Origin of the sequence: Acinetobacter sp. ANC 5414 (assembly GCF_013004295.1) — a bacterium.
In the GTDB taxonomy this organism is placed as follows: domain Bacteria; phylum Pseudomonadota; class Gammaproteobacteria; order Pseudomonadales; family Moraxellaceae; genus Acinetobacter.
This window is the reverse complement of sequence record NZ_JABERM010000010.1, coordinates 173015-288357: the sequence shown is the minus strand read 5'-3', so window position 1 is coordinate 288357 and position 115343 is coordinate 173015. Positions and strand designations below refer to the sequence as shown.

109 protein-coding genes and 3 pseudogenes (2 of these 112 running past the window's edge) are annotated in these 115343 nt (G+C 41.4%); 38 read left to right on the top strand and 74 right to left on the bottom strand.

The annotated features are described in order from the left end of the window. From panC to mazG, 6 genes are all read right to left on the bottom strand, one after another. Window positions 1-626, bottom strand: the 5' portion of a protein-coding gene (gene panC, locus HLH18_RS07135; RefSeq protein ID WP_171546284.1) for a pantoate--beta-alanine ligase. It extends 220 nt beyond the left edge of the window; the window shows 626 of its 846 coding nt (coding positions 1-626); the start codon lies at window positions 624-626; the stop codon falls past the left edge of the window. 2 nt (window positions 627-628) lie between these two features. Then, window positions 629-1438, bottom strand: coding sequence for a 3-methyl-2-oxobutanoate hydroxymethyltransferase (panB, locus tag HLH18_RS07130; protein WP_171546283.1), 810 nt, complete (start codon window positions 1436-1438; stop codon window positions 629-631). A 39-nt stretch (window positions 1439-1477) separates the two neighbouring features. Then, window positions 1478-1966 carry a 2-amino-4-hydroxy-6-hydroxymethyldihydropteridine diphosphokinase gene (folK, locus tag HLH18_RS07125; protein ID WP_171546282.1) on the bottom strand — a complete coding sequence of 163 codons (489 nt, stop codon included), beginning with the start codon at window positions 1964-1966 and terminating at the stop codon, window positions 1478-1480. Beyond that, window positions 1963-3414 carry a polynucleotide adenylyltransferase PcnB gene (pcnB, locus tag HLH18_RS07120; RefSeq protein ID WP_214647289.1) on the bottom strand — a complete coding sequence of 484 codons (1452 nt, stop codon included), beginning with the start codon at window positions 3412-3414 and terminating at the stop codon, window positions 1963-1965. The genes folK and pcnB overlap by 4 nt, the downstream gene beginning before the upstream one ends. Window positions 3415-3550: 136 nt before the next feature. Continuing rightward, a complete protein-coding gene (locus tag HLH18_RS07115; protein WP_250852385.1) occupies window positions 3551-3907 on the bottom strand; it encodes a ComEA family DNA-binding protein in 357 nt (118 codons plus the stop codon). A 61-nt stretch (window positions 3908-3968) separates the two neighbouring features. Next, entirely contained in the window at window positions 3969-4730 is a 762-nt protein-coding gene (mazG, locus tag HLH18_RS07110) for a nucleoside triphosphate pyrophosphohydrolase (RefSeq protein WP_171546280.1), read from the bottom strand. A 120-nt stretch (window positions 4731-4850) separates the two neighbouring features. Between mazG and HLH18_RS07105 the strand changes: the two are divergent. Beyond that, window positions 4851-5442 (top strand): annotated as a pseudogene (locus HLH18_RS07105) (SDR family NAD(P)-dependent oxidoreductase). A gap of 79 nt (window positions 5443-5521) precedes the next feature. Here the strand turns inward: HLH18_RS07105 and HLH18_RS07100 are convergent. From HLH18_RS07100 to HLH18_RS06995, 22 genes and pseudogenes are all read right to left on the bottom strand, one after another. Beyond that, window positions 5522-6169 (bottom strand): 4'-phosphopantetheinyl transferase family protein, encoded by a 648-nt coding sequence (locus HLH18_RS07100; RefSeq protein ID WP_171546279.1) that lies wholly within the window; start codon window positions 6167-6169, stop codon window positions 5522-5524. Window positions 6170-6260: 91 nt separating this feature from the next. Beyond that, on the bottom strand, window positions 6261-7670 hold the full coding sequence (gene der, locus HLH18_RS07095) for a ribosome biogenesis GTPase Der (protein WP_131287431.1): 1410 nt from the start codon (window positions 7668-7670) through the stop codon (window positions 6261-6263). A 3-nt stretch (window positions 7671-7673) separates the two neighbouring features. Continuing rightward, on the bottom strand, window positions 7674-8822 hold the full coding sequence (gene bamB, locus HLH18_RS07090) for an outer membrane protein assembly factor BamB (RefSeq protein ID WP_171546348.1): 1149 nt from the start codon (window positions 8820-8822) through the stop codon (window positions 7674-7676). Further along, window positions 8822-9523: a YfgM family protein gene (locus HLH18_RS07085; RefSeq protein ID WP_131287433.1), complete on the bottom strand. Its 702-nt coding sequence runs from the start codon at window positions 9521-9523 to the stop codon at window positions 8822-8824. Before HLH18_RS07085 ends, bamB begins: the two co-directional genes overlap by 1 nt. A 30-nt stretch (window positions 9524-9553) precedes the next feature. Beyond that, window positions 9554-10849: a histidine--tRNA ligase gene (gene hisS, locus HLH18_RS07080; protein ID WP_171546278.1), complete on the bottom strand. Its 1296-nt coding sequence runs from the start codon at window positions 10847-10849 to the stop codon at window positions 9554-9556. Then, window positions 10846-11961, bottom strand: coding sequence for a flavodoxin-dependent (E)-4-hydroxy-3-methylbut-2-enyl-diphosphate synthase (ispG, locus tag HLH18_RS07075; RefSeq protein ID WP_131287438.1), 1116 nt, complete (start codon window positions 11959-11961; stop codon window positions 10846-10848). Before ispG ends, hisS begins: the two co-directional genes overlap by 4 nt. Before the next feature lie 24 nt (window positions 11962-11985). Beyond that, on the bottom strand, window positions 11986-12774 hold the full coding sequence (locus tag HLH18_RS07070; RefSeq protein WP_131287440.1) for a helix-turn-helix domain-containing protein: 789 nt from the start codon (window positions 12772-12774) through the stop codon (window positions 11986-11988). Then, window positions 12765-13571, bottom strand: a complete 807-nt coding sequence (gene pilW / locus HLH18_RS07065) for a type IV pilus biogenesis/stability protein PilW (protein WP_502699784.1) — start codon at window positions 13569-13571, stop codon at window positions 12765-12767. The genes HLH18_RS07070 and pilW overlap by 10 nt, the downstream gene beginning before the upstream one ends. Before the next feature lie 16 nt (window positions 13572-13587). Then, window positions 13588-14823: a dual-specificity RNA methyltransferase RlmN gene (gene rlmN, locus HLH18_RS07060; RefSeq protein ID WP_131287442.1), complete on the bottom strand. Its 1236-nt coding sequence runs from the start codon at window positions 14821-14823 to the stop codon at window positions 13588-13590. A gap of 123 nt (window positions 14824-14946) precedes the next feature. Further along, window positions 14947-15378 carry a nucleoside-diphosphate kinase gene (ndk, locus tag HLH18_RS07055; RefSeq protein ID WP_067722016.1) on the bottom strand — a complete coding sequence of 144 codons (432 nt, stop codon included), beginning with the start codon at window positions 15376-15378 and terminating at the stop codon, window positions 14947-14949. Between the two features lie 109 nt (window positions 15379-15487). Then, window positions 15488-15688, bottom strand: coding sequence for a Fe-S cluster assembly protein IscX (gene iscX / locus HLH18_RS07050; protein ID WP_086192927.1), 201 nt, complete (start codon window positions 15686-15688; stop codon window positions 15488-15490). Window positions 15689-15774: 86 nt separating this feature from the next. Further along, window positions 15775-16326, bottom strand: coding sequence for a phosphatase PAP2 family protein (locus HLH18_RS07045; protein WP_131287446.1), 552 nt, complete (start codon window positions 16324-16326; stop codon window positions 15775-15777). Window positions 16327-16357: 31 nt separating this feature from the next. Then, on the bottom strand, window positions 16358-17641 hold the full coding sequence (locus HLH18_RS07040) for a glycosyltransferase family 4 protein (RefSeq protein ID WP_171546277.1): 1284 nt from the start codon (window positions 17639-17641) through the stop codon (window positions 16358-16360). A 212-nt stretch (window positions 17642-17853) separates the two neighbouring features. Further along, complete coding sequence (locus tag HLH18_RS07035) at window positions 17854-18264, bottom strand: hypothetical protein (protein ID WP_171546276.1); 411 nt, start codon at window positions 18262-18264, stop codon at window positions 17854-17856. 14 nt (window positions 18265-18278) lie between these two features. Further along, window positions 18279-20585 carry a fimbria/pilus outer membrane usher protein gene (locus HLH18_RS07030; RefSeq protein ID WP_171546275.1) on the bottom strand — a complete coding sequence of 769 codons (2307 nt, stop codon included), beginning with the start codon at window positions 20583-20585 and terminating at the stop codon, window positions 18279-18281. A gap of 3 nt (window positions 20586-20588) precedes the next feature. Next, entirely contained in the window at window positions 20589-21305 is a 717-nt protein-coding gene (locus tag HLH18_RS07025) for a fimbrial biogenesis chaperone (RefSeq protein WP_171546274.1), read from the bottom strand. Window positions 21306-21400: 95 nt separating this feature from the next. Then, window positions 21401-21919, bottom strand: a complete 519-nt coding sequence (locus HLH18_RS07020; protein ID WP_171546273.1) for a hypothetical protein — start codon at window positions 21917-21919, stop codon at window positions 21401-21403. 876 nt (window positions 21920-22795) lie between these two features. After that, window positions 22796-23522 (bottom strand): annotated as a pseudogene (locus tag HLH18_RS07015) (IS5 family transposase). Window positions 23523-23814: 292 nt separating this feature from the next. Continuing rightward, complete coding sequence (locus tag HLH18_RS07010) at window positions 23815-24630, bottom strand: XAC2610-related protein (protein ID WP_171546272.1); 816 nt, start codon at window positions 24628-24630, stop codon at window positions 23815-23817. Between the two features lie 258 nt (window positions 24631-24888). Next, window positions 24889-25905 carry a ketol-acid reductoisomerase gene (gene ilvC, locus HLH18_RS07005; RefSeq protein WP_086173953.1) on the bottom strand — a complete coding sequence of 339 codons (1017 nt, stop codon included), beginning with the start codon at window positions 25903-25905 and terminating at the stop codon, window positions 24889-24891. Between the two features lie 120 nt (window positions 25906-26025). Further along, window positions 26026-26517, bottom strand: a complete 492-nt coding sequence (ilvN, locus tag HLH18_RS07000; RefSeq protein ID WP_131287452.1) for an acetolactate synthase small subunit — start codon at window positions 26515-26517, stop codon at window positions 26026-26028. Further along, complete coding sequence (locus tag HLH18_RS06995; RefSeq protein WP_171528184.1) at window positions 26514-28241, bottom strand: acetolactate synthase 3 large subunit; 1728 nt, start codon at window positions 28239-28241, stop codon at window positions 26514-26516. The genes ilvN and HLH18_RS06995 overlap by 4 nt, the downstream gene beginning before the upstream one ends. A 795-nt stretch (window positions 28242-29036) precedes the next feature. Between HLH18_RS06995 and HLH18_RS06990 the strand changes: the two genes are divergently transcribed. The 4 genes from HLH18_RS06990 to holA all read left to right on the top strand — a co-directional run bounded on the left by HLH18_RS06990 (window position 29037) and on the right by holA (window position 33928). After that, complete coding sequence (locus HLH18_RS06990; protein WP_171546271.1) at window positions 29037-29390, top strand: DUF4124 domain-containing protein; 354 nt, start codon at window positions 29037-29039, stop codon at window positions 29388-29390. Window positions 29391-29541: 151 nt separating this feature from the next. Then, window positions 29542-32166, top strand: a complete 2625-nt coding sequence (gene leuS, locus HLH18_RS06985; protein ID WP_171546270.1) for a leucine--tRNA ligase — start codon at window positions 29542-29544, stop codon at window positions 32164-32166. Between the two features lie 210 nt (window positions 32167-32376). Continuing rightward, on the top strand, window positions 32377-32913 hold the full coding sequence (locus HLH18_RS06980; RefSeq protein WP_171546269.1) for an LPS-assembly lipoprotein LptE: 537 nt from the start codon (window positions 32377-32379) through the stop codon (window positions 32911-32913). Between the two features lie 16 nt (window positions 32914-32929). Beyond that, window positions 32930-33928 (top strand): DNA polymerase III subunit delta, encoded by a 999-nt coding sequence (gene holA / locus HLH18_RS06975; RefSeq protein ID WP_171546268.1) that lies wholly within the window; start codon window positions 32930-32932, stop codon window positions 33926-33928. Here holA and HLH18_RS06970 read toward each other — a convergent pair. Further along, entirely contained in the window at window positions 33925-34374 is a 450-nt protein-coding gene (locus tag HLH18_RS06970; protein ID WP_131287464.1) for a bacteriohemerythrin, read from the bottom strand. The two genes, holA and HLH18_RS06970, sit on opposite strands and share 4 nt — an antisense overlap. A gap of 579 nt (window positions 34375-34953) precedes the next feature. Between HLH18_RS06970 and HLH18_RS06965 the strand changes: the two genes are divergently transcribed. The 3 genes from HLH18_RS06965 to HLH18_RS06955 are packed head-to-tail and all read left to right on the top strand — an operon-like array spanning window position 34954 to window position 39697. Continuing rightward, window positions 34954-36297, top strand: coding sequence for a MacA family efflux pump subunit (locus HLH18_RS06965; protein ID WP_171546267.1), 1344 nt, complete (start codon window positions 34954-34956; stop codon window positions 36295-36297). Window positions 36298-36299: 2 nt separating this feature from the next. Continuing rightward, window positions 36300-38282 (top strand): MacB family efflux pump subunit, encoded by a 1983-nt coding sequence (locus tag HLH18_RS06960; protein ID WP_171546347.1) that lies wholly within the window; start codon window positions 36300-36302, stop codon window positions 38280-38282. 11 nt (window positions 38283-38293) lie between these two features. Then, window positions 38294-39697 carry an efflux transporter outer membrane subunit gene (locus HLH18_RS06955; RefSeq protein WP_171546266.1) on the top strand — a complete coding sequence of 468 codons (1404 nt, stop codon included), beginning with the start codon at window positions 38294-38296 and terminating at the stop codon, window positions 39695-39697. A gap of 60 nt (window positions 39698-39757) precedes the next feature. Here HLH18_RS06955 and HLH18_RS06950 read toward each other — a convergent pair whose 3' ends face one another. Then, the gene (locus HLH18_RS06950) at window positions 39758-40279 is read right to left on the bottom strand and encodes a CHAP domain-containing protein (RefSeq protein ID WP_171546265.1); all 522 of its coding nucleotides are present in this window, start codon (window positions 40277-40279) and stop codon (window positions 39758-39760) included. A 637-nt stretch (window positions 40280-40916) separates the two neighbouring features. On the opposite strand from HLH18_RS06950, the gene thyA reads away from it, so the two are divergent. The 5 genes from thyA to msrA all read left to right on the top strand — a co-directional run bounded on the left by thyA (window position 40917) and on the right by msrA (window position 44651). After that, a complete protein-coding gene (thyA, locus tag HLH18_RS06945) occupies window positions 40917-41759 on the top strand; it encodes a thymidylate synthase (protein WP_171546264.1) in 843 nt (280 codons plus the stop codon). A 79-nt stretch (window positions 41760-41838) separates the two neighbouring features. Then, complete coding sequence (locus tag HLH18_RS06940) at window positions 41839-42351, top strand: dihydrofolate reductase (RefSeq protein ID WP_171546263.1); 513 nt, start codon at window positions 41839-41841, stop codon at window positions 42349-42351. Between the two features lie 28 nt (window positions 42352-42379). Next, window positions 42380-43441, top strand: coding sequence for an Lnb N-terminal periplasmic domain-containing protein (locus tag HLH18_RS06935; protein WP_171546262.1), 1062 nt, complete (start codon window positions 42380-42382; stop codon window positions 43439-43441). A 103-nt stretch (window positions 43442-43544) separates the two neighbouring features. Beyond that, a complete protein-coding gene (locus tag HLH18_RS06930) occupies window positions 43545-44006 on the top strand; it encodes an META domain-containing protein (RefSeq protein ID WP_131287478.1) in 462 nt (153 codons plus the stop codon). A 120-nt stretch (window positions 44007-44126) separates the two neighbouring features. Next, complete coding sequence (gene msrA / locus HLH18_RS06925; RefSeq protein WP_171546261.1) at window positions 44127-44651, top strand: peptide-methionine (S)-S-oxide reductase MsrA; 525 nt, start codon at window positions 44127-44129, stop codon at window positions 44649-44651. Window positions 44652-44719: 68 nt separating this feature from the next. On the opposite strand, the gene HLH18_RS06920 is transcribed toward msrA, so the two are convergent. The 5 genes from HLH18_RS06920 to HLH18_RS06900 form a co-directional block, all read right to left on the bottom strand. After that, window positions 44720-45124 (bottom strand): ExbD/TolR family protein, encoded by a 405-nt coding sequence (locus HLH18_RS06920; RefSeq protein ID WP_171546260.1) that lies wholly within the window; start codon window positions 45122-45124, stop codon window positions 44720-44722. Next, entirely contained in the window at window positions 45124-45744 is a 621-nt protein-coding gene (locus HLH18_RS06915; protein ID WP_171546259.1) for a MotA/TolQ/ExbB proton channel family protein, read from the bottom strand. The genes HLH18_RS06920 and HLH18_RS06915 overlap by 1 nt, the downstream gene beginning before the upstream one ends. Before the next feature lie 20 nt (window positions 45745-45764). After that, on the bottom strand, window positions 45765-46559 hold the full coding sequence (locus HLH18_RS06910) for a TonB family protein (protein WP_171546258.1): 795 nt from the start codon (window positions 46557-46559) through the stop codon (window positions 45765-45767). A 213-nt stretch (window positions 46560-46772) separates the two neighbouring features. Further along, window positions 46773-47639 (bottom strand): formyltetrahydrofolate deformylase, encoded by an 867-nt coding sequence (gene purU / locus HLH18_RS06905; protein WP_131287488.1) that lies wholly within the window; start codon window positions 47637-47639, stop codon window positions 46773-46775. Between the two features lie 78 nt (window positions 47640-47717). Further along, a complete protein-coding gene (locus HLH18_RS06900) occupies window positions 47718-48419 on the bottom strand; it encodes a TetR/AcrR family transcriptional regulator (protein WP_171546257.1) in 702 nt (233 codons plus the stop codon). 115 nt (window positions 48420-48534) lie between these two features. On the opposite strand from HLH18_RS06900, the gene HLH18_RS06895 reads away from it, so the two are divergent. The 4 genes from HLH18_RS06895 to HLH18_RS06880 all read left to right on the top strand — a co-directional run bounded on the left by HLH18_RS06895 (window position 48535) and on the right by HLH18_RS06880 (window position 52408). Then, window positions 48535-49983: a coniferyl aldehyde dehydrogenase gene (locus tag HLH18_RS06895; RefSeq protein ID WP_171546256.1), complete on the top strand. Its 1449-nt coding sequence runs from the start codon at window positions 48535-48537 to the stop codon at window positions 49981-49983. 162 nt (window positions 49984-50145) lie between these two features. Next, complete coding sequence (gene rpmB, locus HLH18_RS06890; RefSeq protein ID WP_010325866.1) at window positions 50146-50382, top strand: 50S ribosomal protein L28; 237 nt, start codon at window positions 50146-50148, stop codon at window positions 50380-50382. A gap of 12 nt (window positions 50383-50394) precedes the next feature. Further along, window positions 50395-50550, top strand: coding sequence for a 50S ribosomal protein L33 (gene rpmG, locus HLH18_RS06885; protein ID WP_001205031.1), 156 nt, complete (start codon window positions 50395-50397; stop codon window positions 50548-50550). A gap of 139 nt (window positions 50551-50689) precedes the next feature. Then, on the top strand, window positions 50690-52408 hold the full coding sequence (locus HLH18_RS06880; protein ID WP_171546255.1) for a cation:proton antiporter: 1719 nt from the start codon (window positions 50690-50692) through the stop codon (window positions 52406-52408). 52 nt (window positions 52409-52460) lie between these two features. Here HLH18_RS06880 and HLH18_RS06875 read toward each other — a convergent pair whose 3' ends face one another. The 11 genes from HLH18_RS06875 to HLH18_RS06825 form a co-directional block, all read right to left on the bottom strand. Then, complete coding sequence (locus HLH18_RS06875; RefSeq protein ID WP_067722074.1) at window positions 52461-52739, bottom strand: hypothetical protein; 279 nt, start codon at window positions 52737-52739, stop codon at window positions 52461-52463. A gap of 102 nt (window positions 52740-52841) precedes the next feature. Continuing rightward, window positions 52842-53345, bottom strand: a complete 504-nt coding sequence (locus tag HLH18_RS06870; protein ID WP_171546254.1) for a DUF6586 family protein — start codon at window positions 53343-53345, stop codon at window positions 52842-52844. Window positions 53346-53604: 259 nt separating this feature from the next. After that, a complete protein-coding gene (locus HLH18_RS06865) occupies window positions 53605-53877 on the bottom strand; it encodes an RNA recognition motif domain-containing protein (protein ID WP_131287500.1) in 273 nt (90 codons plus the stop codon). 97 nt (window positions 53878-53974) lie between these two features. Continuing rightward, window positions 53975-55966: an ATP-dependent helicase gene (locus HLH18_RS06860; RefSeq protein ID WP_171546253.1), complete on the bottom strand. Its 1992-nt coding sequence runs from the start codon at window positions 55964-55966 to the stop codon at window positions 53975-53977. Between the two features lie 261 nt (window positions 55967-56227). Beyond that, entirely contained in the window at window positions 56228-57364 is a 1137-nt protein-coding gene (locus HLH18_RS06855) for a glycerate kinase family protein (protein ID WP_171546252.1), read from the bottom strand. A gap of 78 nt (window positions 57365-57442) precedes the next feature. Next, window positions 57443-58015: an HdeD family acid-resistance protein gene (locus tag HLH18_RS06850; protein ID WP_171546251.1), complete on the bottom strand. Its 573-nt coding sequence runs from the start codon at window positions 58013-58015 to the stop codon at window positions 57443-57445. A 134-nt stretch (window positions 58016-58149) separates the two neighbouring features. Beyond that, a complete protein-coding gene (locus tag HLH18_RS06845; protein WP_171546250.1) occupies window positions 58150-58908 on the bottom strand; it encodes a hypothetical protein in 759 nt (252 codons plus the stop codon). Window positions 58909-59245: 337 nt separating this feature from the next. Continuing rightward, window positions 59246-61885, bottom strand: coding sequence for a type I DNA topoisomerase (topA, locus tag HLH18_RS06840; RefSeq protein WP_171546249.1), 2640 nt, complete (start codon window positions 61883-61885; stop codon window positions 59246-59248). A gap of 35 nt (window positions 61886-61920) precedes the next feature. Further along, entirely contained in the window at window positions 61921-62370 is a 450-nt protein-coding gene (locus HLH18_RS06835; RefSeq protein ID WP_171546248.1) for an ammonium transporter, read from the bottom strand. 71 nt (window positions 62371-62441) lie between these two features. Beyond that, window positions 62442-63434 (bottom strand): hypothetical protein, encoded by a 993-nt coding sequence (locus HLH18_RS06830; RefSeq protein WP_171546346.1) that lies wholly within the window; start codon window positions 63432-63434, stop codon window positions 62442-62444. Window positions 63435-63532: 98 nt separating this feature from the next. Beyond that, on the bottom strand, window positions 63533-63778 hold the full coding sequence (locus HLH18_RS06825; protein WP_067722094.1) for a SlyX family protein: 246 nt from the start codon (window positions 63776-63778) through the stop codon (window positions 63533-63535). 33 nt (window positions 63779-63811) lie between these two features. Here HLH18_RS06825 and HLH18_RS06820 point away from each other — a divergent pair, with 33 nt between their 5' ends. The 3 genes from HLH18_RS06820 (at window position 63812) to HLH18_RS06810 (ending at window position 67892) form a co-directional block, all read left to right on the top strand. Next, complete coding sequence (locus tag HLH18_RS06820) at window positions 63812-65707, top strand: ATP-binding cassette domain-containing protein (protein WP_171546247.1); 1896 nt, start codon at window positions 63812-63814, stop codon at window positions 65705-65707. Between the two features lie 106 nt (window positions 65708-65813). Further along, complete coding sequence (lpxL, locus tag HLH18_RS06815) at window positions 65814-66749, top strand: LpxL/LpxP family Kdo(2)-lipid IV(A) lauroyl/palmitoleoyl acyltransferase (RefSeq protein WP_171546246.1); 936 nt, start codon at window positions 65814-65816, stop codon at window positions 66747-66749. Between the two features lie 36 nt (window positions 66750-66785). Then, window positions 66786-67892, top strand: a complete 1107-nt coding sequence (locus HLH18_RS06810) for a glycosyltransferase family 4 protein (protein ID WP_171546245.1) — start codon at window positions 66786-66788, stop codon at window positions 67890-67892. A gap of 494 nt (window positions 67893-68386) precedes the next feature. On the opposite strand, the gene HLH18_RS06805 is transcribed toward HLH18_RS06810, so the two are convergent. Continuing rightward, complete coding sequence (locus tag HLH18_RS06805; protein ID WP_171546244.1) at window positions 68387-69514, bottom strand: endonuclease/exonuclease/phosphatase family protein; 1128 nt, start codon at window positions 69512-69514, stop codon at window positions 68387-68389. A 187-nt stretch (window positions 69515-69701) separates the two neighbouring features. On the opposite strand from HLH18_RS06805, the gene asd reads away from it, so the two are divergent. From asd to truA, 5 genes are all read left to right on the top strand, one after another. Beyond that, window positions 69702-70820, top strand: a complete 1119-nt coding sequence (gene asd, locus HLH18_RS06800) for an aspartate-semialdehyde dehydrogenase (protein WP_131287529.1) — start codon at window positions 69702-69704, stop codon at window positions 70818-70820. Between the two features lie 143 nt (window positions 70821-70963). Then, complete coding sequence (locus HLH18_RS06795) at window positions 70964-72421, top strand: FimV/HubP-related protein (protein WP_171546243.1); 1458 nt, start codon at window positions 70964-70966, stop codon at window positions 72419-72421. Between the two features lie 69 nt (window positions 72422-72490). Further along, complete coding sequence (gene fimV / locus HLH18_RS06790) at window positions 72491-73819, top strand: T4P machinery localization factor FimV (RefSeq protein WP_171546242.1); 1329 nt, start codon at window positions 72491-72493, stop codon at window positions 73817-73819. 48 nt (window positions 73820-73867) lie between these two features. Then, complete coding sequence (locus HLH18_RS06785) at window positions 73868-74836, top strand: asparaginase (protein ID WP_171546241.1); 969 nt, start codon at window positions 73868-73870, stop codon at window positions 74834-74836. A gap of 12 nt (window positions 74837-74848) precedes the next feature. Further along, window positions 74849-75646: a tRNA pseudouridine(38-40) synthase TruA gene (truA, locus tag HLH18_RS06780; RefSeq protein WP_171546240.1), complete on the top strand. Its 798-nt coding sequence runs from the start codon at window positions 74849-74851 to the stop codon at window positions 75644-75646. Between the two features lie 115 nt (window positions 75647-75761). On the opposite strand, the gene HLH18_RS06775 is transcribed toward truA, so the two are convergent. Further along, complete coding sequence (locus tag HLH18_RS06775) at window positions 75762-76772, bottom strand: AraC family transcriptional regulator (RefSeq protein WP_067722114.1); 1011 nt, start codon at window positions 76770-76772, stop codon at window positions 75762-75764. Window positions 76773-77003: 231 nt separating this feature from the next. Between HLH18_RS06775 and infA the strand changes: the two genes are divergently transcribed. Both infA and HLH18_RS06765 read left to right on the top strand, forming a co-directional pair. After that, a complete protein-coding gene (infA, locus tag HLH18_RS06770) occupies window positions 77004-77225 on the top strand; it encodes a translation initiation factor IF-1 (protein ID WP_001284370.1) in 222 nt (73 codons plus the stop codon). Window positions 77226-77363: 138 nt separating this feature from the next. Further along, window positions 77364-77765 carry a hypothetical protein gene (locus HLH18_RS06765; RefSeq protein WP_171546239.1) on the top strand — a complete coding sequence of 134 codons (402 nt, stop codon included), beginning with the start codon at window positions 77364-77366 and terminating at the stop codon, window positions 77763-77765. 62 nt (window positions 77766-77827) lie between these two features. Here the strand turns inward: HLH18_RS06765 and leuB are convergent, their stop codons facing one another. The 5 genes from leuB to HLH18_RS06740 form a co-directional block, all read right to left on the bottom strand. Next, window positions 77828-78907, bottom strand: a complete 1080-nt coding sequence (gene leuB / locus HLH18_RS06760) for a 3-isopropylmalate dehydrogenase (RefSeq protein ID WP_131287551.1) — start codon at window positions 78905-78907, stop codon at window positions 77828-77830. Between the two features lie 25 nt (window positions 78908-78932). Continuing rightward, window positions 78933-79475, bottom strand: coding sequence for a hypothetical protein (locus tag HLH18_RS06755; protein WP_214647298.1), 543 nt, complete (start codon window positions 79473-79475; stop codon window positions 78933-78935). Window positions 79476-79619: 144 nt separating this feature from the next. Further along, window positions 79620-80270, bottom strand: coding sequence for a 3-isopropylmalate dehydratase small subunit (leuD, locus tag HLH18_RS06750; protein ID WP_171529578.1), 651 nt, complete (start codon window positions 80268-80270; stop codon window positions 79620-79622). A gap of 21 nt (window positions 80271-80291) precedes the next feature. Continuing rightward, window positions 80292-81725 (bottom strand): 3-isopropylmalate dehydratase large subunit, encoded by a 1434-nt coding sequence (gene leuC / locus HLH18_RS06745; protein WP_214647287.1) that lies wholly within the window; start codon window positions 81723-81725, stop codon window positions 80292-80294. Window positions 81726-82057: 332 nt separating this feature from the next. Then, window positions 82058-82249, bottom strand: coding sequence for a hypothetical protein (locus tag HLH18_RS06740; RefSeq protein ID WP_171546237.1), 192 nt, complete (start codon window positions 82247-82249; stop codon window positions 82058-82060). Window positions 82250-82425: 176 nt separating this feature from the next. Here HLH18_RS06740 and HLH18_RS06735 point away from each other — a divergent pair, with 176 nt between their 5' ends. The 3 genes and pseudogenes from HLH18_RS06735 (at window position 82426) to ovoA (ending at window position 86069) form a co-directional block, all read left to right on the top strand. Continuing rightward, window positions 82426-82668, top strand: coding sequence for a DUF2061 domain-containing protein (locus HLH18_RS06735; protein ID WP_171546236.1), 243 nt, complete (start codon window positions 82426-82428; stop codon window positions 82666-82668). Between the two features lie 196 nt (window positions 82669-82864). Continuing rightward, window positions 82865-83737, top strand: coding sequence for a LysR family transcriptional regulator (locus HLH18_RS06730; RefSeq protein WP_171546235.1), 873 nt, complete (start codon window positions 82865-82867; stop codon window positions 83735-83737). Window positions 83738-83883: 146 nt separating this feature from the next. Next, a pseudogene (gene ovoA / locus HLH18_RS06725) lies at window positions 83884-86069 on the top strand (5-histidylcysteine sulfoxide synthase). Between the two features lie 52 nt (window positions 86070-86121). Here ovoA and HLH18_RS06720 read toward each other — a convergent pair. Together HLH18_RS06720 and HLH18_RS06715 are read right to left on the bottom strand one after the other, a co-directional pair. Beyond that, the gene (locus tag HLH18_RS06720) at window positions 86122-86367 is read right to left on the bottom strand and encodes a DUF2789 domain-containing protein (RefSeq protein ID WP_171546234.1); all 246 of its coding nucleotides are present in this window, start codon (window positions 86365-86367) and stop codon (window positions 86122-86124) included. A gap of 275 nt (window positions 86368-86642) precedes the next feature. Beyond that, complete coding sequence (locus HLH18_RS06715) at window positions 86643-87293, bottom strand: HAD family hydrolase (RefSeq protein WP_171546233.1); 651 nt, start codon at window positions 87291-87293, stop codon at window positions 86643-86645. A 182-nt stretch (window positions 87294-87475) separates the two neighbouring features. Between HLH18_RS06715 and HLH18_RS06710 the strand changes: the two genes are divergently transcribed. Together HLH18_RS06710 and ptsP are read left to right on the top strand one after the other, a co-directional pair. Continuing rightward, window positions 87476-87952, top strand: a complete 477-nt coding sequence (locus HLH18_RS06710) for an RNA pyrophosphohydrolase (protein WP_131287578.1) — start codon at window positions 87476-87478, stop codon at window positions 87950-87952. Window positions 87953-88040: 88 nt separating this feature from the next. Continuing rightward, window positions 88041-90338, top strand: coding sequence for a phosphoenolpyruvate--protein phosphotransferase (gene ptsP / locus HLH18_RS06705; protein WP_171546232.1), 2298 nt, complete (start codon window positions 88041-88043; stop codon window positions 90336-90338). Window positions 90339-90342: 4 nt separating this feature from the next. Here the strand turns inward: ptsP and HLH18_RS06700 are convergent, their stop codons facing one another. Together HLH18_RS06700 and HLH18_RS06695 are read right to left on the bottom strand one after the other, a co-directional pair. After that, entirely contained in the window at window positions 90343-90534 is a 192-nt protein-coding gene (locus HLH18_RS06700; protein WP_171546231.1) for a DUF7230 family protein, read from the bottom strand. A gap of 194 nt (window positions 90535-90728) precedes the next feature. Then, window positions 90729-92396 carry an acyl-CoA dehydrogenase family protein gene (locus HLH18_RS06695; RefSeq protein WP_171529576.1) on the bottom strand — a complete coding sequence of 556 codons (1668 nt, stop codon included), beginning with the start codon at window positions 92394-92396 and terminating at the stop codon, window positions 90729-90731. A 94-nt stretch (window positions 92397-92490) separates the two neighbouring features. Between HLH18_RS06695 and HLH18_RS06690 the strand changes: the two genes are divergently transcribed. Next, on the top strand, window positions 92491-93126 hold the full coding sequence (locus HLH18_RS06690) for a TetR/AcrR family transcriptional regulator (RefSeq protein ID WP_171529575.1): 636 nt from the start codon (window positions 92491-92493) through the stop codon (window positions 93124-93126). A 168-nt stretch (window positions 93127-93294) separates the two neighbouring features. Here HLH18_RS06690 and HLH18_RS06685 read toward each other — a convergent pair whose 3' ends face one another. Beyond that, complete coding sequence (locus HLH18_RS06685; protein ID WP_171546230.1) at window positions 93295-93669, bottom strand: hypothetical protein; 375 nt, start codon at window positions 93667-93669, stop codon at window positions 93295-93297. Window positions 93670-93926: 257 nt separating this feature from the next. Beyond that, complete coding sequence (gene katG, locus HLH18_RS06680; protein ID WP_171528373.1) at window positions 93927-96119, bottom strand: catalase/peroxidase HPI; 2193 nt, start codon at window positions 96117-96119, stop codon at window positions 93927-93929. Between the two features lie 387 nt (window positions 96120-96506). Between katG and HLH18_RS06675 the strand changes: the two genes are divergently transcribed. Next, window positions 96507-96950 carry a thiol-disulfide oxidoreductase DCC family protein gene (locus HLH18_RS06675; protein WP_171528374.1) on the top strand — a complete coding sequence of 148 codons (444 nt, stop codon included), beginning with the start codon at window positions 96507-96509 and terminating at the stop codon, window positions 96948-96950. Then, on the top strand, window positions 96940-97341 hold the full coding sequence (locus tag HLH18_RS06670; protein WP_171546229.1) for a DoxX-like family protein: 402 nt from the start codon (window positions 96940-96942) through the stop codon (window positions 97339-97341). Before HLH18_RS06675 ends, HLH18_RS06670 begins: the two co-directional genes overlap by 11 nt. 5 nt (window positions 97342-97346) lie before the next feature. Here the strand turns inward: HLH18_RS06670 and HLH18_RS06665 are convergent, their stop codons facing one another. The 9 genes from HLH18_RS06665 to hcaE all read right to left on the bottom strand — a co-directional run bounded on the left by HLH18_RS06665 (window position 97347) and on the right by hcaE (window position 106071). Continuing rightward, the gene (locus HLH18_RS06665) at window positions 97347-98405 is read right to left on the bottom strand and encodes an MBL fold metallo-hydrolase (RefSeq protein ID WP_171528375.1); all 1059 of its coding nucleotides are present in this window, start codon (window positions 98403-98405) and stop codon (window positions 97347-97349) included. A gap of 76 nt (window positions 98406-98481) precedes the next feature. Beyond that, window positions 98482-99420, bottom strand: a complete 939-nt coding sequence (locus tag HLH18_RS06660) for a cation diffusion facilitator family transporter (RefSeq protein ID WP_171528376.1) — start codon at window positions 99418-99420, stop codon at window positions 98482-98484. A 271-nt stretch (window positions 99421-99691) separates the two neighbouring features. Beyond that, window positions 99692-100597 (bottom strand): DMT family transporter, encoded by a 906-nt coding sequence (locus tag HLH18_RS06655; RefSeq protein ID WP_171528377.1) that lies wholly within the window; start codon window positions 100595-100597, stop codon window positions 99692-99694. A 169-nt stretch (window positions 100598-100766) separates the two neighbouring features. After that, a complete protein-coding gene (hcaD, locus tag HLH18_RS06650; protein ID WP_171528378.1) occupies window positions 100767-101993 on the bottom strand; it encodes a 3-phenylpropionate/cinnamic acid dioxygenase ferredoxin--NAD(+) reductase subunit in 1227 nt (408 codons plus the stop codon). Between the two features lie 5 nt (window positions 101994-101998). After that, the gene (locus HLH18_RS06645; protein ID WP_171528379.1) at window positions 101999-102964 is read right to left on the bottom strand and encodes a 3-carboxyethylcatechol 2,3-dioxygenase; all 966 of its coding nucleotides are present in this window, start codon (window positions 102962-102964) and stop codon (window positions 101999-102001) included. A gap of 80 nt (window positions 102965-103044) precedes the next feature. Next, entirely contained in the window at window positions 103045-103860 is an 816-nt protein-coding gene (hcaB, locus tag HLH18_RS06640) for a 3-phenylpropionate-dihydrodiol/cinnamic acid-dihydrodiol dehydrogenase (protein WP_131287640.1), read from the bottom strand. A 2-nt stretch (window positions 103861-103862) separates the two neighbouring features. Then, window positions 103863-104189, bottom strand: a complete 327-nt coding sequence (hcaC, locus tag HLH18_RS06635; RefSeq protein ID WP_067722172.1) for a 3-phenylpropionate/cinnamic acid dioxygenase ferredoxin subunit — start codon at window positions 104187-104189, stop codon at window positions 103863-103865. Next, window positions 104189-104707, bottom strand: coding sequence for a 3-phenylpropionate/cinnamic acid dioxygenase subunit beta (gene hcaF, locus HLH18_RS06630; protein WP_067722174.1), 519 nt, complete (start codon window positions 104705-104707; stop codon window positions 104189-104191). Before hcaF ends, hcaC begins: the two co-directional genes overlap by 1 nt. Continuing rightward, window positions 104704-106071, bottom strand: coding sequence for a 3-phenylpropionate/cinnamic acid dioxygenase subunit alpha (gene hcaE, locus HLH18_RS06625; RefSeq protein WP_131287647.1), 1368 nt, complete (start codon window positions 106069-106071; stop codon window positions 104704-104706). The genes hcaF and hcaE overlap by 4 nt, the downstream gene beginning before the upstream one ends. A gap of 281 nt (window positions 106072-106352) precedes the next feature. Between hcaE and hcaR the strand changes: the two genes are divergently transcribed. Further along, entirely contained in the window at window positions 106353-107252 is a 900-nt protein-coding gene (hcaR, locus tag HLH18_RS06620) for a DNA-binding transcriptional regulator HcaR (protein WP_131287650.1), read from the top strand. A 288-nt stretch (window positions 107253-107540) separates the two neighbouring features. Then, a complete protein-coding gene (locus tag HLH18_RS06615; protein WP_171528380.1) occupies window positions 107541-108218 on the top strand; it encodes a DUF1345 domain-containing protein in 678 nt (225 codons plus the stop codon). Between the two features lie 75 nt (window positions 108219-108293). Here HLH18_RS06615 and HLH18_RS06610 read toward each other — a convergent pair whose 3' ends face one another. The 5 genes from HLH18_RS06610 to mhpD all read right to left on the bottom strand — a co-directional run bounded on the left by HLH18_RS06610 (window position 108294) and on the right by mhpD (window position 113904). Further along, window positions 108294-109151 carry an alpha/beta fold hydrolase gene (locus HLH18_RS06610; RefSeq protein ID WP_171528381.1) on the bottom strand — a complete coding sequence of 286 codons (858 nt, stop codon included), beginning with the start codon at window positions 109149-109151 and terminating at the stop codon, window positions 108294-108296. A gap of 290 nt (window positions 109152-109441) precedes the next feature. Then, the gene (locus HLH18_RS06605; protein WP_171528382.1) at window positions 109442-110710 is read right to left on the bottom strand and encodes an OprD family outer membrane porin; all 1269 of its coding nucleotides are present in this window, start codon (window positions 110708-110710) and stop codon (window positions 109442-109444) included. A gap of 426 nt (window positions 110711-111136) precedes the next feature. Further along, window positions 111137-112156, bottom strand: coding sequence for a 4-hydroxy-2-oxovalerate aldolase (gene dmpG, locus HLH18_RS06600; RefSeq protein WP_171528383.1), 1020 nt, complete (start codon window positions 112154-112156; stop codon window positions 111137-111139). Between the two features lie 10 nt (window positions 112157-112166). Beyond that, complete coding sequence (locus HLH18_RS06595; protein ID WP_171528384.1) at window positions 112167-113081, bottom strand: acetaldehyde dehydrogenase (acetylating); 915 nt, start codon at window positions 113079-113081, stop codon at window positions 112167-112169. 25 nt (window positions 113082-113106) lie between these two features. Then, window positions 113107-113904: a 2-keto-4-pentenoate hydratase gene (gene mhpD, locus HLH18_RS06590; protein ID WP_171546228.1), complete on the bottom strand. Its 798-nt coding sequence runs from the start codon at window positions 113902-113904 to the stop codon at window positions 113107-113109. A gap of 439 nt (window positions 113905-114343) precedes the next feature. On the opposite strand from mhpD, the gene HLH18_RS06585 reads away from it, so the two are divergent. Further along, window positions 114344-114739: a hypothetical protein gene (locus HLH18_RS06585; protein ID WP_171528386.1), complete on the top strand. Its 396-nt coding sequence runs from the start codon at window positions 114344-114346 to the stop codon at window positions 114737-114739. A 69-nt stretch (window positions 114740-114808) separates the two neighbouring features. Here HLH18_RS06585 and HLH18_RS06580 read toward each other — a convergent pair whose 3' ends face one another. Continuing rightward, on the bottom strand, window positions 114809-115343 hold the 3' portion of the coding sequence (locus HLH18_RS06580; protein ID WP_171528387.1) for an HAD-IA family hydrolase. Its footprint extends 134 nt past the window's final position; the window shows 535 of its 669 coding nt (coding positions 135-669); the start codon falls outside the window, past its right edge; it ends in the stop codon at window positions 114809-114811.

Sequence of the window (115343 nt, the reverse complement as noted above, 5' to 3'; positions counted from 1 at the left end):
GCTTTTAAACTTTGGTAAATTGTCGGGGCAATCTGACGATGTTGTTCACTTAAATAACCATTACGCGAGCTTAAAGCCAAACCATCTTCTGCACGGGTGATCGGCACACCAATCACTTCCAATGGAATATTCAAATCACGTACAAACTGACGAATCACCGCCAGTTGCTGATAATCTTTTTGTCCAAAGAATGCAAAATTCGGCTGCACCATATTAAACAGTTTAGTCACAACCACAGCCACGCCATCGAAATGACCTGGACGCTGTAAACCACATAAATCGTTAGTAATTTCAGACACGGTGATATTGGTTAAACGTGGTTTATTGCCATACATTTGCTCAACACTTGGTGCAAACACAATGTCACAGCCCACATCTGCCAACAAATGGCTATCCTGTTCTAAAGTACGCGGATAGTTTTCAAAATCTTCATTTGGACCAAACTGAATTGGATTGACAAAAATACTGACCACCACGACATCACATATCTTGCGTGCTTCACGCACCAGGTTTAAATGACCTTCGTGCAAATTTCCCATGGTCGGGACAAAACCAATAATTTTTCGTGCCGCTCGAGCTGGGCTAAGTGAAGCGGTTAATCCTTGAATGGTGGTTTCAGTTTTCATGTTTACAGCTCGACTTGAAAAGTTTGTTCTTTAGCAGGGAAAGAACCATCCTGTACTGCAGCATGGTAAGCTTTAAAAGCATCCAGAATTGCAGTTTCCCCTGCCTGTTCTTTCATAAAGTTACGTACAAATTTAGCCACGCGACCAAAGGTCAAGCCCAGCATATCTTGAACGACTAGCACCTGACCGTCGGTATCTGCACCTGCACCAATACCAATCACTGGAATATGCGGGAACAATTCACTAATTTCTTTACCCAATTGTGCAGGTACACATTCTAATAATAATAATGCAGCACCCGCTTCTACCACGGCTTTACAATCTGCAATCAGTTGATCCGCTGCTTCACGGGTACGTGCCTGTAATTTATATCCGCCAAAGACATGAACAGATTGAGGCGTTAAACCCAAGTGTACACAGACTGGAATGCCATTACGTGTCAAAACAGTGACAGTTTCACTTAACCAGGCCCCACCTTCCATTTTGACCATTTGCGCGCCAGCTTGCATGACGGTTTTTGAGCTTATCAATGCGTCATTTAAAGTGGCATAACTCATAAATGGCAAATCAGTCATAATGAAGGCATGTTGATTCCCACGGCGTACCGCAGCAGTATGGTAAGCCATATCTTCCACAGTCACGGGCAGGGTTGAATCACGACCCTGGATCGACATCCCTAAAGAATCACCAATTAAAATGCTGTCGACTTCTGCAATTTCCATTGCCTTTGCCATACTGGCATCGTAACAGGTCAGACAAGAAAATTTGCGTCCATCAGTTTTAAATTTTCTTAAGTCACTGAGACTAATCATCAAGATATTCCTCTAACACATGCTTTCCACATGTCTAAATTAAATATTTGACCAAGATTCATCATCCAGAACAGTCAGGGTTGGATGTTGAACCACGGGTAAATCTTTTAATCGTTGTGCTTTAATTTGTATATTTGCATCTAAATCTAACAAGGGGATGACCACAAAATCACGTTCGAACAGTCCCACATGTGGAACGGTTAAACGCTCATTTTGAATGTGCTCTTGGCCATAGACCAATAAATCTAAATCTAAAGTACGCTCGCCCCATCGACGTAAACGCACCCGACCTGATTCTTGTTCAAAACGTTGTAACGCATCCAATAAAAGCAAAGGAGCTAAATCAGTTTCTAGCTGTACCACCGCATTTAAATAATTCGGTTGGTCTTGAGGTCCCATAGGGGGACTTTGATATAACTTGGATGTTTTCACGGTTCCAAGCGTTGCCAGCTTTTGCACAGCTTCAAGCAAAATCTGGCGTGAATCACCCAAGTTACTACCTAAGCCAATATAGGTGACTGTGCTCATTGTGTCGGTCCAAAAACAACTTGGCTTAAATCACGTTTTACACGTTTACGTTTTAGAATTGGATGGTCATATGCAATCTCTGAACCACCTGCAGAAACGGTTTGAACAGGTCGGTCAGATCGGGTTCTGCTCTTGCGTTCACGACGGCGTGGTTCAGGCTCATTTACCAAAGGCTCAATTTCTACAGAAACTGATTTAGGTTCAATCACATCTTCTGTTGCAGCTTTACGACGACTTTTTGCACGCTGGCGATTATATTGACTAATGGCACGTTCTTTTTCATCCGTACTCATCAACTGATATGAATCCCACCACATGCCCATACCTTGGGTGGTATTGTCGCCTGACTTCTCACGAAGCAACAGGAAATCGAAGCCGGCACGGAAACGTGCATGGGTCGATAACGCTTGTATTTGCTGTGGTTTTGGATTGAGCAAACGGGTTTGCATTTCCCAAACTTCACGAATAAAGGTTTCTGCAAAACGTGGAATGATGGTACGGGTGGCCTGACGCTTTAATACATCCAAGCCCGCTTGTGCACGTGCTTCTGCAGCAACAACACCTTTACCGAGATAAAATTCACAACGTTCTAAAAAGGGTTTCCACAGCAACACGGCATAGAAAAATGCAGGATTAATGGTTTTACCGATTTGAATACGTTGATCGGTATTGATGGCTGCGCGTTCGATAAAGGTTGAAATATCTGGACGGATATCCGCAAACAGCTGACGCCAGATATCAAAATCAATCAGCATCGGCAGCACGCGATTCAAATGCCCCATGGTGAACAATTTCTGCGATTCGTCATATAAACGATGCGGAGAAATATCACGCAGTAACTGGGTCATTTCAGGGGTGAAAATCTCTAAAATTTCAGGCGCAATACTGAAATTTAATTTTGCCGCGAAACGCAAAGTACGCAGCATACGCACTGGATCTTCTTCAAAACGTAAAGTCGGGTCGCCCAATAAGCGTAAAGTTTTATTTTCTATATCATCAACTGCATTACAGAAATCGAGCACGATCCCTTTACGCGGTTGGTAATACATCGCATTAATGGAAAAATCACGGCGGGCAAAATCTTGCTCAATCGTGCCCCAATTATTGTCACGTAAAATCATGCCTGAAGCAGAAGTCACTGCTTTTTTAGGCGGTGCACGAAATGTCGCAACTTCGATCAGCTCTCGGCCTGAATAGACATGAGCAAGCTCAAAACGTCGTCCAATAATACGACAACGCCGTCCGAAAACTTCTTTCACTTGCGCCGGTGTGGCATCGGTGACTGCATCAAAATCTTTAGGATTAAGACCCAACATTAAGTCACGGACACCACCACCGACGATATAAGCTTCAAAGCCTGCCTTATTTAAGGCATCGATAACATCTAATATGGAAGAAGGTAATTGAGCGGTTGATAAACCACATTTTGACGCGCGCAAAGTTTGCAAAAGACGCTGTCTCCTACGTCTGAACGTAAAATATCTAAGATGACGCTAATCATATATCTAACACAATCAAAGGGCAATTTGATTATCTCAATGCTAAATATATTGTTTGGCCCTTCTTGACGGCTTGAGCTATGAATTACAGGCTTAATCGATCTTTATTCTTGGCAAATAAAGCCGGTCCAATCCCCTTGACCTGCTGTAATTCTTCAATGTTTTTAAATTTTCCATTTTTTTGACGATAGGCAATGATCGCTTCTGCTTTTTTTAAACCTATCCCAGACAGCTCTTGTAACTGTTCCAGATTGGCTTGGTTCAAACTTATTTTAGCCCCAGTGGATGCCTGTAAAGCAGGTTTGGCCAAATAGTAATTTTTTGGCGGAGATACATGCGGTATTTTTAAACGTGCATCTTGGGCTTCCTGTTCAGCCTTCCATTTTAAATAGTGTTGGTCGAACTGTTGAGCATAACCCGTCGTTCCGCCCAACACCGACATCAATACACCCATATAAAAAATGGCATTCAGCATCTGTATTATTTTTTTCATTATCGGCCTTTTATTTTAATTGTTGTTTTGCCTGCTCCCAGAGTCGATCCATTTCTTCTAAAGACAGAGTCTCAATTTTTTTATGTTGTTGCTGAGCGTGATCTTCAATGAAAGCAAAACGAGTTCTAAATTTATGAATAGTGCTTAAAAGCGCCATTTCACTGGAAAGTCCCAGTTTACGTCCAACATTGATGAGTGAAAACAAACAATCACCAAATTCATCGAATATTTCGTCGGATTTTTGATTATGCATGGCCTGTTGCAGCTCTTGTAATTCTTCATTCAGCTTGCCATAAGCACCTGCCACATCAGGGAAATCAAAGCCAATTTGTGCAGCATTTTTTTGAATTTCATGCGCTTGTTGCATTGCAGGTCCATGTTTGACCTCATCTAAACGGGATTGGGCTTTGCCTTTTTTTTCTTGTTGTTTAATTTGTTTCCAAAGCACAGCAACATCATCTGAACTGAGCTGTGAAAATTGCTCTGCCTGAAATACATGTGGATGACGACGAATTAACTTTTCAGTAATCGCATTCACGACATCATTAAAATCAAAAGCCCCGACTTCACTATACATTTGCGACTGAAAAACTACTTGCAGAAGTAAATCACCGAGTTCATCCCGTATCTCGTTTGTATTTCCCTCCCTAACCGCCGCTTCCACCTCATACGCTTCTTCAATGGCATATTTAGTCAGGCTTTGCGGAGTTTGCTGCTGATCCCATGGACATTTTTCACGTAACTCCCGCATCACTGCCAACAATTTATCCATGTTTTCATCACTCCAATCATTTCCAATTAACAACGGTTTTCACTATCAAGGTTGGTTATGCTCAAACAAAATGAGTTAAAAAATTAAGGGCACAAAAACAAAATGGATAGGGAGAAACCTATGCACAGTATCTTTATTAGTGGTGCAGCACAAGGCCTTGGTGCTGCAACGGCAAGGCTCTTTTATCAACACGGCTATAAAGTCGGCATCTATGATATCAATGAGGTTAAAGCCCGAAAACTTGCCCAGCAATTAGGATCACAAGCTAAAGCAGGTTTACTCGATGTTGCTGATTATAGCCAATGGTAACAAGCTTTGAGTGAGTTTCAGGCGTGGGCAGGTGAAATGAATGTGTTGATTAACAATGCTGGCATTCTCTATTCAGGGGCTTTTGAACAGACCGATATTGCAGCGCATCACCGAACCGTCGATATTAATGTCAAAGGTGTTTTAAATGGCTGCCATGCCCTTATTTGTTCAAACCGCAATGGTCAAAGATATGAATGCGGGCAGCATCCAAAATATGGGCGTGCACTTAACCGCAGATGATGTCGCACGGGCAATCTATGCACGTGTGCAAACGAAAGACTCCCTATTCACCAAAATCCATCAAGCGGTAGGGCTTAAAACCAAAGTACTGATGATGCTTTCTAAGCTCAGCCCGCAGTTTATTAACCGGATGAGCAATATATTTTGGGCGAAAAGAAAATGAAAGAAATCAAAATAAAAAGAACCTGATTAACAGGCTCTTTAAAAAACTCAATGATTCATAAAGTTATTTAAAAAACTTTTTAAGATGGAAAAAATATTTTAATTTCTGGAAAAGTAAAACTTTTACAGGATGCCTCTGAACGCCATGCCACCGTTAACATGATATGACCTAAATTGAAATTTTGATAAGCAAATGTTCCAATTAAAGGATGAGTGCATAATCCTCCATCATAAACAGGATGCACCTGAGTCTCTAGCTCATTTAAATTTAGATGTATACCCAAGCCAGATGCTTTCAATACTGCTTCTTTAGTCGTCCAGACTTTAAACCAATAATCACGATCGTGTTCCAGTTCCTTCCAGTGTTGCAATTCATTGGGGTGAAAAGCATGCGCTGCCAAAGCTTCAAATCGTACCTTTCGATCTAAATCTTCAATATCCACACCTAAATCCTGCATATTGCTACTGGTTGCTAAAGCATAATTTTTTTGACTATGACTATGATTAAAATAAAATTTAGGAGATTTAACTAAATACGGTTTGCCATGTTGAGTGGTAGAAAAATCTTCTTGCTGAATTGTGGTCTCTAATTGTTGGGAGAGCAATTGATTTCGATAATGATAAATTGCCTGTTTTTGCTGCTGAATTTTAGTCTTGCGATCCAATTCTTTAGATAGAGGGACAATACGCTCAATTGTATCGACATCTACTCGTATCAATCTGGTCACGTGTACATCCTTATCCCAAAAATATAATGACATCTTAAATGAAAAAAGCCCAAAGTAAACTTCAGGCTTTTTATCATCAATACATCATTGATTAACGCTTAAATTTCTTTTCAGCCTTTTTAAATTTCTGTACATAACGACGTTTACGTGCAGCCACGCGTTCGTCCATTTGCGACTTACGCCCTTCAAACGGATTTTCAGACGTTTTAAAGTCAATGCGAACCGGTGTACCTTCAAGTTTATAGACACGACGGAATACATTTTCTAAATAACGACGATAATCCGCAGGGGTTTTATCAACCTTATTACCATGCACAATAATCGTTGGTGGATTTTGACCACCCATGTGGGCATAACGCATTTTAATACGTTTACCGTTAATCATTGGCGGTTGATGTGCTTCAGTTGCATCATTCAAAATTTGGGTTAATTTCGCTGGCGAAACTTTCAAATGTGAAGAATCAAATGCACGATGGATTGAAGGATACATTTCCCCCACACCGGTACCATGAAGTGCTGAAATTAAGTGTACTTTCGCCCATGGAATAAAATCAAAACGACGTTCAACATCAAGCTTACATTGCTTGCGGTCGTACTCCGTCATGTTATCCCATTTGTTGATTGCAATCACCATTGCTCGACCGGCTTCTAAAGCATAGCCAATCAAATGTAGATCTTGCTCAACCACACCTTCACGTGCATCCAATACCACAATTACAACATGAGCATCTTTAATGGCTTGCAAAGTTTTCACGATTGAGAATTTCTCAACCATTTCATCTACCTTGCCTTTACGACGTACACCTGCAGTATCAATCAGCGTGTATTTCTGCTCATTCCGTTCATACGGAATATAAATAGAATCACGCGTGGTACCTGGCATGTCATAAACCACAACACGCTCTTCGCCCAGTAAACGGTTGACCAAGGTCGATTTACCGACGTTTGGACGTCCAATCACGGCTAAGCGTAAACCGGTGTTCTGGTCATGCAACTCAGGATCTTCATCCTCAGGAACATCTGCAAGCACATCTTCCAGCATTTGAGCAACACCACGACCGTGGCTTGCTGCAACATGTAATGGTTCGCCAAAGCCGAGTTGATAAAACTCAACCACCGCAGCTTCTGCATGTACACCATCAACTTTGTTTGCAACCAAGTAAACTTTCTTCCCTAGGGTACGAAGTTCTCGTGCAATTTGTTCATCTGACGCTAGTAATCCCGCACGCGCATCAACAACAAAAACAATAATATCGGCTTCATTGATGGCTGTTTTTGATTGCTCAGCCATATATGAATCAATACCTGCTTCACTTTCACCGATACCGCCTGTATCAACTACAATGAAGGATTTATTTTGGAATACTGCATCGCCATATTTGCGGTCACGAGTAAGACCAGCAAAGTCAGCAACGAGTGCATCACGACTCTTGGTAATCTGGTTAAATAACGTTGATTTACCGACGTTCGGACGTCCAATTAGCGCAATTACGGGTTTCATAAATTAACGGTTCTGCCAAACGCTTAACGCGCCCTTTCTGGTGGAGACATATAGTTGTCCATCAATTTCGCGTAGTGAACGTACTTCACCACTTGTTTTTGATCGACCAATGAGTTGCCCAGAAGTTGGATCGATTAAGTGTAATACACCATCTAAATCACCAACCACAAGGTCTTGTCCGAGAACAACAGGATTACTGAGCTGACGATTGAGCAAACTATCGTTTTGCCATAATTGCTCACCTGTTGTTAGTGCATAAGCAGTGATTTTGCCATCTGCTTGTGCAACAAAAACGGTATTATTCATTACTTCTGGACGTTGAATACTGCTTGCATCTTCACTCCACACCACTTGTTGTGAAGCTAAATCTGTAACAGTGACTTGTCCTTGGAAACTGGTTGTTACAAGAAACTGACCTGCAACAACTGGATCGCCATCAATATCATTGAGGCGTTGAATATCTGAACGGCCTTCGCTTACTGCAACACGGCGCTGCATACGCGGTACACCACTGAGTATATCAAGGGCATAAACATAAGCATTTGATGAAGCAATCAATACCGTACGCGGGTCAAGTGCGACCGGAGATGCCATCCCACGTAAGCTAAATTGTACATTAGGAAGGTTATATGTCCAAACTTGCTGACCGGTGGCAAGATCATGTGCATAAACAGTACCGTCATTGCTGACAGTAATCACACGACCGGATTGAATCAGTGAAGTCGATAAAATGGCGCCTGCCAATTGTGCAGTCCACTTTTGCTCACCTGTTGCTTGATCTAAAGCGAACAATTGACCTTTCTTATTACCAACAACAACAGTGCCTTCACCTGCTTCTACACCAGAGCTTAAGCCCTGCTTAGACACCTTTTTTTCCCAGATACGCTGCTTACCTTGATAAGCCGCGACTTCACCTTTTGGATCTAAGGCAAAGATTACACCGTTATCCACATCTAAACGCAGACGTAATGGATCCGCTTTCGATGTTGATGAAACACTTTGAGAAAATACCGGAACAAGACTTTTGCCTTGAGCCAATTTAGGTAATGGATTCGGCTTAACCTCTTCCACTTTAATTTTATTGGTTGAACAGCCAACAAGTGCGAATGTTAAAATTGTCAGCGCAAACGGTATTTTGTATTTTCTATCCATCATGACTCATCCACTTGTGTTTCTAAAATTGGTCGTTCTACATCAGGATCATCAACTAAAACGCCGACACTTTCGAGTTTAATTTGTAAAATTTGACGTTCCTGCTGACGTTCAACCAGTGCATCCCATGCACTCTTGTACGATTTTTTAGCATTTTCTATATCATTTTTAGCAACATACACATCACCCAGCGCTTCATCAGCGGTCGCTTTAAAAGCGGGATCTGTCACTGCAGACAATGTCTTTAATGCATCATCATATTTCTTTTGCGCAAGCTGAGCATAAGCCAAGCGGAGTTTAACCAACTGAATCAAGCCTGCATCATCCAGCTTAGAATTTTCAACTTTTTTTAATGCTTTTTCTGCATGCGCATAATCTGCTTTGTCATAAGCCAATTTAGCCATAAGCAATTGCGTTTGAATGGCTTGTGCAGAATCTGGGGCTTCTTTGACAATTTTGTCCGCAGTTGCAGATAAGGCATTAAATGCATTGGCATTGCCTTGCGCATTTTTAGCCTCATCCATCAACTGTTGAACCTTGGCTGTTTCCATTTGAGATTCAGCCAGGTTTTTCTTCTGCCAATATTCCCATCCGAAAAAGGCAATCAACGCGATTAAAATCCCACTAATCATGGCAGAGCCATATTTCTTAGTGAAAGATTTCAAGCTATCAAGTTGTTCTTCATCACTCAATGCGTTCATGTGATTACCCTTTCCTTATGTTTTTTAAGCTTATTTTGAAGAAAATTTTTCAATGAAGAATGATACAATATTCGCCACAGCAACATCAGTTTGCTCGGCGGTCGCCAATTCTTTCACAGCTACTTGTTGTGCTTCCCACTCACGTTCACCTGCAATCACGGCAAAAATAGCGCCTGATTGATCGGCTTTTTTCATCTGAGATTTCATCGAACCTTGTGAACCAACTTTCAGGCGAATATTGCTATTTGCTGCTTCAAGCTGGTTACGAATTTGTTCTGCAAGTACCAAGGCTTTACCTTGCGATGCAGGATCCGACAACAAGAATACTTCACAATCACGTACAGGTGTATTGTCTTCAACTTGTTCAAGTAGAAGCAGCAAACGTTCCATACCCATAGCAAAACCAACAGCAGGTACAGATTGATCAGCCTTACCTTTCAATTGACCTACAAGACCATCATAACGACCACCGGCACATACGGTTCCTTGTGAACCCAAATGTGTAGTTGTCCATTCAAAAACGGTTTTGTTGTAGTAATCTAGACCACGAACCAATTTTTGGTTAATCACAAATTCCACACCTGCATCAGTTAAATACTGCTGCAATTGTGCAAAATGATTCATGCTATCCTCACCCATGAAGTCATGCAGTTTCGGTGCATTTTCAAGGATTTTTTGCGTACGTGCATCTTTAGAATCGAGGATACGCAGCGGATTGGTGATTAGACGACGTTGTGAATCTTCGTCTAAATCACCTTTATGCGATTCTAAAAACTCAACTAACGCTGCACGGTATGCCGCACGTTCGTCTGATTCACCTAAAGTGTTCAATTCTAAACGGACTTTATCCGCCACACCCATGCGTTTCCACAAACGTGCAGTCATCAAAATCAATTCTGCTTCCATATCCGGTGTAGCAACACCAAATGTTTCCACACCAAATTGATGGAACTGACGGTAACGCCCTTTTTGTGGTTTTTCATAACGGAACATGGGTCCGACATACCACACACGAGGAGTCGCACCGCGAAGCAAGTTATGCTCAAGCATGGCACGTACACAGCCTGCAGTCCCTTCAGGACGCAAAGTCAAAGACTCAGGTGGATTACCCTTGTCCAAGAACGTGTACATTTCTTTTTCAACAATATCCGTAGCATCACCAATTGAACGTTTGAACAGATTGGTCTGTTCAACAATCGGCAAACGGATTTGCTGGTAACCATAAGCATCCATTAACGATGCTAAATGTTGCTCAAGACGTCTCCACGCAGCAGTTTGCGTTGGAAGAATGTCATTAAAACCTTTGATTGCGACAATTGAACTCATGATGAACTACGAATAATCTCTTTAGATTTAGCTTTTTCAAGCTCTAGAACACGTTGACGAACCATAGTTTCGATTTCATCAACCAATTGATTGGTATCGATTAAATGGCTTTTCTCACCATTACGATACACCAGTGAACGCGGACTTGCACCAACCACGCCAATATCGGCTTCTTTGGCTTCGCCCGGACCATTCACTTTACACCCAATCACGGATACATCCATGGGGGTACGAATATCTTCCAAACGCTCTTCCAGTGATTGCATCACTTTAATCACGTTAAATTCTTGACGCGAACAGCTTGGGCAGGCAATAAAGTTAATTCCGTTAGAACGAAGCCCCAATGATTTTAAGATATCAAAACCAATTTTCACTTCTTCTTCAGGCTCTGCTGCCAAGGAAATACGCATGGTATCGCCAATGCCTTCCATCAACAAACCACCGAGGGCAATTGCTGACTTCACAGAACCGGTACGGTAGATCCCAGCTTCAGTTACACCCAAATGCAGTGGATTATCAATTTGCGCTGACAGTAAACGGTAGGCATCCATGGTTAGAAACACATTTGATGCTTTCACCGAAATTTTAAATTCCTGGAAATCCAGACGGTCTAAAATATCGATATGACGCATCGCAGATTCAAGTAACGCTTGACCTGTCGGCTCGCCATATTTTTTCTGAATGTCTTTTTCCAGTGAACCGGCATTCACGCCAATACGCATTGAAATATCGTGGTGACGTGCCGCAGCAACCACTTCACGAATTTTCGCTTCAGAACCAATATTGCCTGGGTTAATACGCAAGCAATCTGCACCGGCATCAGCAACAGCTAAAGCAATCTTATAGTCGAAATGAATATCGGCGACTAAAGGCACATTCACCTGTTTACGGATTTCACCAAATGCCGCTGCTGCTTCCATCGAAGGTACAGAAACACGCATGATGTCCGCACCGACATCGACACAACGTTGAATTTGTGCAACGGTTGCAGCCACATCACAGGTTTCGGTATTGGTCATACTTTGGATACTAATAGGTGCATCACCACCTACATAGACTGAACCAACACGAATTTTACGAGTGGGACGGCGCTTAATCGGATTTTCAATCATTAATATCGCTCTTCTCTTTACCCATTAACGTGACAAACGAAAGTCTGCTTTGCCATCCACTGTATAAGGTGACAACGCAATATTTTCATTATTTAAAGTTAATGTGACAGCTGATGCATCATCAAGGCGAATTTGGAATGGAGTTTCACCATTTAATTTCACTGTTGATGCTTGACGACCTGTTACCAGAACTTTACCGGTTGAATCTACAATATGAACAGAAGTTGGGCGGCTAAACTCAAGCTCCAACTGATCACCCGATACAGCTGTTGAATGATCTAGATTCAACACTTCTACATCGGATTCTGCAGGTGCAATTTCTTGGTTATCATCTTTATTTGACGACAAATTTTGTATAGCCATCACAGCAGCAACTACAGCAACCAATACCACTAAAGCAATGACGATACGTTTTAACCACTTCTTATTGCGATCACGATTTGAACCTGGGAGTTTGCCCATAATTTTAATCGGTGAATTGTTTAAGGCATGATTTGGCAATAACCCTGTATCATTTTGATAGATCTCATCAAAACGCTGGATGATCGCTGTTGCATCGACTTTTAAATATTTCGCATAAATACGATAGTAACCTTTAATAAAGGTCGCTTCCGGCAAAGCTTTATAATCATCTTGCTCTAAAGCTGTCAAAGTTTTCACTTGCATGTTCAAATCTTTGGCAGCGTCATTTAATTCACGCTTTTGTGCAATTCGAATTTGACGTAAGTACTCACCTGGACGCTGAACATTTCCTAATGCATTGGGTGCTACGCTTGAACCATTTGATTGCTGTGAATTAGGATTTACTTCCATACGGCCTCAGTACTGTACTGTAATTGCAGATAACGTTGGTATTCCGGACTCTCTGGAAAGAGTGCACGTAATTGATTGACAAGTACCTGCATTCCCATTGTGTCACTATTTGCCCGTGCATTTCGGATACCAATCCAGAGCGCACGCGCACCTTGATTCTTTTGACCAACACCACGCACAAACTGTTCATACAACTGTGTCGCAGCAGTGGTCTGCTGTTTCAAATAAAAAATTTCGGACAACTCTAACATTGAAATGTAGGAGTCACGATTTACTTGCAGGGCCTGTTTGAATGATTTTTCAGCATTCGCCATATCACCTAGTTTTAAATAAATTCGCCCTACATTTTCCAATGCCTTGTAGCGCTGATCATAACCCAATGTTGTTCCCGCTACATTGAGTTGCTCAATCGCGTCATTATAACGCTCAATTTGATACAAATAAGTACCGTAGTTGTTACGCGCTTGTGCATTTTTCGAATCAGCAGAAATGGCACGCTTAAAATATGCTTCTGCCTTATCCATACTGACTTTACTGCCTTCTTGTTGCAGTAAAATCCCCATCATCATATTCGCAGCGGAATCTCGAGGATTCATTTCAAGCGCTTGGTCTAAAGTACGCTTTGCAGAATCCAGATCGCCCGATTTGATATATTCTGCAGCCAATTGAGTGCGAACTTTAACTGCTTTTTCTGGATCTTTCTTCACCATTGTTGTCGATGTCTGACAAGCAGTGATAAAAATAGCAGACATACAAATCATTGTAATAAAAGCTAATTTATATGCGGGCTTTCTCAATTGACGTCCCCTTTTATTATCCTTGAGAGCGCATAATCTCATTACTTTGCGCAATTTTCTTTTTCCACTGTTCCGCACGACGGGTACGGTCAGCCACTTGACCCACTAACTGTCCGCACGCAGCATCAATATCATCACCACGTGTCTGACGAATCGTACACACAAAACCTGCATCAGACAAAGTTTTTTGGAAAGAAATAATGCGGTTACGGCTTGAACGACCGTATGGTGCATGCGGGAATGGATTAAATGGAATTAAATTAATTTTACTTGGTAAATTTTTTAACAACTTAATCATTTGTTGTGCATGTTCAGGATGATCATTCACCCCATCCAGCATCACATATTCAATGGTCACATGTTTACGTGAACTTTCGTTACCATCTTTGGCAATATAACGCTGACATGCAGCAATGAGCTGCTCTAACGGATATTTTTTATTAATTGGAACCAATTCATTACGCAGTTCATCATTTGGCGCATGTAAAGAAATGGCAAGCGCCACATCAATATCTTTGACCATTTGGTCGATTTTCGGCACCACACCAGACGTCGATAAAGTCACACGACGTTTTGACATGCCATAGGCAAAGTCATCTAACATCACACGCATCGAGTTCAACACGGCATCGTAGTTGAGTAATGGCTCGCCCATACCCATCATCACCACGTTGGTCACTGAACGTTCGCGCTCAAGCACCGGCACATCTTCCATATAGGAATAGTTCGCCATCCACAGCTGACCGATAATTTCCGCCTGAGTCAAATCACGCTGGAAACCCTGTTTACCGGTTGAGCAGAATGAACAGTCCAGTGCACAGCCCACTTGTGAAGAAATACACAAGGTACGGCGCAAACCGCTACGATGTTCTGCCGGAATCAGCACAGTTTCGACGAGAGAACCTTCACCATCGCCAACACGGAATACCCATTTACGGGTACCGTCTTTAGAATAGTTTTTATGCACCACTTCGGGCGCTTTAATTTCACAAATACGTTCCAATTTTTCACGCAGTTTGCCTGAAATATTGGTCATTTCAGCAAAATCAGTTACGAAGAACTGGTGAATCCATTTCATAACCTGCCCGGCACGAAACTTCTTCTCACCCATATCCTCAAAGAATTTTTCCAGTTGCGGACGTGACATGCCGAGTAGGTTCACTTTTTCCACAGCATTTTGCTGTGTCGGAGCGGATGGAGATGGTTGCTGGTCAGCAGAAATTGCTGATGTAGCGACGACTTCAGTACTCATGTGTAATTACCTAAACCATGTCTAAAGATGAAAGGAGAAGCTCAATAATCGAGCAAAGTATTATTCAGAGAATAAAAAAACCAGATAAGTATAATAACACTTATCTGGTTTGAATACTTCGAATTAACGAGTACGTGGGCAGATCTCAGTTTGAGCGAAGAAGTAGTTAACTTCACGATCAGCAGATGCAACTGAGTCAGAACCGTGAGCAGCATTTTCGTCGATGCTTACAGCGAAATCTGCACGGATAGTACCAGGAGCAGCTTCTTTAGGGTTAGTTGCGCCTAAGATATCACGGTGAGCAAGAACAGCGTTTTCACCTTCAAGAACAGATACTACAACAGGACCAGAAGTCATGAACGCAACAAGGTCACCGAAGAAACCACGTTCTTTATGCTCAGCATAAAAGCCTTCAGCTTCAGCTTGAGTCAAATGTTTCATTTTAGTTGCAACGATTTTAAGACCAGCTTTCTCAAAACGAGCAAAGATGTCACCGATGTTGTTTTTAGCAACTGCATCTGGTTTAACGATAGATAAAGTACGTTCGATAGCCATGATTGGCTCCTTATGTCAATTTGACGAGAAAATTTTGCCGCATTATACCGAGATAATCAGCAAGTATCAGCTTTTGATATGTAAAAAGTTGCTTTTTTCGATTTACTGATTAACGAACTTCATCAATCCAGGCCATTTGAATCCCTTCCAGCAAACCTTCAGTCGATTTTTCCGGGTCATCCTTGAAGTCTGGCAATGCGCAAACCCATGCATGTAGGTCTGTAAAGCGAATCCATTGCGGATCGACATCGGGATGTGCTTCAGAAAGTTCAATCGCAAGATCAATAGTGTCAGTCCAACGTAAACCCATGGTTATTCCTAAGCGCTAAATGAATGCCCTACTTTAACAAATTACTAAAATCGAGAGCTAGTTTTTCGATTTTTAAAAAGACATTTTTATAACACGATATTTAAAAATGGCGCGGTAAAAATAATTCCTGTTGCGACCAACACACCAATCAACGCCCCCACAATCACATCACTCGGATAATGCAGTCCTAAAACCATACGGGATATGGCAACCAAAAGCGTAAAAGGCAACATCAAAACAAGTAACATCGGCTGAATATAGCCCATCACTGTGCTCGCCATGACGGCATGCAAGGTATGTCCAGACGGAAAGCTAAAGTGATCTAGCGGTTGCTCTCGCAATAGAATCACTTGATGCACTTGATAAGGTCGAGGACGTGTAGTTTTTTGTTTCAAGATTTTATAAATTGCAGAACCTATAGACCCACTAATCAAGATATATAGCAACTGCTCGATATAAAACTTATCTTCCAATACCCAAAGACTGGCTAACATGAGGCACCAAAACAAACCATTGCCGAGACGACTAATGATCTTAAAAAAATGGGCTACCGTATGTGAATGTGAAAAATGATTCAGATACATACATCCTTTTAAATCGAGATCTAGCATCGTTATTATTGCTTTTTTTAATTTCATGATGATTCTCCTTTAAGCATCTGCTTAAAATTCAGGATGTCATTTGCATCTCTCTGGCAACTCCATATAGTGCCTGTTCAAACTGTCGCACAGGATTTTGCCATCCTACATCCTGTACTGCTTCACGGGCTTTTATCCCCATGTATTTCAAGTGATGATTATTCGGTAACTGATAAATTAACTGAATCAGTTTATCCATCTGACCTAAAGGACTTAACCACCCTGTTTCATTATTTTTCACATGTAAATGTGCACTAGCATAATCATAAGCAATCACGGGCAAACCACTTGCCATGGCCTCAAGCACCACATTTCCAAAGGTTTCAACTTGACTGGCAAATACAAAAACATTGGCACTTGCATAAGCTTGAGCTAATTTCAAACCGGTTAAATTTCCCGTAAAAATAACATCATGACCTTGGCATAACATTTCCAAACGAGTCCGATCTGGTCCATCACCGACAATGACGAGTTTTACATCATGCTGAGTCATTCGCCTCATAGCGATATAGGCATTCACCACGACATCTATTTCCTTCTCGGGAGATAGTCGTCCTACATACAACATCACCCTGGTTTCTGAAGTAGCTTTCCAGTGTTGACGTAAAGCCTCCGAACTATGTTCTGGAGAAAAACATGCAAGATCTACACCACGTCCAACAATAGCCAACGGGCAACGAACACCAAACTGTCTTAAAATATATTCTGTATCTTTACTTGGAATACAGGTCAGTTGTGTATTGTTATGAAACCAACGTAAATAGTGCTGGATGGGCTTAACTAAAAAAGCCAAATCAAAAAAGCGACTAAACTCTTGAAAAGGCGAATGAAAACCACTTGAAACCGGAATTCCTTTGCTTTTTGCAGCCTGCAAAACACTCAAACCTAAGGGTCCTTCGGTAACAATATGTACAACGTCCGGTACAAATCTATCCAGTGCTTGTGATACTTTTAAAAATTGTGGCCAACCAAATTGAAGGCTTGGGTATTTAGGAATAGATTGTGCTTTGACCAGACACTCTTTACTGGGGATAAAGTCGTGACAGCTCTCCTGTTGCTCTGGTCGAATCAGTAAAATTTTATGACCTTGTTTTTGCAAACCTTTACAGAGTTGTAGTAAAGATAGTGCCACCCCATTAATTTCTGGAGGCCAAGTTTCAGTAACGATGGCTATTTTTAGGCGTGGACGAACCAAGTCTTTTAAAACCTGGATATCATCACACGCCATATTTTGCTTTCTTTGTTTAAAATAAAATTGAAAACTTTCTGGAAAATCTTGTTGTTTTAGCAGACTGGTCGCATACAAATTTGCCATACAACACCTATGTTGTTATTTTAGACTTAGCTTAGATGTTGTTTCTTTCAGTTTGATGATAATTAGATGTAGATTTATTGAAATAAAGACGAGTACAAAATTCAATATAGAAATAAATCTATCCGTAAAATTTCATTCATTTTAAAACTACTTTCTTTTTATTATATATTTAATAAATAATAAGGAAGATATTTAAGTAACATGTAAGATACTTAAAACAATAAGTTTACATACAGCTCATCAGTATAATTACCAGAAGGTATAGCTAGACCAGGCTGTTCATCTAACTGAACTGCTACTACATATTTTTGTCCATTTTTTGCTGGTTTTGCTGATAAAGGGGTATTCCAGAGATTACCTTGAGCCCCTATAATGCTCATCCGAGTTCTTAATCGATGTGCTCCATTAGTCACATAACTTAAACCGTGTTTATCTTGCAAGTTCCGACTACTGAACTGAATTACATAGCCACGATCGCAGCGAACATTAAAACTTGTTGCTGTTTGACTTTTATAGCTAGCGAGCATTTGCATATATGATTCACTCACTGATGCAATAGAACATGCATGTGAAATGGGAATTAAAAAACTACTACATGTAAACATTAACAAGAATTTTTTCATTTTATTCACCCAAATTATTGGCAAATCAAATCCATGTGACGTATTGCCACATAGCTCCCTGATTTATTGTTTGGTACATTAAGTACACTCTTGCAAGTTTCCCCTCCTTTGGTTTTCAGTGAAATGTTGTATTGAGCTGATTTCAACCCATATAAATAAACTTTACCCTCAGCATCTACCGGGAAAAACTCTTCTGAATTTGAATTCAAATAGACTTCACTAGCTTGGGCAAAGGTTTGATGATTTGGTTTAAGTAAACGTAGAACAATGACACCGGTTCGTTCTACAGGAAAATCCACCTTATAACCACGCTGATTCATTCCAATCACTTTTTGATTGGAATAACTTATTGTGTCATTAATATCTAATTGGTCTTGGTTAAAGGAAAGATCGTAATTAACATACGGTACAATATCATGAACAAATATATAGCCTTTTTTATTGGTTTTCCCAATAGGTGTTAAAGTACGATACACATCTACATCCGCGATATCACCTACGTTAACTAAAGCGAAAGCATTATCTACATATTTAGTCAGCCCAACTTTATGGTCTAACCAAACCAATGCACCTTGATAATTCGCTTGAGTGAAACGAAAATCTTCACCTTCATCATGAGTGATATATAAATTACCTACTGGCATTTTTAAGGCAGTATAGCCATTAAAGCCTACACCCCCATTTTGCTGATGTGTTGCACCCACCGTATAATCTAAGCCGTTTTGACTGAGCGAACTTTTCGAATAACGCAATTGAGTTTGTTCATCAAAAGTATGTGTTAAATAAGTATTTCTTTGTGAATCAAAATTATAACTTAACGTCACATATGCCCCATTATTATCCTCATCTTTCAAATCTTTATAATAGGAGAATGACATTGATGCTTGACGACCGAGCATTCGAGAGAACCCTACCGTTACTAGTTGAGTATCGGGAAAATTCAATTGTGAGTTTGGATAATAGCGGCGCTCTAAATAATTAATATTTAAATTATTAATCAATGGAACATGGAATATACTGGCATAAGCGAGATTATCGTATTCTACAGATTGTATATCATTACTATATCCTAAACTACGATATTCAGGGTTATAGTATTTACTGCTCACACCGAGAGCAAGCCGATCCCCATTTCGACTTAATGAAGCCCCTAACATATGACCTTCACCCAAATCGCTATGACTGCCAGAAACATGCAGATCAAGCAAAGCATATTTACTAATAGCTTGTGTCCACATTAATCCAAGGTTTTGAATATCCTCACTGTATGCAGCATTAGTTCCTAAAGTTGTACTTTGGGTAATTCCACGTCTAAAATAGACATTTGTAAAGAATTCACGATAATCATCTGAAGAATAATCATAGTTATAACGTAATTTTCCCATTGAAATATTGTATTCGTTTAAATCGGGTTTTAATAATGAAGTATTAATATAAACAGGAAAAGATTGTACAGTTCGATTACCTAAAACATCTTCTACCACAACTTGTGCTTCCCCCGATTGCTGAATGTTTGCACCAGCCGTAAGTGCATAATGTCCAGGTGTCACTTTTTGTTGATAGAGGTTTACGCCATTAATATACAAATCTACTGTCGAAGGTAAAATCGCACTTCCTTTTAGAGTAGGAACATTCCAATAAATAAAATCAGGATAACTGGTAAAATTAGTGCCAAAGGAAATTCCACCAAATCGAAATGCATCTAATAACGGATTGTATACACTAGTATCATCCCCTAGGCTTAATCGCTGATATTTGGATGGAAATTCAATTTCAAATGAAGTATTTAGACGTATTATTTTTTCTTGCTCATTTTCTGCTTGATCACGATAAATCATGCCATTTCTAAAGATCCAATAATCCTTAAAAACACCTAATTCAACCAAACCATTCATTTCATCGAAATTATCCAATTTTCCATAATAGAAATCATAATTAAGAAAACCACCCAATTCAGCTTTAGATGGAATGAGATGATTGGTCGTAACGTACTGTTCTTTAAAATACTTAGCCGGCACTGTCAGCTTAATTGCTTGTAAAGCAGTATCTTGCTCAGACTGAATTGGATCACTAGACACCAAACAAAAATTGGGCTGTATCGGATGTTGTTTCATTAAATTTCGCTGGATGCCCAACTGAGATAAAATCTCACATTCCGCATAACGTTGATTATCTTGCTCTAATACCAAAGTTTCTATTGCGCGATCAATACCGTTTAACCAAACATTGTTTAACACTAGCTCTGAATTTGCAGAATTAGCCGGCAATGGAATACCCCATAACATAAATTGTATGGCGAAAAAAAGTCGAGTTTTACGCATAACTTAGCCTTTCATTTTTAATTCTATTTCTTGTTCACTTTTATCGGTTATTAGCTTAAGCGTATAGTCTTGTATATTACCTAACTTTACATTCCCCATATCAAAGCTATACTTTTGTTGAAGAAGCAGGTATTTCATTTCATTTGAAGAAGCGACTTCTTTTTTATGTTTATCAATGATTTTTATTGAATTAATTTGCAGATGTGATTTTGCATTATTTTGAATATTTATAAACAGACGATTATCACGATATATCGATGTTGCTAAAACTTCAATCGGTGCTTGTTTTCCTACAAATAACGGGACTGAAATATTAAATAAAAACTGTAGTGTATTCTCTTCACTCACAGATTCAACTTCTTTAAATACAATACGCCAAGTTTTTTCTTGGCTTAAATCCATTGTATTTAAAGGCTGACTAAACCCCACGCGAACAATTTGTTTACTATTGGGCTTAATTACAAAATTTTTTGGATTTAATAAAATATTATTATCCAACTCTAAAACATCTTCACCTCTTTCATTCTGTATCCATTTATAGGCATACATTTCAAAAATCTTTTGACTAGCAATATTTTGCGCTTCCATTACGACAGTTGCACTTCTTTGACGACCTTTCTCATTTAAATACATTTGGGTTGGTGAAATTAATAAATTAGCATAAGCGGTTTGACAAAACATTAAGCTGATTAAAGCAATTCTTTTTAAAATTGTATTCATATAAACCCCAAATTCATAAACATTTTTATTATAATTTTCAGATTCAAAAGTTGACTTTACTACCTTAGCAAAGCCAACTCTTGATTTAGTTATTTTTATAAGGTAACGGTAATATTTAGTTTATCGCTATAATTACCAGCTGGTTTAGAAATACCTACATAGTCACTCTTCACAGAAACATTGTAACTATTCCATCCTCCTCTTCCTGGAGTAATATCATTTTTTTGCTCATTTAATTTGATTAAATGGCTAGATCCAGCTAAACGAGTTTCTACTGTTATGCCAACTGCGTTACTACCAGATTTAGCTTCGGAACGTGTAGTAGCGCTAGTACCTACTCGATTTACTGTATCAACAAGTAAATTATAATTTGCATTAGCCCCTACAGAGAATCGCCCAGTTTCTGTTTCTCCATCCCCAAGTGCAATAGAAGGAGTGTCAATTTTTAGCATACAACGTTTAGGCACTTTCACCACTATAGGAATAGAACCTGTACAAGAACCCGTGTTACAACCCCGATCTTGATTAGGTCTTCCCTCCTCTCCAGCCATTACTGCTGTTGAACAAGCACCTAATACTAATGCTGCTAATGCTGCCTGTGTCATTTTATTCATATTTGTTCTCCATTTCTTTTTTTAAAAGAATATGCATATGTAATGGTTTTTTACAATTACGCAGATGACTCTTTTTATTATGAGTAAGATTACGTAACTGCATAATCATCTTATTATTATTAAATAAAAAACACACAAAAGAATGATTATTCACTTTCTCTTTATATATGATTTATATTTACTTACAAACTCAAAAAGTTATTCATTTTATTAAATTTTACACGGAAAAAAAATTCATAAGTTAATCATGTTTTTCTATTCCTAATATTTAAAAATAAAAATATCTCGTAATTAATATTTAATAAAAAATAACTTACTAATTTTAATAGTTTTTTTTGCTAGACACTTAATCACATTAAGAAACAAATTGATTGCAAAAATTTCAATTTATTACCTATTATCTGAAAAATATGTGACTTTATCGACTATTTTGTGGCAATTTTCAACAAAAACCTCATAATATTTTATTATCGATTAACTTATCAACAAAATAAGCACTCTAATTTAAGTAACTGGAAATATTTGATAATTTTTTCCCAGAAACCCGATAAGCTATACTTTAGTAATAAACTATAATTTAAATCTCATTTACCATGATTGTATTTATTTAATTCCAAACTTATCCAAACGGTAACTTGTAGTAAATTTCTTCATAAATCACTTTTTATTCAATTGCATATTATAAATTTTAACCATTCTGTCTAGAGATAGACGATCATCCTTTTGGATAGTAAGTAAAGATTAAAAACATCAATCCTCAATTTATATGTGGTACAAGAAATTCTGATAAAGCTCCTAAACCAAGTATCATTTAGCTTTTTTATAGCAATATATTTTATGTATAAAATATTCAAATATATAGGGTCTGTTGACATTTCATAATGGCAACCAAATAAAGATGTAGGCTAAAGCAACTGAGTTTTCGTAGTTCCGCTTTAACTTATCGTAACGAGTTGCAATACATCTGAACTGTCTCAATCTTGCAAATGTGTTTTAAAATAAGCATCTGATTTTATATAAATACCAATCTATATATTCATTATTGGATTTAGAATTAGATTTCTTAAGAATATTCGCTTTAGTTTGAGTATTCTTGATTTTTTCTCTGAGTGATGCTGAGTCATAGCCTTTATCTGCACACAATATTTGTGTTTCTTTGAAATCCAAACAGGCATTAAATCAGGTACAATCTTCACATCCTGAGTTGTGCCATCATCAATGATAAATTCAATAGGATTTCCATTTACATCCACGGCTAAGTGAATTTTAGAGCTGTTCCCACCAATGCTCTTGGAAAGAGCTTGATTTTTGATTCCTGTCGCATGTTGATGTGCCCGAACATGACTAGTATGAATAAATACCCATTTTAAATCTGTACGATTTGACAATAATTTAAATATTTTTAGCAAGTTGCTATCTTTGCACCAACGAGTGAACTTCTTAAAAATCGAGTTTGGCTTACCGAAGACTTCAGGTAAATCACGCCAAGGGCACCCAGTTCGAATCCGATAAAGAATAGCCTCAATAAAATCTCGAAGATTGTGTTTGAGATAAATACCAAAATCTTTAACCAGTGTTCATCAATCAGCATTGTACGAGATATAGCGAGAATTAAATTTAGTTTGGCGATTAAATTTAATTCTCGCTATTTTTTTGAACAGCAAATGTCAACACACCCTAAATTTTAAATTACAGCAAATTGTTGTTTCTTATAAGTTGTCTAGTATTTAATTTGGTATGTAATTTTTTAAGAATATAATTCACCCTTCAAAGCTAATGTTATAAAGTTGAAGTTAAATATTTCTCTTGGCAATAAAAAACCAGTTAATCATGCATTAAAAGTTTTATATTGATGATTTTTTTGATTTCAGAGCTTTTTTATGGCCTCTGCATTGTTATTTAATAGAGTTTAACAACCCTTTTTCCACTTGGTATAACTGCCCCTCCCCAAAATCAATTTGTTGCTTTTCTCCATGTAAATTTGGAAATCCTACGATTTTTTCAAGTTGTGGTGAGCGCTGAAACTGTTGGGTTTTGGGGTTAAACATCCAATAAATATAACGTTTATCTTGAATAGTTCGTTCTTCTGAAATATCTGACAACACAATGTCATAATATCCATCAAAATTAACATCCATATAACCGATACTTTTCGGAAATGCGGTAAATCCTGTCAGAGTTTGTGCAACATTGTTATTATTTTTATTCACAATATCTAATCGTTTGAGTACTGAACCATATGGTTCGTTAATATCTTCTAGACCATAAAATTTAAAAATAAAATTAGGTTTATCTGCGACCTTTATTGCAGGCTCAAATTGAATAGATTCCCCCAAAGCATCATCACCCTCAACAAATGTCGCCTTAAGATCACCGCTATTGACATTGAGCATCCCTGATAATTGATAAGTCTTATTGGTTATATTTTCAGAGTCAGCATCAACAGATTTTAAATTCAGCTGATCGCCTTTTTGCAATCCTTTTAAATTGATTGTCTGAGGTTCAAGCAGGTCATATAAAGTGGCATGCGGATTCCAAATACCGGCATATAAGCTGAGGAAATATCTACCCTCACTCGAACGCAACATACGTTGCATGGAAACACGAACATGATCGAGTGGTTTGTATGCTGGAGCATTTAAAACAGTTTCAGCAGTACTTAAATTGGAAAAAGCCAACGCAGCAATACAAAGCAATAATTTAGTTTTCATTATTCAGCACACTCAATAATGCGGACGATTATGAGTACTGTATCACAAAAAAATTACTCAATTGAGCGGCCTTTTTGTATCTTTGAAACAAAAAGAAAACTTAGTTTTTCTCTTTGTCTACGATTTTATTTGCTTGAATCCAAGGTATGAGCGAGTACAAAACACTGTTTTGTACGAAGTGCAAGGAGGAAAAATACTGCTTTGCATAAAAAAGCCCCTGTTATAAAACAAGGGCTTTTTTGACTTAGAAATTAGAACTTAGTTCTTTTCTTTGTCTACAATCTTGTTCGCTTGGATCCAAGGCATCATCGCACGAAGTTTGTTACCTGTTACTTCGATACCGTGAGCTGCATTTTGACGACGACGTGCAGTCATAGATGGATAGTTCAACGCACCTTCTTGGATGAACATTTTCGCATATTCACCAGACTGGATACGTTTAAGTGCATTGCGCATCGCTTCACGAGACTGTTCGTTGATTACTTCAGTACCCGTTACATATTCACCATATTCAGCGTTATTAGATACTGAATAGTTCATGTCCGCGATACCGCCTTCAAACATCAAGTCAACGATCAATTTAAGTTCGTGCAAGCATTCAAAGTAAGCCATTTCAGGCGCATAACCAGCTTCAACCAAAGTTTCGAAGCCCATTTTAACCAATTCAACAGCACCACCACAAAGAACTGCTTGCTCACCGAAAAGGTCGGTTTCAGTTTCTTCACGGAATGAAGTTTCGATGATACCTGTACGACCACCACCTACGCCTGAAGCGTAAGAAAGCGCGACGTTGCGTGCATTACCAGAAGCATCTTGGTGAATGGCGATTAAGTCAGGCACACCTGAACCACGTTGGTATTCAGAACGTACTGTGTGACCTGGTGCTTTAGGCGCAACCATGATTACGTCTAAGTCAGCACGTGGTACAACTTGGTTATAAAGAATAGAGAAACCATGAGCAAATGCTAAAGTCGCACCTTGCTTGATGTTTGGCTCAATCACGTCACGGTAAAGTTGTGATTGGAATTCGTCTGGAGTCAAGATCATTACTACGTCAGCTTGCGCTACAGCAGCAGGAACTTCAGCAACTTTAAGACCTGAATTCTCAGCTTTTTTCCAAGAAGTAGAGTTCGCACGTAGACCAACAGTTACGTCAACGCCAGAGTCTTTAAGGTTAAGCGCATGTGCGTGACCTTGTGAACCGTAACCGATGATCGCTACTTTTTTACCTTGGATGATAGATAAGTCACAGTCTTTATCGTAAAAAATTTGCATTGCTGTCTCCGCTTAAATGCTTTTGTTTCCTTTTATCCAAGCCAATGATGTTATTGGTATTCATTGGCTTGGAACCTCATCTATAAGATGAGCAGAATGTGTGAATAAAATTAAAATCTGTTAGATCGTTAAAACTTTTTCGCCGCGCGCGATACCCGATACACCTGAACGCACCACTTCAAGAATGGTATTTTCTGCTAATGCATCAATAAAGCCATCTAGCTTTTCAGTGGTACCTGCAATTTGAATCGTATAGGTTGTCGGTGTTACATCGACAATTTGGGCACGGAAAATGTCTGCTGTACGTTTGATTTCGGCACGTGCTGATCCAAGCGATTTCACTTTAATCAACATCAGTTCACGCTCAATGTGCGCACCTTCAGACAAATCCACAACCTTTACCACTTCAACCAACTTGTTGAGCTGTTTGGTGATTTGTTCAATTTTATGATCATCACCATACGTGGTGAGGGTCAAACGCGACATGGTTGGATCTTCAGTCGGTGCTACATTCAAAGTCTCAATGTTATAACCACGTTGAGAGAACAACCCTACTAAACGAGAAAGCGCACCAGCTTCGTTTTCAACGAGTACAGAAATTATGTGTCTCATTTTGTGCGCTCTCCTTTTCCTAACCACATATCTTTCATAGATTGACCAGCCACCAACATTGGATAAACGTGCTCTGAACGATCAACCATTACGTTGATGAATACACATTTATCATTGATTGCCATTGCTTCTGCAAGCTTGGATTCAAGCTCATCGGCATGGTCAATTTGAATACCGACGTGACCGTAGGCTTCCATTAATTTGGCAAAATCTGGCAATGAATCTACATAAGAGCTTGAATGACGACCTTCGTAATTCATATCCTGCCATTGTTTAACCATCCCAAGAGCACGGTTATTCAAGCAGAGAATTTTCACATTTAAGCCATATTGCTTACATGTCGATAATTCCTGGATACACATCTGAATGGATGCTTCACCAGTAATACACACCACTTGTTGATCCGGGAATGCGAGTTTCGCTGCCATTGCATATGGCAAGCCCACCCCCATTGTTCCCAAACCGCCAGAGTTGATCCATTGACGTGGACGTTTGTATTTATAGTAGTTTGCACCAAACATTTGATGCTGACCTACGTCCGAAGTAATGATGGCTTCACTGTTGGTGATGCGATCAAGTGCTTCAACCACCTGTTGTGGTTTCATTACACCATCTTTACCCGCTTCATAACGCAAGCCATGTACTTTGCGCCATTCATTGATTTGAGACCACCACGCAGCAATCGCTTCAGGATTTGGCTTAGAAACATTCATCTGTTTCAATTGAACCAGCATCTCTTGAAGTACAGGTTCTACTGCACCCACGATTGGAATATGCGCCATGATGGTTTTTGAAATCGTCGCCGGGTCGATATCAATATGAATTACTTTGGCATTCGGACAGAATTTTGCTGGATTATTGGTTACACGGTCATCGAAACGCGCGCCTACACACAAAATCACGTCTGCATTGTGCATGGTCATGTTAGCTTCATACCTACCATGCATACCCAACATACCAATGAACTGCTCATCATTACCCGGGAAACCACCTAAGCCCATCAGGGTATTGGTTACCGGGAAATTTAGAAGATGGGCAAGTTCAGTCAGTAATTCCGACGCATTGCCTTGAACAACACCACCACCACTATAGATGACTGGACGTTCAGCACTAATCAATTCTTCAATGGCTTTACGGATTTGACCTGAGTGACCACGATGCGGTGGTTGGTACGAGCGCATCTTCACTTTTTCAGGATATTCGTAAGCGAATTTTTCTGCAGGATTGGTTGCATCTTTAGGAATATCAACAACCACAGGACCTGGACGACCTGAAGACGCAATATAGAATGCTTTTTTAATAATCCCAGGAATTTCACTGGCATGACGCACTTGGAAACTATGTTTCACAATTGGACGAGAAACGCCGACCATGTCTGTTTCTTGGAATGCATCTTCGCCAATTAAATGTGTTGCAACCTGACCAGACAAAATCACCATTGGGATTGAGTCCATATATGCGGTTGCAATAGGCGTTACTGTATTGGTTGCGCCCGGACCTGATGTGACGAGAACGACACCAGTTTTACCTGTTACGCGCGAATAGGCATCTGCCATGTGACCAGCAGCTTGCTCATGACGTACGAGGTAATGATTGATTTTGTCTTGTTGAAAGAGCGCGTCGTAAATATGAAGTACTGCGCCGCCTGGGTATCCAAATAAATGTTCAACGCCTTCGTCCGCCAATGCGCGAACGAGCATTTCACCACCAGATAAAAGTTCCAACGTGATTCACCCTAATCTTTTTCACTAACAAATGGAGGGCATTTGTAGTGGTTAATTCATTAACTGTCTGCACTGTTATAGCACACAAATTTCATAGTTTTCATAGCAATAGGAAAAAAATCTGACCTGATTGCTGTTTGAGCAATATGAGGTCTAAAACATGTTGGGATAAACATATTTTGTTGGCTTTGTTCAGCTTCTCGGCTAGAGAAGAAGTCCATTGCTAAAATGACGCTGATTCGAAGGGTGATCAAATAAACGCATATAAAACTACAGTCAGCATTTTTGTAGTTTCGACTATTAAAGTCAAGTTTAAAAATTAGCTTTTTCTTGATTATTTACAGACCGTCTGTTTTTTAAGCTTTAGGCGTGATTTTACATTTCATATGCTTATTGAGGATTTCATGAGAAAAACCAATCACTTCATTACACCTCAAAATTTAATGATAAAAAAATACTATAAATTAAATAAATAATTTTAATATATTGCGGTTTTTCAAATTTATCTTTCTCAATACAAATTTAAAATAACGCTGTCATGTGCCGAATATTCTGCTTTTATTTTCGTCATAGCCACATTACTCATGCGATTGCAAATCAGTCAAAAAGAACGACTTAGATTTAAAAAAGTAACACCAAAATGAACCATTTTCATGCCGAATTGAATCATCAATATCATTCATCAGCTTATCTTTTTTTCTGCAAATAAATAAAAATCATATAAAATACGAAACTGATAATGTGACTATATTTCATATATTACAACTGACTGATTATTATAAGGACTTATTCATTATGTCATCATCTTTCATCAAAATTGGGTTCATGGCTGCATGCTTTACCTTCAGTCTAAGTTCAACCACTGGCTTTGCTAAAGAATATTACAAATGGGTCGATGCAAAAGGGTCTACCCATTACACCACCACCCCACCACCAAAATCTGCCCAGAAAAAAGGCAAAGTAGATACTTACGGTCCGAATAAGTCATCTCAAAGCTCTAAAAACACCTCTACCGCAGAAGCAGAGTCCGTATCAAAAGAAGCTCAAAACCTTGCCAATGTTGCAGTGGCTGCTGCAAATGCGGCTCCAGCTGTAGCACGAGAAGCGGATCGTTCATCAAATTCTAATAAAGTATTATCTGCTCAATAGTCAGCAATCTCTCATTTCCTCCTTTGAAATGGTTTTTGCTGGTTAAAAACTTTTATATTTTATGATTTATGTCGGGCGCAAAATTCACTTTTTAGTGCATTTTGCGCTATGCTGTGCAACAAACTTTTAACCGTTGTTCTTATATACGTTTATGACTACTTCTCACATTGACCCTGAATATCAAGCTAGTGCGATTGAGCCAAATGTCCAAAAAGACTGGGAAACTCGCAAAGCCTTTAAAGTTGCCGACACTGTAGAAGGTAAACATCGCTATATCCTGTCGATGTTCCCTTACCCAAGTGGCAAGCTGCATATGGGTCATGTGCGTAACTACACCATTGGTGACGTGATCAGCCGTTTCCACCGTTTAAAAGGTGAAACTGTGCTGCAACCGATGGGTTGGGATGCGTTCGGTCTTCCTGCAGAAAATGCAGCTATTGCCCACCAGGTTGCTCCAGCAAAATGGACTTTTGAAAATATCGCTTATATGCGTGATCAATTGAAAAAACTGGGCCTTTCAGTAGATTGGGATCGTGAATTTGCAACCTGTACACCAGAGTATTATCACTGGGAACAATGGTTATTCGTACAGCTTTATAAGAAAGGTTTGATTTATCGCAAACTTTCAACAGTGAACTGGGATCCTGTCGATCAGACTGTTCTTGCCAATGAACAAGTTGAAAATGGTCGTGGCTGGCGTTCAGGTGCATTGGTTGAAAAACGTGATATTCCAATGTATTACTTCCGCATTACCGACTATGCACAAGAATTATTAGACGATTTAGATCAGTTAAAAGATGGCTGGCCTCAGCAAGTGTTGACCATGCAACGTAACTGGATTGGTCGTTCACAAGGCATGGAAATCACCTTCCCTTCAGCGAACCCTGAAGTGTATGCAGATGATTTAACAGTGTATACCACACGTGGTGATACCTTGATGGGTGTGACTTATGTTGCGGTTGCTGCTGAACATCCAATGGCGCTTAAAGCTGCTGAAACCAACCCTGAATTGGCGGCATTTATCGAAGAATGCCGTATGGGTTCTGTTGCAGAAGCAGATCTTGCGACTGCTGAAAAGAAAGGCATGGCAACAGGTTTGTCTGTGAAACATCCGGTGACTGGTGAAGCTGTTCCAGTGTGGATTGCTAACTACGTGTTGATGTCATACGGTTCAGGCGCGGTGATGGCGGTTCCAGCACACGATGAACGCGACTTCGAATTTGCCAATAAATACGGCTTGACCATCAAACAAGTAATTGATGCCAAAGGCGCAGATGATGCTGAATTCTCTACAACTGAGTGGCAAGAATGGTACGGTTCGAAAGAAGGTAAACTGGTTAACTCGGGTGAGTTTGACGACTTAGATTTCCAAAGTGCTTTTGATGCGTTTATCGCGAAATTAGAACCACAGAAACTTGCCAATACCAAAGTTCAGTTCCGTTTACGTGACTGGGGTGTTTCTCGTCAGCGTTATTGGGGTTGCCCAATTCCAATGATCAACTGTGAAACTTGTGGTCAGGTACCTGTACCTGAAGAACAACTTCCAGTGATTCTTCCGACTGACGTGGTGCCGGATGGTTCAGGTAACCCACTGAACAAAATGCCTGAATTCTATCAAACGACTTGTCCTTGCTGTGGCGCGGACGCTCGTCGTGAAACAGACACCTTGGATACGTTTGTAGAATCATCCTGGTACTACGCACGTTATGCATCGCCTGATTTCACGGGTGGTATGGTGAAACCTGAGGCTGCACAATCTTGGCTTCCAGTAAACCAATACATCGGTGGTGTTGAGCATGCAATTCTGCATTTACTTTATGCACGTTTCTTCCACAAGTTGATGCGTGATGAAGGCGTAGTACAAGGTAACGAACCATTCACGAATCTTCTTACTCAAGGTATGGTTTTGGCTGATACCTTCTATCGTGAAGCGGATTCAGGTAAGAAAACCTGGTTTAACCCTGCGGATATCGAGTTAGAAAAAGACGAGAAAGGTCGTATTCTTTCTGCTAAATATAAAGGTGATGGTCAAGAAGTTGTAGTTGGCGGTCAAGAAAAAATGTCGAAATCGAAAAACAATGGTATCGACCCGCAAGCCATTATTGACCAATACGGCGCAGATACTGCACGTGTATTCATGATGTTTGCTGCACCGCCTGATCAATCACTTGAATGGTCTGATGCCGGTGTTGAAGGTGCAAACCGCTTCTTGAAACGTGTATGGCGTTTGGCAACAGGCTTCCTGGAAAAAGGCAACCCTGCAGCAAATATTGATACTGCAAGCCTATCCAAAGATGCACAAGACTTACGTCGTAAAACACATGAAACCATTCAAAAAGTGGGTGATGACCTAGAACGTCGTCATGCATTCAATACTGCCATTGCAGCACAAATGGAATTATTGAATAGCATCAACAAATTTGAAGCAAAAGATGACACTGATGTTGCAGTTGAACGTGATGCCATTATTACTTTGCTGACGATGCTTGCGCCATTTGCACCACATTTAAGTCAAACATTATTGACTGAATTTGGCATTGAATTAACTGAAGCGCTTTTCCCTGTTGTGGATGAGTCTGCATTAACCCGCAATACCCAAACGATTGTGGTTCAAGTGAATGGTAAACTTCGCGGTAAACTGGAAGTTTCAGTCGATACCTCTAAAGAAGACATTTTGGCTCAGGCAAAAGCCTTACCAGAAGTTCAACAATTCTTGACCGGTCCAACCAAGAAAGAAATTGTTGTGCCGAATAAATTAGTGAATCTAGTCGTTTAATTTTAATCCCCCTAAATCCCCCTTTTTCAAAGGGGGACTTCCCCCAGTAGGTGTGAAGGGTTCCCCTCTTTTTTAAAGAGGGGTTAGGGGAGATTTAAAAACACAAAGCCCGTTGCCAGCCAACGGGCTTTGACTTTACAATCCACTGAGCTTAGGGAAAGATATCCCTCCCAATCATTACAATTGGGAAAATTAAATAGAGGAATAAGCATGCATTTAGTTCAACGTGTTGCAGCGGTTGTATTAACTTTGGGTCTAAGTGCTAGCTTAGTCGGTTGTGGTTTTCATTTGAAAGGAACCACCCCAACCACAGCTCCTGTTGCATACTCTAAAATGAGTTTAGCGCTTCCAAATAACACAGAAGAATTGCACGAAAAACTTGCCATTTACCTGGGTGCAACCGGTATTCAACTCAGCAACAATCCAGATGCTTATGTATTACATGTACTTGATTACACACCTCAACGCCATGAATTGAATGGCAAATTGGTTGAAACCTTGCTTCGCTTAACCGTAACTTTCCGTATTGAAGATGCACAAGGTAATCCTGTGACTGAACCACGTACCCTGACCGCTTCACGCAGCTATCAATATGACGTCGCGACAGTAAACACCGATGACCAAGAACAGAAGTATCTCAATCAAGTCATTGTTGATGACATTGCGCAGCAAATTGTGCGTCAGATTTCATCCAATCGTCTGCCGAAAGTCGTGACCAAACCCGCAACTTCAACCACTCAACCTTAAAGATAGAAATTAAGCTATGAAACTTGACTATCCACAAGCACTCAAACGTGTTGATGAAGCTCGCGGTGCTTGGATTATGTATGGTCAAGAACCATTACTTGAGCAAAACTTACTGGATGCTTTTCGTCAAAGTTGGCACAAGCAGGAAATTGAACGTCAGCGTTATGACATTAACAATGTCAGCGATTGGAAAAATGTGTTTAATGCTTTAAATAGTTTATCGCTTTTTTCCAATCAGCTTGCCATTGAAGTGCATGGCAACATCAAGCCGGATGCGAATGGCATCAAGCAGCTGAAAAGCTACATTCAACATAATGAGCATAACCTGTTGCTTGTGGTAATGCCTAAACAGGACAGTAGCAGTTTAAAATCAAGTTTCTTTCAGGTGGTTGATGCCAACGGTGTCACTGTGCCGCTGACTGCCAACTATCCACAAGATCGGCAACGAATTTTAGGGATTGAGGCAGAAAAACTGGGGATTAAACTGGCAAATGATGCCTGGCAGTGGCTTGAACAACATCATGAGCATAACCTGCTCGCGGCAAAAAACAGTCTGATGCGTGTTAGTGATACTTTTACCGATGTCGACATCATCCAGATTGATCATTTATATTCATGTTTACAAGATCAATCACGCTATACCACTTACGATTTAAATGATGCCCTGCTTGCCGGAAATCTGGCTCAGGCAATTAAAATTTTCCAATATTTAATTGCCTCGGGTGAACCGATGAGCCTGATTTTATGGAGTATCAGCAAAGAAATGCGCTTGCTGATGCAACTGTTTGAACAGCCACAAAATGCCTTGCAACTCGGGATTTGGAAAAATAAAGTCAGTCTATATCAACAAGCTCTAAGACGACTGAATCCAAATAACTTTCTAACCTGGCCTTCGCTGCTGTTACGTATTGATGCATCCATTAAAGGTCTGGGAAAGGAAAATCCAGAACATCTGGTCCTACAAGCGATTACCAGTATGTGTGGTCAAATGTTATTTGAATCACCTACTGCTTAGCTGAAAAAACGCGAAAACCAGCTTTTACCTTTCTTCTGTTCTTGTGAACGCAAATAGTGCAGCATATTGTCACGCACTGCATCCACATAATCTTGATCATCATGTTGGATATGGTTAATCAACCATTTTGACAATAATCGATATAAGTCATTTTCGACCGATTCTCCCCGATCAAATTTTTGACGATAATCATTCAGCCGTTTAACAAATAAGTCGTGTATGCCTCTATGAGAAGGCAAATATTGGTAACTCACTTGTTCAAGCAAATTTTCTTCGAAGCTGAAATGTGATTGGGTATAATCAATCAAATCATCCAAGACTTCTTTGATCTGATTACGATCACCACTCACTCTAATCTTTTCTAGAGCATTAATGTAATCCAAGATTTGGCGATGTTGATTATCAATCACATCGATTCCAATATTATAACTTTCATTCCATTCCATCCGTTACCTCTCACAAATTTTCATATTAAAGTCATGATTTATTGCGCACAATCATTGTGCATGGCACTATTATTATTAATCCCATAAAAAGATTATGGGATTTAATGTTACAAACTTTTTTTATTTAAATCTATAGATAAAACAAAGATTTTTTTAAATTATTAGAATAATGATCTAGCTAGGTCTGCGGAAATCAAGGTGATGCAAAAATATCAAACATAGAAAATTTTTAAATAAAAATCATTAAATAAGTCTAGTATCATTCGACTAAAATCTAATCTATTCTCGAGGCTTGAGATCCGTTGGTAAAAATGCAGTCTCATAGCAGTATTGCTGCGAAACTCAACAATCAAACTGAAAATTACCTTTCAGAAATTCATTGAATCCAAATTCGATAAAGTGCTAATCGCCTAAAAATTATGCTATAAAAGGCTGATTTAAAATCAGTTCACAATCTCTTTGGTCACTTTCCAAGAGATCTCAAAAAAGAAAATAATTCTCATTTGTTTTTAAAAATTCACGCTCTATCCTCATTTAGCTTTTATAATCTTTTCAATTTTCTCAATTTATACGCTCACTATGCCAAAAATAAAGCCATCCAAAATAATTGTAGCAGTGGTCTGTATTCTTGCTATTACAGTCACAGCCTGTTTTTTCTTAAAGCCAAAAGAGCAACCCCCTCAATACATTACCAGTGAAGTCAGCCGCGGTGATATTGAAGACTCGGTACTGGCAACCGGTGTACTTGAAGCCACCAAAATGGTCAGCGTCGGTGCTCAGGTTTCCGGTCAGGTGAAAAAAATGTATGTGCAATTGGGCGATCAAGTGAAACAAGGTCAACTGATCGCGCGAATTGATTCGATTCGTCAGGAAAATGATCTTAAAACGGCAGAAGCGAGCATTAAAAATCAGCAGGCGCAACTGGCAGTCAAGCAAGCCAACTTGGCGAAAGTTCAAGCTGAGTATCAACGTCAACAAGCGATGTATGCACAAGATGCAACGTCACGCGCTGAATTAGAATCAGCATTGGCCAGCTACAAAACAGCCCAAGCTGAAATTCTGGCGATTAATGCACAAATTGAACAATCTCGCTTAACACTGGCAACGACTAAAGAAGATTTGGGCTATACTCAGATTGTTGCGCCGATGGATGGCACCATTGTGGCGATTGTGACCGAGGAAGGTCAGACCGTAAACGCCAACCAAAGCGCACCGACCATTGTCAAATTGGCAAAACTCGACAACATGACCATCAAGGCTGAAATTTCAGAAGCTGACGTGATGAAAGTTGAAGAAGGTCAAACGGTTTATTTCACCACGCTGGGAAATAGTGACAAAAAACATTATGCAAAACTACGTCAGGTAGAACCTGCGCCAAATTCAATCAATACCGAAAACAACAACTCTTCGACCTCATCATCAAACACTGCAGTGTATTACAACGCCCTATTTGATGTACCGAATGAAGATGGCAAATTGCGTATTGATATGACTGCGCAAGTTTATATTGTACTCAGTGACGCAAAAAATGTGTTAACTGTCCCTGCAGCAGCCTTACAAAGCTCAAATCGCCCGCAAGGCAAACGCGGTGAACGTAATGCAGACCAAGCAAAACAACAAAAGCCAGCCGATACAGATCAGGCTAAAACTGAACGTCCAAAACGCCTGGAACTGTCTGCTGAAGAAAAATCACTGATTGAACAAGGCAAAGCCTCTATATCTATGGTTCGCGTAGTTCAGGCCGATGGTACTGTAAAACCGCAACCAGTCTTGGTTGGCTTGAATAACCGTGTAACTGCTCAAGTGATTAAAGGCTTGAAACAAGGTGATAAAGTGGTGATTGCAGATGCTTCCGATACCTCGAATGATTCTGCCAAACGCAGTAACCGTGTAGCTGGTGGTGCCGGTCCAGTGAGAATGTAATGATGAGTCAAGATCAACAGCCTTTGCTCAAGGTCACAGATCTGACTCGTGAATTCCCCGCCGGGGAAAGCACCATTCAGATTCTGAAGGGCATTAATTTAGAGATTTATCCCGGAGAACTGGTCGCGATTGTCGGGCAATCTGGTTCGGGGAAATCGACCCTGATGAATATTTTGGGATGTCTGGATCAGCCGACCTCCGGGAGCTATCAGGTTAAAGGGCGTGAAACACGCAAATTAGAACCGGATGAACTGGCACAACTGCGTCGTGAATATTTTGGTTTTATTTTCCAGCGCTATCATTTACTGGGAGATTTAACCGCTGCAGGGAATGTCGAAGTTCCAGCGATTTATGCAGGTGTAGATGCTTCCGCCCGTCAACAGCGCTCGACCCAGCTGCTCTCGGACTTGGGTCTGGCTGAAAAGACCCAGAACCGTCCCAGTCAGCTTTCCGGTGGTCAGCAGCAGCGTGTTTCGATTGCCCGTGCCCTGATGAACGGCGGTGATGTGATTCTGGCTGATGAACCGACCGGCGCACTGGATAAAAACAGTGGTATTGAGGTGATGCGTATTTTACGTGAACTGAATGCCAAAGGTCATACCATCATCCTTGTTACCCATGATCATAATGTGGCTAAAAATGCCTCGCGTATTATTGAAATTAGTGATGGCAACATTATTTCAGATAAACCGAATGTTCCTGAAGTTGCCGAAGATGAAGTTTTAGAAAAGCAAACCTTACAACAAAACGCACAGAAAAAAACGCCTTCTTGGCGCTCTGCTGCCGACCGACTAGGCGAAGCCTTCCACATGGCACTACTGGCCATGAATGCACACCGCATGCGTACCTTCCTGACCATGCTCGGGATCATTATTGGTATTGCATCGGTGGTATCGGTAGTCGCTTTAGGGAATGGCTCACAGAAACAGATTCTGGAAAATATCAGTAGCCTCGGCACCAATACCATTACCGTTTATCAGGGGCGTGGCTTTGGTGACAATTCCAAAACCTCACAAGCTAAAACCCTGGTTCCTGCAGATGCAGACGCACTCGCTGAACAACCCTATATCGATGGGGTCAGTCCTTCAGTCAATAGCAGCGTCACTGCCCGGTTTAAAGATACCGAAGCTTCTGCAACGGTGAATGGTGTCAGTGAAGACTTCTTCTATGTAAAAGGTATGAACTTTGCCTCAGGGCAGCCTTTTGACAAAGAAGGGGTGACTGAACGCGCCCAGGATGTGGTGATTGACAGCAATACCAAGAATACTTTCTTTAGTGATGGCACCGATCCTGTGGGTCAAGTCATTTTATTGGGTAGTGTACCGAGTCGTATTATTGGCGTGATTGAAGCGCAAAAATCGATGATGGGTAACTCGGACAGCCTCAATGTTTATCTGCCCTACTCCACCGTGATGAGCCGCATGTTGGGTCAGGCCAATGTGCGTAGCATCATTGTCCGTATTAAAGATGAATACCCGAGTGCTGCCGCTGAAAATGCGATTTTGAACCTGCTGGTACAACGTCATGGCGCACAAGATGTGTTTACCCAAAATTCGGACAGTATTCGCGAAACCATTCAGCAAACCACGCAAACCATGACCCTGTTAGTGTCTGCAATTGCGGTAATTTCCCTGATTGTCGGCGGGATTGGAGTCATGAACATCATGCTGGTTTCGGTTACCGAACGTACTCAGGAAATCGGGGTACGTATGGCGGTCGGTGCACGTCAAAGTGACATCTTGCAGCAGTTCCTGATTGAAGCCGTATTGGTCTGTATTTTAGGCGGGATTTTAGGTGTGCTTTTATCTTTAGGGATTGGCCAGCTGATTAGTCATTTTGCTGGCGGTACTTTCCAGATGGCGTATTCAACCACATCGATTATTGCAGCCTTTGTCTGTTCTAGCATGATCGGGATTATCTTTGGTTTTATCCCTGCCCGTAATGCAGCACAGCTTAATCCTGTCGATGCACTTTCTCGCGAATAAGGATACTTAGAATGCAAATGAATTTTACCAAACTTGTCGCTAGTCTTATTTTAACGGGATCATTGGTGGGGTGTGCTGCGGTGGTGAAAACGCCGTATGAACAACCTGCTGTGAATATTCCAGGCAATTTCCAGAACAGTAAAGCCATGAGCCAGCAGGTGCATGCTGATGTCTATGCCGATCAATGGTGGACCCTGTTTGGCGATGCGCAGCTGAATCAACTGGTTAATCAGGTGTTAGCGAGCAATACCGATCTGGCTGTTGCAGGCATTAACTTGCAGCAAGCACGTCTACAAGCCGGTTTGGCTCAAAACAAGCAAGGTCCACGGGTGAGCTCCAGCGTTTCGGCCGGCCATACTATTGACCTGAATTCAGGGGATGATGCTTCACGCGGCTTGTCTTTAAGTGGCGGCGTGAGTTATGAACTGGATTTATTCGGCAAACTGGCGCGTCAAACTGAAGCCAGTAAATGGGAAGCTTTAGCAACCGAACAGGACTTACAAAGTACCGCACAAAGTCTGGTGGCGACGACTGCCAATTTATACTGGCAATTGGGTTATCTGAACGAGCGTTACGCCGTTGCACAGCAAAACCTGGCCAGTACGCAAAAAGTCTATGAACTGGTACGCACCCAATATCGTGCCGGGGCAGTTTCAGGTCTGGACCTCACCTCGGCTGAACAATCCGTTCAAAGCCAAAAAGCGAGCTTAAGTCAGATTGAACAGCAGCGTGTTGAAGCACGCACGGCTGTGGCAGTTCTACTTAACATGCCAGTCCAGCAACTGAATATTCAGGAACCGTCCCGTTTACCGCGGATTGCCCTACCGGCTGTATCGGCTGGCCTGCCAGCTGACTTGCTGTCGCGTCGTCCAGATTTGCAAGCGTCTGAATTACGTTTACGTAAGGCTTTGGCAAGCAAAGATGCCACTAAAGCCAGCTATTATCCTTCAATTAGTCTGACCGGAAATTTAGGTTCTTCCAGCACATCGTTAACTAACCTATTGCAGAACCCGGCTTTAACCTTGGGTGCAAATCTCAGCTTGCCGTTCCTGCAATACAACGACATGAAGAAAGATCTGGCGATCAGTAATCTGGATTATGAAAAATCGATTATTCAATATCGCCAGACCTTGTATCAGGCTTTTGCAGATGTGGAAAATGCGCTATCTGCCCGTACCGAATTAAACAAACAGGTGGCTTTGCAGGAACGAAATGTCCAGCTAGCCGAGAAAACCGAGCATTTAACTGAAGTGCGTTACCGCAACGGGGCCATCGCGCTGAAAAATCTGCTCGATGCACAAGAAACCACACGCAATGCCCGTTTGTCATTAATTCAAACCAAGCAGAGTCAATACAATGCCTATGTGACCTTGATGCAGGCCTTGGGTGGTAGTCCAATCAAACAGCTGCCTTAATTCAGACCATAAAAAAGCCTCAACAGAGGCTTTTTTATTTAAGCAGTTTTCAAAGAAAATTTAAAAACTCGGACGATAATACTTATAGGTCAGACCTTTTTCATTATAAACATCATAACTTTTTTGCTTAAAGTCAGAGACCCATTGCGTGCCATTAAACCCTGCAATATGTCCATAAACATGTTTACCGGTTCGATCAATAATATAAATATCGCCTTCTTTAGGGGCATCGAATTTAGGATTAATTTGTCGATAGCCAATTTTCATTAAAGTATTACCCCAGTCTGCCGCAGCAATGGGATGACTTTGGAACCGTGCCCCTGCCGACTCCAAAGCAAGCCGAATACTTTTCGCACACTTTTGTGAACTGCTATATGAACTAATACCCTGCAAGAAATTGGTGAATTTATTAATATCAATTCGCTGTCCATTGCTTGCAATGATGTTCTGTTTTGGGAAGGCTTGAACGGACTTGGATTCTGTATTTTTCTTAGAATTCTTACCAGATTGGGAACGAATTACGATGTTTGTCTGGACTGGAGCATATACTTCATTCATGTTTACATTATGATCATAAACCATTCTTTATAACGACTCCTAACCCTTAAAATTCGGGCTTTTCACTCATTTCGACGGCAAAGATAGTACCGTGTAAAATGTGATTTTTCATGCAACAAATGTAATAAAATTTAACTAAAGCCTTTGAAATAGACTTAAATGATTATTTTTTGTTAATTTTTTATAATCCAATCCCTGTAAAAATTTAATTGATGTTCATTCGAGCAACACTAGGTTTTTATTGGGTTTCGAGTCTTTAAGCCATAATTTGATGGAATAAAACGGTATAAATTGCAAAATCTGACATGGGCTATATGTTGTAATTTTTTAAGCCCTGCTTGTTCTCATGCAGGATCATGCAACTATTTCGAATATTTAATACCAAATGACCTATTAGAGTTTTTTTTAGGGGTTTGAAAAATTCTTTACAGAAAAATTGATTCATTTTCCTCACCCTTATAATTTTTCATCCAATCCAGTCAATATTGGACGTGATGACTTAGATCACAATAAAATATCAATAATATTTATATAAATCATTAATTTATAAAAATTAACTCACAGATTTTAATTTAGCTAGCTGCTCCCTTGATAGAGTTTCCTCACCGGTAAAAAAAGGCTAATATGTGCCACATGAAATTCACAAGATTATGAGAGAGACATGCGTCAGTATTTAGACCTTTTACAACATATCCTCGACAACGGTGGCGACAAAGGCGATCGTACTGGAACAGGTACACGTTCTGTATTTGGTCATCAAATGCGCTTTGATCTTTCCAAAGGTTTCCCTTTATTGACCACCAAAAAAGTTCATTTCCGTTCCATCGTGATTGAACTGTTGTGGTTTTTAAAAGGTGATACCAACGTCAAATATTTGCAGGACAACAAAGTTTCGATTTGGGATGAATGGTCCACTGCAGAACAAACTGCACGTTTTGGTCGTCCGGAAGGTGAATTGGGTCCAGTCTATGGTCATCAATGGCGTAACTTTGGCGCAACCAAAAAAGAAAATGGCTTATATGAGCAGGATGGTTTTGATCAAATTGAATGGTTGATTAATGAAATTAAAACCAACCCGAACTCACGCCGTTTAATCGTATCGGGCTGGAACCCGAATGAAGCGGGAACTGTTGCGCTTCCACCTTGCCATACCCTGTTCCAGTTTTTTGTACAGAACGGCAAATTGTCTTGCCAGCTCTATCAACGCAGTGCGGACATTTTTTTGGGTGTGCCATTTAATATCGCCAGCTATGCCCTGCTCACGCATATGATTGCGCAAGTATGCGGCCTAGGTGTAGGCGACTTTGTCTGGACTGGTGGTGATACCCATTTATATGCCAACCACTTTGAACAGGCAAAATTACAGCTCAGTCGTGAGCCAATGCAACTTTGCCAATTAAAATTGAATCCTGAAGTGAAAGACATCTTCGAGTTTAAATTTGAAGATATCGAAATTGTTGGCTATGAATCACACCCAGGGATTAAAGCGCCGGTTGCGGTTTAATTTCTAAAATCCCCCTTTAATTCGCCCTTTTGCAAAGGGGGAAAACGTATCTGAGCATAAAAAATACAGGGAAAATTTTATGACCTTCCAAAATTTAGAAGTTGTTCATGTCGTGGCCATGGATCAGCAGCGCTGCATTGGTAAAAATAATGACTTACCTTGGCACATTTCTGCTGACCTCAAGCACTTTAAAGAAATCACCCAAGGTGGTGTTGTGGTCATGGGTCGCAAGACTTTGGAATCGATGGGTCGCACCTTGCCGAAACGTGTCAATTGGGTGATTACCCGTGACACCGACTGGTCATTTGAAGGGACTAAAGTTGCCTACTCGATTGAAGATGCCTTAGTTCAAGCTGTTGCTGATGTGCAAGCCTCAGAAAAGCCGGAAGCAATCTTTATTATCGGTGGCGGTGAGATCTTTAAACAGACTATGGACATTGCCGACCGCCTGGAACTGACCCATGTTGAACTTGATGTTCAAGGCGATGCCTACTATCCAGAAATTCCAGCTGAATTTAACAAGGTCGCATCTGAACAACATATTGACGACAAAACTGGGATTGCTTTTGAGTTCGCAACTTACCGAAAATAAAGGCAATAATTACTTATAACAGTCAAATATGCATAATATTGAAAAAAGGGAGTTTTTCGCTGCTCTAGGCATGGCTTTACTCCATTCCATGTTTAGCCTTTTCGTTATTGTGTCCTCTATTTGGCTGTGTCTTGCATTGTGGTTTCAAGAACCTTTTGGCTGGTTAGTCACCCGCATAATAATTGGCATTTGGATTGTCTTTGCTTTAAGTATTCTCGGTATTTATATCACCCAAAATTTATTTAACCGTCATATAGATATACTGATTTATATGTTTGGTTTTCTGTTGGGCTTATTTTGGTATTTTAGCTTGGAAGCCAAACAAGATCGTGACTGGAATCCCGAAGTTGCCCAAATATTGTCTTATGAACAACAGGGCAATTTGGTCACGCTGCACAATGTACGTAATTTTAACTGGCATGCTGATGGCAGCTATGATGAACATTGGGAAACCCGTCAGTTTGATTTAAACCAGATTACCGGCGTGAATATCATCACTTCCTATTGGATGGGGCCACGCATCGCGCATACCCTAGTCAGTTTTGATTTTGCCAATAGCAAGCCACTGACCTTTTCGATTGAAATTCGCAAACAAAAAAATGAAGAATTTTCTACTTATGGCGGTTTTTTTAGAAAATATGAACTCAGCCTGATCACAGCAGATGAAAAAGATCTGATTTATACCCGCAGCAATATTCGGGGCGAACATGTCTATTTCTTCCCGGTGAATATGTCGAAAACCGAAAGACGCGCCTTGTTTGAAGAATATCTGCATAAAGCCAATGAATTAAGAAATCAGCCCAAATGGTATAACAGCCTCACCAGTAACTGCACCACGCTGGTGTTTGATATGGTGCAAGCAGTCTCTAAAAGGCACTTGCCGACCGATTACCGCCTGCTGGCTTCTGGTTATTTACCCAATTATCTGTATGACCTACATGCGATTTCACACGATTTAACCATGCAACAGTGGTATGAGGTTGCCTACATCAACCCACGTGTCAGTGCATTAAACAATATGAGCAGCACTCAATATTCAACCCTTATTCGTCAGGGGTTACCGCAACCGACAACTGTAGATGTACCATAATAAGAAATGCAAAAAATATATAAAACATAGATTTAAGCCTAGTTAAATGGCTATTTTTTTGTTTATATAGAACGTAAGTTAAATCAAGAACGAGAATTCCAATATGTTAAAAAAATTATGTGCTGTCAGCCTGATTGCTGCAGCTATTGCTTTTACAGGTTGTGAAACGATGCCTAACGCATCTTCTACGATTGAAACTGCAAATTTAGTTCAATTACAAAACCGTACCTGGATTGCAACCCATATTGGCAATACTGAAATCAAAACAGTACCGACTGCACACAATATTCCAAGTTTACAGTTTGATGCCTCAACCAAACGGGTCAGCGGTGCTGATGGCTGCAACCGTATTATGGGCAGCTACGAAGCAGGTCGCGATACTCTCATGCTCAGTCAAATGGCAGGCACCAAAATGGCATGTTTAGATAGCCACAATGTCTCGCAACAATTTAATGAAGCACTAACTAAAGTGGCAAACTATCAAGTCTTTGGCAAAACACTCAAACTGCTTGATCGTCATGGCAATCTTGTTATTCAATTCACCAGTCCGGTTCAACCGCGTTAAATAATGCAGATAAAAAGCCTAAAATTTCAGGATTTTGTATATAAAATGCATAAATAAATACATTGTAGCTTCATAAAAAGCCCATATATTAAAAAAAATAAACAAATATAGGATAAAACCATGCAACAGGCATTATTTGGTGGTGGATGTTTTTGGTGTGTTGAAGCCATATTTCTACAGCTGAAAGGCGTAGAAAAAGTGGTTAGTGGTTATGCTGGCGGTCATACTGACAATCCAAGTTATGACAATATTTGCCGTGGGGACACCAACCACGCAGAAGTGATTTTGATTGATTATGATGAAACCCAAATTAGCTTTGCTCAGCTTTTGGATGTATTTTTCACCACGCATGATCCAACGACCTTAAACCGTCAAGGCAATGACGTTGGCACTCAATATCGTTCTGTGATTTATTATTTTAACGATGAACAGCAACAGCAGGCACAACAAACCATTGATGCCCTGAAAGCAGAAGGTCTAAATATTGTGACTGAACTGAGTCCTGCACCCAAGTTCTACCCTGCCGAAGAATATCACCAGAATTTCTTTGCCCGAAATCCATCCCAAGGCTACTGTAATTTTGCCATTCCACCCAAATTAATGAAATTACGCAGCAAGTTTCAGGATTTGCTCAAATCCGAATAATCACACTTTTCAGCAAACTTCAGATATAAAAAAAGCGACCCTCTCGGTCGCTTTTTTTATATTTTTGATTAGTTATCAGTCGCAAAAGCAATATCGCTGAGCCCGGCTTCGCTCGCACGAGACATCACTTGTGCAACAGCATCATAACGTGATTCTTTATCTGCTTTCAAAACAATGGTCGGCTGACGCTCTTCCTGACCTGCTTCGTTCAATTTTTTCTGTAACTCGTCAAGCGTGACTACATCACCATTCCAGGCCACTTCTCCACCCGCATTAATACTGATGGTCACATTTTTAGGCGGCAAATCAATAATATCTGCCGTGGTTTTTGGTAAGGTTAATGGAATTGATGGGTTAGCAACGGTTGCTGTCACCAAGAAGATGATCATCAATACCAACATAATATCGATCAGTGGAATGAGATTCATCTCATTCATGCCTACATCGTTGTCTTCGCCCAATTGAAAGCCCATTAAGCTTGACCTCCAACCAAATTATTTGCTGTTGCTTTAGTCGCTACTTGAGCTGAACTATCTTGTTGCAACATGGTATCAATTAACAAGCTGTGTGCCTGGTCTTGTAATTCATGTGCCAAACCACGGTTCACGCGGGTACAAATGTTATACGCCAGTACTGCTGGAATCGCCACAGCCAAACCTAAACCAGTCATGATCAAGGCTTCACCTACAGGTGTAGCCACTTGAGCCAAACCGGCTTGACCGCTTTTACCGACTGCAACCAAGGCATGGAAAATACCCCACACTGTACCGAACAACCCCACAAACGGTGCAAGTGAAGCAATAGTACCTAGAACCGCAACGCCTTTTTCAGCACTCGATTTTTCAGCAGAAATTTGACGCAATAAAGCCTGTTCTGCCACTGCCTTACGCTGTTCAAAATTTAAAGGGGCAAATTTTGCCTTTAACTTGCTTAACGCTTGAGAAAGTTGAGCATAAGCTTGTTGCTTCAGTTGGCGAGTCCCCATTAAACGTAAAACGAAGATCGTCCATGTCGTAATCGACATTGCCAATAACACGAAATACAGTGTTTTACTCACTGCATCGGCGTGTTGCCAATAAACTGAAAAGTTCATACTCGAACTCCTAAAAAATGTTAGCCGTGTGGATTCAATGTCAATTCAAATGGTTGGTCAGCACTAATTGGATAAGCCACGCCATTTTCTTTGTACGGTTTGAATTTGGAACTACGCACTGAGCGTAAAATCTTGTTATCTAAAGCAGGTATACCACTCGAACGCGAAATACGTGCCGAGGTAATCACCCCTTTTTCATTCGCTTCAATATGCACCACCACAATACGCGTTTGGCCTTCTAAATCGCTATTGTTATATGAAGGTTTTGGCGAACGACTCCATTGCACGCCCGAGCCACCAATCGATACACTTTTTGGCGATGGTGGTGCGGCTGGGGCTGGTGGAGCAACAGGTGCGGGTGGCGCAACTGGCGCAGGTTTAGCGACCGGTACAGGTTTAACTACTTTAGTTTCAGAAATCGTTGTAGTGACAGTTGGTTTAGGCGGTGCTTCAACCGGCTTCACCACGGGTTTTGGTGTTTCTGCTTTTTTAACTTGTTGAACCTTCTCTACCTTTTTCGGCGGTGGTGGAAGTTGTTTTTTGACAATTTCAACCTGTTTCACTTCCTTAGGCTTGGGCTGCTCTTTTTTAGGTTCAGCTTTTGGCTTAGGCGGTAAAGATTTTGGTGGTTCTTGAATTTTAACAAAGCGAACTTTTAAAGGTTCTTTTTCAACGGGTTTGAGTTCCGGGGTTTTCATTTGCCCCACCGCCCACAACACACCCATGTGACCGACCACAACGGCGATAAGCGCTGTGATAATTTTCTTTTTCATCGGATTGGGAGTTTGCATATTTAGAGCGGGAGATTGACTCATTAAAATCAGTTACCTAATTAAAGCGATTGTAGATCAATACAGATTTAAGCAATCAAGCTCATCGGTTAGTACAATTAAAGCACCGCAATAATAAATGAGAAGTGTTTTCATTTGCAACTATTAAATCGTAAGTTTTGATGAGTTTTTTGAATCAATAAAACAAGAAAGGCATACTTTAAGTATGCCTTTCTTTAAAAATTAGTCAATGTTGTTTTATTGGAAGACTACGGTTTTATTGCCATCGACAATAATACGATCTTCAAGATGCCATTTTACCGCACGCGCCAGCACATTTCGTTCGACGTCTTGTCCAAGTTCACGCAGTTGATCAACGGTAAAATCATGATTTACACGTTCTACATCTTGCTCAATGATCGGCCCCTGATCGAGATCAGCAGTCACATAATGCGCTGTTGCACCAATCAGTTTCACACCCTTTTCATACGCTTGCTTATAAGGGTTGGCACCGACAAAAGCAGGCAAGAATGAATGGTGAATATTGATGACTTTCATTTCCCATTTTTTGACAAATTCTTCATCCAGAATTTGCATATAACGTGCAAGAACTAACAAATCATTGCCTTGCATGATTTCATCAATTTTGGCATAGGCTTCACGTTTGTTTTCTTTATTGACTGGAACCACAACAAAAGGAATACCGAAGTTTTCAACTGACTCGCGTAAATCTTCATGGTTGGACACCACGGTGGTGATTTCACAAGGTAAACCACCACGTGCATGACGCCATAACAACTCAAGCAAGGCATGATCGACTTTAGAAACTAAAATGCCGACTTTTTTGACATCGCTGACCAAAGCCAAACGCCAATTCATGTTATAGCGCTCTGCAACATTGCTCGCAAAAGTTTGCGTCAAATTTTCTTTACGACTTTGCAAGTTATCCAGTTCAAACTCAACACGCATGAAGTAACGCCCGCCCTGAGCTTCAGTCGCGTATTGATCAAGTGCGGTAATATTTGCTCCTTGATGATACAAAAAGCTCGATACAGCTTGCACGATTCCTGGTTTATCCTCGCAAGTAATCAGTAAACGTGCTGTGTTAGCAGTGGTCATATTCATGTTGGTTTATATCACTAATCAGTTAAATTGAAAAACAAGCCGAGCATTCTAACTCTTTTTTAAGGCTTTCTAAATAGGCTAGCTCGCATCGGGATTTTTACTTGAAGACAGGCTCTCAAAAAGCTCTGAAGGACCTAGCGTTTCAAGCAAATGTTCATAAGTTTGACGACTTTCACCACGCAAATACGCCCCTTCCAGGAACACCATTTGACGCAATGCCTGCCAGACCCACTTTTCTTCTAAAGTATTTGAGTCGGTAATATGACCCGACATATATAAAAAGTTGGTCCAGTTGGTCAAAACAATCCACAAGTTAATAATTAGGGCCTCAATTTCTGAGTCCGTCATTTGCATCAAGCCTGCATTCACAAAGGCTTTATAAATTTTCTGCCCCTGCTGCATCACCTGACCGGCAAAACGTGGATACATTTTGCGAAAATCATCATTATTTTCAACCAAATGATAAACATCACGATGCAAAAAGCGATAAGCCCAGAGCTGGCTGCTCAGTACTTGGAAATAACGAATCTTATCATTGGCATCGAGTAAGCGATCATCTGGTAATGCAAGCATTTCCAAAGTTTCTTTCTGATACTGCTCCATCAAGTCTTTGATAATTTCGTTTTTATTACGAAAATGGTAATACAAATTACCCGGACTCATACTCAGTTCAGCTGCAATATGATTTGTTGTAACTGAACGCTCACCGCGCTCATTAAACAACTGTAAGCTGAGCTGTAAAATACGATCTTTGGTTTTCACCGTTTTGGAGTGAGACATCCTAAAGTAACCATTCATTCAATAGGTTAGCTAGCTAACACATAAAGTAACTTGACTATTTAGAGCTTTTACTCTAAAAATTAAATTAATCGCTTTTATTTAATGGTAGCAGGTCATGAATAGTCATACAAAAACAACTTCAATGACACCACATTCTTTCGATATTCCGCACTTGCATGATGTGCTGGAACAGCAAAAACATGCCTATCAACGCCATCCTTTACCAAGTGCAAAGGAACGTATTGATCGTTTAGCACGTTTAAAGCGTATCTTAGTTAAATATCAAGATCAATTTGCCGAAGCAATTAACCAAGACTATGGTAACCGTTCTATTGGCGAAACCAAAATCGGTGAATTACTCACCTGTCTTGAGCAGATTAAATATTATAGCAAGCATTTGACCCATTGGATGAAACCTTCGAAACGCCATGTCGGAATTATTCATCAACCGGCAAAAGCCTGGGTTCAATATCAACCGCTCGGTGTGATCGGAATTATTGCCCCTTGGAACTATCCTTTATTATTGTCGATTGGTCCACTGATTTGTGCAATTGCTGCCGGCAACAATGCCATGATCAAAATTTCCAGTGCATCGAGCAATTTTGGTCGTGCGCTTGAAAAAGCCTTGACTGAAGCCTTTCCGATTGAATTGGTTGCAGTCATTAATGGGGGCGGTCCTGTTTCTGATGCATTTAGCCATTTAGCCTTTGATAAAATCATTTTCACCGGTTCTACCGAAATTGGTAAAACCGTGATGGCGGCTGCCTCAGAAAACCTGGTGCCAGTCATTTTAGAATTGGGCGGAAAGTCCCCTGTTCTGGTTCACCCATCGATTGATTTACAAGATGTGGCACAACGTCTGGCTGCCGGTAAACTGTGGAATGCAGGTCAAACCTGCGTAGCACCAGACTATATGTTCCTGCCTAAAGGAAAAACGGCCGAATTCATCGAGCAGTTCAAGGCGTGTGTTGAAGAGATGTATCCAAATATTGCCTACAATCAGGATTACACCTCGATTATTAATGACAAACAGTACAATCGCCTGCAAGGTTATTTAGAAGATGCCCGTAATCAGGGTGCCAAAATGATCGAAATCAATCCTGAACATGAAGATTTAACTGCAGTTCGAAAAATTGCACCGACTTTATTGACCGGTGTAACCACTGAAATGCGGATTATGAAAGAGGAAATCTTTGGCCCGATCCTGCCAATCATGGAATATGATCAAATTGACGATGTTATTGACTTTATTAATAGCCGTCCGCGTCCACTTGCTTTATACTATTTCGACTTTGATCAGGCGCGTGCCGACTATGTCGCACAGCATACTCATTCAGGTCATTTCGGGCAAAATACGGTACTCACCCATGTTGCACAAGACGATTTACCATTTGGTGGCGTCGGTGCTTCAGGTATGGGGAAATATCATGGTCCAGAAGGTTTCTTCAGTTTGTCTCATGAACGGTCGGTGATGTCGAATCCTAAGCTCTATAGCTTAAAATTCATTCTCCCACCATTTAACAAGCCGATTCATAAATTGATTTCGAAGACCCTTCTTCGCTAACTGATCAAGGCATGAGCTATTGCACGTGTTCATGCCGAGTTTTTATTAAATTCGCTTGTCTTTTAAGCGTATTTTTGATATAAAACGCCCCTTGAATGATTTCATCCGTTTACTTTTAATGACTAGCCGCACAATCGGTGCTGTCTAGCAATGGAGTTCACCATGTCTAAGGTTTGCCAAGTTACCGGCAAGCGTCCAGTCGTTGGCAACAACGTCTCGCACGCCAATAACAAAACCAAACGCCGGTTCGAGCCGAACCTGCATCACCACCGTTTCTGGTTAGAAAGCGAAAAACGTTTTGTACGTCTTCGTTTAACCACTAAAGGTATGCGTATTATCGACAAATTGGGTATCGAAAAGGTTGTTACTGACCTACGTGCTCAAGGTCAAAAGATCTAAGGAGTTCGAACCATGCGTGATAAAATTCGTCTAGTTTCTTCAGCTGGTACTGGTTATTTCTATACCACAACTAAGAACAAACGTACTATGCCGGAAAAAATGGAAATCAAAAAATTTGATCCAAAAATCCGTCAACACGTGATTTTCAAAGAAGCTAAAATTAAATAATTTTGCCTTCTTAAAAAAACGACCTTCTGGGTCGTTTTTTTTTGCATTTTTTTTATCCGAGTTGATACACTTTAGCTAATTTTTTGGCACCGTTTGTGCTTTTGTATTTTCACCCTTAACTAGGCTTAAGGAGTTTTTAGTGCCTCATGACGTAGATCTCATCATATTATTAGCCGTTGGCTTTGGATTGGCGCTTATTTTTGGCTATATTGCGGCTCGTATACGCCTTCCCCCTCTTATCGGCTATCTCGTTGCCGGTATCATTATTAGTCCGAACACGCCCGGTATAGTCGGAGATATTCATCTTGCCAACCAACTGGCTGAACTTGGGGTCATGTTCCTGATGTTTGGTGTCGGGATGCACTTTTCCCTTAATGATTTGATGCAGGTACGTCGAATTGCTTTACCCGGTGCTGTTTTACAAATTGCTGTAGCGACCTTACTGGGAATAGGCGTTTCCATGATCTGGGGCTGGAGTTTTGGTTCTGCACTGGTTTTTGGCTTAAGCCTGTCCTGTGCCAGCACGGTAGTATTACTCAAAGCATTGGGTGACCGCGGTCTACTCAACTCGGTCAACGGTAAAATAGCCGTGGGCTGGTTATTGGTTGAAGACTTGGTCATGGTCTTGGTTCTGGTTCTACTCCCTGCCACCGCCGTGTTACTTGGTGGCACACCTGTGGCTGGCTCTAATCCCGATGCGAACATCTGGATGACATTAGCAATTACCCTGCTTAAAGTGGCTGGTTTTATTGCCTTTATGTTAATTATCGGGAAACGTTTAGTCCCCTTTATCATGCAAATTGTGGCGCGCTTAGGTTCCCGTGAACTATTCACCCTAACTGTCGTTGCCGCTGCGGTATCTATTGCTTTTGGTGCTTATAAAGTCTTTGGCGTATCCATGGCACTCGGTGCATTCTTCGCAGGGATGGTGGTTAAAGAATCTGATTTCAGTCACCGTGCCGAAGAAGAAACTTTACCCTTACGTGAAATTTTCTCAATCTTATTCTTTGTATCTGTCGGCATGCTGTTCGATCCACGCATTTTGATTGAGCAACCTTTCCACGTGCTTGCGGTGGTTGGCATCATTATGATTGGCAAGACCATTGCAGCAATGGCTTTGGTTTTATTCTTCCGATATCCCATTAATACTGCATTAACCGTTGGTGCAAGCCTTGCGCAAATTGGCGAATTTTCTTTTATTCTGGCAACTTTGGGCCTCTCACTCAATTTACTTTCAATAGAAGGGCAAAACCTGATTCTAGCGGGCGCATTGATTTCCATTACCCTGAATTCATTTGTGTTCTCTGCTATTGAACCTGTACAAAACTGGATTCGTGAACGCTCACATTTGGCGCGCTTACTGGAACGTAGTGGTGACCCTCTTTCCATGCTGCCTGATGAAGTATCTCAAGAGTATCTTCGTGATCAGGTGGTGATTGTCGGTCATGGTGAAGTCGGTCGTCGCATTACCAAAACATTAATGGCTCAAGACATTAAAGTGGTAATTGCGGAAGAAAACCGCGAAATTGTAGAAAGTTTACGTGAAAAAGGCATTGCTGCCGTTTCTGGTCATGCCACTGAACCAAGCGTATTAATTCAAGCGCATATTCAACATGCACGCTTATTGGTGCTATCACCGATGGATATTTTAGATATTCACAAAATTGTGGATATTGCCAAAACCCTGAATCCGCAAATTCAGGTTCTAGTCTGCGCAGAAAGTAAGGAAGAAGCTGAAGTGATTCGTCGTGATGGTATTGGTGAAGTTTATTTTGCCAAAGAGGAAATGGCGAAGAATATGACCAATCATATTCTCCATCAAATCCAGATTGCACATCAGCAAGATCCCACCCATTAATCTTGTATGGTAAAAAAACGCACCCATGAGTGCGTTTTTTATTAGGGAGAGATCAGCTCAAATACTTAGGTTGATCATCTACAATTTCTGCCTGCCATTCATTGACCTGCTTTTCCATCATGGCAAACAAAGCGGCTTGCACCATATGTTGTGCAATCTCAGGCATTTGATCACCCAGTAATGATTTCACTTCATCATTAAACTGAATTTTAACCAAGGGTTCTTTTTGAGAGCCTGCATTTCGCAATGCCAACTCACCACCTTCAAGTTGAACCAATTCTAAAATCGCTTCTTGATTACCAAATAATTCTTTCAATTGTTCTATAGACATAGTTCCTCCATGTTCAACATGGTGGCAAAGGCAGTTGCACTTTGCATTACGTAGACTATTTATATAAGGTCGATAACAAAAACTTCAAGAGCAGAAAAAAGATTAAAACTCAACCATCTCGTTACGAAAGCCATCAATCAGCTGGGTTAAATCACGATGCCATTCACGTAAAATTTTTGTATCCGGCAACCATGCTTGTGAAGTCTGGGTCACTTTAATAATTAAGTTAGATGATGTTTCATGTTCTGGTTCAGGTGCACTTGGCTCAGGTGCATATTGGCACATACGATACGCACGCTTCAATTCTGCAATAAAACCTTGTTTTGCCAATTGCTGCATCACGGTGACTTCAGGAGATACTTGTCCCTTTTCCGCCATGTTGTGTTCAATCGACTTGAGTGTCGGCATAAAGTCATTTAAACGATAGTAACGCACCAATTCCTGTAAAAATGCCAAGACTGCACCATGTAAATGGAATACGGCAGCTTCACGATGTGCCTGTGCCTGTTGAATATTGTCAGTTTGCTCAGCTTGTTGGCATGAAAGACGTGCAAAATACAGTTTTTGATTGGTACGGTCAGCATGGAAGCGAGCAACACGGGACATAGCGATATTCCTAAATTTTGGCGTTTGTTACAGACTTAAGATTAAACTTAATTTTGATCAATTCACAATAAAAATTATGCATGATCCATTTCAATTCAATAGATTTTACGTTTTACAGCAGCTTCGGTCTTGTTCTCGATCGGACATCTCAAATCTTGATTCCCTGAGAAATACATACTCCATTGGAACCAATCATGGGCAGGACCTGAACATTCCGTTTCATTTTTATGGATAAAAAAAGGAGCTTTCGCTCCTTTAATTATTTGTTTTCAGTTTTACTTTCAGCTTCAGGCTTATCTTCAGCCTGTTTTACACGAATACCATGTCCGTGCAAACGAAGGGTATTTAAGCCCTTAATCGCTTTGATCGCCTCACGAGCATGTGGCATTTCAACAAAAGCAAAACCTTTCGATTTACCTGTCGTCGCATCAAGCACCAACTTGCATGACTCAACTGTGCCAAAATCTTGAAATAGCTTCAATAATTCAGCTTCTGTTACTGTACGTTCTAAACTACGAACTAAAATTTTCATCTTACAACCTTAAAATAGGCAAAATCATCAAAAAGCACTCGCCTACTCGACTTTTTGAACTTCGCAATAAAAAACAAAATAACGCAATTGTGATAGTTTAATCGAGATCAATGCCAAAATCTAAATTAATCGACTGTCGTTCAATTAAAGCGCTTTTCACGGTTTGCTGGCGTTGTTTGTAATGGGTTTCGCTAATACACAGATTACGGGTTAATTCATTTAGAAAATAACTTTCAATCTTGCGCCCCTGATCATCGACCTGATCACGCGCCCATAAATTCAGATTCTGCTTGGTTAAAATCAATTCATTTTTGGCCCGGGTCAATGCCACATACAACACACGGCGTTCTTCTTCAACTTCATCGAAATTACCCTGCGCACGTGCATGTGGATATTGTCCCGCCGAGACATTCGCCACATAACAGACTTTCTGTTCTGTCCCCTTGGCAGAATGGATGGTGATGAGTGTGACTACATCATCCTGCGACTGACGTTCAATTTCACTGATCGACACTGGATCGAGCACATACTCTTCCAAAAATTCGCTCAGTTGATCATGTTTAGATGCAAGCTGTTTAACTAAATCAAAATCGCCCAAGCGTTTGGACCAGTCTTTTTTAGCGTAATTTTCTTCCAGCTGATCTTTTAATGCTTCAATACCCAGCGATACACAAGCCTGTACTTGATCTTTCAAAACCAGCATTTGCTTCATGATCAGCAAAGTATTGTCTGGAATACGACCAAATTTTTCTAACTTTTCAAAAATACGGTCTATCTCAGGTTCAAGCAATAACTGTTGAGCCAGTTTACTTGCACCGACATCTCCCACACCATTCCACAGGGTCAGAAAGCGCATCCAGGCGATATCATCCAAAGGATTGGCAATGGCACGCAGCAGACTGAGCAAGTCTTTTACATGCGCAGTTTCAAGCAATTTCATGCCACCAATAAAACGGTAAGGCACATTGGCTTGAATGAATGCCGCTTCAATATGCCGCGCAGCAAAACTCGAACGTACCAACACCATATGTTCATGCCATGCAGCACCTTGCAGTAAATGCCGCTCTTTAATATCAATGGCAATCCATTTCGCTTCATCAAACTCATTCGGGAAAATATGCATGCGAGGTTTAATGCCCTCACCACGATAAGCCTCTAAATGCTTGTCATATTGAATCGGACTTTGATCGAGCAACCAGTTGGATAGGTCCAGAATTTCTTGCGTAGAACGGTAATTTTTTTCCAGTTTAAAAATCTGTGCATCGGGCACACGTTCTTTAAAATGGTGAATATTTTCAAAGTCGGCACCCCGAAAACCGTAAATGGACTGGGCATCATCACCGACACAGAACAGACTGGTTTTATCTTTCAGGGGTTCAAGCAAAGCCCATTGCAAAGGATTGGTATCCTGCATTTCATCCACCAGCATGTGCTGACAGATCGATGAAACGTAATCCACCAAACCTTCAGATTGTGCCAGTGCTGAAGCCACTACAGCCAAAATATCATCATAATCCAGAAAGCTACGTGCCTGTTTTCGGGCTTCGTACTCTTTCATGATTTCCGCGATCTGATCTTTATATTCCAGAAATTCTGGCATTTGCTTTTCTAGAGCCAGACTTAGTTTTTGCCGAGTATTTCGTGCAAAAGAATAGAGATCACATAACTCTTTCGGTTTTGGCAGTGCATTGGGATTTTTCTTGTCATCTTTACCGCGAATCAGGCGGAACATCATCAACTGATCATCACGATCAATAATTGAGAATTGTTCCAAGCCAAAAGCTTTGGGAATACGGCGCAGCAAGTACATACAAAAGGTATGAAAAGTCGATGCACGAAGACCTTTGGCTTGCTCACCGAGTGCTAATTCCACACGTGCGACAATTTCACTGGCTGAACGTCGGGTAAAGGTCAGAATCTGGATTTGATTGGCGGGTACACCCTGATCAATCAAATAAGCTGCACGCGCCACAATGGTTTTGGTCTTGCCACAGCCTGCGCCTGCAAGTACCAAACTGTGCTTAGATTCAGTGGTTGCGGCTTGCTTTTGTTGAGGGTTTAATTCATCAATCAGTGTGGCTAAACTCATAATCTCTAATCTACTTGGGGATAGCGATAGTTTAGCAGAGCTATCCATAGAAAACTTGCGATGAAAATTCTAGAAGGAATTTACATCGTGACAGGCAGCATGGATGCTGCCGTTATTCAGTGATGCATGGATGCATCATCTGAATAACGAAGGGTTTGGTTACTTTGCCCTGTCAAAGTAACAATTCGCCTACGCGTTAGCATTTATCTATTCACATCCTTTTGGGGCTATGAGTATCTCTACTTTTAGAATTTAGCATGATCACTTTTCAAGTTGATTTAACACCGTAACTACAGCATCTTCCAAATACCTTTCCGCATTTTGCATCGCATCTTCTAAAGTGCAACCTGACGGGTTAATGCCAATAATCTGAGTAAAGCCCAAGTCATATAATTCATCAATACCATCGCCAACTAGACCCGCAAAAGCAATCACAGGTTTATTCAATCGCTTCGCCACTTGCGCCACACCAAACAGCGTTTTGCCAAATTTAGTCTGAAAATCAATTTTGCCTTCACCGGTAAACACATAATCCGCTTGAGCAATTTTTTCGGCCAATTGGGTCTGTTCAATGACAAGCTCTACACCTGAACGAATGCTTGCACCTGCAAATGCCATCAAGCCAAAACCTAATCCGCCAGCGGCACCCACACCCGCGATATCTTTAACATCAATATTTAATTGTTGAGCAACCAGTTCTGCAAAATGTGTAAGGTTCTGATCAAGCTGTTGCACCATTTCAGGTGTTGCCCCTTTTTGTGGACCAAACACATGCGATGCCCCGTTTATTCCAGTTAGCGGATTATTCACATCACTGGCAATCATGATTTCAACTTGCTTTAAACGTGCGTCCAAACCTGAAATATCAATCGTTCGAATTTGATCGAGTTGCCCACCGCCTACTGCAACTTCAGTATTGTGTGCATCTAAAAATTTTGCTCCCAATGCCTGTGCCATTCCTGCACCTGCATCATTGGTGATACTTCCGCCCAACCCCATAATGATTTTAGATACGCCTAAATCCAGTGCCGCTTTAATCATCTCTCCCGTACCGAAAGTGGTAGTCAATAAAGGATTTCGCTGGGAAGGCTCGAGCAAATGAATGCCATTGGCTTTTGCCATTTCAATCACAGCGGTTTGACCCTCTTCAATTAAGCCAAAATAAGTTTTTACTTTTTGAGTGGATAAAGGCCCTGTGACTTCACAATCAATCATTTGTCCATTTAAGCAAGAAACCAAGGCATCGACTGTCCCCTCACCACCATCTGCCATGGGTACCTGAATAAAATGTGCATCTGCAAATACTTTCTGGATGCCACGTTGCATCGCCTGACAAGCCTGTTCAGCAGTCATGCTTTCTTTGAAAGAATCTGGAGCGAGGACAAAAGTTTTAGACATGATCTTCAAAAAATGAAATGAATAAATCTTTTATACAATAAAAAAGAGCGCATATAGCGCTCTTTAGTCGAATTGGGTTTAAACATCGGCAGAACTTTTGGGCACTTCACGTTTGATATACGAAGCTAAAGTGAGATAGTTAATGCCCTGAAACAAAATATCGACAGCAAGGAATAGACCCAGCACCCAGAATGGTGCATCGGGTGACATCAAAATAAGAATCCCTGTCACCAAGGTAAGAATGCCGGAAAATAGTGTCCAACCCCATCCCTGATATGCCTTGAAGATCATGGCACTAAATATACGAATCACACCCGCAATAATCAAAACAATGGCTAAAAGATGGGTCAATACAATTGCAGTTTTTACGGGGGTGGTAAAAGCATAATATCCAGCTACAAGATACAGCACACCGAACAATGCCCACAACCAACGATAGCCCCCCTCAAAGATTTTAAATGCTGCAATGAAGTGTAGAATGCCACCGATCATCATCAGCACACCAAACAGAAAAACGACTGAAAGCGTGGCAAAAGGTAGAGCCGCCAGTAACACAACTCCGAATAGGATAAGCAGAATGCCTAGACCTAAGTACCACTTTCGATTTTCATGCAGCTGATGTCGAACTAAATCATTTCCTACTGTTTTCATGATTCTTCTCAGTCTTTTGTTTAGGAACAGGTTTATTTTTCAATATTTTAAAATAGATGTCTGTTATGAATATGCGACATTTTTATCCACATCAGTAAGTTAAACTGTGGATAAATTAAGCGTTATCCACAAAATTATTTTTTCCAGCCCAATTCAATCGCGGTAATTTCATTAATTAATGTCTGTTGCAAAGTACCCTGCATCTTACTTTTATCGCTTGACACAGGAATATACCCTGCCATTAACTCTGCTTTGGCTTGAGGAAATAAAGGCTGTTGATTCGGATAAGCATAACCCACCGGATACAGGGGTTGTCCTGTCGCCAAGTCGTATTTATCGGTGGCACCAAAAGCATGTAACAGCTCATGTACAAGTACAATTTTGTTTTGTTCAGACTGTTTTTTAGAGGCAAATAAATTGACCGAACCAATCCGCCCTTTTTGCAAGGCGGTTGAATGCTTTAATTCTTTAGTCTGTGCAGGGTCATAATAATTTAAAAACAAAGTCACACTGGGTGAGCCATCTTTGCTTTCATGCTGTTTCCAAGCATAAAAACGGAACTTTAAACTCCATAAAATGGTATCCAGCATGCTTGCATCTTCAGGTACTTTCGGAGGTGTCTTTTTGAGTTCACGCCCCATTTGAAAATAAATGGAAATCGGTTGTCCTCGATATTCTGTCGACATATATTTCAAGTATTCTTGTGTAGCACTTAATTCAGATAAGTTAAGGGTCTGAATATAGTTTTGGGTAGCAGCCTGCCCATCTGCATTAATGGGATGCAGCATGACAATAATAGGCTTGGACCAATTCTGGTTTTGATCACGGTAAGCATTGACTGCCACGATGAATAAAATGATGAGTAAACACAGTACTCGAATTTTTTTCCACATTAATTTTTCTCATTATTAAATAATAACATTTTCAAAATCCATCCAAAAATTGGATACACAAAAAGTCATCCGCAACTGTCCGAGGCAGACTGCATTATTATAGATAATGTTTCTGCGGATTTTTAGATAAAATAAGGAATCTGACGGAGTTTTGCGGAGGACAAATGCCTTTCTTGCGAACTCAAAATATATTTTGAGGCTTCTCATTTGGGCGAAACCAAAGTAACAGATGAGCTCCAAGCATTAGATTGAATACCGAGAAGACTCCGCTAAACTGCGTAGTATCAACAAATAAAAAAATGCCGACTTTCGTCAGCATTTTTTCACTTCTTAAAAATTAGGCTTCAACCCATTTCCCATCTTGGAAAACCAGGCTCCACTTGGTTTGTTTCCCTTCAGCATTTTCAGAACCAATATATTGCGCCTGATTCTTACGGCTGAATTTCACCAGTGTTGGATTCCCTTCAGGATCTGCATCCGGCGCTTTCAAAATAAACTGATATTTCGGATCAAGCTGTTCAGCTACAGAACGTAGTTCTGCGACTTTCGGTGCACGCGTTTCACGCACTTTCGGGAATTTACTGGCTGCCAGGAATAAACCGGCTGCACCATCACGAAGAACAAAGAAGTCATCGTGTTTGGTTGATCGTAGGTGTTCCATTTTAATTGGATCAACACGTGGAGGCGCAGGCTGACCACTCTTCAACACTTTACGGGTATTGTCACAGCTGGTGCAAGCAAAGTAAGGTCCAAAACGACCCGTCTTAAGCTGCATTTCACCATCACATTTGTCACATGGAATGGTTGGTCCATCGTAACCTTTAATTTTGAACTCACCTTCTTCAAGCTCAAAACCGGCACAGTCCGGATTATTACCACAGACATGCAATTTACGACCACCATCAATCACATAACTGTCCATTGCCGTTTCACAGATCGGGCAACGCTTTTTCGACATCAAATCAGCAGTTTCTGCTGCATCATCGTCAGACAATGCCGCAAGCGACTCAACCGGAGTCAAGTTCAAGGTACCTTTGCAACGCTCTTTTGGCGGCAAGTTATAGCCTGAACACCCCAAGAATACACCCGTTGTACCAGTACGAATCTGCATCGGACGTGAGCATTCAGGACAATGTACCGCTTCAACTTCAACAGGTTGATTACGACGCATGCCGTTTTCACCCTGTGCTGTGGTTAAGCGTTTTTTAAAGTCACCGTAGAAATTATTCAGTAACTCTTTCCAGTTGCGCTCACCCATGGCTACTTTATCGAGCTGACCTTCAAGATCGGCTGTAAAAGCGTAATTCATCAGGTTATTGAAGTTTTCATCGAGACGATCCGTCACGATTTCACCCATCTTCTCGGCAAAGAGACGACGGTTATCAAGCTTCACATAACCACGATCTTGAATGGTTGAAATAATGGCTGCATAGGTGGATGGACGACCAATGCCTTTCTTCTCTAATTCTTTAACCAGTGACGCTTCGGTAAAACGTGCAGGCGGTTTAGTGAAGTGTTGAGAGGGATCAAGTTTCTCAAGATTTAGTACTTCACCCACTTTAACTGCCGGTAGCAAAATATCGTCATCGGCTTTGTTTGCACCGCGAACTTTGGTGAAACCATCAAATACCAAAGTACGACCTTTGGCCTTAAGTTCCACGCCATTGGCATCGACTAAAATGGTTGAAGACAAATATTCTGCCGGTGTCATTTGACACGCGACAAACTGACGCCAAATCAGATCATACAAGCGTTGTGCATCACGATCGACACCGACCAACTGATCACCTTTTAAAGCAACATTGGATGGGCGAATCGCTTCATGGGCTTCTTGCGCACCGGCTTTGTTACCATAACGGTTTGGCTTGGCTGGAAGATATTTATCACCAAACTCAAGTTCAATGTGATTACGAACCATATTGACTGCATCATCACTTAAGAATGTTGAGTCAGTACGCATATAAGTAATAAAACCGGCTTCATACAGACGCTGTGCCATAGTCATGGTTTTCTTTACAGAAAAACCTAAACGGGTACTTGCGGCCTGTTGCAGGGTCGAGGTGATATACGGCGCACTTGGATTAACCTTGGTCGGTTTATCTTCACGCGTGGTCACTTTATATTCAGCATCATTCAGAATTTTTAATAAAGCATCCGTTTGGGCTTTATTTTGCAGTTTTAAGGTTTTACCACCTTGTTTGACTGCTTCTAAACGAATGTCATCTTTTTTAGATTTGGTATCTGCAAAAACCTGCCAGTATTCTTCAGGAATAAAAGCGCGAATCTCACGTTCACGTTCTACCACCAATTTTACTGCAACCGATTGCACACGACCTGCCGATAAACCGCGGGCAATTTTTTCCCACAGTAATGGCGAAATCATAAAGCCCACCACGCGATCCAAGAAACGGCGTGCTTGTTGTGCATTAACCTTATCAAGATCTAAACGTGCTGGCTGTTTAAAGGCTTCTTGAATCGCATTTTTGGTAATTTCGTTAAAGACTACACGTTGATAACGTGAATCATCTCCACCAATCACTTCTTTTAAATGCCAGGCAATCGCTTCCCCTTCACGGTCCATATCCGTTGCGAGGTAGATTTCATCGACTTGCGATGCCAGTTTTTTCAGTTCAGCAACGACATGTTCTTTACCGGGAAGCACTTCATAGTGAGCTTTCCAATCGTGTTCAGGGTCGACGCCCATACGATTAACCAAAGCCGTTTGTGCTTTTTCAGCTTTTTGCTCATCGGTGAGTTTGGCACGTGATACAGGCTTTTTTTCTGTACTTTTAGAACCGCCGGTCGGTAAGTCACGGACATGACCCACGGATGATTTCACAATGTAATCTGAGCCGAGGTATTTATTGATTGTTTTCGCTTTTGCAGGCGACTCCACAATCACTAAGGCACGCTTTTTTGCAGCACTCGGTGATTTTGCTGTGGTGCTTTTGGATGTAGACCGAGGAGCGTTCGCCATAGTTAACCGTTAATCCTGTGTGTTTGGTTTATAAATTAAAGTTCAGCCAAAGACTGTAAATAGGTTTTGATGTCATCTAACTGTGTTGCTCGAAGGTCAGATTCTTCATCCCAATAGAGTCCTACACAGTTTGCCTGCATATCAATAGCATAAATGCCCTTTAATGCAATGGGCAAATCGTTAAACTTATCATCACCCTGCACAAGCTTTAGCTTTTGCTCTTCCACACGCGCACGCATTAAAGGCAGGCGTGCATCTGGAATTAGTACGCTGTAATAGGCCACCATACTGGCACGCTTTTCAGAAGCCATTGGAATTTTTGTCCAATCGGGAGCTGCAACTAAACGTGGGTGCAGTGCCATCTTGCGTGCTTTCTCACGCATGATTCCTAATGCTTTTTCTCGCGGACTGACGCGAAGACCCAGAATCGAGCCCAAAACAAATAGAATGATGAAGCCAATGACCCAAATACCGGTATTTTCCATAGTACAACCTTGTCTATTCCTTTATTAGAGTTGCATAAGCTGAATATAAAACGCAAGTTGCAACGATGAAATTAATTCAAGAACATCTCGTGACTATACAGCACTTCACTGCCATTCCAGTAGATATATCCCTTTTCAATCAACTCCTTAAGCAACAATCTGACATCCGATTTCGGAAACATTTGCTCCAGTAAATCCCGCAAGGCATAAATGTCTTTAGGCTTGTCCGATTTTAATTCGCGTAATTTACGCGCAACAATGACCTGTACAGGATCAATTTTAGAGAAGTTTTTAAATAAATCTTTTTGCGCATGATGAACGGGATCTGAATGCTCCAGTTCTTCATCTGAGGAAGATTCTGTCTGTAGTTGAGCAAAAATTGGGGAACTATTATGTGCCGTTTCTGAAGGCGTTGCTTGCTCTAAATCAAGTTCCATCCATTGTTTTAATAGTTTTTTACGGAAGTTAATTTGCTCATCATAACGTTTCACAATTTTTAGATTAATCAGTAAAGCAATCAGCTGCTGTGCTTGACCTGTTTCAACTTGCAAAATGTTACTGATCGAGTTTTTGAGTTTCTCAATTGAGTTCGGTTTGCCCTTCATTTTACCCAAAGCATCACAATATTTTTTGACCAACAACAGTTCTGGTTTTTGTTTAATGGTTTCAACACTTGGAAGTTTATATTTTGAGTTTGATGATTCCGGCTGAATTTGAATCAAGTGACAGTTCATGTCTGAGGATTGCATCATCTCAATCAGGATTTCACTGCTTGGCATGGCAGAAATGACTTCAATCGTCGTGTCAGGTTCTAACAATGCAATCAATTGTCCCACTATAACCGCATATTCAAATTCTTTGTGATCAACCTCGGCAGTTTCTAAAATCACCACTTGTCCACTACTCACCCAACCTGAAAATTCGGTTAAATCTTCAAGTGAGTATTCAAACTTTCCTTGGCAGTTAAATAAGTAAATTACAGCGTAGCGTTGAATAATCTCACGCAACAGTTGTGCGTTAGGCATATTCTTTTCAAGATCAAGAAGAACGACTTTGTTGGACATAATCTCAATAGACAAGTAAGCAAACTTTAAGCCCGCATTAGAGCGAGCCTGAATAAAAAGGTCAAATCAATTCAGCAAAAAGACCGGTGAAGATTGAATCAATAATGCGGTGGTCGATTGGTCATGGGATCAAAAGCGGCAATTCCATCGGATAAATCGGAAGACTCAATGCGTTGATACAAAAACTGCATTTGTTTTTTCAAATCAGCGATTTCGGCATGTTGCAGAGACACCTGTTCATTTAATTGTTCAACTAAATCATCTAAAAATGTAATTCGCACTTGCAAATCTTCTATGGGTGCGGAAAATGACGCCTGATCATTAAGATTTTTTTGTTTAGTCATTTTAAGTCCTCATTTTGGATTTCAGGAAACAGTATGGCCTATATTACGTTAAGGGATGTCCAACTCGCGTTTGGCGGACCTTCCCTGCTCGACGGCGCGAACTTCAATTTGGAACGCGGTGAACGAGTTTGTTTGATTGGCCGTAACGGTGAAGGTAAGTCTACTTTACTTAAACTCATTGAGGGAAGTTTACTGCCAGATCGTGGTGAAGTTTCTATACAAAATGGCATCACCATTTCCATGCTTGCTCAAGATGTACCCATGGATTCCGGTAAAGTTGCAGATATCGTGGCTGATGGCGCAGGTGAAGCGGCTGCTGTACTGAAAGCCTATCACGAAGCCAGTGATGCTTGCGTACTCGGTGACATGGAAGCCTGCGACCGCATGGGTAACCTACAGCACAAACTCGACCAGCTCGATGGCTGGGCTTTAGAAACCAAAGTAAATTCTATTTTAAGCAAAATGGGTTTAGACCCGGATGCAGATTTAGCCGATTTATCTGGTGGTCGTAAACGTCGTGTTCTATTAGCACGTGCGCTACTTACTCAACCCGATGTACTTTTACTCGACGAACCAACCAACCACTTGGACGTTGAAAGTATTGAATGGTTAGAAAAATTCCTGCTTGATCAAAATAATTTAACCTTATTATTTATTTCGCATGACCGTTCATTTGTTGACAGCATTGCAACGCGTATTGTCGAACTCGATCGCGGTACTTTGCGTAGCTATGAAGGTAACTATTCACGTTACCTTGACCTTAAAGCGCAGCAAATGGAAGCGGAAGAAAAGCAAAATGCGTTGTTTGATAAACGTTTAGCTGAAGAAGAAGTCTGGATTCGCCAAGGGATTAAAGCGCGCCGTACCCGTAATGAAGGTCGTGTACGTGCGCTGAAAGATTTACGTGAAGAATCAAAAGCGCGTCGCTCACAACAAGGCAAGGTCAGCATGGCAACGCAAGAAGCCAATCGTTCTGGTAAGCTGGTCTTTGATATTGAACATTTAAGTGTTGCTTTTGGCGATCAAGAACCGATTATCAAAGATTTCTCTGCCTTGGTGCTTCGTGGCGACCGTATTGGTTTAGTCGGCGACAATGGTGTCGGTAAAACAACACTGATCAAAGCCATTCTGGGTGAGATTGAACATGGCGGTACAGTAAAAACCGGTACCCAGCTTGAAGTGGCTTATTTCGACCAATTACGTAATGCACTTGATTTAGAGAAATCGGTTAAAGATAACGTTTCTGAAGGTTCGGACTTTGTCGATGTCAACGGTGGCCGTCGTCATATCTACAGTTATCTTCAAGATTTCCTGTTCTCACCTGAACGTGCGCGTACGCCAGTCAAAGCATTGTCTGGTGGTGAACGCAACCGAATTCTGTTGGCAAAACTGTTACTTAAACCATCGAATCTAATTGTCATGGATGAGCCAACCAATGACTTGGATATGGTGACCCTCGAGCTATTGGAAGAAATGCTCGGTGGTTATAAAGGTACCTTGTTATTAATCTCGCATGACCGTGCCTTCATGGACAATGTGGTCACGTCGACTTGGGTGTTTGATGGTAAAGGCAACATTGATGAATATATCGGTGGTTATCAGGACTATCTGGAACAACGCCCTGACCAAACTGTTGTCGATCAGAAAAGTGATGTAAAAAAAGCCCTTGCTAAAGCGGAAGCAGCTGCGCCGAAAAAAGTAAAGTTGAGCTATAAAGATCAGCGTGCTTTAGAGCAGTTACCGGCTGAAATTGAAGCCTTAGAGAAAGAACAAGCAGAGCTGAATGAGCAGCTTGCAGATGGCTCTTTATTTGTTAAAGATGCCGATGCAGCCGCTCAAGCATCACAACGTTTAGCTGAAATTGACGAGCTATTGCTTGAAAAATTAGAACGTTGGGATGAATTAGAGAACCTGACCCAAGGCAACTAATTTAGCCGCGTTATAAAAGCACCTGTAAAGTATTATGCAGGTGCTTTTTTATTTACAAAATAACTTCATGTTAAACTGCAGATAATTTTTGGTATAAACGGTCATTATGAGTAAAAAGCCAGACTACAAACCGGGTGAGTTTCAATGGTCTTTCCTTCTTCCTAAATATTGGGGCATTTGGATTGGAATCATATTTTTAATGATTCTGGCAATTTTACCGTGGGCCATTCAACACCGTTTAGCCACCTTTATTGGCAATCTGGCATTCAACAAACTGAAATCTCGCCGTAAAACCACAGTACGTAATCTGGAAGTCTGTTTTCCTGAATGGAGAGCTGAACAGGTACAAGCGCATGCACATCAGGTTTTTGTCGACCAAATGATCGGGATTTTTGAAACTTTAAATGCGTGGTATTGCCCGCAGTGGTTTAAAGGTCGTGTCAGTATTGAAGGCTTAGAACATCTCCAAAAAGCACAAGCTGAGGGCAAAGGGGTTTTACTGTTAGGCACACATTCAACATTACTCGATGCCGGCGGTTATTTATGTGCTCAATATTTTGAGCCAGATGTGGTCTACCGTCCGCAAAATAATCCGCTGCTGGATATGCTGATCTATCGCTGCCGCGCTACCATTTATGCCAATCAAATTGACCATGATGATATGCGTGGCTTGATTCGTCATTTAAAAAATGGGCGTGCGATTTGGTACAGTCCCGACCAGGACTATGGCCTCAAACAAGGCGTGATGGCACCCTTTTTTGGTGTACCTGCCGCAACCGTAACTGCACATCGTCGTTTAATTAAAATGTCAAAAGCTGTAGCGATTCCGCTATATTTCTACCGTGATGGCGATATTGCCAATCCTGAATACAAAGTCTTAATTGAAGCACAGGTAGAAAATCTACCCAGCGAAGATGAAGTCGATGATGCCACTCGCGTCAACAAGATCATTGAAAATCAGCTGCGGATTGCACCCACTCAATATATGTGGTTTCACCGTCGCTTTAAAACTCGCCCTGAAGGCTATGACAAGATTTATTAATCAACCCCACCCTTTAAAATAATGAAGATAACACCTATGAAAATTATGCAGCTTCTTCCTGAATTGAACAGTGGTGGTGTTGAACGCGGCACACTGGAAATTGCACGTGCGCTTGTTGCAGATGGTCACGAATCTTTGGTGGTTTCAAATGGTGGACGTCTGGTTGCTCAACTTGAAGCGGAAGGTTCACAACATCTCAATTTAGCGATTCATAAAAAATCTTTATCCAGTCTTTGGCAAATACGCCCTTTGCGTGATTTGATTGAACAGCACCAACCCGACATTCTGCATGTTCGTTCACGCGTACCTGCATGGCTGACTCATTTTGCCTTAAAGGGAATACCGGCGCATAAACGCCCACATCTCATTTCAACAGTGCACGGCTTTTATTCAACCAATCGTTATAGTGCCATTATGACGCAAGCGGAAAAAGTCATTGCCGTTTCTGACAGTGTGGTGAAATACATTACCGAGCATTATAAAAACTGTCCGCCTGAAAATATCGTGCGCATTTATCGCGGCATTTCGCCTCAAGAGTTTCCTCACGGTTATCAACCTTCTGCACAGTGGATCAATCAAACCTTTAAAGATTTCCCTCAACTGGAAAACAAGTTTTTAGTCTGCCTTCCCGGACGTATTACCCGTTTAAAAGGCCATGAAACTTTAATTGAATTAATGGAACAACTGCAAAGCCAGTATCCAAATCTGCATGCTGTAGTAGTGGGTGGAGCTGACCCGAAAAAAGCTGCTTATTTAAAAGAAATGCAGGACAACATTCAAAGCAAAGGTCTCAGCGACAAAATCACTTTTGTCGGTCATCGTTCCGATATTCGTGAGTGGCTGGCATTTAGTGATGTCGTTCTTTCTCTTTCAAATCAGGCGGAAACTTTTGGTCGTACGGCATTAGAAGCATTATCGGTGGGTACACCCGTGATTGGCTGGAATCGGGGTGGTGTTGCAGAAATTCTGTCTAATGTTTATCCGCAAGGTTTAATTGATGTTGATGATCAATCCGCACTATTAAATGCCGTAAAGCAGCATATTGATCAGCCTCAAGCAGTAAAACCTGTTGAAATGTTTAGTCTAAAAGAGATGTGTGATCAGACCATTGCTTTATATAAACAGGTATTAAGTTCTGATTAAGTGTGTTTAGCCCAGTCTATTGATGACACTTCTGATCTACACAAATCAGGCTGGGTTAAAAATACAGATTTAGATTAATGATCTAAAATCATCAATATTCTGTGCCTGCATAAATCCACATCGGCTCAGTCTATCCTGCTCGAACAAAACCTATTGATTCATATAGTTTTAAATTCTTGAAATTTAGATAAATACATAGCTGAATTTTATTTTTAGGATCTTCTATAAAAGCATAACCCGAGTTCTGCATCCTGCAAAACTCGGGTATATAAGGTTGTGCTTTTCAAATCATATTTTTATTATATTCGTGCTATCCATTGCTGCATCATATCCATGATGACTTACCATCAGCCCAACATCGTCTTCCATAATGGGATTTTCCTTTCCCCACTCCTTGGCTGATGAGTCTAGATTAAACAGAAATGGAAAAAAGAACTATTCGCAATTAACCTAAATCAATGTAAGCCATTTCGTACACTTTTCCTTTAATTGCCTTAAGGTACTTTCGGGTCATTTTTATAGTCCTGTACAATTTCATCAGTCACTAATTTTTCTTCTTTTTCTGCTTTTTCAATGCCTTCCTGAATAGCTTCGTGTGCTTCCTGTTCATCTGCATCGGTTTGTTCCAACTCATCTTGGACTTGCTCAAAAACACGACTGGTTTGCAAGACGACATACACTGGAAAATGATCCGATCCAATATGAGGTAAACGCTGCATTTTTACCAAAGCAAAATCGGTACTATGAAAGATATGATCCAGTGACCAGCGCAACAATGGATAATCTGCATGGAACGTATTGACGAAATGCCGCCCTACTCGTGGGTCCAACAGTCCGCTAATCCGCTGAAATAACCGTGTTGTGCGTGACCATGCCACATCATTCAAATCTCCCATCACAATACAGCTTTCATCCAAATCTTTAATTTGATCTCCGACAATTAACAGCTCGGCATCGCGGAGTGTGGAATCTTTGGCTTCTGTTGGGCTAGGCGGTTTAGGGTGCAAGCAATAGAGTTGTACAGGTTGGCCTGAAGGTAAAATCACCGTGGTATGAATAGAAGGAATTTCATCACTTAAAATGAATTTGACTTCGGTATCTTTCAACTCAAGATGGCTATACAGATGCATGCCATACAAATTATCCAACGGTACCGGCACACGATAGGGATAATCTTTTTCAATCACTGCAAGTGCATTTTGCCAGATTTGATCTGATTCTAATGTTAGGATCAAATCAGGTTGATGTTTTTGAATCTGCTCAATCAACAAGTGGTATTTATCATTTTTAGTCAATACATTGCAAACAATCAAAGAGATTTGCTTCTCTGGATTGAGCTGATTCTTGCGAACTTTTTTGACCTGCTTTTTCCAGATAAAAGTATAAGGCAGCACCATTTTAAGTTGATAAGCCAGCGCCGCAATCAACGCAACCAAGATAATTTGACGCCATAAATCCCAGGGCTGATCCCAGACCAATAACAGGACAAAAGCAATCAGTCCCAAAACTAAAATTTGCAAGCGTGGAAAATCAGCACCTCGAATCCACCATTCATCTCGTGGAATCAATGACCAAAATGTCAGCCATATGACAAAAACTGAAATTAACTCCACCCAAATCATAAGCATCTGCTCTTTGATAGCTTCTAGTTTTTCTATGATGAAATAACTTTATCAATTTTGTATGTAACATAAACAAGATATTTCGCTCAATAATATTGATGTTTTCATTGTGTAGTACTTGCAGTTGTGGGCGCTTTTGATACACTCAAGCCCCCTTTTATTTTTTTACGCACCGAGGCAAAGTGACATGAAAGTAGGTCTGGTCGGTTGGCGCGGGATGGTTGGTTCTGTCCTCATGCAACGTATGGTTGAAGAGAATGATTTTGCTCATTTTGAGCCATTCTATTTTTCTACCAGTAATGCCGGTGGTGAAGCCCCTGCGTTTGGTGGTAAGACTGCCCCAGCACTTATGGATGCATCAGACATTAGCAGTCTGAAGCAAATGGATGTCATTATTACCTGCCAAGGTGGTGACTACACTTCTGAAGTTTTCCCGAAACTCAAAGCGGAAAACTGGAACGGTTACTGGATTGATGCGGCATCTACCCTGCGTATGGAGGATGAAGCCATCATCGTACTTGATCCAGTCAACATGAACGTGATTAAAGATGGTTTAGTCAATGGTACTAAAACATTTGTGGGCGGTAACTGTACCGTTTCATTGATGTTGATGAGCATGGGCGCGCTTTACCAAAACAATCTGGTCGAGTGGATGACTGCAATGACGTATCAGGCAGCATCAGGTGCGGGTGCACAAAACATGCGTGAACTGATCACAGGTATGGGTTATTTATATAACAATACCAAAGACCTGTTAGATGACCCACGTTCACCAATTCTAGATATTGACTCTAAAATTGCATCTTTACAACGTGGCGAAGGCTTCCCTGCTGCCAACTTCGGTGTGCCTTTAGCCGGTTCTTTGATTCCATATATCGACAAACAGCTCGACAATGGTCAATCAAAAGAAGAGTGGAAAGCGCAAGTTGAAACCAACAAGATTCTAGGCAACCAACAAATCGTGCCAATTGATGGTCACTGCGTGCGTATTGGCGCCATGCGTTGTCACTCTCAAGCTTTAACTTTGAAGCTTAAGAAAGACGTACCTTTGGATGAGATTGAAGACATGATTCGTCAATCTAACCCATGGGCGAAAGTGGTTCCAAATACCCGTGAAGCATCAATGACTGACCTGACTCCTGTAGCCGTTACCGGTACATTGTCTGTTCCTGTCGGTCGTTTGCGTAAATTAAACATGGGTAAAGAATACCTGGGCGCGTTCACTGTCGGTGACCAGTTGCTTTGGGGTGCTGCAGAGCCTTTACGTCGTATGCTTCGCATCTTAATTGAATATAAAAATGCTTAATTTCCAAAGTTAAGAAAATAAAAAGTCGGTCACAATTGATCGGCTTTTTTTATGTATCCTTTATGTTACTATTTTACAATTCTTCAACATCTCGTTAATCTACAACTTTCGCAATGCGATACAAGACCGAGCTAAAAATTAAGATGACCGCATATAACAAATTAAAGATTGCCATTTTAGCCATTATCGCTTCACAACCTATTTATGCGATTACTATTGATCCTATTCAAATCCAGTCTGCACCGGGCGAATTACTCTATGCAGAAATGAATTTCCGCCAAGCTGATCCTAATTCACAAATACAAGCTAGTTTGGCAAGTACAGCAGACATCTCCACTTTAGGGGTTGCCCATCAACCCCCTGGACATCTTAATTTTTTTACCCGTCGTGATGGCTCGGGTAATGGCGTGATTACCATTACCTCTTCACGTCCTTTAACCGAAGCTGAACTGAATATTATTATTAAAATTCAGGAAGGCAATGCGACACGTTTACAGCATATCAAGACACCACTGAAACGTAGCCAGACAAATGTTCAGGCACGTATTGCAAGCAATGAAAAACCTTTAACGCCTATCACCATTGTCAGTGAAAAAGATATTGCCTTGCACTTGCCTGAAAGTACTCAATATCAGGTTGCAAAAGCACAACCAGCGGCGGGTCAATCTTTTGAAGCCCCATTAATGGTACAAAAAGCAGCGCCACCTCGCTTAAATGCCATAACTACAGCACCTGTAGTCATTTCAGCAATGAGTATGCCGTCAGCACAAGCCAATGAAACTGCTGTAGCTGAAGTAAAAACATCAACACCAGAACAAGTCACGACAAAAAATCAGATCAAAGACAATTCTCTTGCATCGAACAAAACGATGTCCAATACAAGTTTTTCTGTAGACCCATTAGTGAAAAAATATGCAGAATCACCAACTCAAAAAGTAGCCGAAAATAAAATAGCGAATAAACCAGCAGAACAAGCTACTGCAAAAACTAAACCAGAAGTGCCTGTACCTACTCCTAAGCAATCCAAACAACAAAATGAGCCTGTAGCTACCGCACAAACCACCAAGCATGTGGTGCAATCTAATGAATCACTTTGGGCGATCGCATCACGGGTCGCAACTGAGCAAAATCGCCCGATCGGCGAGGTCATGAAACAGATCAAAGCGAATAATGAACACGCCTTTATTCAAGGTGATGTGAATCGCTTACGTCGTGGTGCAGCATTAAATTTAAACACCACCAATAGTCCAAAAGAAGACAAAAAAGTCAGTGTTTCGAATGTAGCAAAAACACCGTCTAACCAATCGGGTAAAGCCAAATACCGACTCAATCAAGCGGAGATGAGTCTGGTTGCAGAGAAAGAACAAGATTCAGCCAGCGGTTCTGCTAAAAAGAACACAGAAAAAAATCAAACATCGAACGAGTTGTCATTAAAAGTTATGACATCGCGTAAAAAAACCGTTAAATTACAGAGAAACGTAACACAGTTAGAATTGGCATTGCGTCACAAGGATCACAGAATTCAATTATTAAATACTCGTCTTGCTCAATTGCAACAACAATTGAAAGCACAACAAGTAGAGAAAAAGCCAACACACTAAGGTGTTATACAATTTGATTTTTTGGATGAGTTAAATTAATTAGAACTCAATCCTGTAAGGGGTAACAACATGCTGCTTTATGTGATTCCGTTTATATTATTATTAGTGATCGCAATTGTATTAAAAAAGCGTGACGCAAATAAACAAGCAGAGCAAACGTCCACATCCAAGGCGAAAGCTAAAAAAGTAAGCTCAACAAAAAAGACACCGCAAAAAACTCAAATTGTGGAAAATACGGGTGTTGAGAAGAAAAAAACCACCCCCTTATCTGCTGATATACGCAATAAAATTGAAGCTTTAATCCGTGAGCGTAACTTTTTCTCTGCTGAAGCACAGATTAATCAGGCATTAAACAAAGACAATTCTCAGCATGAACTGTATTTACTGTTGCTGGATATTCACATCTTACAAAAAGATGAGTTTGCAATTAGCCAACTGATTAACCATCTCCGTTCATTAGAACTGGATGAGATTTTAGAACAAGCGCTTGCTAAAAAAGCAGCCCATGACAAAGAAGCAGAAGGTTCTAAAGATACCATTGAGTTCAAATTAGAATCTTCAGTTCCAGCACCTGCTCATACAGCACCGACTGAACAAAAAAATACTGCTGATTTTGATGCATTAATGAATACTGCTGCACCGTCTGCGACAGCACCTCATCAATCTTTCGACCAATTACAGCAAGAATCGCTTTCGACCAAAACCGAAGCGGTTGAAGAAATTCAGCCCTTAGATTTCAATACCTTTACTTTAGAGACAACAACAAAAGTAGAAGTACCTACCTCTACTGTTGAAGAAATCAAACCTTTAGACTTCAGTACACTCTCTTTAGATCCGAGTCCTGCAGCAGTCGCTCCTAAGCAAGAAGTCACTCCAGTAACAGAAGAAATCAAACCTTTAGATTTCTCTTTTAGTTTAGATACTCCTGTAGCAGAGCAAACAACAACAGCTGATGCAGCTATTTCTGAACCTGTTCTTGATGAGAAACCTGAATTTAATTTTGATTTTTCAGCTACAGAAACTATTGCACCGACTGAAGCAAAAATTGCAGTTGAAGAAACGAAGCCGAGTTTAGATTTAGACTTTAATTTAGAACCAGCAACGACAACTGAACAACAGCCTGTAGAACCCGCTCCAGCAAAAGCTTCAGGTGTGAGTTTTGATATTAGCAATATCAGCTCATCTGCATCTAAAGCAGATCAAAATGATCCATTAATTCAATCTTTCCCTGAACTGATTGAAGTCAATGAAATCAGCCTGAATTTAGATCTTGCACAGCAATATATTCAACTCGGTGCTTTTGAATCGGCACGTGAATTATTGGCAGAGCAAGAAACTGACTATACTGCTGAACAACGTCAACAAGCCGATCAGTTACGCAATCAGATAGCTTCTTAAGTTATTTGGCTCTACTATGAAGCAGTCATCATTGACTGCTTTTTTATTATGAAAAAAATAGCTTTAATTTATATGGGTGGAACATTTGGTTGCAGTGGTGAGCCACTGAGTCCCATGCCTGCCGAAAATTTTATCCCCCAGTTACAACGCGTTCTTCCTTTGCATCTTAATATTGAATGTTTTGTTGCACCTAGCATAAAAGACAGCAGTGCCAGTACTGCAACTGACTGGCTGCAATTGATTCAGTTGATTCAGAATTTACAACTTAAAAATTATCAACATTTCATCGTGATCCACGGTACTGATACTCTCAGCTATGCCAGTGCAACACTTGCTCGATTTCTGGGACAATCCGCACATGTAGTACTCACCGGTAGTCAATATCCATTACTGAACGTAAATGGAACCAATACCCGTGAATTTACCGATGCCATCGATAACCTTAATTTTGCCCTCGATGCGGTAGTAACAAGTACTGTCGGTGTGTATTTGGCTTTTCATCATCAGCTTATTCACGCCCAAACGGCGTTAAAACAGCATACGACTGAATTAGACGCATTCGCTGGGTTAAATGCCAAAGAGAACCTAATCACACATCAGCAAAGCTATGTCGTCCATGAACGTGATATTGAGAAGGCACACTCATTTAACTGCTTAAGTTTAATGGTTCAGCCGATCACCATAGAACAACAGATTACAAACTTAAAAAATTTCCAACAACATCCCCCTCATGTTCTGATTTTACAAGGCTTCGGTACAGGGAATCTGGCAGTTAATCAGGAATTCATTGCTACGCTTCATACTATACAAGCACAAGACTGCGCGATTATTCTTACCACCGAAGTGCCTTTTGGCACGATTAACCAACATTATGCCGTGAGCGAATGGATCCAGCATGCCAATATCATCATTAGTGATTGCTTGGGACATGCAGATCTTTATGCAAAAGCACTGAAAATGTATTTACAATACGATAGCGTAGACCAGTGGCATGCTCACTGGCATGATTCAGTGTAAATAGAGGTAAATATGCAACGTTTTGCGGTCGGTATTGAGTTTTCTGGGGTTGAGTATCGAGGATGGCAAACTCAGCAAACTGGTGTGCGTAGCGTACAGGAAACCATTGAAAAAGTACTATCCAAAGTCGCAAATGGACCAATCATGTTACATGGCGCAGGTCGTACCGATGCCGGTGTGCATGCCACCAATATGGTGGCGCATTTTGATACTCATGCCATCCGCAGTATTGATGGCTGGCTGATGGGCTCAAACAGCCAACTCCCTAAAGACATTTCAATACAATGGATTAAAGAAATGGATACGGCATTCCACGCCCGTTTCAAAGCACAAGCACGACGTTATCGTTACGTGGTGTATAACAATCCGGTGCGTCCCGCATTACTCTATAAACAAGTCACCCATGTATATTATCCGCTTGATGCAAACAAGATGATTGAGGCTGCGAAAAAATTTGAAGGCACGCATAACTTTGAAAGCTTTCGTGCATCCTCTTGTCAATCGAATCAGCCTGTCCGTCATGTCAGTCATTGCCGTTTAATCCGTCACGGTTGTTATTTGGTGCTCGATATTCAGGCAGATGGTTTTTTACATCATATGGTGCGCAATATCATGGGATGCTTGCTTGAAATTGGTCAGGGCATGTATGAAATTGACCATATTGACGAAATTTTTGCAGCTGAAGACCGTAAAGCAGCGGGCATCACAGCCCCACCCGATGGGCTTTATTTCATTCAGGCACATTATCCAGAGCAGTTTGATTTACCTAAAGCACCTCTAGGTCCGCATTGGCTGAATATGCCGGAGTGATTTCTTTTAAAAATTTTGACCTCCCCTCACCCCTCCTGGAAGGAGGGGAACTACATCCCTACAAAAATACGGTAATGAAAAATCCCTCCTTTTAGGAGGGACTTAGGGAGGTAGTTTAACGCTGCTTGCGCTTCCGATATTCCACAGGCGTTTCATTGGTCCAGCGCTTAAAGGCACGATAAAAAGTGCTAGGTTCAGAAAAACCGGTTAAATATACAATTCGCTCAACACTTTCCGCCGTATTCGCCAAAAGCTTTTTCGCCAAACGACAGCGATAGTCTGAAAGAATTTGCTGGAAACTGGTATTGGCTTCACTCAGCTGCGTCCGTAAACGGCGCGGTGTAATATTCAAATGCGTTGCAACGGTTTCTAAGGTCGTTTCACCACTTTCTAAAGTTGAACCGATCGCACGGCGAACCTCACCGACCAAATCATAACGTGCAAGTTCTTGCAGCTTTTCAAGCGCCAGTTGCTCATGTAATTGCAATAACTCGGGCTCGGCTTGCCATAATTGATAATCCAGAATGGCAGGATCAAAATACAGACGTGTTTCCTTTTGACCTAAGCTTACCGGACATTCATAAACCCGAAAATATTCCTCGTCAAAAGCGCCCTGACTGAAATTAAAGTCGATATAAATCGGCTGAAAACGACCTTCGGTAATAAATTTAAAGAAGCGTAATACCCCTGACATCGCACATTCAGAAAAATGACGATTGACCAAATTGTCCGACCAAGCGCCCTGTTCACCGTTAGTGAGATAGCAACGATCATCTTCAATAATCAGTTTGGCATGAAATGCATCACTGATCAGTCGTTGATAGGCCAAAGCACGTTTTAACCCTTCACCAAAGTTTTCACTCGAAATAAACAGATGTTCAATCACCTGTCCGCGATATAAAGGTAGGTGTTCACCTAAATGCAAACCAATGTCAGGATCTTTACTCACCTCCTCTGCAGCCACCCAAAAAGCATATTGAGCACTGAGCGGAGTACGATCATTCGTTTCGACCTGATTTAAGGCCACACCAGCTTTTGTTAAAATTTCTTCAGTTGGCAAACCTGCACGACGAATGGCTTGGTAGCCCAATCGCAAAACAACCGATGCATCAGTTAGCTGACCCACGCAAAGACCTTCCTTGTATGTTATTCATTTATACTTAAAAAGATTAATTTTAGATTAACTGCGATTGACCAAACTGACAACAGAACAATGCGCTTTTTTGTAGAAAATATTTAAACCGATGGTTCGCTTATTTAACTGACAGATGATCGGGCAAAGCCGCATTGCGCCTTGTTTTATGCAAAAAAATTGACTATAATTTGCGCCTTTCCAATTTATTCATTCAGGTAGGCTATGGCCAATAAAGAGGAACTCATCGAGTTCGAAGGCGTTGTCACCGAGACGCTTCCTAATACTATGTTCCGTGTACGTTTAGAAAACGGCCATGAAGTGATCGCTCACATCTCTGGTAAAATGCGTAAACACTATATTCGTATTTTAACTGGCGACAGTGTTAAAGTAGAAATGACTCCTTATGATTTGACCAAGGGTCGTATTACTTATCGTGCACGCTAAGTTTTAGCGAAAGCAAAAGCCACTTTAAAAGTGGCTTTTTTTATGGTCTGTCTACTCCGCTACTGACCGTGTATCAAACAACAACGTTCATTGGCACTTTATCCATTTAAAATAAAATTTTATTTAATGGAGAAAGCCATGTCATTTCTTCACTGCATGAGTTTATTTACCGCGCTTTGCTTGTTGTATGGCTGTGCCACTTCTCCAACCACTACAGCACAACAACGTGATGCTTATTTACAACAATTCATTGGGCAGAGCAGTCAAAGTATTCAAGCTAACCTGGATTTGAGCAGTATCGGTTATCAGCAAGTATTGTCGCCTAGCATAGATAACCACACGCTCACTTATACGGTGATTCGTCCCATCAGCATTCCGATGCCCATGGCACAAAATCCTGCTGACATTGATTCTAGCGCAATCCCCATACAAATCACGCCTAGAGCGCAAAGCTATGACGTGAACTTGCAATGCAAAATTGTCTACCGTTTAGAAAATAATATTGCCAAGTCTGTTCACTACACCGGCCGAACTTGCTAAATCAGGTCTAAATATCCATAAAAAAACGCAGCACTTTGGCTGCGTTTTTTAAACCGGATGACTTAGTTCAAGGCTGTCACTACAGCTTGACCCATTTCAACAGTACCGACTTTGTTCATGCCTTCAGACATAATATCTGCTGTACGCAAACCTTGGTCAAGAACATTCCCTACCGCAGCTTCAATCGCTTGTGCTGCAGTTTCTTCACGGAAAGTGTAACGAAGCATCATGGCAACAGAAAGAATCGTTGCAAGCGGATTTGCCAAGTTTTGACCTGCGATGTCTGGTGCCGAACCATGACAAGGTTCATACATACCTTTACCATTTTCATCTAAAGATGCAGATGGCAACATACCAATAGAACCGGTCAACATAGCTGCTTCATCAGACAAAATGTCACCGAACAAGTTAGAAGTTACGATCACATCAAACTGTTTTGGTGCACGTACCAATTGCATTGCAGCATTGTCGACATACATATGTGACAAGTTGATCTCTGGATATTCTGCTTCTTTCATCGCAGTCACTGTTTGTTTCCAAAGTTCAGTCACTTCAAGGACATTGGCTTTATCGACAGAACAGACTTTACCGCCACGAAGACCTGCAAGCTCAAACGCCACTTTAGCAATACGCTTGATTTCAGACTCTGAATAAACGTCAGTGTTAAAACCTTGTTTCTCACCGTTTTCTAATTCACGAATACCACGCGGTTGACCGAAATAGATACCGCCGGTCAATTCACGCACGATCAGAATATCGAGACCCGATACGATTTCTGGTTTTAAGCTCGAAGCATCTGCCAATTGCGGATATAAAATCGCAGGACGCAAGTTAGCAAAAAGATTCAGTTCACTACGTAATTTTAACAGACCGCGTTCCGGGCGAATTGAGCGCTCAATCGTGTCCCATTTAGGACCACCGACTGCACCGAGTAAAATTGCATCGGCTTTTTTTGCCTGCTCAGATGTTTGTTCAGGATATGGCGCACCATGCGCATCAATCGCGGCACCACCCAATAAGCCTTGTTCCCAAGTCAAACCTAAATTGAATTTTTCATTTACGCGTGTGAGTACTTGCTCTGCGGCTTTTACAATTTCAGGGCCGATGCCGTCACCAGCTAAAATCAAAATATGTTTAGACATGAGATTTTCCATTTTTCAGAGTCAGTCATTTGACTGATGTGGATTTTAAATTTTTTTGTTCTACAAACTCGCCTAAGCCATTCAGGACATTATAGGGTTTGCAAAAACGCCGAATCGTTTGTTGTTGTTGAAGTTCCACACACAATGGATCAGGTGCAGAGGCATTCAACAAATTACCTTTATGATGGCTTCGGTCACGATACATCTTAAAGGTATAGTGTTTTTGCGAATTAAAATTGTGAATGACGTGCAGTGTTTCCGCACGATCTTTCGAGATCGGATAGAAACGAATGACTAATTCATGCTGCCCTGGCGGTACAGACAAAAATAAAGGATTAGGCTCATTCAACGACTTGGCTTTTAAACGAACCACCCCTTGTTGAATTGCTTCACGACTTAACCGATGACTTTGGGCATCGACAATGTGAATTTGATCCAAACGCTCAAATTCACATTGTTCCGTCCCAGCACAGAAAATCAACGCATTTAATTCTGTCGATTGTGTTTCCTTCACATGTTTAACACGTACTGTATCAATGCTTTGGCATGCACTTAAGGATGCGACCATAAGACCAAGTACAGCAAGCTGACCGTAAACCTTTGCCACTGTTCGAGCCCCCCTCTCACCAATTAAAGCCAACAAGATATTTTTATGGACTCGATATTAGCAAGAGTTAGCTGCCGATACTACTAGCGCTGAAAATTCAAACAATTAACCGCGAATTTCCTGAAATACCCAAGGACGAGATTGCTTGGTTTTTTCTTCATAAGCACGAATATCATCCGCTGCTTGAAGAGTTAAACCAATATCATCAAATCCATTTAACAAGCAGTGTTTACGGAATGGATCGACTTCAAATTTAAATGCTTCACCACTTGGCGTACGCACTTCTTGTGCTTCCAAGTCGATAGTAAGTTGATAACCTTCAGTTGCAGCACATTCTTTGAAAAGCTGGTCAACAATTTCTTCAGGCAAAATTACCGGCAACATGCCGTTTTTAAAACTATTATTAAAGAAGATGTCTGCATAACTTGGTGCAATCACGGTACGGAAGCCGTATTCATTTAATGCCCATGGCGCATGCTCACGGCTTGAACCACAACCGAAGTTGGCACGTGAAATCAACACCGTCGCACCTTGATAACGCGGTTGGTTCAATACAAAGTCAGGATTGATCGGACGAACCGAATTATCCTGCCCTGGATAGCCTTCATCTAAATAACGCAATTCATCAAACAAGTTTTCACCAAAACCGGTACGCTTGATCGATTTCAAAAACTGTTTTGGAATAATTAAATCTGTATCGACATTGGCACGGTCTAATGGTGCAACGATACCTTGTTCAACGGTATAAGCTTTCATGTTTTGCTCCCCTTAGCCCAATTAGAATGAACGAACATCAACAAAGTGACCGGCGATGGCTGCTGCAGCTGCCATGGCTGGACTCACCAAGTGAGTACGACCGCCATTGCCTTGACGACCTTCGAAGTTACGGTTAGAGGTAGATGCACAGTGTTCACCCGGCTGCAATTTATCGGCATTCATGGCCAAACACATTGAGCAACCTGGTTCACGCCATTCAAAACCAGCTTCTAAAAAGACTTTATCCAAACCTTCAGCTTCAGCCTGCTGTTTAACCAAACCGGAACCCGGAACCACCATCGCCTGTTTAATTGAAGGTGCAACCTTACGCCCTTTAATCACTTCAGCGGCAGCACGAATATCTTCGATACGAGAGTTGGTGCAAGAACCGATAAATACGCGGTCTAACTGAATGTCTGCCAATGCTTGACCGGCATTTAAACCCATATATTGATAAGCACGGGTCCAGTCATTGCGTTGTACGTCGTCTTTGGCCTGTTCTAAAGTCGGTACAGATTCTGAAACAGGAATTACCATTTCAGGCGATGTGCCCCAAGACACTTGTGGCTCAATTTCTTCACCTTGCAACACCACTACAGTGTCAAAATGTGCGCCTTCATCAGAATGTAAAGTATTCCAGTATTCAACAGCTTTATCCCAGTCTTGACCTTTTGGTGCGTAGTTACGACCTTTTACATATTCGATGGTTTTTTCATCAACAGCGACCATACCCACGCGCGCACCGGCTTCAATCGCCATGTTGCACACAGTCATACGACCTTCGATCGACATGTCACGGAACACCTGACCACCGAATTCAATCGCGTGACCTGTACCGCCGGCAGTACCAATTTTACCAATAATCGCTAACACCACATCTTTTGAAGTCACGCCTTGACCCAATTTTCCGTCAACACGTACCAGCATGTTCTTCATTTTCTTTTGAACCAAGCATTGGGTGGCCAATACATGTTCAACTTCTGAAGTGCCAATTCCATGTGCCAAGCAACCAAATGCACCATGAGTCGCCGTATGCGAGTCACCACACACCACGGTCATACCCGGCAAGGTCAAACCTTGTTCAGGACCAACCACGTGCGCAATACCCTGACGAATATCATTGATTTTAAATTCAACGATATTGAAAGCTTCACAGTTATCATCCAAAGTTTGTACCTGGATACGTGAAGTTTCATCTTCAATACCCGCAATCCCTTGATCACGTTCAGCTTTTGATGTCGGCACGTTATGGTCTGGCGTTGCAACATTGGCACTTAAACGCCAAGGTTTGCGACCTGCAAGCTGTAAACCCTCAAAAGCTTGTGGCGACGTTACTTCATGTAATAAATGACGATCGATATAAAGTAAGGCTGAACCATCATCTCGTTGTTTTACTAAATGGTCATCCCACAATTTATCATACAAAGTCTTTGCTTTTTCGGTATTGCCTGCCATGTCGACGCGCTCCATAGAACTGGGTAATGCTTTCATTAACTTCGATTATAACCACGTATTCACATAAATCTAATTTATCATTTTTATTAGTTTGAAAACTTTTTGGAATTAGTTTTTAGAATCTAAAAACCCTTGATTGTTGCAAAATTTCATATCCAAGCGTTCAAACCAACACCCTATTTCCACACAGTTTTATTGAATAACTCAAAGATTAATCATTGCACTATGAGAAACTCAGCTTTCTGTAAAACGAGTGAATCTATACCGCATACCCAACTTTAATTTAGATACACATTGGGTGATTTTCAAAGTTGTAGAGGTCTAATACGTCTCTATTTAGAGGAATGCTCTTTGTGCTCTACCAGTTCCTCAATAGCCTTGATTAATTCAGCCTTGGCCTGATTACACTCAGCAGCGGCTCTATTTTCGTCGCCTTCATCATCTGCGATCTCGTAGATACCCATCCGTTTTTCGACCGCTTCTTCGAAAATATCCAGCAAGTATTTAATATGTTTAATTTCCATTATTTACATCCTTTTAGTAAGCTATCAGTAGCTGATACAGTTCGCTTTCTATTGAAACTCATTAATCATTAAATTCGTAAAACCGATTAAAAATAACTAAATATTCGTTTTTACAGATCAAATAAGATTAATTATCATTTAGCCATACTCCAAGAGAAAGATTGAGGAATCCCCCCATGGCGCATATTCAAAAGTTTGTTGATTACAACCAGAAAACCTTAAAAAAGACCTTCAGCTATTACATCATGCACATCACTATTGCCATGTTGGTGGGCTATTTCGTAACAGGAAATATCTGGATGGCATTAACCCTCAGCTTGCTTGAACCAACGATTCAAGCCATTGCCTTCTTCTTTCACGAAAAAATTTGGGAAAGAAAATCATCAAACATTCAAAAAAGGAAGAATTTTTCGACCTAAGATGCTTAACAAAGCATGGGTTCCAGCTTTCTCCTTTTTCAACAGATCACTCTACTTATATAGGGTGATTTGTTTATTTATACGACTCAAATTCACATCTTTATACATTTTTATGTATAGATTTTTATGATTAGATTCACTTTTAATATAAAAATATTTTATAATTATTGCAATATTGTATAACCAGACTATCACTATGAATCTTGCCGCCTTTGAAGCGTTTGTTAAAGTCATGGAAACCGGCTCTATTTCTATGGCTGCCGATCTGTTGTTTATTACCCAGCCGGCAGTGACCAAACGCATTCATAGTTTAGAAGAATATTTTGGTGTGAAACTTTTTGAATCTGCGGGTCGTGGCGTTCAAGCCACTCATGCCGCGCATTCCTTACTTCCCAAAGTTAAAAACTGGTTAAATGAACTGGGCGATATTCACCACACCCTCAGTCATGAACAAGGGCAAGTTCAGGGCAAACTCAAAATTGGCACCAGTCATCATATTGGTTTGCATCATTTACCTAGCCACTTGCGTCATTATGTTCAGGAATTTCCGAATGTGACTTTGGATGTGCATTTTGTCGATTCAGAACAGGCGCATGAAAAAGTGCTTGCCGGTGACCTGGAACTGGCATTTTTGACGCTTCCTCCTCAAGGCGATGCTCGTCTCAGTTATGTCACCATCTGGAATGATCCTCTGGTTTTTGTGGCAGCGCCTTTTCATCCCCTAGCCAATCAGAAAGATTTGCAACTGGAAGATCTGATTCAATATCCGAGCCTGTTGCCGGCGGCACAAACCTATACCACGCAAATCACCCTGGCAGAGTTTGAAAAGCAAGGTGTTAAACCAAAAATTACCATGAGCAACAATCCGCTTGAATCCATTCGGATGCTGGTCTCGATTGGACTGGGCTGGTCGGTATTGCCCAAGACGCTGGTCAATCATGATTTAAAACAACTAGATATTAACCTGCAGATGAACCGTCAATTGGGCATGGTCTGGCATCCTGGACGCACCCAGTCACGTGCAGTACAAGAACTGGTTGCCATGATGCAAAACCCTCACCTCAGCTAAAATTTGCTTTAGGGCTGCATCTGTCTGGATGCAGCATCTTGTTACTTAAATCCTCAGCACAATGACACAGCTTTCGAGTACTTTTAAATAAAACACATAAAACCTGATGTTTTAAATGTAAAAAGAATTCGACGGAGTATGAACACATGCTGAGGGATTCATCATCGTTAATCTCTAAAAAAAATCCATCTACATCCCATGCTGTTGCTCCCCATTTGTGGCAAGACGCTAAAATTTCTTTACTGCCAACCCCCGATCTAAACTTTGCGGATGAATCCACTGCACGGCATAGCTTGCGTGATTATTTCCTGAATACTTTTGACAGCTATGAACTGCTGTTTGACTGTCTAAAAAATCCGGAAGGCTATTACCTCAAACCCATCTCCTTACGTCATCCGCTGATTTTTTATTTTGGTCATACTGCCACTTTTTTTATTAATAAATTTCTTCTGAGCAAACTGATTAGCGCACGCTTGAACCCGCAGCTTGAAAGTATTTTTGCTGTGGGGGTCGATGAAATGAGCTGGGATGACTTGAATGACCAGCATTATGAATGGCCGAGCGTAGCAGAAGTACAGGCTTATCGTCATCAGGTACGCGCCCTGATTCTGAACCTGATTGAGTATGCACCTCTCACTTTACCTTTGAACTGGCACAATCCGTGGTGGTCCATCATCATGGGGATTGAACATGAACGGATTCATCTTGAAACCTCATCGGTACTGATCCGCCAGCAGCAGCTGGACTATGTACAAAATCATCCGCAGTGGCGTGTCCGGATCATCACAGGTATTGCGCCAGAAAACAGCTTAATTGCTGTCCCTGCAGGACAGGTCAGTCTGAACAAGACTTTCGACAGTAATTTTTATGGCTGGGACAATGAATATGGCCAACATCAGGCGGATATTCCCGCTTTTGAAGCTTCACAATATTTAGTCTCCAATCAGGAGTTCTTAAGTTTTGTGGAAGATAACGGTTATTCAACTGATCGCTACTGGACAGCAGAAGGACTGGACTGGCTGAAATTTTCTCAAACAGCACATCCGTGCTTTTGGCAAAAAATACCTTCAGGCTGGTCACTGCGTCTGATGCTGGAAGAAATTCCCATGCCTTGGGACTGGCCAGTAGAAGTCAATTATCTTGAAGCCAAAGCTTTTTGTCACTGGAAAGCACAGAAAACCGGTCAAAGTATTCGCTTGCCCACAGAAGACGAGTGGTATCGGCTCTATGATGCGGCAGGTTTAGATGCTGATCTGCCCAGTCCTGAACATGCCAACATCGAACTGAAGTATGGAACCAGTCCCTGCCCGGTCAATCATTTTCAGCAAGGTGATTTTTTTGATATTCAGGGCAATGTCTGGCAATGGACTGAAACCCCGATTTACCCCTTTGAAGGTTTTCAGGTGCATCCGATCTATGATGATTTCAGCACGCCCACCTTTGACGGCCAACATAATTTAATCAAAGGTGGTTCCTGGATTTCTGCCGGCAATGAGGCTTTGCATAGCTCACGTTATGCCTTCCGCCGGCATTTCTTCCAGCATGCCGGATTCCGCTATGTCGCTGCATCACAAGAATTGAAACAGTTCCACTCCCACTATGAAACTGACCAGTTGATTTCTCAGTATTTAGAGTTTCAGTACGGCGCGGAATATTTTAATGTTCCCCATTTTGCCAAAAGCCTAGTTGAACTTGCCCAACCTTATTTTAAGGCGCTTGCTACACATAAGGCACTGGATCTGGGCTGTGCCACAGGGCGTGCCAGCTTTGAACTGGCGGCTTATTTTGACCAAGTTACAGGACTGGATTTTTCCGCACGCTTTATTCAGCAAGCGGCACAGTTAGCACAAGGCGAAACACTAGGTTATACCCTGCCCATCGAAGGTGAACTGGTCGAATATAAAGCCTGCAACTTAAAAGAATTTGGTTTGGATGCCCATGCGGATCGGGTCGATTTTTTTCAGGCGGATGCCTGCAATTTAAAACCTCATTTTACCGATTACAATTTTATTCTGGCGGCGAATTTAATTGACCGCTTGCATCATCCCAAAGATTTTTTAGCCCAGATTCACACCCGATTAACCCTGGGTGGAATTTTAATGCTGGCCTCACCCTACACCTGGTTAGAGGAACATACTGCACGCACTGAATGGGTCGGCGGTTTAAACAATCAGGGGAAAACTTTAGCACGCTGGAGGGTATGACTGAGGTGTTACAAGGGCATTTTGAAATGCTTGCAGAGCCGCAGGATGTGGCATTTGTGATTCGTGAAACAGCACGTAAATATCAGCATACCCTGTCTCAAGTGACGCTGTGGAAACGGATCAGATAAACCATTTGCAAAAAAAAAGCCAATCCACAGATTGGCTTTTTGACTTTGATCTTTATTGAATCACTGAATCTTCATGCAGGGATTCATTCAACTGATCGACAATAATGGCCCATGAGCCGTCAGACTTAATTTTTTCTGCTAAAAACTGACGTTGCGCTTGAGTCCAATAACTCGCTTCGGTAATTTTGGTATGGGCAGTGAGTTGATGCGTGGCAATAAACAGGGCGATCGCTTCTTCACTGGAGTCTAGTCCCAGTTGCTCAAAAAGATTGGTCATTCTTGGACGTGTTTGGCTCATTTTGATCTCCCATTCTTCAATCTAATGTTTAATTTTTATCAATATTGATCATCATCTTCATGTCTAATATACGGCAAAGGCATAATGATAGTAAGGGTTATTTTATAATCTCTGGATCAATATAAAATATTCAATTGGGTTCTGTATATAAGTTGAAACTTTCTTAGGAATGGAAAGATTTCGACACAATCCCATTTTTTATTTTTAACATTTAAACTGGGGAGAACTTCGATATTCCATACGGTTTCTCCCCCCTTACTTATATAACAGCGTGCCTAGATTGACCAATCCTGAATTTCCCAATCTTGTTCTTTGGCAAGTGCAGCTAAACACTCATCAGGATTGACCGCAATCGCATGATCGGCGTGTTCCAATAAGAAACGGTCATTGATTGAATCTGAATAAGCCCATGATTCTTCAACATTTCGTCCTGAAAGCCATTGTTCTAAACGGATCAGTTTACCTTTTTGGTAACATGCGGTATTGATGACTTTACCGGTATATTTACCATCAATGACTTCTGCATTGGTGGCAATAATTTCGGTAATGCCAAACTCATGAAAAATCGGTGCCGTAATAAAATCGGAAGTTGCAGTGATGCCGACCAGTTCATGTCCTGCATCACGGTGTTTTTGAATCGCGGCAAAACCTTCGGGACGCATTTGTGGACGAATCACTTTTTTCATAAATAATTCATGTAATTCAGCCAAATAATCATTGTCATGCTGGGTTAAAAATTCAAATACAAATTCGTTATAAGCAATCGGGTCAAGTTGCCCGGCTTTATAGTCTTCATAAAACTTGTCATTCATTTGGCGATGTCGGATTGGATCGACTAAACCTTCGTTTACTAAAAACTCACCCCATGAATAATCCGAATCGGTATTTAATAAGGTATGGTCGAGGTCAAATAAAGCCAATTTCATGAAAATACTCGTAAAAACTGAAATTTAAGAAAAAAAATGTAAATCTATCTCCGCTAGTCGATAGAAATTCGTTAAGATCATAGCAATTTTTAACATTTAAGCTGTGCTTTTTTTCGAGATGGATATAGAAATAACAATCCCCGAATGAAAAGCTACACATTACACATGATTTAGGTAGCCAAATGATCGACTCAGAAGGTTTCCGACCGAATGTCGGGATCATTTTGGCAAACGACGTTGGACAGGTTTTATGGGCAAAACGCATTGGACACAATGCTTGGCAATTTCCACAAGGAGGTATCCAGTATGGAGAAACCCCTGAACAGGCACTTTATCGAGAGCTGAGAGAAGAAATTGGCTTATTGCCCGAACATGTTCAAGTTATAGCGCAGACCAAAGGCTGGCTGCGTTATCGTTTGCCGCAACGGTATATACGCTCGGATTCAGACCCGGTGTGCATTGGTCAAAAACAAAAGTGGTTTTTACTCAAACTGACAGCACCAGTAAAAAATATTCAGCTGGATTTGTCTGATCCACCCGAGTTTGACCAGTGGCAATGGGTAAGTTATTGGTATCCATTAGGACAGGTCGTGAATTTTAAACGCGATGTATACCGAAAAGCGATGGTGGAACTGTGTAACCAGTTACCTTCCTTATAAGCATAAAAAAATCGTATGAAAATGCAGATTTTTTAGTAGCATGTTGTTATAACTAAAACGTATTTAGACTTTTTTTGGAGCAGACTTTATGTCGAATATGCAACTGGACACCTTAAGACGCATTGTACAAGAAATCAATGCGTCCACCAGTTTGCATGAGTCACTCGACATCATGGTCAATCAGGTTGCGGAAGCCATGCACGTGGATGTCTGCTCCATTTATTTGCTTGACGAACGTAATCAACGTTACTTGCTGATGGCTTCTAAAGGTTTAAAAGCTGAAGCTGTCGGACATGTTTCTTTACATACCGGTGAAGGCCTGGTCGGTCTGGTCGGGCAACGTGAAGAAATCGTCAACTTAGACAATGCACCCAAGCATGAACGCTTCATGTATTTACCTGAAACAGGTGAAGAGATTTACAACTCTTTTCTTGGCGTTCCGGTGATGTACCGTCGTAAGGTAATGGGTGTACTGGTCGTTCAAAATAAAGAATCCCAAGACTTTAGTGAAGCAGCGGAATCTTTTCTCGTGACCTTGTGTGCACAGCTTTCTGGGGTCATTGCCCATGCACATGCGGTCGGAAATATTGATGTTTTCCGCAAACCCAACAATCTGCCAGCGTATAAAACCTTCCAAGGCGTGTCTGGTTCTGGCGGGATTGCCTTAGGTCGTGCGGTCATCCTATATCCACCTGCGGATTTGGCTTCTGTACCGGACCGTGAAGCAGATGATATCAGTGAAGAACTGGAACTGCTGGATCATGCCATTGATTCTGTTCGTGAAGAAATTAAATATCTTGATGACAAAATGCAAGATGCCTTAATGGCTGATGAACGTGCTTTATTTAGTGTGTTCTTACGCATGCTGGATGACAATGCACTGCCTGCCGAAATTAAAGCTGAAATTCGAGATGGCAACTGGGCACAAGGCGCGGTTCGTATTGTGATCGACAGGCATATAGCCCTGTTTGCACAGATGGAAGATGGCTATTTACGCGAACGTGTTTCGGATCTCAAAGATCTCGGGCGCCGTATTTTAGCCTTCTTACAAGAAGCGGATGCCAGTCATCGGGAACTGACCGATGAAAGCATTCTGATTGGTGAGGAAATTTCCACCGCGGCATTGGTCGAATTACCGGTCGATAAAATTGCAGCGATTGTCACCACTGAAGGTGCAATGAACTCGCACATGGTGATTGTGGCACGTGCTCTCGGTATTCCAACCGTGGTCGGTGTGACTGAACTGCCGGTGAATACGCTTGATGATGTCGAGATGATTGTCGATGCACATCAAGGTCGGGTGTTTATCAATCCCCCGCGTCGTTTGCGTAGCCGCTATAAAGAGATTCAAAAAGAAGAAGAACAGATTGCCAAAGATTTAAAGCAGTATGAAACCAAGGATGCGATTACCCCGGATGGAGTCACGGTCAAACTGTATGTCAATACCGGCTTGATGATTGATGTGGTTCGCGGTGTACAGCGTGGTGCGAAAGGAGTCGGTTTATACCGCTCTGAAATTCCATTCATGCTGCGTGACCGTTTCCCGGGTGAAGAAGAACAGCGTGCCATTTACCGTCAGCAGCTCAGTCACTTTGCCAATAAACCGGTAGTGATGCGAACTTTAGATATTGGTGCCGATAAAGACCTGCCTTATTTCTCCATTGAAGAAGAAAATTCAGCCCTCGGTTGGCGTGGTATCCGCTTTACTCTGGATCATCCTGAAATTTTCTCATCGCAGATTCGTGCCATGCTCAAGGCCAGTATCGGGTTAAACAACTTGCACATTTTGTTGCCTATGGTAACCAGTGTCAGCGAAGTGGAAGAAGCTTTATATTTACTTGAACGCGATTGGACAGCGGTTCAGGAAGAAGAACAGGTTAAAATCACCAAGCCGAAAATTGGCATTATGGTCGAAGTACCCAGCGTCCTTTTACAAATTGAAGAATTTGCCGAGTTAGTCGATTTCTTCTCGGTCGGCTCCAACGATTTAACCCAATATTTATTGGCGGTTGACCGTAATAATCCGCGTGTTGCCAACGTCTATTCACACTTCCATCCGGCAGTATTGCGCGCTTTAACACGTTTGGTTAAAGAATGTCATAAGTACGATAAACCGGTCAGCATTTGTGGCGAGATGGCCGGTGATCCTTTAGCTGCCGTGTTATTGATGGCGATGGGTTTTAATACCCTGTCGATGAGTTCGAGTAATATTTTGCGGGTACGTAAAGCGATTTGTCATGTTCCGATGACCGAGGCACTACAACAGCTGGAACATGTATTGAAAATGGATAACCCATTGATCGTGAAAAGCTGGATGGAATATTACTTTAAGACCCATGGTCTGGCGGATATGGTGAAATCTGCAACACGTATTGTCGGTGCTTAAAGGCTTAAATCAAAGCAAAACTGCAGAAATAAAAAGGGAGATAGTCATTTGAGTATCTCCCTTTTTTGTGCTTGTCATAGCCACGTTTTGCATTTTTCTTTCGGTCTACAAACACCTGACTTTTGTTGACCTCATGCATGTGTTTTGCCACAAAATTGTTGATCACAACCTCTGGCTGCTTCTTTTGTTTCGCCATTTTACTCACCTGTTTTTACGTTTTCACATCGAGTGGATATGGAGCATATATTGCGCTGATTTGTACAAATTTCAAGTGGTTTTAAGCGTGCAAAAAAAATTAAACATCAAACCCAAATTTATAATTTTTAAACCCTCCCTCTCTTGCGAAATATATTTCTCATCCCAAAGGGAGGGAGAGCTTTCATGGCCTCATTAATATTCTTTAGCCAATGCCCTCTCCAACAACCGTTCCACATCTACATCCTTAGGGTGCAGCATACCCACCACTTGTCCGTGAAAATCACGATAACGGGACTGGATAAATCCGTTTGCGACAAAATCAGGCGCATGACGTTTCAATAAAACTGCTTGTGTCAAAATCACCAGACGGCTGACCAAACTGCGCCCCATAAACTGCAAGTCACTAGGTGATTGATGGAACAACTTGAACAGGCTTTGTAATTCATTTTCCAAGGTTTCATCTTGCATAGCAGTAGAGGATAAATCTTGAAATAACACCTCAATAGACTCTGGTTCTCGCGCAATTGCACGTAATACATCCAGGCACATCACATTGCCCGAACCTTCCCAAATGGAATTCACTGGGGCTTCTTTAAATATGCGCGCCATGATGCCGTTATCGACATAACCATTGCCGCCAAAGACTTCCATCATTTCACCAGTCAGTTCAACAGCTCGTTTACAAATCCAGAACTTGGAGGCTGGGGTCATCATCCGTTTCCATGCCAAAGACACAGCATCATCAGATTCATAACAATGCGCCAGATGAAAACTCAATTGCATTGCCGCTTCGGTTTCCAAAGCTAAATCTGCCAACACAGCACGCATCAAAGGCTGTTCGGCCAAGTTTTTGCCAAAAGCCTTGCGCTGGCGGGTATAAGCAATGCATTGCACCAAAGCCTGACGCAGCATCGCGCTACTACCAACAGAACAGGTCAGACGGGTATAATTCGCCATTTCAATAATCGTCGGAATGCCACGTCCTGCTTCACCCATCAGGATGCCCCAGGCTTCCTGAAATTCCACTTCTGAACTGGAGTTACTTCGGTTGCCGACTTTTTCTTTGAGGCGCTGCACATGAATATTGTTCTTCGTGCCATCTTCCAGCCAGCGCGGAACAAAGAAACAGGCCAAGCCATCCTGTTCAGTTTTGGCGACGACCAAATGTGCATCACACATCGGGGCGGAGAAAAACCATTTATGTCCTGTCAGCAAATAGACCTTACCACGACCTGATTCAGCTACGGGCACGGCAAAAGTTTCATTGGCACGCACATCCGAACCACCCTGCTTTTCGGTCATGCCCATTCCTAACCAGATTGATTTTTTCTGGGCTATTGGCAGGTCACGTTCATCGTATTCGGTAGACAGAAGTTTTGAGCCTATTTTTGCCCAAAGCTCAGGTTCACGCTGAATCAGGGGAATGCTGCCAAGTGTCATCGAAGTCGGACACAAACTGCCACATTCCACCTGCCCGCTTAAGTAAAAACGTGCTGCCCACTCCACCCATTTGGCAGATGATTCTGCATGGTTAAATGGATGTGCATGGCTGTCAAATTTGCGATTTAAAGCCATCCATTGATGCCATGCAGGATGAAATTCAATGTAGTCTTTACGGCGACCGCGAGCATCGAAGGCATGAAGGATAGGCGTGTGTTTATTGGCTAAATCGGCATATTGATAATATTCAGCTGACCCCAACACCTTACCCATCTGCGACAAGGTAGTCTGATCCTGACTGCCGCAACGGTTCAAAATTTCTTTCAATACTGTGTCAGTTTCAAACAGGTTGTAATCTTGCAGTTCGTCAAACTGGTTGCTGATCTGATGGGTCATCCATGTATTTATCGATGTATTCATCGTCTATACTTCCTGCTTGTTGTTCTGGGCTTTTCATTCCAGTATAGAGAAAAAATAGCCACAGCATGTTCGGCTTTGTTTGATCAAGAGTTTTATGAAAAATCCACAGATTCAAGTACGTCGTAAGCCACGCCAGTCACGGGCCAAACTGACGCAGGAAGCCTTGCAGGAAAGTTTTGTTCGGCTTTTGCATGAGCGTGCTGCACATGACATTACCATTCGGGAAATTACCGATTTGGCCGGTGTCGGCTTAGGTACGTTCTATGAATATTTTTCCAAAAAGGAAGATTTAATTGCACTGACCATTTACAGACACGTAAAAAATAATGCCGAGGACTTAAAAATTTATGCACACAGTCTGATCAAGTTATCCACAAATTTGGTTTTGGAGGATTATTTAAAACAGGTGATTCATTATCAGCTTGAGCAGATTCAGACACAGCAGTTTTTATGGGCACAGACCTTTTTGCTGGAACGGCAGGTTTCGAATATTGAAAGTTATCGCAAGAGTTACCAGATGATGGTGCAAATGTGGCAAAACATACTTGCACCTTTTTTTGAAGATACTGAACAGTTGAAGCGGATGAGCTTAAATGTACAACGAGTCTGTTATGGATTTGTGTCGCAGACTTTGTTGGTAGAGCCTGAGTTTGTCGAGTGGGAGGATTTGGAGAAGGATATTATTCAAACTTTGGTCAACTTCATTTTTAATAAAAATGTCCTTTTTTGATTGGCAAAACATATCAAAGCCGCTCACAAAAAAGCCGACTTGTTTCAAAAACGGTTGTTTGCTAATTTCCTGCTCAATGTTAAAATTTTAAGTATTTGATTTTTATATTAATATACACTTGTATTTCATGTAATAGACATTATGTTAAATTGGGAGATTGAGTGCTATCTAGTTTTTTAAGATATCAATTTGACTAACAAAATAATTATTGTTTTCAATAGTATATTTCAATGAATAATAATAACAAATTCTATCATTAGCATATATTTGATTTAGATCAAATAATTTATCCTGATATCTTGGAATATGAAGAAAATTACTGACACTTCCATCATCATTTTTAAAAGAAATATAATCTGTTGATCCACCTCGTGTCGGTCCAGGAACAGATTTGATACCTAAGTATTTGCCACATACTTTTACTTTATCTATAGCTAATATTGATTCTTCAACATCCTTTTTAAGCATGTAACTAGAATAGAAAAAATAAATTATAAAAATCAGTATAAATATTAATATTTTTCTCATTTTATTATCTAACAAAGCCTCTCTATAGAGCTATTAGCCAAATTCTGCACAACCTATATTTTTTACAATATAAAAGTTTTTCATACTGATCTTAAAGATTCCCTTAAATTAACATAATACACCTTATACGAAATGCAATATAAGTTAAATAATATCAATGTCTTAAAATCTGTAAAAAAGCTGAGTAGCTAAAAATTCAGATTTTACATGACATTTCAACGTTTCATTAAAAAACCGCCCTTTCGAGCGGTTTTTTTACATCTCAATGCAAATTATTTCTTCACATCAAAACGGTCTGCATTCATCACTTTAGTCCAAGCGGCAACAAAGTCTTTGACAAATTTTTCCTTGTTATCATCTTGCGCATACACTTCTGCGTAAGAGCGCAGAATCGAGTTAGAACCGAACACCAAGTCCACACGTGTTGCAGTCCACTTAGGTGCACTAGTCGCACGGTCTACAATTTGATAATGGTTCTTGCCAACTGGTTTCCAGTTGTACTTCATGTCAGTCAGGTTCACAAAGAAGTCATTCGTTAATACACCTTCTCGGTCTGTAAACACACCTTCTTTGGCGCCAGCGTAGTTGGTACCCAGTACACGCATACCACCGACAAGCACCGTCATTTCAGGTGCAGTTAAACCCAGTAACTGAGCACGGTCTAACAACATTTCTTCAGGCTGTACCACATACTCGTCTTTCAGCCAGTTACGGAAACCATCTGCTTTAGGTTCAAAATCTTCAAACGAATAAGCATCAGTCTGTTCTTGAGTTGCGTCGCCTCGTCCTGCAAGGAATGGAACCTTAATATCCACGCCCGCAGCCTGAGCCGCTTTTTCCACCGCCGCCGTACCACCGAGTACGATCAAGTCTGCAATGCTAACTTTTTTCTCAAGGCCTGCCTGAATTTCTTCAAGTTTTGCCAGCACTTTAGTCAGACGTTCAGGTTCGTTACCGACCCAGTTTTTTTGCGGTGCCAAGCGGATACGTGCACCGTTTGCACCACCACGATAGTCTGAACCACGGAATGTACGTGCGCTGTCCCAAGCGGTATTAATGAGTTCAGCAGAAGTTAAACCGCTGTTTAACAATTTCGCTTTGAGTTCGTCAATTTCAGCTTCAGACAACACATAGTTCACAGATGGAATCGGATCTTGCCAAATTAAATCTTCAGCAGGAACGTTAGGACCCAAGTAACGGGATTTTGGTCCCATGTCACGGTGAGTCAACTTATACCATGCACGTGCAAACACTTCAGCGAAGTAAGCAGGATCGTTATAGAAACGCTCAGAAATTTTGCGGTACTCAGGATCGACTTTCAGTGCCATATCGGCATCTGTCATCATCGGGTTGCGTCGTACATTCGGGTTGTGCGCATCAACAGGCTTGTCTTCCTCTTTGATGTTGGTCGGTTCCCACTGGTTCGCGCCTGCCGGACTCTTGGTTAATGCCCAGTCGTAAGTGAACAAGAGATAGAAGTATTCGTTGTCCCATTTGGTTGGATGCGTGGTCCATGCCCCTTCCAGACCACTGACCATGGTATTGCCGGCATTGCCTGTACCTTCAGGGTTATGCCAACCTAGACCTTGAAATTCAACATCTGCGCTTTCAACATTAGCACCTAAAAGTTCTGCTTTACCGTTACCATGTGCTTTACCTATGGTATGACCACCAGCGGTCAATGCCACGGTTTCTTCATCATTCATACCCATACGGTCAAAAGTGACACGCATGTCTTGGGCGGTACGCAATGGATCAGGCTTGCCGTCTACGCCTTCAGGGTTCACGTAGATCAAGCCCATTTGCACTGCAGCAAGCGGGTTGTCTAGGGTTGAACGGTCTTCATCATTTTCGTAACGGTTTTCAGTCGGTGCGAGCCATTCACGCTCTTCACCCCAGTAAATGTCTTTTTCAGGCGCCCAAATATCAGTACGACCCCCACCGAAACCGAAGGTTTTTAGACCGGCTTCTTCGTAGGCCACTGTACCTGCCAAGATAATCAAATCACCCCATGAAATTTTATTACCGTATTTACGTTTGATTGGCCAAAGCAGGCGACGACCTTTGTCGGTGTTGACATTATCTGGCCAGCTGTTCAATGGCGCAAAACGCTGGTTACCGGTGTTCGCACCACCACGACCATCCTGCTTGCGGTAAGAACCTGCCAAGTGCCATGCGGTACGTACGAACATGCCAATATAGCTGCCCCAGTCTGAAGGCCACCAGTCTTGGCTGCTATTAATCAATTCACGGAGGTCTTGTTTAACTGCTTCTAAATCCAGTGAATTGAATGCTTTCGCATAATCAAAGTCCGGATCCATTGGATTGGTTTTTTTGTCGTGTTGGGAAAGAATGTCGAGATTTAGAGCATTGGGCCACCAATTCGTATTTGAATTAGTCGCACTGCTATGTCCGCCCTGTTGATGGAATGGGCATTTGCCTGTAGCTTGTGAACCGTCTGTCATATCTAAGCTCCAAATTGAATCATTAAGTGATTATTGTCATGAACCGTTAAATGCAATTTTACCTTTTCAACATAGTCTTTTTTTATGCCTAGCTAAAGCTGATTTTACAAATAGAAACCATCGTTTTCCTCTATCTAAGATATTAGGAAAAAAAGATTTTTTAAATTTAAAAAGTTACAATCGAATCTCTAAAGCTATATTTAAAGTACCTATAAAAAAAGAATTTTTTCATAGTTTGATAATAATTTTGACCAACAACAATACTGATAATCCCCCTAAAAATGACTTTAAATTTTGGATTTACAATCTGATGATCAAAGCATTAAGCTGTATACAATATATACTCATCCTAGTCACTTATAACTCAATAAAATAAGACCTAAACCTATGCAAAATAAGATTGAGCACATCATCCAACAACATGACATTATTTTATTTGATGCAATTTGTGTCATATGCAATGGTTGGGCAAAATTTTTAATCAGGCATGATCGAAAATCTAAATTTAAATTAGTGTCTGCCCAATCCCCTTTAGGGGAAGAAATTCTCCAGCATTACGGCATGTCAACCACTCACTACACTACGATGGTAGTCATTCTTAATAGTCAGCTTTATACAGAATCAACTGCACTGCTTAAAGTCATGCAGCATCTCGGCCTGCCATTTTCCCTGATGAATTTAGGTTATCTCGTTCCACGTTTTATCCGGGATTTTCTCTACAGACGTGTAGCCTTAAATCGCTATCAGCTTTTTGGAACAACCGATCACTGCTTGCTTCCATCCGCTGAAAATAAAAGTCATTTTTTGGAGCACGCTATTCGTGACTCATAAACCAACCTTAGAAAGACCACTGCAACTTATTCAGATCACGCTTGCTGTACTTTGGATTTATCAGGGACTCATACCAAAAATTCTATTTCAATCCAGTGCTGAAATAGGTATTTGGCAAACGATCGGGTTAGAACTGCATTTAGCGAAAATAGCTGTTGCCCTATCGGGTATGATTGAAATTATGTTTGGCTATACTTTTCTGATTTGGCAAAAAGCAGCCTTTATCCATCAGCTTAATATTTTAGGTCTGAGCGGATTATTACTGCTTATTATGTTTACAGATCCCTTACAGCTCACCACTGCATTTAATCCAGTGGTGATGAATATTGCCATGATCGCCCTTTCAATGCTTGCCATTCAACTTTTAAATTTGAGCAAACAGCAAGCTTAAAAAAATCAAACCACCAAACGTCGCCCTTCGCGTACACAGATAAACGGTGTCATCAATTTGGAGGTATTTTTCATCGCTGCTTTTAAATCCAACTCAGGTTGTTCGCGACTTTCATCGGTCAGCTGAAAGGTTCGATAATGAACCGCCAACGAACATTTGGAATGTAAATCCTTATGCGCCTGAAAAGCATCCTGCGGATTCAGATGCATATAGCGCATCAGCTCACGCGGCTCATAGGAACCAATCGGTAACAATGAAATACGCGGTGCACCCAAACGACTCTGGATCTCTTTAAAATGCGGTGAATAACCGGTATCTCCGGCAAAGAAGCAGTGATCTTGTCCAGCAAGCACTGAAAAACCACCCCACAGTGCCCGATTCTGATCACGCAAGCCGCGACCCGAGAAATGCTGTGCAGGGGTATAGATAATTTTTAAGTCATGTAATAAAGATGATTGCCACCAGTCCATTTCCAGTACCTGAAAACTTTTTGGCAAATACCATGAATTGCCCAGTCCGGTATAAATCGGCATGGCAAATTTGTCATGCAACCACTGTAAAGTGGCTAAATCCATATGGTCATAATGATTATGGCTAAGTAGCACTGCATGAATGGTCGGCAATTCTTCCAAGGCAATTCCTGCGGGAATGACCCGTTTTGGACCTTTGCCCTGCTTAGGACTGGCATATTCACCCCACACCGGATCGGTGAGCAGGTTATATGGCCCGATCTGCAACAGTACAGTGGCATGCCCCACAAACCACACTTGCCAGTCGTCGATGCTGGCCTCCGGACGATCTTGTGGAATCGCCCGTTTCGCCGTAGCAGATTCAACATACTCATTATTATTTACATCCATCTTCCAGGTGGATGACTTACGCGTGATCAGCCATTTGAAGAGATCGGCACGTCTAGGCCCTTCAGGACGCGGTAAGATATTCAAGAATCGCTCACCATTGTGGTGATTCGAATACATAAATTTGAATGAGGGTTGACGCCAGATATGTGACCAGCAGTCTTGGGTGGGGAGTTGAAAGTGTAATTGTTCAGTCTTTTGCTTCATGTACATTCAATTTCTTAGTCTGACCTAAATATTCAAAATCCGATATTTTGAATATTGCGCCATATATAGCACGTTTTTATTCCAAACGTCCTTTCATACGTTCCAACCACACCTTTTTAGTCTGCGGTTTAATAAACAATGCCACAATTTCAGGATGAATCTGTTTAATTTTCGCTTCAATTCTGTTGACGCAAGCTTCAATGTCATCAGAACTCAAGTTGTCTTCAAACTCCAGACTTAAAGAGGCCACTACCTGATGTGCCCCCATCTGTTCAGTCAACACGCCATTGGCAGAGAGCACCGCTACATCTTCCTGGGCAATCAGCAAGATATTATTACGTAACTCAGGAGCCGCCGACTCACCCAGTAATAAGCCCTTGGTTTCCCGTCCCAGTAAAATAGCCGAGACGGCCAAGACAATCCCAATCAGGATTGAAGCAACACCATCCAGTTCGGGAATATTTAAAGCATGCGCCAGATAAATTCCGATCAAGGCAATGAACAGGCCACATAAAGCTGCGGTATCTTCAAACAAAACCGTGAAGGTCGTAGGGTCTTTACTGCGACGAAAAGCCTCGAAGTAACCTTGCTCACCTTTGATCTTCCGAAAAGCTTTTAAAGCCACAAACCAGGATATCCCTTCACATAAAATCGCGATGCCTAAAACAATGTAATTCAGAGTCGGATTGAGCATTTCCTCAGGGTGACGCACATGTTGTATGCCCTGATAAATAGACACCACTGCGCCTAATGCAAAAACCATCAATGCCACAATAAACGCCCAGAAATACAGTTCACGACCATAACCAAAGGGATGTTTTACATCTCCCGGGCGTTGCGATTTTTTCATGCCGTAAAGCAGTAAAATTTCATTCAGCGTATCGACAACCGAGTGAATCGCTTCACTGAGCATGGCCGAACTGTTGGTAATATAGGCGGCAACAAACTTCACCAAAGCGATGGCCAAATTACCAAGCAAAGCTGCATAGACCACCACTTTATTCGAATCAGACATGCAAGTTTGTCCTAAATTTATTGTTATCAAATAGATCGATTTGATTTTTCTCTATATCCAATTTCATATTAACCAAACTGTCGCGATAAATTCTTTACGTTTTGTTGTTGTATTCTTTAGAGCACCAATCTATTTTTGAAATTCTCCAATAGTTCAAACACATAGCCGCCAAAAATGGATATTAAAGCAAATCCTTTTTCGATTTTGCATCTCAAATTAAACAGCGAAAAAAAGGAGGCTTAAGCTTCCTTTTATACTTTCCGAGATGGATTTAGAGTTTAGAAAAATACTGCTCGCGCCATTCTTTCCAGAAGTACATCATAATCCCGAACATCACTACTGCAATGCCGATGAAAGCATTCGGGCTGATATGCTCATGATTTAAGGTTGCACCTAGTACCAGAGCAATGATTGGCGTCATTACATTACTTAGCGATACAGTAGAAGCTGCCAGACGGCGAATCAGCCAGAAGTAACACAGCATTGCCACAATCGAAGACATGATCATGGTAAACACAAAACCGATGATGGTGTGCATGCCCGGCATTTGAGTTGGGATGTGTTGCCAGATAAAAGGCAATAAACACAACGAGCCTAGCGCTGAAATGATTAGTGAACCGGTGGCTTGTGACATTGGACTTAATGGTGCATTAATCTGTTTGACCCAAAAGATCGAGCTGATATAAGACACCATACTGATCAGCATCAATACCACACCAATCGGATTAATCTTGCTGTCGGCAGAATCGGCAAAAACAAAGCTTAAACCTGAAACGGCAATTGCCATACCCAGCCATTGCAACCCGATTAGCTTTTGGGTTTTGAGAATGACGTGTCCAATTAAGCCTGCAATGAGTGGTGAAAAACCGAAAATCAGGGCCATTAAACCCGAAGTTAAATAGTTCGCCGCAAGGTAAATAAACAGCTGTGCACCAATTAAATTTAAGCTCCCCGCCAGATAACTTTTCATGGAAGTCTGATCAAATGGCAACGGATCACGCATCAGCTTCAATAAAAACAGCGCAATGATGGATGCCCCGAAGTAACGGATAATCAGCACCCACATTGGATGGACTTCCTGCACACTCCACACAATCGCCAGTGGTGTAGTCGCCCAAATCAGAACCAGTAAGGCATAAATACTTGCCGTCACCGGCAATGAAGATGAAGAACTCATAAGTCTCCTAAACGAGGCCAAGAAGTTCTGGATCAGCAACTTCGGAAATAGCGTATAGCGAATTCATTCTGAGATGAAGGTTTAATTTTTGATAAATTCATCAAGTTTCGCGCATAAAAAACAGACCTGAGCAAAGCAAAGGTCTGTTCCGGATTGAGCAAACTAAAACTTAAGCAATCTTGCGTAAATCTTGTGCCAAATCTAAATGTTTTTCAGCTTCGAAAGCAGTATTTTTGCTGATCATTTTTTTCAAATGACGCATTTCTTTCGCAGCATTAACGGTAATACCAGCAACGATTTGACCATCCGTCACACCGTACATCACGAATGAATTGTCTGCACCTTTGGCTGCATCCATTTCACCACGAACCAGCCATTGAGCCGCAGCCATATCACCGACAAACTGGAAATTGATATCCAGTTGGTCAGTCCAGAACCAAGCTGGATTGGCTTTTGGATGTTCAACGCCCATCACGTGACGTGCGAAAATACCGGCTTGAAGGTTGGCATTTTCCCAAGTCTCCACACGACGGTATTGACCATCTGCACGAAGTTGAGTTGCCACATCGCCTGCTGCATAAATATCAGCATTTGAAGTCTGGCAGTTTTCATTGACTTTAATCGCAACATCAACATCCAAACCTGCAGCCACTGCAAGCTGAGCATTGGGCACAATCCCGATCCCGTAAACTACAGCATCAGCGCGAAGTTCTTCGCCACCTTCGAGAGTAACAACCACTTCTTCGCCATCAAGTCGACAATCTGCAATCTTGGTTTCAAGACGAACGTCCACACCTTTGGCACGGTGCTGTTCAAGCAGGAATTCGCTCAGAATACGTGGAGAACAACGACCCATCACCATTGGACCCTGTTCAATCACAGTCACTTGGCAATCTTTGAAACGTGCAGATGACGCAAGTTCAAGACCAATCACACCGCCACCGATGAGCAAGATACGTTGACCGGCTTGAAGCACAGGAACCAGTGCTTGTGAATCTTCAAGGTTACGCAAGGTATAAACGTGTTTACCCAAAGCATCGAAGTTCGGTAAACGACGTGCTGCTCCACCGGTTGCAAGCAGCAACTTGTTGTAGCTGATCACATCGCCATTTTTAAGTTCAATGCTGTGTGCTTCCGCGTTGATTTTCACCACACCATTGCCACGAATCACTTCAACATTCAAATCAGCCAGTTTCTGTTCTGACAGAATTTCAATCTTGGTTTCTTCAGGTTTTAAGATCACATCTTTAGATAAAGGCGGACGTTCATAAGGAAGATGAGTTTCATCACCCACCAAAATGATTTTGCCTTCATACTTGTTGCCACGAAGTTCCAAAATGGCGCTCGCACCGGCTTGACCAGCTCCAACAATAACGATGGTTTCGATGTTACTCATGTGCTTTACCCTTTTAATTCTGCAGATACAATGCCGAAGCCTGCAATCCATTCACTGATTGCTTCATAGACCTGAGTCGTCATTTCGTATTCGCCCAATTCAGAGAGTGCTGCAAAGGCTGCAATCCATGAACGAACTTCCTGACCACCACGGCCACCTTCACGGCGGATTTCAGCTTCAGTCATCGCTTCAATCGCTGCGAAATCGGCATTCTTGAAGGTTTCAAGTAATGCGATATCCCATTCAGCATTTAAAGGCACTGCAACAGAGGTATCCCCTGCTGCCAGTTTTTGACCGACTGCAATGACTTTCGCTTGACGTGCTGTACGTGCTTCAGGACTAGGATTACGACCACAAATCAGGAATTCTTCCACTTCAGGCGGAACAGAACCCATTTGTGGTGTTGGTGGATCATGCGAAAGACCACCTGTTCCTAAAATAAGAACACGTTCATTTTCAAGATTTAAAGATTTGATGAACTGACCAATCGCGCGACCTAAAGCCACTGTACGCTTCGTGGTTGGCATAGGCGCTGCTGCACCATTAATAAATACCGGAATCGTTGGATAACGATCGAGTTGACCCTCGCACAGGAAATGCAAAGGTTGAGTCACCCCATGATCGGCCTGCATGCGGTAAGAATAGGCAACATCTACCCCTTCATCCAATACGCAGCGCACAAGGGCAAGCGCTGTATCTTCAGGCACATTAATCTTGTTGTTCTCTGCACCATAATTCCAGTCGCCTGCGGCTGTGGCACGAATACCCACGCAGAAACTTGGCATTAAGTCGTAAAAGAAACCGTTAAAATGGTCGGGTCCAAAAGTAATAATTAAAGTTGGATCAAAGGCTTTGACTTCAGCTGCCATTTTCTCAAACGCGGCACGAACATTGGTTTCCTGTTCTACACGTTGTGGCGAAGCAAATTCCATTAATGGGCTGTGTGAGGCACAAATAAGTTTAACGGCCATGTTTGACTCCTAAACGGAAGGCAGCCAAAAGGCTGCCGAGTATAGTTCTTTGTATTTAAACGCTTTAACTCTTTAAAGATTTAGTCTTCAAAGAAACCTGCACGCGGCTGACGTAAACCACGAATACCCAAACCACATTCAGCGTTAATTAAAACACCAGTCAGCGGACGGTTATTGGCACGAGACGCCAGCAATACATAAGAACCAGTCATATCTTCAGGTTCTGGTAAGAAATTCAACGGCATGCCACGGGCAATTTTCTCAGGATCACGTGCATCCAGCAGACCAAGATTTTCCTGACCTAACGACGCTGCACCTTTGATATTCACGTTCATGCCTGATGGGGCAACTGCATTGACTCGCACTTTCGGTGCAAGTTCATAAGCAAGTTCTTTCATGATGCCCACGCCCGCATGTTTAGATGCGGTGTAGACTGGACCACCACCCGCTGAATACAATGCAGAGTTAGACAATGTGAAGATGATTGAACCTTCAGATTTCACTAACTCATCCAGCGCAGCTTTGGCACCAAGAATTAACGACTTGGTGTTAATGCCCATGATTTCATCAAAGGCTTTTTCCAGCTGCTCGCCAGAGGTATTCACGATATCAGCGTAGTGATCCCAGATGCCGGCATTACCCACGAAACAGTCAAGCTTACCAAAACGCTCAACGGTCGCTTGAACAGCACGGACATTGTCTTCATAGTTGGCAACATCACCAGCGATTGCAACAATCTTGTCACCAAAGTGTTCTTTCAAAGCATCCACTTTAGCTTGTGAACGTTGCAATACTGCAACCTGCGCACCTTCTTCAAGGAATCGCTCAACTAAAGCCCAACCCAGACCTGAACCGCCACCAGTGATAAGTGCAACTTCGCCTTCTAGCCAACCCATGATTACTCTCCTGCCATCTCTACGAACAATTGACCATCTTCAACAATCACAGGGAAAGTTTTGATTGGATCAGTTGCAGGTAGACATAAAGCTTCACCTGTTTTCAAGCAGAAACGTGCTGAATGCAATGGGCATTCAACCGTACCATCATCTTCAAGATAACCTTCAGACATAGAAGCATTACCATGTGAACAACGGTCATTCATGGCGAAGAACTCTCCGCCATTGTTGAACACTGCAAGTGCTTCAATACCGTTTACGCCGCAATCTACTTTTAGCGCTTCGCCTTCGTCCAATTCATCAACTTGGCAAACAAAAATCTTATTCATTAGAAGAATACACTCAGGTTGTGTGAGTTATAGGTCACTTGATCTAACGTAATTTTACGGTTGAAAATCTGGAAGCCCAAATCACTTTCAACTTTACGGATCTTGTCGTGACGCTTACCACAGTAAATCGTTACGTCTTTCTCTTTTTGCGTACGGTATAACAAATACGTTACGTACACGTCGTATTCGCCTTCAACTTCAGTTGGCTCTACAATCACGTTGCTCACCATGTGAGTAGTACGTGATGGAGGCTCTTCAGCCCAAGCCATACCGGTTTCAAGACGCGCAACACGACGTTCTAAAAGATCTTTGGTGTCGTTAAATACCCAAGTCGTCGGTGGTTCAACTGAACGGCGACGGTCACGGGTTTGTGCATTTGGCGTGGTACGCAGCGTATAAGAAATATCTTCCGCCAACATATCCAGCCAATCACGGAATTTCCAGTCGTCTAGTGCTTTGCCTTCGCGATATAGAAACTGACTAATTTGATGATGAAGTTCTAAACTGATCTGACTCATTTCATTAGCTCCTTCTCGTATTCGTCAGCTGCTTTTTCTACGTCTTCCCATTTTTCATGGATCAATAAATCTGCCCAACGGCGGTACATACCACGTGCTGCAGTTTCAGAGAAAATGTAGTTGGTAATCCCTGGGATACCATCTTCACGTTTTTTCTCGTTACCCAAGCCCATTTCCATAATGAGTGGATTATTACGTGCTTTATAACCACGTAAAACTTTTTGGATTTCAATCCAGTTCTCAGAGTCATCTTGCTCTAGGAAGCCAGCTGGACCGAAGGCACGAGTTGCAGAACGTTCAAATGCTTCTTTCACTTCTTGCGAAGCTTCAGCATCGGCAATACAGAATGCCCACACTTCAGTTTTGTTTGGACCACGTGGGTGCCATACGCGAAGAGTTGCAGTACCGTTCAACCAAGACAGTGTCGGGAACATGGTGTTGTGACCTGCAAGACGCAGTGCACGAACTTCACCCAGACGTTCTTTCACTTCCTCAAAAGTTTCACGGAAGTAGTTGGCAACTTCACCGTCTACCCAAACGTTAGCATCTGGTTTTTCTGTAAAGAAGAAGCCTGAACCATGACCACGTGAACCGTACTGGATCGCGTCTTTAGCCGTTTCCCAAACTGGGCGAGCCGTTTGAGCAGCACCTAATTTCTTGGTCGATTCGTCATCTGGTTTCGCACCCAAAACCTGGATTGCAGATGCGTGAGAGAACAATGCGTGATATTGGTCAGATGCAAACTGTTCAGCTGCAAATTTCCAGTTACATTCGATTTCCCACTTGTGCACACCACCGATGATTTCAGTACCACCTGGACGACGGTCAAGAACACCATCAAGATACCAAGCGATGTCACCCATGTATTCGATCAAGTCAGGTGTGGTTTCATCCCAGCAAGCAAAGATTAAGCCTTTGTAAGACTCAACACGGTTCACTTCAACCAGACCCCATTTTTCTTTGCATGCGCCTTGCGGGAAAGCACGCTCTTCAAGCGGGATGTCTTTCAATGAACCGTCAATACCGTAAGACCAGCCGTGGTATGGGCAAGTGAATGCACGCGTATTACCACAGTCTGCAAAGCTCACACGCATAGAGCGGTGACGGCACTGGTTTAAAAATGCTTTGATTGAGCCGTCTTTTTGACGTGCCACAATAATTGGATCTTCACCCATGTAGGTATTGAAGAAGTCACCAGCCTTAGGAATTTGGCTCTCATGGCAAAGGAACAACCAGGTACGACCGAAGACACGCTCAAGTTCTAATTCGTATAGATCCGGGTCTGTATAGATCGACGGTGAGATACGTCCATTTTGTGCATCGACTAAAGCGTCGATTTCGCGCACATCAATTTTTCCACTCATGAAAAGCTCTCCTGTGACCAGTAACGGCACAAAGTAAATAGACTCAACTTTTAGTGGATAATGGTTTTATAGCGGCTTTTAGTGAAATATTTTTTTTGTTTCAATTAAGATATTTTATGGATTATTAGTAGTGTTATTTCCTATATTAAAATCGTCATGAAAAATGCAAGACCATTTATTTTCTAAATGGCAGAATCATCTTCACGGAATAGTTGTTTATAGATTATACTTCCTCCAAATTATAGTAAGACATTTTTTGGATTACTCATTGGACTGGTTATATGGAATTACGACATCTTCGATATTTTATCACCGTTGCAGAAGAACTGAACTTTAGTAAAGCTGCGTTAAAGCTTTATACCGCCCAACCTTCTTTAAGTCAGCAAATTAAAGACCTTGAAGAAGATGTAGGCGTACAACTGCTCTATCGTACCAAACGGAAAGTTGAACTCACGGAAGAAGGCGCGGTATTTCTAGAACAAGCCCGTTTGACGCTGGCACAGGCAGACAAAGCCATTGCCATGGCACGTCAAGTCTCGCAAGCCAAACAGCAAATGCTGCGTATTGGTTTTGTACCTGTGGCGGAAATGAAAATTTTCCCCTATGTACTACCGAATTTACGTGTGCAAAACCCGGATTTAAAAATTGAATTGCTCAGTCTGAACAACAATGAGCAGATGAAACTATTGAAGAAAGGTGAACTGGATGTCACGTTTACCCGACACAATTCCAATAGTGATGAAATAGAAAGTTTATTTGTTTTACGTGAACCACTTATCTTTATTTTGCCAGAAAACCATCCTTTGGCGAAGTATGAGCGCATTCCAGTTAAGGCATTGAATGGGATCGATTTTATTATTCCTGCTGCTGAACAGTCTTTAACGCTACACAACGCGATTCTGGATTTTGCCAAAGCCAATGGAATTGAATTCAACATTGTGCAAAAAGCAGACAACATCTTGTTTAACATCAACTCTGTAGGCATGGGACTAGGTTGTACCATTCTGCCGGGTTATGTTGCACCCTTGACCACCAGTAATTCTGTCATTCGTACGCTAGATGTTGAGCTTCCTTATCTCGACCTTTATGTGAGTTACCACAAAAACAGTAGCTCTGTCGCTGTACAGAAATTTATTGAATTACTGACCCGAGTGTTTTATCTGAATATCAATCGCGATTGATCAATTTTTTACACATTCACTTTTTTCAATTGAGCACACCATTATTTATCAGAAAAATAATGGTGTCTTTTTTTGCACCATTTTGATTATTTTTCTCTCACATTAGACTGAAGTCTTATAAAAATTCACCGTTTTAAAGCCCCTCATTATGGGAAATAACGTATAACTTTTCTTTCAATCATTTATAAAAATATCTCATAATTAGAAAATTACAACTTAAGTCTAATAAGCCCAGCACAACCTTTTTTAAAATATTTGTAAAAAATAAAGACCAATATAGGGAAAATTATGCAAATAGACCCGCTGCATCGTATAAAAGTAGGTGTTCGATACCACCCTTATTTCTTTTTTACTTTTCCTGCCATCGCTATTTTCTATTATTTTTTGCACTGGCTGACCCCATGGGGCTGGTCTACCTGTCTTTTAATCAGCTGGAATATCGCGATTTATGGCTATTTATTGTTAACCCTAAAGCAATTATGGCATACAGAACATACCAATATTTTGCAACGAGCACGACAACAAGATGCCAGTAAATGGCTGATTTTACTCCTGGTGATCATGACTTTAATCATGTGTTTCATTGCCATCGTTATTGAAATTAATCATTTACCCGCAGATACCACCATTCGAACAGGTCACTTAATCTTATCCATCCTCACCATTAGTTCTGCTTGGTTTTTTATGCATACCATCTTTGCGATTCATTATGCCCATGACTTTTATCTGGCATTGGAAAAACATAAAGATGGCGGACTGGATTTTCCCAAATCACCACAGCCGACATATCCTGACTTTCTGTATTTCAGTTATGTCGTAGGAACTTCAGCGCAAACAGCGGATGTCTCGATTACCACCCAATCTATGCGGGTATTAAACACTTTACACTTGCTGTTGGCGTATGGATTTAACACCACCATTTTGGCCATCAGTATCAATGTGACAGCTAACTTTATTAGCACTTAATTGTTAGGACTTAATTAAAGGCATAAAAAAAGGATGACTGTCGCCATCCTTTTTCATTGTATTCATACAGCGTGATTAAACACCACGAGCTGTTAAATAATTTTTAATTACCGTATTAAATTCTTCAGATTTTTCAACTTGAGACCAGTGACCACATTGGCTGAAGATGTGTGCATCAGCATGTGGAACAATGTTCAATATATCCCATGAACGAGACACAGGAATCACCACGTCTTGTACGCCATGAATCAAAAGTACAGGAACTTTGATTTCTTTCATTTTTTCGAAATCAAGCGGGAATTCGAAACGGTCACGGTCACGTGCGCCAACCACATCCATCAGACGGTCAGACGCGTAATCGTTTTTCGCAGAATCAAAACGTACTTTAACCAGTTCATCAGTGATCAAGTCTTTGTTCACCACAAACATAGACAAGGTTTTCTTGATGCCTTCTTCAGTAAGTACCGGATTTGCATGAGCTTTAAGTGCAGCAGTCTGTTTCGCACCACCAGTACCCATAGACACGATACCCAAAACACGTTCAGGGTAATCAAGTGCCATCTGGAATGCTAACCAGCCACCCAAAGAGTTACCAACTAACCAGGTTTTTTCGATCCCTAAAGCATCTAAAGTACGAATTGCATGATCAACCCAAGCGCGGATACCATAAGCTGTACCTGGTGCAACCACACTTTGACCATAACCGATGGTATCAATTGCGATACAACGTGCTTGCTCACCAATTTGTGGCAAGTTTAACCACCAGTTTGCAGCAGCAGATACGCCTGTACCTGAACCGTGTAAAAATAGAATAGGTGTACCTTCACCAATTTCGTGGTAATGCGTCAACTCGCCTTCAGCGGTTTCAATCCATTTGTCTTCTAAGCCAAAGAATGGATCTGTTTGATAGTCAGGGATTTGAACAGTGCTCATATGGATTCCTCTTACAGTCTTTCGCTTGCGTGTCCCTCTATTACAAGAATTCGACGTCAAGTTGACTCATTAAAATGACTTTTTACATCTTTATATTAACCGTTCAAGACCTGCAAACTGATACAAATTTACGATCAAATCCTATAAAAAAACGATTATTTATGTCTTTGTTTTTATGCAATTAAAATAAAATCATACCCATAATTTGCTTAAGGTATTTCAAGCCAAAATATTGTGAGCTCAAAAAAAAGAGCGACTGATCAACAGTCGCTCTTTTTTCATGCAATGATTTAGAACTTATAGGTATAGGTAGTTGCTACACGATATTCCTTAAGGTCGCTTTTCCAGTCATAGTCAGCATCAATATACATCGCTTGGAAGCCTAAACCTTTCAACTTACCTTCAGGCACTGTGTAGTTCACAATCAAATTCAGCTCATCAGACTTTTGGTCTTTCAAAGTAGTCGTTGGAGATGTTTTCACATCTGCATCTGAACCGATGAAGTACACTGCAGTAGCATTTAAACCTTTCGCACCCAATTCAGAGAAGTCATAACCATAGGTGAATCCCCATGATTTTTCATTCGCATTGGTGAAGGTTGCTACACCCCAGTTTACAAGGTAAGGCTGTGGCACCCAGCCACCCAATGTCGGGAATGCTGTTTCGCCAAACATTTGCTGATAGCCCAACCCGACTGTGTGTGCGCCGTAATTAACTTTTGCACCTGCAGATAATGCCTGGTTATCAATTGGACCATACAGCTTGTCACCTGACTCCGAGTTATCGAAGTAACGGATATGGCTGTCTAATTTAGCTTTTTCACCTAATGTGGTTTTGTAATTCGCACCGACATAATGCTGCTGGTAGATGTCTTTTACATCTGCATACCAGTAGCTTGCACCAATCTCTTTGTTGAATTGATGATCTACACCTGCGATATACATACCGTCGGCAGTTTTACCCGTATCAAACTGACCTGCACCCGGATTGAACTTGGTTAAATCACGAAACTGATTATCATAACGGTTGTTAATGCCATCAATATAAGCAAGGGTTAACTTGGTATCTTTAATGTCTTTAGATTCTAACCATGCACCGCTAAAAGTCGTCAGCAACTGACGTGATGGATCGAAGACCAATACTGGAGATACCGGCAGTAATTCACCGACTTTCAATTCAGTTTGTGAAACCTTGGCTTTTAAGGTCGCACCCACTTTACCAAAATTATCTTTTTGCCCTTTGCCCGGTCCTTCATGCGGTAAAACCCAGTCAGGATTATTGTCACGACCATTCAAACGGAACGCATGCTGAATAAGAAGATCTGCACCAACTTGTACACCGCCACCAATATCTTGATAGCCGGACTTCGCATCCAGGGTAATCCCTTGTGACCATGAACCCCAGTTTTTATCTGGTGTTGCTGCAATCTGACGGTCAAGATAGAAATTTTTGAATTTTAATTGGACTTGGCTATCGTCGATAAATTCTGCATTCGTTGCAGTTGTACCTAGTGTTGCAGCAGCAACACAGATTGCTATCCATAGTGTTTGACGACGCATGGCTCATTCCCAGTGATCAAATTAAGCTATGACACCATCATGCTCAACAATGCAGCCAAAAAAAATCAGACCAGAGTATTAAGATTAAGCGCATTCATCCGGCTTTTTTATTTTTTAAGATTCGCCATCAACGATTGTTAAGAACTTTAAGCAATAAGATATTTTGCCCTAAATTTATTTCATTATTCTTAAAGCCTTGTTCTCTTGTTTATTTTTAAGAAAATATCAGCTTTTGGGCGTTAAATTTTTCTTATTAATCGTTTTTAGGTTTAAGCAGTTTTTAAAGCATCTTAAATAATTGATTATTTTAATATATTTTATATATTTCATGATATTTTTTATCTATAAATAGCAATGTTTAGCCATAAAAAAAGCACCCTCAATGGGGTGCTTTTTAGCACTTAATTTAAAAGAAAAATTTTAAAATTAAGCTTGAGCTTCTTTGGCTTTAGACATGGTCAATGCCAAGTCTTCAATCATGTCTTCCTGACCACCCACCGTACCACGGCGACCCAATTCCATCAGAATTTCACGAGCAGAAACACCATATTTCGCTTCAGCACGTTTAGCAAACAACAGGAATGATGAGTAAACACCTGCATAACCTAAAGTTGCTGCATCACGGTCGGCACGAATCGGTTGCTGCATCATTGGAACAATCAGTTCTTCAGCAATATCCTGAACTTTGAACAAGTCCACACCTGTTTCCATTTGCATACGGTTAGCAACCGCAACAAACAATTCAAGTGGCGTATTACCTGCGCCTGCACCTAAACCGGCAGATGCCAAATCGACACGAGTTGCACCCGCTTGAACCGCTGACACAGAGTTCGCAACGCCCATACCCAAGTTATGGTGACCATGGAAACCGATTTCGATGTCTGAAGCCAAGTTGGCACGTAAAATACCCACACGGTCAGTTACGTCATTCGGCAACATATAACCCGCAGAGTCAGTGACATAGATACAGTTTGCACCGTAAGACACCATTTTTTGAGCTTCTTCGAGAAGTTTTTCTGGAGAAGCCATGTGTGCCATCATCAAGAAGCCCACAGTGTCCATGCCCAGTTTACGCGCAGCAGTAATGTGCTGTTCAGAAACGTCAGCTTCTGTAGAGTGGGTTGCAACACGAATGGTTGCTACACCTACATCGTGAGCCATTTTTAAATGGTCAACCGTACCAATACCCGGAATTAACAGTGCAGATACTTTGGCTTGTTTAAGCTTTGGAATAACCGCTGTTAAATATTCTTCATCCGTTGCAGCTGCAAAACCGTAGTTCACAGAGTTACCGCCTAAGCCGTCACCATGTGTTACTTCGATTAAAGGCACACCAGCATCATCAAGTGCAGTTGCAATTGCAACCATTTGCTCTGGTGTAGTTTGATGGCGCATTGGGTGCATACCATCACGTAACGTCATATCATTAATAATAATTTTTGACATGGTCTGCTCCTTAAGCTTCTGCTTCAGCTTGCGCTGCTTGGTTAGCAATGAGACGTTCTGCAAACATTTCTGCAGTACGTGCAGCAGCTGCAGTCATAATGTCCAGGTTACCGGCATATTTAGGCAAGTAATCACCCAAACCTTCCACTTCCAGGAACATCGAAACACGGTTGCCGTCAAATACTGGACCATTTACAAGTTTGTAACCTGGTACATATTTTTGAACTTCTTTAATCATGGCATGCACAGATGCTGTGATTGCAGCTTGATTAGGTTCGCCTTCAACAAGACAGTGCACAGTGTCACGCATCATTAATGGTGGCTCTGCAGGGTTGATGATGATGATGGCTTTACCTTGTTTCGCGCCACCTACTTGCTCAATTGCACCCGCAGTGGTACGTGTAAATTCATCAATGTTTTTACGTGTACCCGGACCAACCGATTTCGTGGATACCGTTGCGATGATTTCACCATAGTTCACAGCTTGAACACGTGAAATCGCTGCCACCATAGGAATGGTTGCCTGACCGCCACATGTCACCATGTTTACATTCGGTAATTCACCTTGTTCAAGCAAAGCTTCCAGATTTACTGGCGGTACGCAGAATGGACCAATCGCTGCAGGCGTCAAGTCAATCATTTGTACGCCAAGGTCATTCAACTTGCGGCTGTTTTCAGCATGTACATATGCAGAAGTTGCATCAAAAGCAATTTGAATATTGTCTGCTAAAACGTGTGGCAATAAACCGTCCACACCCTCAGCAGTGGTTTTGATACCCATTTTCGCTGCACGCGCCAAACCTTCAGAAGTCGGGTCAATCCCCACCATCCATACAGGTTCTAAAACTTCACTACGTTGAAGTTTGTAAAGCAAATCTGTACCGATATTACCCGGACCGATTAATGCACATTTAATCTTTTTCATTAACGTACTCTCTTAAAATACAGACTTATTCAGCAGCAAATGCAGCAACAACAGAACCAAAGCCTTCAATTTCAACTTTAAATTCATCACCCGGGTGTGCAACAACCATTGGACCCAATGCACCGGTCAATACGATGTCACCCGCCAACAGTGGACGACCACGACGAACCATTTCATCCGCCAGCCAAACCGCAGCGTTTAATGGATTTGCAAGGCAGGCTTTACCTACACCTTGAGAGACCACTTCATCACTACGGGTCATGGTCATTTTGCAGTTCACCAAATCCAGGTTTTCAAGTTTCACTGGACGTGAACCCAAAACAAAAGCCGCTGAAGAGGCATTATCGGCAACAGTATCAATCAGTGAGATTTTCCAGTTTTCGATACGGCTATCCACCACTTCTACCGCGGGCAAGGCATATTCAGTCGCACTGATAATGTCTGCATAGGTATGATGTTCTTTAGTAAGATCTTTATTAATCACCAATGCGATTTCTGCTTCAACTTTAGGCTGAATCAAGAGACCTGCCGGAATTGCTTCGCCATCCCCATACGACATGTCTGCAAACAACATCCCGAAGTCAGGCTGATCTACACCGAGTTGAGCTTGTACAACTTTTGAAGTCAAACCGATTTTGCGGCCGACTAAACGACGTCCTTCGCTTAGGGCACGTTGGGTATTTACTTCTTGAACTGCGTAGGCAATATCTACATCCGCACTTTCACCACCCAGTTGCGGGCGAATCGGTGCAATCGCAGTTTGTGACAACTCAGCTTCTCTAAGCGCTAAGGCGACTGATTCAACAACAGCAGAATTCGACATCAATGTTTCCTTAAACTGCAAAAAATTGGACTTATACCGTGATCGATGGAAATGGAATGAACAATCAGAAAAATTCTATGCAAATGATCAAACCGATCAGCAAATCGGTGCTGCCCATCTTGGAAAAACGTGTATATGTATAAACTGATTTAGAATCTAAAAAATGCGCTTTTTATGCCAATACTTATTTTATTTTTTACAATAGCTATTACCTATAAAAGGAATTCTACTTTTTTGATTGATACAAAGCACTTAGCCTAGATATTGCATGATATCCGAGTCAGCAGCTCTGCAATACAGGTGATTCATTTTAACAATCAATCCCGCCTACGACTAAAAGATGAGAGTATCGCTGTATTTTGGGTAAAAACGACATATTCATTGTTCAATCAACATGATATTTTTAAATAATTAAAAACAAGGACTTAAAATATTAGCAATGAAAATCAGAACACTGTTGTTAACGGCTTTACTCACCCCTTTATGTCATACAGCCTTTGCACAAGATTATCAAAACCAACTCAAAAACAAATATTTAATTTTAAATGGCGCAAGTTGTGCAGGACTAAAATTTAATCCTCAAGCAACCGCTGCGGCCTGGCAAAATGAAATGGAATGTAGTCGTGGCTACTCCAATACCGATGCATGGCGTATTAGCTGGATTACACCAGAAATTTTTATGATGACTGAAGTCATTCGTCCCAATGAAATTTCACCGCCGCGTAATGATCTTTATAAAATTATGAGTATCCAAAATAAAACCGTCACTGTGGTCAATTACTGGACCGGTTGGGGTAACCACAAACCTGATGTGCAAAAATTTAGAATTCAATAAGTTAATTTAGAATTTAATACGTATAAAAAAGGGTGATTTGAAATCACCCTTTTGAGCATCCGATGGATCTTAAACTGCCTGTTTTAAATTCACCTGATTTAAGAGCACCTGATGCAGACTTGCGACATCCTCTGCAATGGCAAGCGGATTATATTGGGCCAGCGTTTCAGGTGTATGCACCCCATAACTCACCCCAATACGTGGCATGGCAATGTTTTGTGCCATTTCCAAGTCATAAGATGTATCACCGACCATAATCGCATTTTCAGCATTGACACCGGTAATGTGCAAAATTTCTGCCAGCATCAGAGGATCAGGTTTAGATTTGGTTTCACTTGCTGCACGGGTCACGACAAAAAGCGCATGACTCTGGGTTTGACTTAACACACGGTCTAAACCTTTACGGCTTTTCCCGGTGGCAACCGCAAGTTTTACCCCCTGCTGCATTAGATCATTCAACAATTCCGCCACACCCTCAAACCATGCATCACCTTTCGAGTTTTCAACATAGTGAGTCGCATAACATTGCAAAATATCAGCGTGCAATTCAGGCACCTCTGGAAATAACACTTGCGCGACTTCCGGTAGACCTAAACCAATGATG

Coding starts and splice junctions, on each gene's coding strand:
- HLH18_RS06615 (WP_171528380.1), top strand. CDS start 107,541: ATGCAAATAGACCCGCTGCATCGTATAAAAGTAGGTGTTCGATACCAC.
- rlmN (WP_131287442.1), bottom strand. CDS start 14,823: ATGAGTACTGAAGTCGTCGCTACATCAGCAATTTCTGCTGACCAGCAA.
- HLH18_RS06605 (WP_171528382.1), bottom strand. CDS start 110,710: ATGCGTCGTCAAACACTATGGATAGCAATCTGTGTTGCTGCTGCAACA.
- mazG (WP_171546280.1), bottom strand. CDS start 4,730: ATGGATAAATTGTTGGCAGTGATGCGGGAGTTACGTGAAAAATGTCCA.
- HLH18_RS06585 (WP_171528386.1), top strand. CDS start 114,344: ATGAAAATCAGAACACTGTTGTTAACGGCTTTACTCACCCCTTTATGT.
- holA (WP_171546268.1), top strand. CDS start 32,930: ATGAAACTTGACTATCCACAAGCACTCAAACGTGTTGATGAAGCTCGC.
- hcaD (WP_171528378.1), bottom strand. CDS start 101,993: ATGAGTAACATCGAAACCATCGTTATTGTTGGAGCTGGTCAAGCCGGT.
- HLH18_RS06730 (WP_171546235.1), top strand. CDS start 82,865: ATGAATCTTGCCGCCTTTGAAGCGTTTGTTAAAGTCATGGAAACCGGC.
- HLH18_RS06610 (WP_171528381.1), bottom strand. CDS start 109,151: ATGAGCACTGTTCAAATCCCTGACTATCAAACAGATCCATTCTTTGGC.
- HLH18_RS07020 (WP_171546273.1), bottom strand. CDS start 21,919: ATGAATAAAATGACACAGGCAGCATTAGCAGCATTAGTATTAGGTGCT.
- HLH18_RS06835 (WP_171546248.1), bottom strand. CDS start 62,370: ATGGAAAATACCGGTATTTGGGTCATTGGCTTCATCATTCTATTTGTT.
- asd (WP_131287529.1), top strand. CDS start 69,702: ATGAAAGTAGGTCTGGTCGGTTGGCGCGGGATGGTTGGTTCTGTCCTC.
- HLH18_RS06920 (WP_171546260.1), bottom strand. CDS start 45,124: ATGGGCTTTCAATTGGGCGAAGACAACGATGTAGGCATGAATGAGATG.
- HLH18_RS06785 (WP_171546241.1), top strand. CDS start 73,868: ATGAAAAAAATAGCTTTAATTTATATGGGTGGAACATTTGGTTGCAGT.
- HLH18_RS06950 (WP_171546265.1), bottom strand. CDS start 40,279: ATGGTTTATGATCATAATGTAAACATGAATGAAGTATATGCTCCAGTC.
- ilvC (WP_086173953.1), bottom strand. CDS start 25,905: ATGCAAATTTTTTACGATAAAGACTGTGACTTATCTATCATCCAAGGT.
- HLH18_RS06865 (WP_131287500.1), bottom strand. CDS start 53,877: ATGAAAATTTTAGTTCGTAGTTTAGAACGTACAGTAACAGAAGCTGAA.
- HLH18_RS06660 (WP_171528376.1), bottom strand. CDS start 99,420: ATGTCTGATTCGAATAAAGTGGTGGTCTATGCAGCTTTGCTTGGTAAT.
- HLH18_RS07045 (WP_131287446.1), bottom strand. CDS start 16,326: ATGAAATTAAAAAAAGCAATAATAACGATGCTAGATCTCGATTTAAAA.
- HLH18_RS06940 (WP_171546263.1), top strand. CDS start 41,839: ATGACCTTCCAAAATTTAGAAGTTGTTCATGTCGTGGCCATGGATCAG.
- HLH18_RS06810 (WP_171546245.1), top strand. CDS start 66,786: ATGAAAATTATGCAGCTTCTTCCTGAATTGAACAGTGGTGGTGTTGAA.
- folK (WP_171546282.1), bottom strand. CDS start 1,966: ATGAGCACAGTCACCTATATTGGCTTAGGTAGTAACTTGGGTGATTCA.
- HLH18_RS06915 (WP_171546259.1), bottom strand. CDS start 45,744: ATGAACTTTTCAGTTTATTGGCAACACGCCGATGCAGTGAGTAAAACA.
- HLH18_RS06960 (WP_171546347.1), top strand. CDS start 36,300: ATGAGTCAAGATCAACAGCCTTTGCTCAAGGTCACAGATCTGACTCGT.
- hcaE (WP_131287647.1), bottom strand. CDS start 106,071: ATGAGTGGAAAAATTGATGTGCGCGAAATCGACGCTTTAGTCGATGCA.
- HLH18_RS07040 (WP_171546277.1), bottom strand. CDS start 17,641: ATGGCAAATTTGTATGCGACCAGTCTGCTAAAACAACAAGATTTTCCA.
- HLH18_RS07085 (WP_131287433.1), bottom strand. CDS start 9,523: ATGAACGCATTGAGTGATGAAGAACAACTTGATAGCTTGAAATCTTTC.
- leuD (WP_171529578.1), bottom strand. CDS start 80,270: ATGAAAGCTTATACCGTTGAACAAGGTATCGTTGCACCATTAGACCGT.
- ndk (WP_067722016.1), bottom strand. CDS start 15,378: ATGGCTATCGAACGTACTTTATCTATCGTTAAACCAGATGCAGTTGCT.
- leuC (WP_214647287.1), bottom strand. CDS start 81,725: ATGGCAGGCAATACCGAAAAAGCAAAGACTTTGTATGATAAATTGTGG.
- HLH18_RS07070 (WP_131287440.1), bottom strand. CDS start 12,774: ATGGAAGTAAATCCTAATTCACAGCAATCAAATGGTTCAAGCGTAGCA.
- truA (WP_171546240.1), top strand. CDS start 74,849: ATGCAACGTTTTGCGGTCGGTATTGAGTTTTCTGGGGTTGAGTATCGA.
- leuS (WP_171546270.1), top strand. CDS start 29,542: ATGACTACTTCTCACATTGACCCTGAATATCAAGCTAGTGCGATTGAG.
- HLH18_RS06595 (WP_171528384.1), bottom strand. CDS start 113,081: ATGAAAAAGATTAAATGTGCATTAATCGGTCCGGGTAATATCGGTACA.
- HLH18_RS06765 (WP_171546239.1), top strand. CDS start 77,364: ATGTCATTTCTTCACTGCATGAGTTTATTTACCGCGCTTTGCTTGTTG.
- HLH18_RS06855 (WP_171546252.1), bottom strand. CDS start 57,364: ATGTCTAAAACTTTTGTCCTCGCTCCAGATTCTTTCAAAGAAAGCATG.
- HLH18_RS06755 (WP_214647298.1), bottom strand. CDS start 79,475: ATGGTCGCATCCTTAAGTGCATGCCAAAGCATTGATACAGTACGTGTT.
- lpxL (WP_171546246.1), top strand. CDS start 65,814: ATGAGTAAAAAGCCAGACTACAAACCGGGTGAGTTTCAATGGTCTTTC.
- HLH18_RS07025 (WP_171546274.1), bottom strand. CDS start 21,305: ATGAATACAATTTTAAAAAGAATTGCTTTAATCAGCTTAATGTTTTGT.
- hisS (WP_171546278.1), bottom strand. CDS start 10,849: ATGAGTTCAATTGTCGCAATCAAAGGTTTTAATGACATTCTTCCAACG.
- HLH18_RS06990 (WP_171546271.1), top strand. CDS start 29,037: ATGTCATCATCTTTCATCAAAATTGGGTTCATGGCTGCATGCTTTACC.
- mhpD (WP_171546228.1), bottom strand. CDS start 113,904: ATGTCGAATTCTGCTGTTGTTGAATCAGTCGCCTTAGCGCTTAGAGAA.
- HLH18_RS06820 (WP_171546247.1), top strand. CDS start 63,812: ATGGCCTATATTACGTTAAGGGATGTCCAACTCGCGTTTGGCGGACCT.
- HLH18_RS06695 (WP_171529576.1), bottom strand. CDS start 92,396: ATGAATACATCGATAAATACATGGATGACCCATCAGATCAGCAACCAG.
- hcaF (WP_067722174.1), bottom strand. CDS start 104,707: ATGAGTCAGATCAGTTTAGAACTTCATCATCAAATTAGTCAGTTTCTA.
- HLH18_RS06690 (WP_171529575.1), top strand. CDS start 92,491: ATGAAAAATCCACAGATTCAAGTACGTCGTAAGCCACGCCAGTCACGG.
- panB (WP_171546283.1), bottom strand. CDS start 1,438: ATGATTAGTCTCAGTGACTTAAGAAAATTTAAAACTGATGGACGCAAA.
- topA (WP_171546249.1), bottom strand. CDS start 61,885: ATGGCGAACGCTCCTCGGTCTACATCCAAAAGCACCACAGCAAAATCA.
- fimV (WP_171546242.1), top strand. CDS start 72,491: ATGCTGCTTTATGTGATTCCGTTTATATTATTATTAGTGATCGCAATT.
- HLH18_RS06875 (WP_067722074.1), bottom strand. CDS start 52,739: ATGTCTATAGAACAATTGAAAGAATTATTTGGTAATCAAGAAGCGATT.
- hcaC (WP_067722172.1), bottom strand. CDS start 104,189: ATGAATAAGATTTTTGTTTGCCAAGTTGATGAATTGGACGAAGGCGAA.
- HLH18_RS06825 (WP_067722094.1), bottom strand. CDS start 63,778: ATGACTAAACAAAAAAATCTTAATGATCAGGCGTCATTTTCCGCACCC.
- HLH18_RS07030 (WP_171546275.1), bottom strand. CDS start 20,585: ATGCGTAAAACTCGACTTTTTTTCGCCATACAATTTATGTTATGGGGT.
- ilvN (WP_131287452.1), bottom strand. CDS start 26,517: ATGAGACACATAATTTCTGTACTCGTTGAAAACGAAGCTGGTGCGCTT.
- HLH18_RS06870 (WP_171546254.1), bottom strand. CDS start 53,345: ATGTCCCGTGTTGCTCGCTTCCATGCTGACCGTACCAATCAAAAACTG.
- dmpG (WP_171528383.1), bottom strand. CDS start 112,156: ATGTCAAAAATTATTATTAATGATATGACGTTACGTGATGGTATGCAC.
- HLH18_RS07010 (WP_171546272.1), bottom strand. CDS start 24,630: ATGAAAACTAAATTATTGCTTTGTATTGCTGCGTTGGCTTTTTCCAAT.
- HLH18_RS06955 (WP_171546266.1), top strand. CDS start 38,294: ATGCAAATGAATTTTACCAAACTTGTCGCTAGTCTTATTTTAACGGGA.
- HLH18_RS06965 (WP_171546267.1), top strand. CDS start 34,954: ATGCCAAAAATAAAGCCATCCAAAATAATTGTAGCAGTGGTCTGTATT.
- HLH18_RS06970 (WP_131287464.1), bottom strand. CDS start 34,374: ATGGAATGGAATGAAAGTTATAATATTGGAATCGATGTGATTGATAAT.
- HLH18_RS06795 (WP_171546243.1), top strand. CDS start 70,964: ATGACCGCATATAACAAATTAAAGATTGCCATTTTAGCCATTATCGCT.
- HLH18_RS06710 (WP_131287578.1), top strand. CDS start 87,476: ATGATCGACTCAGAAGGTTTCCGACCGAATGTCGGGATCATTTTGGCA.
- iscX (WP_086192927.1), bottom strand. CDS start 15,688: ATGGGTTTACGTTGGACTGACACTATTGATCTTGCGATTGAACTTTCT.
- HLH18_RS06645 (WP_171528379.1), bottom strand. CDS start 102,964: ATGGCCGTTAAACTTATTTGTGCCTCACACAGCCCATTAATGGAATTT.
- HLH18_RS06805 (WP_171546244.1), bottom strand. CDS start 69,514: ATGATTTGGGTGGAGTTAATTTCAGTTTTTGTCATATGGCTGACATTT.
- HLH18_RS06740 (WP_171546237.1), bottom strand. CDS start 82,249: ATGGAAATTAAACATATTAAATACTTGCTGGATATTTTCGAAGAAGCG.
- HLH18_RS06910 (WP_171546258.1), bottom strand. CDS start 46,559: ATGAGTCAATCTCCCGCTCTAAATATGCAAACTCCCAATCCGATGAAA.
- HLH18_RS06935 (WP_171546262.1), top strand. CDS start 42,380: ATGCATAATATTGAAAAAAGGGAGTTTTTCGCTGCTCTAGGCATGGCT.
- HLH18_RS06900 (WP_171546257.1), bottom strand. CDS start 48,419: ATGTCTCACTCCAAAACGGTGAAAACCAAAGATCGTATTTTACAGCTC.
- katG (WP_171528373.1), bottom strand. CDS start 96,119: ATGACAGACGGTTCACAAGCTACAGGCAAATGCCCATTCCATCAACAG.
- HLH18_RS06715 (WP_171546233.1), bottom strand. CDS start 87,293: ATGAAATTGGCTTTATTTGACCTCGACCATACCTTATTAAATACCGAT.
- HLH18_RS06860 (WP_171546253.1), bottom strand. CDS start 55,966: ATGAGTTTAGCCACACTGATTGATGAATTAAACCCTCAACAAAAGCAA.
- rpmG (WP_001205031.1), top strand. CDS start 50,395: ATGCGTGATAAAATTCGTCTAGTTTCTTCAGCTGGTACTGGTTATTTC.
- ispG (WP_131287438.1), bottom strand. CDS start 11,961: ATGATTGAAAATCCGATTAAGCGCCGTCCCACTCGTAAAATTCGTGTT.
- HLH18_RS06675 (WP_171528374.1), top strand. CDS start 96,507: ATGCAAAATAAGATTGAGCACATCATCCAACAACATGACATTATTTTA.
- HLH18_RS06850 (WP_171546251.1), bottom strand. CDS start 58,015: ATGAAAACAGTAGGAAATGATTTAGTTCGACATCAGCTGCATGAAAAT.
- HLH18_RS06655 (WP_171528377.1), bottom strand. CDS start 100,597: ATGAGTTCTTCATCTTCATTGCCGGTGACGGCAAGTATTTATGCCTTA.
- thyA (WP_171546264.1), top strand. CDS start 40,917: ATGCGTCAGTATTTAGACCTTTTACAACATATCCTCGACAACGGTGGC.
- HLH18_RS06700 (WP_171546231.1), bottom strand. CDS start 90,534: ATGGCGAAACAAAAGAAGCAGCCAGAGGTTGTGATCAACAATTTTGTG.
- HLH18_RS07035 (WP_171546276.1), bottom strand. CDS start 18,264: ATGAAAAAATTCTTGTTAATGTTTACATGTAGTAGTTTTTTAATTCCC.
- HLH18_RS06845 (WP_171546250.1), bottom strand. CDS start 58,908: ATGTGGAAAAAAATTCGAGTACTGTGTTTACTCATCATTTTATTCATC.
- HLH18_RS06665 (WP_171528375.1), bottom strand. CDS start 98,405: ATGAAGCAAAAGACTGAACAATTACACTTTCAACTCCCCACCCAAGAC.
- HLH18_RS06830 (WP_171546346.1), bottom strand. CDS start 63,434: ATGTCCAACAAAGTCGTTCTTCTTGATCTTGAAAAGAATATGCCTAAC.
- hcaB (WP_131287640.1), bottom strand. CDS start 103,860: ATGGGTTGGCTAGAAGGCGAAGTTGCACTTATCACTGGTGGCGGTTCA.
- ptsP (WP_171546232.1), top strand. CDS start 88,041: ATGTCGAATATGCAACTGGACACCTTAAGACGCATTGTACAAGAAATC.
- HLH18_RS06930 (WP_131287478.1), top strand. CDS start 43,545: ATGTTAAAAAAATTATGTGCTGTCAGCCTGATTGCTGCAGCTATTGCT.
- purU (WP_131287488.1), bottom strand. CDS start 47,639: ATGAATATGACCACTGCTAACACAGCACGTTTACTGATTACTTGCGAG.
- HLH18_RS06735 (WP_171546236.1), top strand. CDS start 82,426: ATGGCGCATATTCAAAAGTTTGTTGATTACAACCAGAAAACCTTAAAA.
- bamB (WP_171546348.1), bottom strand. CDS start 8,822: ATGGATAGAAAATACAAAATACCGTTTGCGCTGACAATTTTAACATTC.
- rpmB (WP_010325866.1), top strand. CDS start 50,146: ATGTCTAAGGTTTGCCAAGTTACCGGCAAGCGTCCAGTCGTTGGCAAC.
- HLH18_RS06980 (WP_171546269.1), top strand. CDS start 32,377: ATGCATTTAGTTCAACGTGTTGCAGCGGTTGTATTAACTTTGGGTCTA.
- hcaR (WP_131287650.1), top strand. CDS start 106,353: ATGGAATTACGACATCTTCGATATTTTATCACCGTTGCAGAAGAACTG.
- der (WP_131287431.1), bottom strand. CDS start 7,670: ATGAAACCCGTAATTGCGCTAATTGGACGTCCGAACGTCGGTAAATCA.
- leuB (WP_131287551.1), bottom strand. CDS start 78,907: ATGTCTAAACATATTTTGATTTTAGCTGGTGACGGCATCGGCCCTGAA.
- HLH18_RS06720 (WP_171546234.1), bottom strand. CDS start 86,367: ATGAGCCAAACACGTCCAAGAATGACCAATCTTTTTGAGCAACTGGGA.
- infA (WP_001284370.1), top strand. CDS start 77,004: ATGGCCAATAAAGAGGAACTCATCGAGTTCGAAGGCGTTGTCACCGAG.
- HLH18_RS06895 (WP_171546256.1), top strand. CDS start 48,535: ATGAATAGTCATACAAAAACAACTTCAATGACACCACATTCTTTCGAT.
- msrA (WP_171546261.1), top strand. CDS start 44,127: ATGCAACAGGCATTATTTGGTGGTGGATGTTTTTGGTGTGTTGAAGCC.
- HLH18_RS07115 (WP_250852385.1), bottom strand. CDS start 3,907: ATGTCGGTGTTGGGCGGAACGACGGGTTATGCTCAACAGTTCGACCAA.